This window comes from Oscillibacter hominis (assembly GCF_014334055.1).
Taxonomy (GTDB): Bacteria; Bacillota; Clostridia; order Oscillospirales; family Oscillospiraceae; genus Oscillibacter; species Oscillibacter hominis.
This window is the reverse complement of the sequence record NZ_CP060490.1, coordinates 2390486-2502840: the sequence shown is the minus strand read 5'-3', so window position 1 is coordinate 2502840 and position 112355 is coordinate 2390486. Positions and strand designations below refer to the sequence as shown.

Below are 112355 nucleotides of genomic sequence, written 5' to 3'. Positions count from 1 at the left end.
GGAGGGTTTTCCCCGCTGTGAGCTGCTTGCCTACCACGAATTTGCCGCCTCAGAGGAGGTACTTCCTCTCTCGCCCACGGCGGAGGGCGCCTTCACCATCACCTTTTCCGCCCCCGCCCAGCCGGAGCTGGTGTGGTACGCCTTCCGCTTTTCCCGCGCCGACGGCTCCAGCAGCTGCCTCACCCGCAGCGGCTGGGGGAAAAACGCCGACGACCACCGCTGGCAGTTGACGGTCTACTCTGAGCGCCAACCCACCCCGGACTGGTTTGGCCGGGGCATTACCTACCAAATTTTTCCAGACCGTTTCTGCCGCCTCTCCCTGCCAGCCACCGACGGCGTGGTGGGCAACCGGGTGGTACACAAGGATTGGAGCGAACCCATGGACTACCTGCCGGATCCGGACGGCGAGGTGCGCAGCCGGGACTTCTATGGCGGGTCCCTCTTGGGCATCTCCTCCAAGCTGCCCTATCTTCAGAGCCTTGGGGTCTCCACGCTGTATCTCTGCCCCATCTTTGAATCCGCCTCCAACCACCGCTACAACACGGCGGACTACCGGAAGATCGATCCCTTTTTGGGCACGGAGGAGGACTTTGCGCACCTTTGCAGTGAAGGGCGCAAATATGGCATCCGGGTGGTGCTGGACGGCGTGTTCAACCACACCGGCTCCAACAGCGTCTACTTCAACCAGGAGGGCTTTTATCCCTCCGTGGGTGCGGCCCAGAGCCTGGATTCGCCCTATGCCGGTTGGTACCGCTTTTCCCACTGGCCGGATCAGTACGACGCCTGGTGGGGCATCCGCACCCTGCCCGCGGTCCAGGAGGACAATCCGGACTACCGGGCCTATATGGTGACGGGAAAGGATTCGGTGATCCGCCGCTGGCTCCGCCTGGGCGCCTCCGGCTGGCGGCTGGATGTGGCTGACGAGCTGCCCGACGCCTTCATCCGGGACATCCGCCTCGCCATGGAGGAGACGGATCCCGACGCCATCTTGTTGGGCGAGGTGTGGGAGGACGGCTCCAACAAGATCGCCTATTCCCAGCGCCGCCGCTACCTCCTGGGGGATGAGACCCACGCCCTGATGAACTACCCCTTCCGCAACGCCGCACTGGCCTATCTTCTGGGCGGGCCGGCCGAGGCCTTTTATGAGGCCATGGAGAGCATCCGGGAGAATTACCCTGCCCCTGCCTTTTACTCTGCCATGAATTTTTTGGGCACCCATGATACGCCCCGAATTCTCACCCTCTTGGGCCAGCCCGCCCCCATCTCCGACCGGGCCGAACGCCGGGCCTACCGCCTCTCTGAGGAGGAGCTCCGTCGGGGGGTGCGGCGGCTGCGGCTGGCGGCACTGCTGCTCTACGCCTTCCCCGGCTCCCCCACCATTTTTTACGGCGACGAGGCGGGGATGCAGGGGTTTGAGGACCCCTTCAACCGGGGCACCTTCCCCTGGGGCCATGAGAACCGGGAGCTTCTGGAGCTCTACCGCCTGCTGGGCCGCATCCGCACCCAGCGCCCCTCCTTGCAAAAGGGGGCCATCCGCTACCACATTGCCCAGGACGGCCTGCTGGCCTTTTCCCGGCAGGCGGGCGATGAGACCACCTGGGCAGTGTTCAACAGCGGTCCGCAAGAGCGCAGCCTGGCCCTTCCCTACCCGGGCGACCTGGCCACGGACCTTCTCACTGGACAGCAGTTTGCCGTTTTGGACGGGGAATTGGAACTGACGCTGCCCTCCCTGGATGGATTGCTGATTGTCTGACACTTTGGCTTTCAGGGTACTGTTTCACGTGAAACAGTACCCTGTTCCCTTTGCCAGCATGTTTCACGTGAAACTTTATTCATTGTTTTTTCTCCCTTTTTCTTGAAATGAAGGGACAAGCTTGCTATACTGTATTTTGTACTGGTTTTCACTCAACCATTGAGAAAGCAGGTGCCCTTTTGGCTAAAATCATCGCAATTGTCAATCAAAAAGGCGGCGTGGGCAAGACGACCACCTGCGTCAATCTGACCGCCGCCCTTCACGAGCTGGGCAAGCGGGTGCTGCTGTGTGACTTTGACCCCCAGGCCAATTCCACATCCGGCATGGGCGTGGACAAATCCCTGTCCCAGGGCGTCTACCAGGTGATGGTGGGCGACGCCCCGGTGCGGGAGGCGGTGGTCTCCACCCGCTACGGCGACGTGCTGCCCTCCAACAAGGCGCTGGCCGGCGCCGGCATTGAGCTGATTTCCATGGACTCCCGGGAGTTCCTGCTGCGAAATGCCCTGAATCAGCTCCAGGAGGACTATGACTTCATTTTCATCGACTGCCCCCCTTCCCTGGAACTTCTGACCCTCAACGCCCTCTGCGCGGCGAACACGCTGCTGGTTCCGGTGCAGGGGGAATATTTCGCGCTGGAGGGCCTTTCAGACCTGATGAGCACCGTGCGCATCGTGCGCCGGTCGCTGAACCCCCGGCTGGAGCTGGAGGGCGTGCTGCTGACCATGTTCGACGGCCGTACCAATTTGGCCCTCCAGGTGGCAGAGGAGGTCAAACGCTTTTTCCCGGGCAAGGTCTACTCCACGGTGATTCCAAGGAACGTGCGGCTCAGCGAGGCCCCAAGCCACGGAAAGCCCATTACCACCTACGACCGCAGTTCCCGGGGCGCGGAGAGCTACACCGCCCTGGCCAAGGAGTTTCTCAGGAAGAACAACCAATAACTTTACTTACTTTTCCTTTTGAAGGGAGATCGCTATGGCAACAAATAAAGCAAAGGGCCTGGGCCGGGGACTGGGGGCCCTTTTGGGCGAGGAGGCGCTGAAGGGCGACACGGGAAGCGCCCTCTCCCTCCCCATTTCCCAGGTGGAGAGCTGCTCCAACCAGCCCCGCAAGATTTTTGACGACGCCTCGCTGGCAGACCTGGCGGATTCCATCCGTCAGCACGGCATTATCCAGCCTTTGACGGTGCGCCGTCTCTCCTCCGGCTACTATCAGATCATCGCCGGAGAGCGCCGCTGGCGGGCCGCGCGGCTGGCCGGGCTGCAGGAGGTGCCGGTCATCGTCATTGAGGCCGACGACCGAAAGGCCGCGGAACTGGCCATGATCGAAAACCTCCAGCGGGAGGACCTGAACCCCATGGAGGAGGCCTCCGGCTTCCAGTCCCTCATCGACACCTACCACATGACCCAGGAAGAGGCCGCCGCCGCAGTGGGCAAGTCCCGCAGCGCCGTGGCCAACTCCCTGCGGCTCCTTGGGCTCTGTCCGCCGGTCCGCAAGCTGGTGGAGGAGGGTTCTCTCTCCTCCGGCCACGCCCGGGCCCTGCTGCCCTTGGGGGCAGAGGCCCAGCAAAAAGCCGCCGCCGCAGTGGTGGACGGCGACCTCTCCGTCCGGCAGACGGAGACGCTGGTCAAAAAGCTGACCGAGTCCAAGCCGAACGGCCCCGCGCCAAAAAGCGGCGTCAGCGTCAACTATACGGAGGAGGCCCAAAAGGAGCTCAGCTCCCGGCTTGGCCGGGGCTGCCGCATTGTCAGCGGCCGGAAAAAGGGCCGCATTGAGCTGGAGTACTACGGCCTCGACGACCTGAACGACCTGCTGGAGGCCCTGTCCGCCCTGAAGCACAGGGACGCATGAATAATGGAAAGGATGTCAAACTAACCATGAAGTTCAAAAAGCGGGGCGACGGCGCCCAGGATTCAGCCCCAGCCCCGGAGGAAGCTGTTTCCGGCCGTCAAAAGCCCGTATTCATCTATATCATCATACTTTTTACCGTGGCCTTCATCCTGATCCTGGTCTCCTTCGTGATGCACCAGCGCAGCAACCAGCAGGTTTTGGGGGAACTTCACAACAACGTCAACGCCATTGAGGAGCTGCAGGACGCCCTGGATGAAAACCTGCGGCTTCAAAAGGAGCTGGCAAAAACCCAGAAGGAGCTGAGCAGTGCATCGGAGCAGTTGGAGCGTGAACAGGCCCTGCGAAAGAGCGAAGAGGATGAGTCCGCCGCCCTCCTCTCCCTCTACTCCCTCCAGCAGCTCTATGCCGCCGGCGATTACGCCAAATGTGAGGAGGTCATCGACCAGTATGAGGAGAGCGGCGTGGTGGATGCCCTGCCCACAGAGTCCACGGATGCCGCGGTGGTCTCCCCGCTTCAGCGCTATCAGCAGCTGAAAGAGGGCGTGGCCCAGAAGATGGCTGAGGCAGCCGAATAAGCTTGTTTCACGTGAAACAGTCTATGCCGCCACGCGGCGCAATTTGTAATGAGGTGAACAATCGTGCTTGATATCAAACTGATCCGGGAAAATCCCGACCTGGTGCGCCAGAACATCAGAAATAAATTTCAGGACAGCAAACTCCCCCTGGTGGACGAGGTGCTGAAGTTGGATGAGGAGTTCCGGGCCGCCGTCACGGAGGGCAGCGAGCTCCGGGCCTCCCGCAACGCCCTCAGCAAGCAGATCGGCATGCTGATGGGGCAGGCCAAAAAGGACCCGTCCAAGCTATCGGAGGCGGAAGCCGTCAAGGCCCAGGTCACGGCCAACGCCGAGCGGCTCAGGGAGTTGGAAGAGCGGGAAGCGGAGTTGGAGGGGGAAATCCGCAAACGGATGCTGGTGATCCCCCAGCTTTTGGACGAAAAAGTGCCCATCGGCAAAGACGATTCGGAAAATGTGGAGGTGGCGCGCTTCGGCGAGCCCGTGACTCCCCCCTTTGAGATCCCCTACCATGCGGAGATTATGGAGTCCTTTGACGGGCTGGACCTGGACGCCGCCCGCCGGGTGGCTGGAAACGGCTTCTACTATCTCATGGGCGATATGGCGCGGCTCCACTCCGCCGTCCTCTCCTATGCCCGGGATTTCATGATCGACCGGGGCTTCACCTACTGCGTGCCGCCCTTCATGATTCGCCAGGGCGTGGTGGATGGCGTGATGAGCTTTGCGGAAATGGACGCCATGATGTACAAGATCGAGGGCGAGGACCTCTATCTCATTGGCACCAGTGAGCACTCCATGATTGGAAAGTTCATCGACCAAATTCTTCCGGAGGAGTCCCTCCCCCAGACGCTGACTTCCTACTCCCCCTGCTTCCGCAAGGAAAAGGGTGCTCACGGCATAGAAGAGCGCGGCGTCTACCGCATCCACCAGTTTGAAAAGCAGGAGATGATCGTGGTCTGCAGGCCCGAGGAGTCCCCTGTCTGGTTTGACAAGCTGTGGCAGAACACGGTGGAATTGTTCCGCAGCCTGGATATCCCCGTCCGGACGCTGGAGTGCTGCTCCGGGGATCTGGCGGATTTGAAGTGCCGCTCCCTTGATGTGGAGGCTTGGTCCCCCCGGCAGCAGAAGTACTTCGAGGTGGGCTCCTGCTCCAACCTGGGCGACGCCCAGGCGCGGCGGCTGAAAATCCGCGTCACCGGGCAGGATGGGAAAAAATATCTGCCTCACACGCTGAACAACACGGTGGTGGCACCGCCCCGGATGCTCATCGCCTTCCTGGAAAATAACCTTAATGCAGACGGCTCCGTCCGGGTGCCCGAAGCGCTGCGCCCCTATATGGGCGGCAAGGAGCTGCTGATTCCCAAAAAGAAGTAAAATACCATTTGTATATTACCTGCGTTTTTTGATTACTTTATGTATATTTTTTGAGCGGTTTGCAGACGACAGGAGGGTTTGAAACGATGCGGCGTTCACTTTTGGCATTTTTATTGGCTCTATTCCTTTCCACATCCTGTATCCCTTGGGCCGCAGCGGATACAGCCTTTCCAAAAACAAGGGAGTACCAGGGCTTTTCCGACGTGGCAAAAGATGCGTGGTGCTATGACGCGGTCAAGCTCTGCTATGAGACCGGACTGCTCAACGGCACCTCGGCCAAGACCTTCTCCCCCGACTCACCCCTGGCCATGGAGCAGCTGATGGTGCTTTCCGCCCGGCTGTACGATCTGCGCAAGGGCGGCGACGGGGTGCTGCCCCCGGCGCCACAGGAGCCCCGGGAATACGTGCGGTTTTACGACCTCACTGGCACCCAGGTGGCCAATCTGGGCCAGGTCCTGTCCTACAGCTGGCAGGGCAGCGGCTCCATACTGACAGGGGAGTTTCAGGAGGCCCGTTCCCCCTGCTTCCCCCTGCGCATTGAAATCGGCTTTGACGGAGACGGCTTCCGGTTCAGCGGCAGCGGCAATACCGGGACGGACGGCAAAAGCGTCTCATTCGTCCTGAATCCGGATGCGGAGTTTGTGGCCTTTAAGCTGAATGCCTACAGCCGTTCCTGGCGGAACGCCCAAGCGGCCGGGGCATGGGAGCAGTGGTGGTTCCCCGCCTCCTTCTACATCGACTATCGCGAAACCCTGGACATCCTCTACAGCCCCCACTGGCTGGCCAGCTCCTTCGGCGAGACCGCCTGGCGGGAGGATTTCGCCATGTGGCTCTGCTCCGTGGGCGGTGAAATGGAGCAGCGGTGCACGGTGGACTCCCTGCCCGACGTGCCCGGTGTGCGCTATGACGAGGAGCAGGCCGACGCCATCTTTTCCCTTTACCGGGCCGGTATCCTCAACGGAACGGACGCCACCGGCGCCTTCCACGGAACCGCTCCCTTGACCCGCGCTCAGGCCGCCGTTATGCTGGCCCGGGTGTTGGACCCGGGTCTGCGGATTTCCACAATCGCATCTGATTCCATATCGTAATTTTATTCCTTAATATTACAGGAGGGATTTACTTATGGCAAAAAACAGCGGATTTGTCGCTGAATTCAAACAGTTCATTGCCCGGGGCAACGTCCTGGACATGGCCGTCGGCGTTATCATCGGCGGCGCATTCGGCAAAATCTCCACATCGCTGGTGAATGACATCATCATGCCCGCCGTATCCATGCTCACCGGCGGAGTGGACTTCAGCCAGTGGAAGATCGTGCTGAAGCAGGCGGTGGTGGAAAACGGCGAGGAGATCGCCGCCGCGGTCTCCATCAACTACGGCTCGTTCCTCTCCACCATCCTGGACTTTTTGATCATCGCCTTTGCCGTGTTTTGCCTGATCCGGGCCATCAACAAGTTCCACCGGAAAAAGGAAGAGGCCGCCCCTCCCGCTCCGCCGGAGCCCTCCGCTGAGGAGAAGCTGCTGACGGAAATCCGGGACCTGCTGAAAGCATCCAGATGAGGGAACCACTGCTGCAGGGCCTCCGGACGCTGGGCCTTTCCGAAGACTGCGTTCCCCAGCTGGAGCGCTATGGGGAACTGCTGCTGAAGAAGAACGAGGTGATGAACCTCACCGCCATCACTGCCCCTGATGATGTGGCCCGGCTCCACTTTTTGGACAGCCTGGCCCTTTTGAACCTGACGGATTTTTGCGGCAAGTCCCTGGTGGACGTGGGGACCGGCGCCGGATTCCCCGGCCTTCCCCTGCGGATTTGCCGGCCGGACATCCGCTTGACGCTGCTGGACTCCCTGGGCAAGCGGGTCACCTTTTTGCAGGAGGTCTGCGACGCCCTGGGCCTGGAGGATGTGGCCTGCGTCCACGGCCGGGCCGAGGAGTTTGCCGCCGGCCATCGGGAATCCTTTGACCTGGCCGCCTCCCGGGCTGTGGCGTCATTGCCCATGCTCTGTGAGCTGTGCCTGCCGTTGGTGCGCCCGGGCGGCGCCTTTTTGGCCATGAAATCCGTGGACTGCGGCCAGGAGCTCTCCGCCGCTGCCAAAGCCATTGAGGTCCTGGGGGGCGAGGTGGAGGAGGTCCGGGACTATGAGGTGCCCGGCGCCGCTGTCACCCACCGGCTGATCTCCATCCGGAAGGTCCGCCCCACTCCGGCCAAATACCCCAGGGCCTTCGCCAAGATCAAAAAAGCCCCTCTATGACCGCCTCTTGACGGCTTCACTCCCTCCGGCAGGGACATAAATAAGAAAAATTTTCATTCGCAATCGATTTCCTGTTGCAAAGAAGGGAGTTTTCGCATAAAATGGGAGAAAGTATTGTTGTGGTGTCCGGCAAGGGCGGCACCGGGAAAACCTCATTTACCGCCAGCGTGGGCTCCGCGCTGTCTTTGCTGGGAAAGCGGGTATTGTGCCTGGACTGCGACATCGGGCTGCGGAACCTGGACCTGGCGCTGGGCCTCACCGACCGGGCGCTGATGGACTTTACCGACGTGGCCCTGGGCCGCTGCACCCTGGAGGAAGCGGTGGTCCAGCATCCCCGGATGCCGAACCTCTACCTGCTGACCGCGCCCATGGGGATGGGGCGGCAGGCGCTGACCGGCGCGGACATGTACCGCCTGATCTCCAGGATCAACAAAACCTTTGACTACTGCCTCATCGACGCCCCCGCCGGGCTGGGGTCCGGATTCCGCCTGGCCTCCTGCGCCGCGGACCGGGCCGTGGTGGTCACCACCACCGACGCCACCAGCCTCCGGGACGCCCAGCACACGGTCATGCTGCTGGACGGGCAGTTTCCCCAGAACCGTCTGCACCTGGTGGTAAACCGGGTGCGGAAAAAGCTGCTCAAGGGGCTTCATGCCACCATTGACGACGCCATCGACACCGCAGGCCTTCCCCTTCTTGGCGTGGTGCCGGAGGACGACGCCCTGCCCATCTGCCTGGGCCGGGGCATCCCCCTGATGCTCTCCGACTCCTCTTTGGCGGCAGTGGCCTATCGAAACATTGCAAAACGCATCACCGGAGCGCGGGTGCCGCTGATGCGGATCAAATAGAAAGGAGCGTACCATCCTATGAATATCGCCATCATGTCCCATGACAACAAAAAAGAGCTCATGGTTCAATTCTGCACCGCCTACGCCGGAATCCTGTCCCAGCACAGCCTGTACGCCACCAGCACCACAGGCAACATGGTCTCCGAATCCACAGGGTTGAATATCCATTGTTTCCTCTCCTACGCCCACGGCGGAAGCCAGCAGATCGGGGCCCGCATTGCCTACAACGAATTTGATATGGTGCTGTTTTTCAACGACCCCAACAGCGACGTCATGGCGGAGGATGTATCCTATATTTCCCGCCTGTGCGATCAGAACAACATCCCCTTTGCCAGCAACATCGCCACCGCGGAAATGCTGGTGCTGGGCCTGGCCCGGGGCGATCTGGACTGGCGCACCATCGTCAATCCCGTGACAAAGCCGCTGAACATCTGAGCCTTGACTTTTGGCGTCAAACTGCCTAAAATGAAAGAGTATACTGCGTGGAAGCCGCAGGAGTACAGTCCCACCGCCGCAGCCAGAGAGGGGCGCGCTTTGCTGGAAGCGCCCCGCGGCAGGAGATTGGAAAGACAGCGGCGGAGCAGGGGCGGAGACGCCCACGGCCCGCTCCCCGTACCAGGAGCCAAAAGGAAGCAGGGAAAGCCTGCTTCGAATTTGGGTGGCACCACGAAGCGACCGCTCGCTCTCGTCCCAAACTGCCGGGACGAGAGCGTTTTTTTATTGTTCCGCGCGCATTTGGGACAACCCTCCGCGCCGACAGACCGCCGGCCTCATTACAACTAAAGGAGCATCACTATGTCGAAACAGACACCACGAACCCTCTCCGGCTTTATGGAGCTGCTTCCCCCCGCCCAGCAGCAGATGGAGCGCATGATGGAGGTGCTGCGGCGCACCTATTCCCTATACGGCTTCACGCCCCTGGACACCCCTGTCATCGAATCCTCGGAGGTGCTGCTGGCCAAGGGCGGCGGCGAGACGGAGAAGCAGATCTACCGCTTCACCAAGGGCGACGCAGATCTGAGCCTGCGCTTTGACCTCACTGTCCCCCTGGCCAAGTACGTGGCGCTGCACTACAACGACCTGACCTTCCCCTTCCGCCGCTACCAGATCGGCAAGGTCTACCGGGGGGAGCGGGCCCAGCGGGGCCGGTTCCGGGAGTTCTATCAGGCAGACATCGACGTCATCGGCGACGGGCAGCTCTCCATCCTCAACGAGGCGGAGATTCCCGCCATCATCTATAAGACCTTCTCCACCCTGGGGCTCAGGCGCTTCCAGATCCGGGTCAACAACCGCAAGATCCTGAATGGGTTCTACGAGATGCAAGGCCTATCGGAGCGCTCCGGCGACATCATGCGCACGGTGGACAAGTTGGACAAAATCGGCGCGGACAAGGTGGGCGCCATCTTGGTGGACGACCTGGGCCTTTCCAGGGAGCAGTCCGACGAAATCCTGCGCTTCATCTCCATCAGCGGCAGCAACGACCAGGTGCTCTCCGCCCTCTCCGGCTATGCGGGCCGCAGCCCCCTCTTCGACGAGGGCCTCAGCGAGCTGAACTCCGTGTCCTCCTCCCTGACGGCCTTCGGCGTGCCGGCTGAGCACTTCGCCGTGGACCTCACCATTGCCCGGGGCCTGGACTACTACACGGGCACGGTCTACGAGACCACCCTTCTGGACCACCCGGAGATCGGCTCCGTCTGCTCCGGCGGCCGCTACGACAATTTAGCCGAGTTCTACACCGATAAAAAGCTGCCCGGCGTGGGCATCTCCATCGGCCTGACCCGTCTTTTTTACGTGCTGGGCGAGCAGAAGATGCTCAACCCGGACTTGCCCACCGCGCCTGCCGACGTGCTCATCCTGCCCATGACCGAGGACCTGTCGGCGGCCATCGCCCTGGCCACCTCCTTCCGGGAGGCGGGTATCCGCACTCAGCTCCACTGTGAGCAGAAAAAGTTCAAGCAGAAGATCAGCTACGCCGACAAGTTGGGCATCCCCTACGTCATCTTCTTAGGCGAGGATGAAATCGCAGGCGGCATCGTGGCCTGCAAGGACATGGCCACCGGGGAGCAGTCCAAGCTCTCCCCCGCCGACGCCATCACCCTCATCCGTGCCGGCCTGGCGGAAAAAAACAGCGGCGCGGTGATCTTAGGCTGAGCGCAGCATCGTCGCTGTACGCCGTGAATACGACAAGTTATATATTCTGCAAATTATACAATAAGGAGTGGTTTTCTGTGAAATTCACCCGGTTAGCCACCCTGTTCCTGGCCCTGCTCCTGGGGATCACGCCGGCTCTGGCCTATTCGCAGGATGCCCTGGTCCCCTATCAGGAACCCTATGGACAGGGCTTCCCCGACGTGAAGGGCGCCTGGTGCGAGACCTACGTCCAAACGGTCTACGAGTCCAGCCTCATGGAGGGCAAGACCAAGACCTCTTTCGATTCCCGGTCGCCTTTGACCAACGCCCAGATCATCACCATCGGTGCCCGGCTCTATGACCTGCTCACTGGCGGCGACGGGGAAATCCCCCTGATCGCCGACGCCAGCTGGTACCTGACCTACTACAACAACATGGCCCCCCTGCTGGGCTATGAGAGCGGCAGCCAGATGTTAGACATGGGCGTCTGGCCCCCAACGGAAGCCTGCTCCCGGATCAGCTTTGTCAACCTCCTGTCTGTCGTGCTGAAGGCCGCGGGGGTGGAGCTGCCCGTGGCCAATGAGGTGACGGCCATCCCGGACCTGAACCCCATAGAGGCCCTGGATGGGCATGCCAACACCCTGGCCTTTTACAACGCCGGCATCCTGAACGGCAGCGACGCCTACGGCACCTTCCGGCCCCTGAGCAGCCTGACCCGGGGTGAGGCCGCCGCCATGCTGGCCCGGCTCATCGACCCGGCCCAGCGCCTCCGCTTCTCCCCGGTGCCTTTCGACTTCTTAAAGGACCTGATGGGCGTGGAGCGTGAGACGGTGGTGTACTCGGTCAACGGCAGGGAGCTGACCATGGGGGAGTTTGCTCCCCTGCTGGCCCGGAACTTTTTCGTCGGCGCCCACCTGCAGGACATCACCTTTGCCGGGGCCGCGGTGCCCGACGCCGTCACCTACGCCCTGATGGACCTCCGAAGGGAGGCCGCCCTCTCGGCCCTGGCCGAGGCCCACGGCATCACCCTCTCCGCCGCGGCAAAGGCCACGGCCGAAGCCAATGCCAGGGCCAAAGCAGGCTTCGCGGGGCTGGACGAGGAGGCCTGGCTTTCCTGTGAGCTCCAGGATGCGCTTGACGACGCGGTGGAATCCTACTACGACCAAACCTATGGCTGCAACAGCCCCCTCCTCCACTCCGACGAGCCCGACGGCCGGAGCCGCCTCATGGAGGATCTGGAGGCGGTGGACGTCACCATCCAGTCCGCCGGTGTGATGGAGGGACTGGACTGGGCCGCCATCGGCCAAAGAGCCAAGACTACTCCCTATGTGGAGAACCTGTTCCAGCGCGGGATTTGATCCTTCCAAGGGTTGATTTTCCCAAAAACGATTGCGTATAGTAATATCAAATCAATATATTACGATTTGGAGAGTGACTGTATGAAAAAAGCACGTCTCGCCGCGCTGGTTTTGGCGCTGGCCCTGGCCATGAGCACGATCAGCACTTTTGCCTATCCCTCCAACGCGCTGCTGCCCAAGCAGCAGACCTATGACAAGCCCTTCGCCGATGTGAAGGGCACCTGGTGCGAGTCCTACGTCCAGACGGTCTACGAGGCCGGGCTGATGCAGGGCAAAACCGCCGCCGCCTTCGACTCCCGCAGCCAGCTGACCAACGGCCAGATCGTGGTCATCAGCGCCCGGCTCCACAAGCTGCTCACCGGCGGAGGCGACACCTGGGCCGCGGGGGAGAAGTGGTACTCCGCCTATTACGACTACTTTGCCAGCGTGTCTTTCGGCGGAGCCTTCACCGCCGCGGATCTGATGGTCGAACTCTATCCGCCGGAGGAGCCCTGCCCCCGGTACGCCTTTGTCTGGGCCCTGAGCGACGTGCTTTACAGCGCGGACGTGACGCTGCCCACGCTGAACCAGGTCGCGGTACTGCCCGACTCGACGGACCCGAGCATCCTGAACTTTTATGAAGCGGGAATCGTAAACGGCAAGGATAAGTACGGCACCTTTGACGAGTACGGCACCCTGACCCGGGGCGAGGCCGCCGCCATGCTTGCCCGGGTCATCGACCCGGCCCAGCGCCTCACCTTCACCGTGACGCCCTTCGACCTTTCCAGGGACGTGCTGGGCGTGAAGGGCGACACGGTGCTGGTCACGGTGAAGGACTTGCGCTACACCGCCGATCAGCTTGCCTACGGCGTTGTCAACAATCTGATTGCTGCAAAATTGAACGACGGCTTCCTCCCGTCCCTTTCTTCACTTGCCGAGGGATACGCCTGCTATGAGGCCTCCCTTGAGCTGCTGGCCCGGCAGAAATCCGTCTCCCTCAGCGCCGCGGAGTTGAACTCGGCCAAGGAAGACGGCCGGCTGATGGCCGGCTACATGGGCGTCAGCCAGGCCGGATGGACCCAGGAAAACCAGAATTACATGCTCCTGACCGCCCTGAGCGACTACTACTATGCCCACTACGCCTCCTCTGAGGATAAGAGCTCTTTTGACCGTTTGAACGACGACCTTTTCACCCTGGAGTCCTCCCTCACCGCCCAGTCCACCGACGCGCTGAAGGCCCTGGACGCGGAAACGGTCTATCAGCGGGCGGCCGATTCCCCCCTGCGCTACCTGTATAGTTATTTATTTGTGGATGAACAATAAGAAAGGAACTTTTGTTATGATGCAATCCAGAACCCATACCTGCGGCGAGCTGCGCCTTGGCGATGCGGGCAAGCAGGTGAAGATCGTCGGCTGGCTGGAAAACGTCCGTGAGGTGGGCGCGGAGCTGGCCTTTGCCGTGATCCGTGACTTCTACGGCACCACCCAGGTGGTGGCCCAGAGCGCCGAGATGGTCAAAGAGCTCCACGCCATCAACAAGGAATCCACCATCAGCGTGAAGGGCACGGTCCGGGAGCGCTCCAGCAAAAACCCAAAGCTGCCCACCGGTGAGATCGAGGTGGTGCCCGAGAAGATCGAAATCCTGGGCCGCTGCCGCTACAACGAGCTGCCCTTCCAGATCAACCACAGCCGCCAGGCCGACGAGGCGGTGCGCCTGAAATACCGCTATCTGGACCTGAGAAACCCGGAGGTGAAGAAGAACATCATCCTCCGCTGCCAGGTGGTGGCCGCGCTGCGCAAGGCCATGACCGACCACGGCTTTTTGGAGATCACCACCCCCATCCTGACCGCCTCCTCCCCGGAGGGCGCCCGGGACTACCTGGTGCCCGCCCGGAACCACCCCGGCAAGTTCTACGCCCTGCCCCAGGCGCCCCAGCAGTTCAAGCAGCTGCTGATGACCTCCGGCTTTGACCGCTACTTCCAGATCGCCCCCTGCTTCCGGGACGAGGACGCCCGGGCGGACCGCTCCCCGGGCGAGTTCTACCAGTTGGACATGGAGATGGCCTTCGCCACCCAGGACGACGTGTTCGCCGTACTGGAGGACGTGCTGCCCCCCATCTTTGCCGAGTACGGGCTTTACAACCGGGCCTCCTCCGCGCCCTTTGTCCGCATCCCCTACACCGAGGCCATGGAGAAATACGGCTCCGACAAGCCGGACCTGCGCATTGACCTCCAGGTGCAGGACGTGACCGCCGTCTTGGGCGGCTGCGGCTTCGAGCCGTTCGCCGACGGCCTTGTGAAAGCAGTGGTGGTCAGCGGCTTCCAGGAGACCCGCAAGTTCATCGACAAGACCCTTGCCGCCGTGGAGACCCAGTCCGGCAACAAGGCCTACTGGTTCCGCCTGGATGAAAGCGGCGAGTTGGTGGGCGGCATCTCCAAGTTCGTCGCCCCCATCCGCGAGCAGGTGGTGTCCGCCCTGGGGCTGAAGGCCGGGGATTTCGTGGCCCTCTCCGCCGGCAAGCGGGACGCGGCCCTGAAGACCGCCGGCGTGCTGGTCAAGACCCTTGGCGCCGCCGTGCCCGGCCACATGGACAAGGAGCAGTACGCCTTCTGCTGGATTGTGGACTTCCCCATGTACGAGATCGGCGACGAATCCGGCGAGCTGGAGTTCTGCCACAACCCGTTCTCCATGCCCTCCGGCGGCCTGGATGTGCTCTTAAAGGCAGAGGCGGGCGAGATCGACCCCCTCGCCATCACCGCCGACCAGTACGACCTGGTGTGCAACGGCGTGGAGCTCTCCTCCGGCGCGGTGCGCAACCACGACCCGGAGATCATGATTAAAGCCTTTGAGCTGGTGCGCCTGGGTGAGGACGACGTGAAGGCCAAGTTCCCCGCCATGTATAACGCCTTCTGCTACGGCGCGCCGCCCCACGCGGGCATCGCCCCCGGCGTGGACCGCATGGTCATGCTGCTGGCGGGCGAGGACTCCATCCGGGAGATCATCCCCTTCCCCATGAACAAGAACGCCCAGGACGTGATGATGGGCGCGCCCTCCGAGGTCAGCGAAAAGCAGCTCCAAGAACTGCACATTGCGCTGGTGAAGGCGGAAGAATAAAACGGTTCCCCCGGCTGTACCTTGCAGCCGGGGGACTTTTATGATCGGTCTATTTTCCAAAGAACCTCGCGCAGCACCCGATTCATATAGCTTGAAAGCTGCCGGTCATCCTCGTCCGCCAGCTTTCGCAGCCGCTCTACTACGTCTTCATCCAGCGTAACACTGAGTTTCACCTTCAGCGGCTTCCTCGGATACATCTCAATCCTTCACTCCTATTTAACAAAGACTTTGATTAAAGAATCACAGCAATAATATACTACTGTTTTTTGAATATTCTGTAATTTACGCAAATTATGCGTATAACAAGAGATTTCCGCGAGGTTCTCTCGGGGAATGCGCCCCACATTCATCCCCATGATGGTTCCCTTTTTCCCTCCGTTGTGGTAGACTACCCTCAGAACCATCCGGTACGTCCGGAGCAAGGAGGCCCCATGAAGCGTCTTTTCTGCGCCGCGCTGTCGGCACTGTTACTGATCACCTGCGCCGGCTGTGGGGGAAGCGTCTCCTCCGCGCCGCCCCAGTCCTCCGCCTCCCATTCAGAGGAGCCGCCCCCTCCCCCGCCGCCCACGGCGGAGGAATTGGAGGCGCAGCAGCTGGAGGAGCTGCTCTCCTCCATGACTTTGGAGGAGCAGGTGGGCCAGCTCTTTTTCGTCCGCTGCCCGGCGGAGGACGCCGTGGCGGACGTGTCCGCCTACCACCTGGGCGGCTACCTTCTCTTTGGCCGGGATTTCCAGGACAAGACCGCAAACGACGTAATCCAGGCCATCGCCGCCTATCAGGACGCGGCCGCGATCCCCCTGCTCATCGGTGTGGATGAGGAGGGCGGCACCGTGGTGCGCGTCAGCTCCAACCCCCACCTGCGGCCCTCCAAATTCCCCTCCCCCCAGAAGCTCTACGCTTCCGGCGGCATGGAGGCCGTGACGGCCGGCACCCGCGAAAAGGATTTGCTCCTTTCCGCCCTTGGGATCAACGTGAACTTCTCCCCGGTGGCCGACGTGTCCTTAACCCCCGGCGACTTCATCCATGACCGCTCCTTCGGACAGGACGCTTCGGCCACGGCGGACTATGTGGCCGCGGTGGTCTCCCAGATGCGGTCCGACGGCATGGGCTGCGTCTTAAAACACTTCCCCGGCTACGGGAACAACGCCGACACCCACACCGGCATCGCCGTGGACCAGCGGCCCCTGGAGGCCTTCCGGAGCGCCGACTTTTTGCCCTTCTCCTCCGGCTTTGACGCCGGGGCGGGGGCCGTTCTGGTGTGCCACAACATCGTCACCTGCCTGGACGATACCCTGCCCGCCTCCCTCTCCCCCGCCGCGCACCAGGCCCTGCGGGACTTGGGCTTCACAGGCGTGGCCATGACCGACGATTTGGCCATGGATGCGGTGGCCGCCTACTCCCCCGGCGGCGCCGTGGCGGTGATGGCCCTTCAGGCGGGCAACGACATGGTGGTGACCACCGACTACCGCACCCAGATCCCCAAGGTCATCGAGGCGGTGGAGCAGGGCGAACTGGGCCGCTCGGCGGTGGAGGACGCCTGCCGCCGGGTGCTGCGTTGGAAATGCTCCCTTGGGCTTTTGAACTTTACCTGAGGCAAATCCGTCTAACTGGTATGGCCGCGCTTTTTGGAAGAGGCGCGGCGACAGGAACAAGGAGGTTTTGTATGAAAGAGAAGTTTCTTCGCACCTGTCTTTTGCTGATGGCCGCACTGGCCCTGCTCACCACCACCGCCCTTGCGGACATGGGGCCCAAGCCCGAACTGCGCGTCCGCGTGGAAAACGCCCCGGAGGAGCCCTACTACCTGGACCTGGTTGCCGAGGGCGACTTTGAGGAGGGCCGCTCCAACCTTACCGATGAGGACCGGGCGGAGCTGGACGAGGGGCTCCTTCAGTCCCTTTTGGACGCGGTGCCCGAGGGGTATCACGCCTGCCTGGCCCAGGGCACCGGGGCGCCCATGTGGGGAAAGCTCTCCGGCCAGGACGGCCTCCACGTCTTCCGCTATGTGGGCGTGCCCGACACTTACCGCATCCTGATCGTCACCAAGGGCGGCGAGAGCTGGCTCTCCGACCCCATGACCCGGCCGGTCCTCCAGTCCTCCGTCTCCGTGGACTGGGCGGACAAGACCGTCTCCACGCCGCCGGTGTGGCTGGCCTACGCGCTCCAGTTCCTTGCCACCTTCCTCCCCACGCTGGTCATTGAAGGCGCGGTGCTGCTCCTCTTCGGCCTCTCCTCCAAGAAGAACTGGAGGGTCTTTCTGCTGGTCAACCTGGTGACCCAGGTCGGCGTGTTCTGCTCCCTGGGGCTCACCGCGCTGCGGGAGGGCGTGGGCCTTGGCTACTATCTGCTGTTTCTCCTGGTGGAGGTGGTGGTGGTCGCGGTGGAGACGCTTCTCTACCGCCGCCTTCTCACCGGGGCCTCCCGGGGGCGGGCTACCGCCTACGGCTTCACGGCCAACCTCTGCTCCGCCGCCGCGACCTGGCTTCTGGCCTATCCGGTCTGGAACGCCCTCTCCGCGCTGTGCTGAGCGGTAACAATTCTGCTGCTGAAAGGATCATTCGCCATGGAAACCGAAAAGCTGTATTACTCCGACCCCTTCCTCTGCCGCTTCACCGCCTCCGTCCTCTCCTGTGAGGAGGTAAAGGGCGGCTTTGCGGTCACGCTGGACCGCACCGCCTTCTACCCCGAGGGAGGCGGCCAGCCGGCGGATCACGGCACCCTGGGCACAGCCTCCGTCACCGACGTCCACGAAAAGGACGGCGTGATCGTCCACACCTGCTCAAGCCCCCTGAAGGCGGGCGGCAGCGTGGAGGGCACGGTGGACTGGGAGCGCCGCTTTGACCACATGCAGCAGCACTCTGGCGAGCACATCATCAGCGGCCTTCTGTGCAGCCTCTACCACTGCGACAACGTGGGCTTCCACTTGGGCGCCGACACGGTCACCATCGACTACAACACAGAGCTGACCTGGGAGCAGGTGGTGGAGGCGGAGCGCAGGGCCAATGAGGTGATCTGGGCCGACGCCGCGGTGGAGGTCGCCTACCCCTCCCCCAAGGAGCTTGCCTCCATCGACTACCGCTCCAAAAAGGAGCTGACGGGCCAGGTGCGGATCGTCTCCTTCCCGGAGGCGGACTGCTGCGCCTGCTGCGGCACCCATGTGCTCCGCGCCGGGCAGGTGGGCCTCATCAAGGTCCTTTCCTGTCAGAAGTTCCGCCAGGGCGTCCGGCTGGAGATTCTCTGCGGCCGCCGGGCCCTGCATCACCTGAGCGCGGTTTTTGAGCAGAACCGGGCGGTGGCCCAGGCCACCTCCGCCAAGCCCACGGAGACCGCCGCCGCGGTGGAGCGCCTCTTAGGTGAGCTCTCTTCCGCCAAGGCCCGGACGGCCCATCTGGAGGAGAGCGTGTTCGCCTCCCTGGCCGAGCAGTACCGGGGAGCGGGCGACGTGGTGCTCTGGGAGGAGCCCATGCGGCCCGATGCGGTGCGCTGCCTCTGTGATGCCGTGGCCCAGGCCTGCGGCGGCCGCTGCATGGTCTTCTCCGGCGGGGACGGGCACTATGCCTATGCCATCCTCTCCCCGGGCAAAGACATCCGGGAGTTTGTCAAGGCCCTCAACAGCGCCCTTCAGGGCCGGGGCGGCGGACGGGACGGCTTCGCCCAGGGCAGCGTTGCCGCCGACCGGGCGGCGATCGAAGAGTTCCTGGCCCAGGATGCGCAGCCCTTGCCCTGATCCTGAGCAAAAAGGCGCCGGCAAGCTCTATGCCGGCGCCTTTCTTTCTTCTAATTTCTCATGGTGCCTCGTAGACCAGCAGTTCCTCTACCGTGCATCCCATGACATAACAGATTCTGGCCAGGATATCCAGGTCGATTTTGGATACATCGCCCCGGTACCACTTGTCCACCACTTCAAAGCGTGTGTGGATTGATTTGGCCAGCTCATTTCTGGTCATTCCCCGCTGGTCCATCAACTGGCTCAGCCGCAGGGAGACCTTTCCGTACTCACGGACGGATAAAATCGTTTGATTTGTTATCACTTTATCACCTCAAGTTTACCCTATCTGTTAAGTAACTGATTGACAATTCCTGTTTACATCGTTACTATAGATATAGTATATGGAGGTGACTTACATGGATTCCTATCGTGAGCAATATTACCATCTCCTGCACTGTATGGCCAAGGCCACAAGCGCGATGGACAAAGGTGACCTGATCCAAGCCAAAGAACTGCTGATTCAGGCGCAGCAGGAGGCGGAAACCCAGGTTCTGAAAGAACTACCGGAAGAGGGCTGAGCTCTTCCGGTAGTTCTTTTATGCGCCGCCATAGGCAAAGTGGCTGGCCCAGTAATACTCCAGGCCGCGGAAGGTGGACAGCGCCTCCTCTTCCTCAGGGGACAGGCCGCCGCGCACTGTGCCATCGGCATCTATATACTTTTCCACAGAGGTGATGACCGGCAGCACCCGGCGCACCTGCTCCGTGGCCTGGAGATAGGCGCTGCCCAGGTAGCCGCACTGGTGAAAGACCTCGTTCATCAAAAAGCAGGAGGAGAGCTCCGGCCCCCGGCCCTCAAACGGCCGGTGCAGCAGCTCTTTGGCCGCGCCGTTGGCCCAGATCAGGTAACTGGTGCCGTAGTAATTCCGAAACCCCTCGTCAGTGGCCACATCCAGATTGACGCCCAACTCGCTGTAGGCGGAGTTCCCGTCGCCCAGCCAGGGCTTATGGTCGCCATAGATCACCAGCACCACCGGCCGCTCCTCCCGGCGGAGCTGATCCACAAAGCCCGTCAGCTGATGGATGGTGTCCTCCACAGAGCCCAGGTAGTTGTCCAGGATGTTGGCGGTTTCCTCAGAATACCGGCCGTCGGTGTAGTGGTTTCCCCGCCAGACGCTCTGGGTGTCGTAGGGCCCGTGGCCCTGATAGGTGACATTGAAGGAGAAGTAGGGGCTGTCGGTCCGGTTTTCCCGGTAGAGCGACAAAATCTCCGGCAGCAGCAGCTGATCCGCCGCAATGGCCTCGGAGAGCTGGCTGAAGTGGTTTTCATAAAAGTAGTAGGTGGGGATGCCCAGGTACCGGTTCACATTCTGGCGGTTGTAAAACCACTCAAAGCTGGAGTGGCTGCCCTCCGCCGTGTAGCCCTGTTCCCTCAGGTACCAGGCGTAGGAGTTGGTGTTGGCACGGAAGTTGGGCAGCGTGCACAGCCCCGTGAGGAAACACCGCTCCGTGTCCACCGTACCGCCGGCAAAGATGTTGGTGATCAGGGGCCCTGCCACACCTTCCTGCTCCAGGGCATGGTAGTCGTCATAAAGGGAGAAATCCACACCCTCGATGCCCAATGTGGAAAAGTCGGCAAAGGCCTCTAACTGGATGGTGATAAGGTCCACCGCCTCCTTGATGGGCTGGTCCTCATACTGAGCCAGCAGCGCGGCCGCGGCGGCCTCGTCATAGCCCTCCGGCGGCTTGATCCGGCCGGTGGTCATGCTGTGGAGGAAGGGGTAGAGAAACCCCTTGGAGAGATAGACCTGGGTGGAGCTCCACTGGTTGATGTGCTCCGTATTGGCGGTGCGGACCTTATAGGTCACGCTGTCGCCGTAGACCCCCTTCAGGGAGATGCAGGCAAGGGCGGCCGCAAGGGCCAGGGGCAGACGCACCTTTGCCGGGGGGCGGCCCCGGGCAATGAAAAAGAGGACCGCCGTCCCTGCCAGGGCGCAGGCGATGCCAAACCAGATCCGGCCGTCCGGAGAGAGGTCGTAGCCCGCGGTCTTTGTAATGCCCGCCGCCTCCCGGATGTAGCGCAGGTCGTCAAACATCAGCGGGTCGTCCCGGAACAGGAGCAAAAAATAGTTGGCAAAGGAGGCGCCTAAGGTCAAAAAGGCCGAGAGCAGAAAGGACAGCCATGCCCGCCCGATCAGAAGATAGAGGATCAGGGCCAATGCCGCCGCCGGAACGATGTTCAGCGCGGCGATCCGCCAATTGGCAAAATAGCTGAAAAACAGGAGGTCCGTATACTTTCCATAGGCGAACAGCAGGGACAGCGCCCCCAGGCAAATCCCGGACAGCAGCACCCACAGCGCATTCCACACCCAGAACCCAACCCGCTTTCCCGCAGTGAGGCCAGCGCCGCTTTTTTGAAATAACCAGAATGTTTTCACTTAGGAAACCCTCTTTTTTAAACTCCATGCGGTAAACCGCGTCCAAAAATCCTATTGTGACATCATACCCGTTTTCCCGGGGAAAAACAAGGGGATGCTGTATTTTTCCGCCGCAGGCACTTTTCTATCCCACGTTCCCCGCAACAACGGTCAACGTACATCATCAAAAAGGCCGCCCCAAAAGGGGCGGCCTTTTTAATGGTTCAGCCTCAATAGGTCAGCTTCTCGTCCAGATAGGCCTTCAGCTTGTCGATGGGCAGACGCACCTGCTCCATGGTGTCCCGGTCCCGGACGGTGACGCAGTGGTCGGCGGGAGTCTTCTCGTCGCCCACGGTCTGGAAGTCCACGGTGATGCAATAGGGGGTGCCGATCTCGTCCTCCCTGCGGTAGCGCTTGCCGATGGAGCCGGTATCGTCGTAGTCCACCATATAGTACTTGCTCAGCTCGCGCTGAATCTCCTGGGCCTTTTCGCCAAGCTTCTTGGAAAGCGGCAGAACCGCCGCCTTGAAGGGGGCCAGGGCCGGATGGAAATGCATCACAACGCGGCTGTCGTTCTTCTCCGGGTCCACGACCTCCTCGTCGTATGCCTCCACCAAAAAGGCAAGGGTCATGCGGTCCGCGCCCAGGGAGGGCTCGATGACATAGGGGATATAGCGCTCATTCTTCTCCTGGTCAAAATAGGTCAGGTCCTGGCCGGAGTGCTCCTGATGCTGCTTGAGGTCATAGTTGGTCCGGTCCGCCACGCCCCAGAGCTCGCCCCAACCGAAGGGGAACTTATACTCAAAGTCGGTGGTGGCCTTGGAGTAAAAGCTCAGCTCCTCCTTCTCATGGTCACGCAGGCGCAGGTTCTCCTCCCGGACGCCCAGGTCCTTCAACCACTGGTGGCAGTAGCTGCGCCAATAGGAGAACCACTCCAGGTCCGTGTCCGGCTTGCAGAAGAACTCCAGCTCCATCTGCTCAAACTCCCGGATGCGGAAGATGAAGTTGCCCGGGGTGATCTCGTTGCGGAAGCTCTTTCCGATCTGGCACACGCCGAAGGGCAGCTTGCGGCGGGTGGTGCGGGCGATGGCGGGAAAGTTGACAAAAATGCCCTGGGCGGTCTCAGGCCGCAGGTACACCTCGTTGGCCGTGTCCTCGGTGACGCCCTGATGGGTCTTGAACATCAGGTTGAACTTGCGGATATCGGTGAAGTCGGACTTGCCGCAGCCGGGGCAGGGGATCTGCTTTTCCCGGATATAGGATACCAGCGCCTCGCCGTCCATGGCCTCCACGTTCACGTCGTCAATGCCCTGCTCCGCGTTGTAGGCCTCCACCAACTTGTCGGCCCGGTGGCGCATCTTGCAGGCCTTGCAGTCGATGAGGGGGTCGTTGAAGGTGGCCACATGGCCGGAGGCCACCCACACCTCGGGATTCATCAAAATGGCGGAGTCCAGCCCCACGTTGTAGGGGTTCTCCTGGACGAACTTCTTCCACCAGGCCCGCTTCACGTTGTTCTTCAGCTCCACGCCCAAAGGGCCGTAGTCCCAGCTGTTGGCAAGGCCGCCGTAAATCTCGCTGCCGGGGAAAACAAAGCCCCGGCTTTTGCACAGCGCCACGATCTTCTCCATAGTTTTGCTGTCGTTGTTCATGTTCTTCTCTCCTTTTCATCCCTTGTTGTGATTCCCATTCGCCGTCCGGTTCATTCCCGCAAAAGAAAACGCCCTGAGCCGAAATCGGCTCAGGGCGAACTGTATGCAGTCCGTGGTTCCACCTGAATTTACGTTTGCACGTACACTTAAGCCCGGTAACGGCGGGGACCGGCAGCGCCTGCTTTCCGCTTCAGCGCCGCAGCTCCGGGACGCCTTCTCCCTCTCCCGGCAAGGGCTCGCACCGGCCGCCCTCTCTCTGAACCCAGGGAATCAGGGATACTCCTTCCCTTCATCGCAGTCTGATATTGGGTGTACTGTACCACGTTTTTCCACATCTGTCAAGGAAAAGAGAAGAGCACCATTTCCCCATTTTGCGCGCGGTGCGTTTATTTCACTTTTCATTGAACCCCAGTCGCCCATATGATAAAATGAAGATAACAATAGGAACAGCGGGATCATTTATAAATTGGGGTGGATAGGGATGCATCTTCATCTCACAAGGAAACAAAAACCGCTTTTACTCATCCTGAGCCTCTTTGCTCTATATACATGTCTGTCTGCCCTGCTCGGCTTCCCATTGGGCTTTGGCAAACTGATGGCCCGTGGGATATCAAAGGAGTATTGCAGCATCGTCTACCCACAAGCTGCGCTCGGAAAGACTGTATTCAATCCCGTCAGCAGCTCCTATGAAACCGTGGTTTATTTGGGAGAGGAGCGGTTCTATATCCGCACCAACCCCAATCAAGATACGGTCGGCAACCCGTACCGGGAAAAATTGCTTTTGCAGGAAACCGGAGTATCAGAGGTGGTCTCCAAACTGTTTCGCACCTATGTTCAAGGACGGTACTATCGATTTCTCTCCTGTGCCGTCTATTGGAACTATCACGACCCAATGACCCCGATCACCAGTCTGCGATTTGATTATGGGGACTTTGAAAGCCCTTCTCTTCCCAGTGAGGCGAAAATAAAAGAACTCCTTTCCCCCATAGCGCTTGACTGCATCACGCAGATAGAGCCGCTGCTCCCCTTGGATCATGTTGATCTCCTATACTACCACCCTGATTTTGACCCGGACGAAACCGGTATGACGTGGAGGATTATGGAAATCCCCTTGGAGCGTGACACACCGCGGACGAAAGCGCTTTTGGATGCGGCAGAACTTACATTGACATAATTTGCTTCTTTCCCTCGCAGCCTCCAATTTTCAGGGACAGCCTCATTGCTGAGACTGTCCCTGCTGTTTTGAGGAAGCCAGTGAAAGAGAACGGCCGCCAAGGCTCGGATTATCCTGCACTCACCTCTGCCCGGGCAGGGCGGACGGCCCAGCCCTCCGGGCTCTGCACCGTCATCACCGCAAGGGTACCGTCTTCCATCTGGGCAAACCAGATGGCGCCCCCGGCGGCGCCCACCATCCCGTCGGCGGCAAAGAGGTCCGAGCGGTTTTCATCGTACTGGTTTTCATGGATGGCTTGCAGCAGCGGCTCCGTCACAATGCTGTCGTAGGCATCCAAAAAATCCGCCGCCGTCTCCACCGTCACGGTTCCGTCCGCCGTCGTCACCTCCGCGGGCCAGTGGATTTTTTCCGCCGCGTCCCGTCTGCGGCCGTCCTCCAACGCCTGGACAAACTCCCTGTAAAACGCCTGGGCCGCCTGCTCCTCTATGCCGGTCTGGGCGTAGAGGACATCCTCCCCATCGCGCTTCTCCTCTTCCGCCGGAAGGGTTGCCAGCCGGGCCAGCTCCGCCCTGTCCAGGTTCAGGAGGGTGTAATCGATCCCGTCTGCCAGCTCTTCCACCTCTTCGTTGGTCAATCTGTCGCTGCTGCCGGCAAGGACGTTGAGGGTGACAAAGCTCTCCTTCAGTTCCGCCAGGACCAGCGCCTTGCCCGGCCCCAGCCCCAGCCGCACCTCCTGCCCGCAGGAGGTGGTATAACCCCACTCCCGGTAGGATGACACATTCCCCACGGCCAGCATCACGTCGGTGAAGCTCCCCTTGACGCAGCGCATGAACTGATAGTCCAAGATGCCGTACCCGTCTATATCCGCCTCCCCGTCGTAGTGGAGGGTGCCGTCCTCATAGAGATAGGCGCTGAAGGGCGTGTGGGTCGGTGCAAGGAATGCCCCGCCCGCCCGGGAGAAGAGGTCCTCCCGGCTCAGCACATCCTGTATGGCGGTATGCAGGGCAAGGCCGTAGCGCTCCGTGATCTCGTCCAGCTTGTCCGCCATCTCCCGGTTGTAGGCCTGATAAAAGTTGTAGCGCTCCTCCAGGCCCGTGGGGCTGTTGCCGATCTCCTTCAAAATGGAGCCGTCCGGGTCGTAGCCCTCTAAAAAGATCTGCCACTCCGCCGTGGCCCGGCTCTCCGGTGTGTCCGCATAGCCGGAGAGCGTAATGCTGTCCATCTGAACCCCCTGCAGGCCGCCCTCACCGTCCGGCATCTGCACGGTGGCCTTTTCCGGCATCAGCCACTGCCGCAGGCCGAAAAAGTCCGTTGCCACGGCCGTACATGTCAGCGCCGCCAAGAGGCAGAGCACCGCGGCCGTTAAGGCCACATGCCTTCTGCGCCGTTTTTGCCGTCTCATTTCCATAACCTCCCATCGAATGTCTGCGGAAGCGTGTACCTGGGAAAAAGTTTCCCGATATAAATCTTTGAGTTCCATGTTACACCTCCGTCAGCTGCTGCTTCAAAAGCTTCCTTGCCCGGGAAAGCCGGGTGGTCACGGAGGTCACGCTCACGTGGAGCAGCTCCGCGATCTCCTGCACGGAAAATCCCTCATAGTAAAAGAGGTCCAGCACGGTCCGGTATTTCTCCGGAAGCGCCATCACCGACTGGTAGAGAGACTCCTGCTCCGGCGTTTCAAAGGCAGGCGGCAAAGCGTCCAGGGACACCCTGCGCCTGCGCCAGGGGCTGCGCAGCATGTCCCTGCACAGATTGATCGTCACCCGGATCAGCCAGCGGCGCAGATGCTCCGGCCCCTCAAAGGGCTTTTTCTCCCCATAGAGCCGCAGGAAGACCTCCTGCACCGCGTCGTCCGCGTCGTGCGGGTTGCCGCACTGATGGAGCGCAATCCGAAACACCATGTCCCGGTGGAGCTCCACTGCGTCAAGAAAGCTATTTTGTTCCATCGCGTTTCACCTGCCGGCGCCGGAGCAAGCGGCGCCGGTTTCCTTACTTCCGGTTTCCTTACTTTGAATGCATTCACCCATAAAACGATCCATGGAGGCGATTTGTCACAGCGTGCAGAAAAAAACCGTCCGGCTGAAGCCAGACGGTTTTTCCTCACTGTTTGTTTCTGTCGTAGGCCACGATGACCCGGCGGTTGGGCTCGGTGCCGGTGGAGTAAGTGGTGATGTTGGGCGTTTCCTGGAGAGCGGTGTGGATCACATGGCGCTCATAGGCGTTCATAGGCTCCAACGTCACGTTGCGGCGGTACTTGGTCACCTTCCCCGCCACCTTGACGGCCAGGCGCTGGAGGCTCTGCTCCCGCTTCTTACGGTAATTCTCCGCGTCCAGGTGAATCCGCACCCGGCTGCCGGAACCCCGGTTGACGGCGTAATTGGTGAGCTGCTGGATGGCATCCAATGTTTCTCCCCGGCGCCCGATCAGCGCGCCCAATTTGTCGCCCTCCAAAAAGACCTTGTAGCGGCCCTTCTCCGGCTGGTAGACCTTCACCTCGGCGGGGCTCTCCATCTGCTCCAGGAGGCCGTTCAAAAAGGCCTTGATCTGCTGGGCCTTTTCATCGTCGCAGGGCTCCCCCAACTCTTCGCTTTCCACTTGGAACTGCTCCGTCTTTGGGGCAATCGGCGCAGCCTTTTCCACCGCCGGCTTTTCCACCGCCTTCGGCACACTCTTGGGGACGGGAGTAACTTTTGGCGCTGCTTTTACCGGAGTCTCCTTCACCGGCTCGGCCTTCAGTTCCTCTTTCCAATCACTCTGTTCCGGTCCCTCATAGCTGACGCGGACCTTGGCCGCCACCGCGCCGATCCCTAAGAAGCCGGGCTTGGAGCGCTCTAAGATTTCCACAGATACATCATCGCGGTCAAGCTTGAGCTGGGCCAGCGCCTTGGCAATGGCCTCGTCCTCATTCTTGCCGGTTACTTCAATATAACTCATGGCAGTTGCTCCTTAGTCTTTATAATGATCCTCGCTGAAGGTGCGGCCCCGGGCATAGGGACGGTCGCCCACGCGGCCGTTCTCGTTGGTCCTGGGTTTTTCCTTGGACTTCTTTTCCAGCTTCTCCGCCCGCTTTGCGGCAATCTTCTTTTTCGCCTGGTTGGAGGCGTTGATCTCCCGCTGGAGCTGGGCCTGCCTCTTGGCCTCCTCCTGATGCTGGCGGCGTACTTCCGCCCGCTGGGCTTCCCTGACCGCTTCTTCTTCCTCTAACTTCTGGTTGTAGAACCTGCTGAGGAAGTACTCCTGCACAATGGAGAACAGGCTCTGGGCGATCCAGTACACGCCCAGGGCGGCCGGCATAATGAAGCCGATGTATACGCTCATCAAGGGCATCATCCAAGTCATCATCTTGGTGGAGCGGGCGGCGGCGGGGTCTGCCGCGGGCTGGGAAGACATGGTGATCCGGCTCTGCAGGAAGCTCAGCGCGCCGGAGAGGATGGGGATCAGCATCAGGCCGATCAGCCCCCAGCTGATGCCGTTGGAGAAGTCTCCCATGTGCTGGCCGGGGGTGGCGCTCATATCCAGCCCCAGGAAGTTGTAGTCCATATAGATCCAGCTGGTGTGCTGGGAGAGGAAATTGGCAATGGGTGCCTTGTCGGCGTTGGAGCCGATGACCTTTACGATCTCGATCTGCTCATAGGCTACGCTGCTGGTCAGCTGCAGCCCTGCCGCGGAGATGGCTTCCTTGGCAGCGGTGAGCATGCCGCTGCCGGCGGCCAGGCCGCCCAGGTTCATGAAGTGGGTAATGGGGCTGCGGATGATGGAGTACAGGGCGATCAGGATGGGCAGGGGCAAAAAGCTCCAGAGGCAGCCGCCCATGGGGCTGACACCCTCCTCGGCATAGAGCTTCTGCACTTCCTCGGCATACTTCTGCTGATTGTTCTTATACCGGGTCTGCAGGTCCTTCAGCTTGCCGCTCATCCGGGACATGCGCATCATTCCCTTTTTGGACTTCATCTGGAAGGGCAGCATCACCAGCTTGATCACCAGGGTAAACAGGATCAGCGACACGCCGTAAGAGCCCGTCACATTGTAAAACAGGCGCAGCAGCGCGGCGAATGGGATACAAATATAGTATCCAAGCGTTGCAAACATGTGGTTTCCTCCGATTTTTGTTCAAAAAATGGGGTTCGCTACGGGACAGGGTCATACCCGCCCTTGTGGAAGGGGTTGCAGCGCAGAACGCGGCGGAACGCAAGATAGGAGCCTTTGAGCGCGCCGTATTTTTCAATGGCCTCCAGGGCGTACTGGGAGCAGGTGGGGATATAGCGGCAGCGCGGCGGGAAAGCCGGCGAGATCTCCCTGCGGTAAAATCGCACCAGCGCAATAAGCAGCCGCTTCATCCCTCTTCCTTCCACACGCCAAGCTTATCCATGCATTGGCGCAGCTGGGCGCACACCTGGTGCCAGGGCGCGCTGAGCAGCCGCCCCCGGGCCACCATCACAAAGTCGCAGCCCGGCCGGATGTGGGCAGAGTGCAGGCGATAGGCCTCCCGCAGGCGGCGCCGGGCACGGTTTCGCACCACGGCCTTTCCAAGCTTGGTGGATACAGTGATGCCGATGCGGTTGTGGTCCAGGCGATTGTTCCGGCAGTAGACCACCACGCAGGGACTCACCGCCGACTTTGCCTTGCGGTACATCCTCTGGAACTCATAGTTTTTTTTCAGCGTGACGGCTTTTTTCATGCGTCCTCCTCATCCGGTCAGGCCTGGACAACCAGGCATACAGCTTTTTAGGGACGGCAGAATGTTCCTCTACCGCCCCTTAAAATAATTTGATTCTGACCGGGTGTCCAAGTCCTCTTAGTAGGACAGCTGTGCGCGGCCCTTTGCGCGGCGGCGGGACAAAACCTTGCGGCCGTTGGCGCTCGCCATTCTCTTGCGGAAGCCGTGGACCTTCTGGCCGTGCAGTTTCTTGGGCTGATAGGTACGTTTCGTTGCCATCTTAAGACACCTCCTGTTATAATTCCGGCGGGCCGGGGAATCCCTTCCCGCACTTACTCGACGACAGACGGCAAGCCTTCCGCCGCAGTAATCCATTCGTGCGTCAACCAATTGTGACGCACCGAATAGTATACAGACTTTTTCAAAAGGTGTCAATACATAAACCGGTAAAAAAACTCTTGTTTTCCCATACTTTGCGCACTTTTTCCAGTCCTTTCAAAATATAGTGGGACAACTATCACACCGCGCTACATCTTGTGTATAGAAATGGAAGAGTATGGGAACCATTTTCTTGTGCAGTTTCACTTCTTATTTATTAGAATATGTATGGACACCAGAGCCCTTTTTTGGTATACTGGTACAGTATTATTTTGCTGCATTTTGCCTGTTCAGAAAGGGGCGTAACGCGTTGAATTCCGTGGCAGACATCTGGACCACCGTTTTGCAGAAGCTGCAAAGCGAGCTGTCCGAAACCACCATCTCCACCTGGTTCGACGAGCTGGAACCGGTGGACATCCGGGAGTTTACCTTTTACTTCCGCTGTCCCAACGACTTTAAAAAAGGCTACATCGAATCTTTGTTCCTGGACAATATCCGCGCCGCACTCCAGGACATCTTTTCCCACGAGTTTGAAGTGAAAATCCTGGATGAGGAGGAATACGCTGCGTTTGAGTCGCCGGAGAGTGCGAAAAAAACACGCAGCCTCTTTGAATCGGACGACTTTACCTTTGAGACCTTTGTGGTGGGCCCGTCCAACAAGCTGGCCTACGCCGCCGCCCGGTCCGTGGCGGAGCGGCCCGCCGCCAACTACAACCCGCTGCTGATCTACGGCGACTCGGGCCTTGGCAAGACCCATCTCCTCTACGCCATTGCCCACCTGATCCGCAAAAATAACGCCAAGGCCAAAATCGCCTATGTGAAGGGCGACGACTTCATCAACCAATTCATCGAACTGATCCGGGCGGGCCGGGGCAGCGAGTTCCGCGCCCGGTACCGGGAGGCGGACCTGCTGTTGGTGGACGACGTGCAGTTTGTGGCCGGTAAGGAGCAGGTGCAGAACGAATTCTTCCACACCTTCAACACCCTCTATGAATCGGGCAAGCAGATTGTCCTCACCTCCGACCGTCCCCCCTCTGAGATGACGCTGCTGGACGACCGTCTGCGCACCCGTTTTGAGTGGGGACTTCTGGCGGACGTTGCGCCGCCGGACTTTGAGACACGGATGGCCATCATCAAAAACAAAGCCGCCATGCTGGGTATGGAACTCCCAGATTCCATCGCCGGCTTTATTGCCGAGAAGGTTACGGCCAACGTGCGCCAGCTTGAGGGCACCATCAACAAGATTCTGGCCTACAAAGACCTTTTGGGCAACAACGTGGACGAGGAGGCTGTGAAGCGTGCCATCCGGGACATCCTCTCCAAGAGCGGGGAAATTATCCCCACGCCGGAGATGATCATCGGATACGTCTGCCGCTTCTACAATATGGAGGAAAACATCATCCGGGGCCAGCAGCGGGTGAAGGACGCCGTCCAGGGCCGCCAGATCGCCATGTACCTGATCCGCCGCATGACCAACCTCTCTTTGGTGGACATCGGCCGGGAGTTTGGCAACCGGGACCACGCCACGGTGAAGCACTCCATTGAAAAGGTGGAGAAGCAGATCCGCAGTGACCCCGCCTTTGCCGAAATCATCAAGGAACTGACCACCAACATCAACTCCAAAAAGTAGGCATCCTTTCCACAATTTGCTGTGGAAAAGGAAAACTCCAATGTGGAAAAGATGCCCCAATTTTCTGATGTGGAAAAACAGCGCAATTTGTCCACATCCCCTGTGGATGGACAACCCTTACGGAAATCGACGTTTCCCGCCTTTTCCACACAAAAGGCCCCCTGCTGCTACTGTTACTAACTTCATATCCTATGCTTTTCTTGCTGATGATATGCATCCTTTGCAAACTTTTTTTCGAAAGGAAGGATCTACATGAAATTCTCCTGTGAGAAGGCCCTCCTCCAGAGCGTAATCGCCACTACCTCCCGGGCCGTTTCCACTAAGAGCTCCATCCCCGCGCTGGAAGGGCTCCTCCTCCAGGCGGGCGATATCCTGACCATCTCCGGCTACAACATGCAGACCGGCATCCGCGCCAAAGTCAGTGCCGACATCACCGAGGGCGGCGAAATCGTCCTCAACGCCCGCCTCTTCGGCGACATCATCCGCAAAATGCCCGACGATGTGGTCACCTTTGCGTCCGACGACCGCTTTATGGTCCATTTGAGCTGCGGCGACGCGGCCTTCGACATCTTAGGCCTCAGTGCCGCCGATTATCCGGAGCTGCCGGCGGTGGAGGATGAGTTTTCCATCTCCATTCAGCAAAAGGTGCTGCGGGAGATGATCGGCCAGACGTTGTTCGCTGTCTCCACCAACGAGAGCCGTCCGGTCCACACCGGCTCCCTTTTTGAGATCAACGACAAGGGGCTGACCATCGTGTCCGTGGACGGGTTCCGCCTGGCGGTGCGCCGTGAGCCTCTGGAGAAGATTGACGGCGGCGCCTTTTCCTTCGTTGCGCCGGGGGCGGCCCTCTCCGAGGTGGAGAAAATCTGTGAGGACGTGGAGGATTTGGCCTGCGTCACCCTGGGCAACCGCCACATCCTCTTTGAAGTGGGCGACACGGAGCTGATCTGCCGCCGGCTGGAGGGAGAGTTCCTGGATTATAAGAACGCCATCCCCCGCAACAACCCCATCCGGCTGATCGCCGACACAAAGGCGCTGATCGAGAGCATCGACCGGGTCAGCGTGGTGATTTCCGACAAGCTGAAAAGCCCGGTGCGCTGTGTCTTTGACCACGAAAAGGTGATGCTCTCCGCCAAGACGGGCAACGGCGAATCCAAGGACGTGTGCCCCCTCTCCGGCGACGGCGGCGGCCTGGAGATCGGCTTCAACAACCGCTATCTCATGGACGCGCTGCGCTATGCGCCGGCCGAGGCCGTCCAGATCGAGCTGAATACCGGCGTTTCCCCGGCCGTGATCGTGCCCACGGACGGCGGGGAGAGCTTCCTCTATATGGTGCTGCCGGTGCGGCTGAAGGCCGCGGAATAAAGGAGCGGTGATTGCCGCGGATCGGAGCAATATGAAAATCATTTCCATTACAACGGAATATATCAAGCTTCAGGACCTTTTAAAGTTTGCCGCCGTCACGGAAACCGGCGGCGAGGCCAAGCAGCGCATCCAGGAGGGGGAAATCCTGGTCAATGGAGAGGTCTGCACCATGCGCGGCAAAAAGCTGCGTCCCGGGGACGTGGTCTCGGCGGACGGACAGGAGTTCGGCCTCAGCTATGCGGATTGACGAGCTGACTCTGGAGCGGTTTCGCAACTACGCCTGTGAGCGCGCGGAGTTCGACCCCCGGTGCAACGTGATCTATGGGGAAAATGCCCAGGGCAAGACCAATCTGCTGGAGGCCATCGCCTATCTCTCCAGCGGACGCTCCCCCCGGGCGCGGTCCGACCGGGAGATGATTGGCTTTGAGGAGCAGGACGCCAGGATCGGCGCCAGGGTCTTTGCCCGGGACCGGGAGTTCGCCATGGAGGTGGAGCTCTACCGGGGACGGCGGCGGAGGATGCGGGTAAACCAGGTTGCGGCCAAAACGGCGGCGGAGCTCTCCGCTGTGTTCAACACAGTGTTTTTCTGCCCGGAGGACCTATACCTCATCCGGGACGGCGCCGCCGCCAGGAGGAAATTTTTGGACGGCTGCCTCTGCCAGCTGCGGCCCCGCTATGCGGCGGCCCTAACAAGCTATCACAAGGTCTATGAGCACAAGACCCGGATACTCCGGGACTGCGGGGAGAAGCCCTCCCTGCTGGAGGCGCTGCCGGAGTTCAACGAGCAGATGGCCGTGACCGGCGCGGTGGTGATCCACTACAGGGCGCAGCTGTGCCAGCGCCTGGGGGAGTATGCGGCAGCCGCCCATGGGGAGTGCTCCGGCGGACGGGAGGAACTGCGCCTCACCTATCAGACCGTCAGCACTGTGGAGGACCCCCTTGGCAGCGTGGGCGATATCGCGGAACAGCTGCGGTCCCATCAGCGGTCCCATGAGAGCGCCGAGCGGGCCGCGGGCCTTTGCCTTTCCGGGCCGCATAAGGACGACATTGAGGTCTTTATCGGCGGGCGCAGCGCCAGGACCTACTCCTCCCAGGGCCAGACCAGGACGGCCGCCCTGGCCCTGAAGCTTGCCGAGCGGGAGATTTATCAAAATGTCACTGGAGAGTATCCGGTGCTGCTGTTGGACGACGTGCTCTCCGAGCTGGATGAGCGGCGGCAGGAATATGTGCTCAACCGCATCTCCGGCGGCCAGGTGTTCATCACCTGCTGCGAGGACGACCGGCTGGAGGAGCTCTTGGGCGGGCGGGTGTTTCACGTGGAACGGGGGATCATCCGCTGACGGAGGGACTATGTATCTGCATCTTGGAAAAGACGAGATCGTGCCGGAGCACAGCGTCATCGGCATCTTTGACCTGGATCAGGTCTCCTATGGCAAACGGGGCCGGGAGTATTTGAGCCGGGCGGAGGAAGAGGGCGTGGTGCTGGACGTGGGCGAGGACATCCCCAAATCCTTTGTGGTCTGCGACCACCCCTATCACCGGCAGATCGTTTATTTGAGCCAGCTGAGCACCGCCACGCTGCAAAAGAGGGCGGAGAGCGGAGCGCTGGAGGAGTGAACGAGCATTTCTTTGCACAGCAGTCCCACGGGGCCGCCGGTGAATACCGCTCTGGCGTAAGCGTGGGAACATGAATAGGGAAGACGAACCGGCCGCAGGAAACCCGGGCCGGGAGTTCAGATATGGATATCGTCCGGGCGGAACGCCATTGGCGCTTTGGCCCTGTCAACGGAAGGAAGGAAGATCATGGCAGAAATCGAAAACCTGACGAGCCCGCAGGAGTATGACGCTTCGGAAATCCAGGTGTTGGAGGGGCTGGAGGCGGTGCGCAAGCGCCCGGGCATGTACATCGGGTCCACCTCCTCTTCAGGCCTCCACCATCTGGTCTACGAGATCGTGGACAACTCCATCGACGAGGCGCTGGCGGGCTTTTGCACGGAGATCACCGTGCAGATCAACGAGGACAACACCATCACGGTGGTGGACAATGGCCGCGGCATCCCCGTGGACATCCAGGCCCAGACGGGCCGGCCCGCCCTGGAGGTGGTATTCAGCGTGCTTCACGCCGGCGGAAAGTTCGGCGGCGGAGGGTATAAGGTCTCCGGCGGCCTCCACGGCGTGGGCGCCAGCGTGGTGAACGCCCTGTCCGAGTGGCTGGTGGTCCAGGTCCACAAGGAGGGTAAAATCCATGAGATGCGCTTTTCCCGGGGCCACATCACCCAGGAGATCACTGTGGTGGGCGAAACCGACCGCACCGGCACCACCGTCACCTTTAAGCCGGACCCGGAGATGTTTGAGGATACGGTGTACAATTATGATACCCTCCACACCCGCATGCGGGAGGAGGCTTTTCTCAACGCGGGGCTGCGCATCCGCACCATCGACAAGCGCCCCGGCCTGGAGAAGAGCGATGAGATGTGCTACGCCGGCGGCATCCGGGAGTTTGTTGCCTGGCTGAACAAGAACAAGGACCCCCTCCACGAGGGCATGATCTACATGTCCGGCATGAAGGGCGACTCCATGGCGGAAGTGGCCATGCAGTATAACTCCAGCTACAACGAGACCATCCTCTCCTTTGCCAACAACGTCCACACCCCGGAGGGCGGCATGCATGAGGAGGGCTTTAAGCGGGCGCTGACCACGGCCCTCAATGCCTACGGCCGAAAGATCAGGATGCTCAAGGACGATGAGAAAATCTCCGGTGAGGACTGCCGCGAGGGCTTGACCTGCGTCATCTCCGTGAAGCTCACCGACGCCCAGTTTGAGGGCCAGACCAAGGCCAAGCTGGGTAACAGCGAAATCCGCACCCTGGTGAACAACGTGGTGGCGGAGAAGTTAGAGATTTTCCTGGAGGAGAATCCCCAGGCCGGCCGCATGATCCTGGATAAGGCCCTGACGGCCAACCGGGCCAGGGAGGCGGCCAAGCGGGCGCGGGAGTCCATCCGCCGCAAGACCGCCTTAGGCGGCGCGGCCATGCCCGACAAGCTTCGCGACTGCAACGAAAATAACCCAGAACTCACGGAACTTTATATCGTTGAGGGTGACAGCGCCGGCGGCTCCGCCACCCAGGGGCGGGATTCCCGGTTCCAGGCGATCTTGCCGCTGTGGGGCAAGATGCTCAACGTGGAGAAGGCCCGGGCGGATAAGGTCTACGGCAATGACAAGCTGACCCCGGTGATCACCGCCCTGGGCGCCGGCATCGGCGAGGACTTTGACCCTGCCAAGCTGCGCTACCACAAGGTCATCATCATGGCCGATGCCGATGTGGACGGCTCCCATATCCGCACGCTGCTGCTGACCTTCTTCTTCCGCTTTATGCGGCCCTTGATCGAGCAGGGCTACGTTTACGCCGCCGTGCCGCCCCTCTATAAGCTGAGCCGGGGCAAGACCACCCGCGTGGCCTTCTCCGATGAGGAGCGGGACGCGGTCAGCGCCGAGCTTCGGGGCGACAACCCCAACGCCAAGGTGGACATCAGCCGCTTTAAGGGCCTGGGCGAGATGAACCCCCACGAGCTGTGGGAAACCACCATGAACCCGGAGACCCGCACCTTAAAGCGCATTGAGCTGGACGACGCCGTCCAGGCAGACGAGACCTTCACCGTCCTCATGGGCGAAAAGGTGGAGCCCCGGAAGGAGTTCATCGAGCGCAACGCCAAGTACGCGGTGAATCTGGATTATTGATTGTACCGCCCGGCGCGGAGGCGGCAAAACCCGCATTTTTATCTGGAAGATAGAAACCTCTATACAAGGAGGACATTGATACATGTCAAAAAAACCCCAATACGATCCCGAGGAGATCCGCTACCCCGACCAGAAGATCGTGGTGTCTCCCCTGGTGCCGGAGATGGAGCAGTCCTACATCGAGTACGCCATGAGCGTCATCGTGGGCCGTGCCCTGCCCGATGTGCGGGACGGATTGAAGCCCGTCCACCGGCGCATCCTCTACGCCATGTACGAGGACAATCTGACCTCTGACCGGCCCTACAAGAAGTCCGCCACCTGTGTGGGCGACGTGCTGGGCCGCTACCACCCCCACGGCGACGCCAGCGTCTACGACGCCCTGGTCCGGCTGGCCCAGGACTTCTCCATGCGCTACCCGCTGGTAGACGGCCACGGGAACTTCGGCTCCGTGGATGGAGACCCCCCCGCCGCCTACCGTTACACCGAGGCCCGCATGGCCAGGCTCTCCGACGAGCTGCTGCGGGACATCGACAAGGACACGGTGGACTGGGACCCCAACTTTGACGAGACCCGCAAAGAGCCCCGGGTCCTCCCCTGCCGCTTCCCCAATCTGCTGGTCAACGGCTCCTCCGGCATCGCCGTGGGCATGGCCACCAATATCCCGCCCCACAACCTGCGGGAGGTCATCGGCGCGTGCATCTGCGTGCTGGAGAATCCGGAGGCGGAGCTCAGCGACCTGATGGAGCATGTGAAAGGCCCGGACTTCCCCACCAAGGGCATCATCATGGGCCGCGCCGGCATCCGCGCCGCCTACGCCACCGGCCGGGGCCGCCTGGTGATCCGGGCCCGCCACGAGCTGGAGGAGTTTGGAAACGGCCGCACCCGTATCGTCATCACCGAAATCCCCTATCAGGTCAACAAGCGCATGCTCATCAAGAACATGGCCGACCAGGTGGAGGATAAGCGGCTCGAGGGCATCAGCGACATCCGGGACGAGACGGACCGCAACGGCATGCGCATCGTCATTGAGCTGAAAAAGGATGCCAACTGCCAGGTGGTCTTAAACCGCCTCTTTGCCCAGACCCAGCTGCAGACCACCTTTGCCATCAACATGCTGGCCCTGGTCCAGAACCAGTCCCAGCCCAAGATTTTGTCACTGCGCCACATCATCGACGAGTACCTCCGCTTCCAGGAGGAGATCATCCTCCGCCGCACCCGCTATGACCTGCGAAAGGCCCAGGAGCGTGCCCATCTGCTGGAGGGCTTGCTCATCGCCCAGGATAACATCGACGAGGTCATCCGCATCATCCGCACCAGCTACGACGACGCAAAGCAGCGCCTGTGCGAGCGCTTTGGACTGGACGATATCCAGGCCCAGGCCATTTTGGATATGCAGCTCAAGCGGCTTCAGGGATTGGATCGGGAGAAATTGGAGGGCGAGTACAAGGAGTTGGAGGAACGCATCGCCTATTACAACAAGCTCCTTGCCTCCGACGAGCTGCTGCGCCAGGTGCTGAAGGAGGAGCTTCAGGCCATTGCCGACAAGTTTGGCGACGAGCGCTGCACTGAGATTCAGGACGTGGAGGACGAGATCGACATCGAGGACCTCATCGAGGAGGAGCAGTGCGTCTACACCATGACCCAGGCCGGATACATCAAGCGCCTGCCCGCCTCCACCTACCGCTCCCAGCACCGGGGCGGAAAGGGCATTGCGGCCCAGAGCCTGCGGGAGGAGGACTGCGTGGAAACGGTGTTCACCGCCTCCACCCACGACTATATCCTCTTTTTCACCAACACCGGCCGGGTCCACCGGAAGAAGGGCTATCTGATCCCCGAGGCAGGCCGCACCGCCAAGGGCACCAACATCGTCAACGTGCTGCCCGTGGAGCCTGGGGAGAAGGTCACCGCCATGCTCCACGTCAAGAGCATGGAAGAGGACGCCTTCCTGGTCATGACCACCCGCAACGGCACCGTGAAGCGCATCACCCTGGAGTCCATCCACACCGCCAGAAAGGCGGGCATCCGGGCCATCACGCTGGATGAGGGCGACGAGCTCATCAGCGTGCGCATCACCGACGGCGAGCAGAACATCCTCCTGATGACTCACGACGGCATGGCCATCTGCTTCAGTGAAACCGACGTGCGCTGCATGGGCCGGGACGCCGTGGGCGTCCGGGGCATCCGCCTGCGCGAGGGCGACTATGTGGTCTCCGCCTGCCGCCTCCACGGCGAGGGCACGCTGCTGGCCATCACGGAGAACGGGTTCGGCAAGCGGACCAGCGTGGGCGAGTACATGCGCGGCGGCGAGGACGCCGGCCCCCAGAAGCGGGGCGGCTACGGCATGAAGGGCTATCAGATCACGGAGAAGACCGGCAAAATTGCCGGAGCCAAGGTGGTGGATGGGGATGAGGACATCCTGCTCATCTCCGACGACGGCACCATCATCCGCATGGCCTGCGAGGACGTGAACATCTATGGCCGCACGGCCCAGGGCGTCCGCGTCATGCGTGTTGCGGAGGGGGCCAAGGTCATCTCCCTGGCCCGGGCGGAAAAAGAGGAGTCTGAGGAAACGCCCACCGACGAAAACGAATGAGATCAAAAGGGAGGCAGAACATGAGACGCTATCACATCCGGCCCACAAAGGAAATGCGCCCCTTTGGCATCGCCTTCAGCATTTTATATATCGTGGTTGCCTGCGTGTTTGTCGTCATCGGCGTCACGCAGGTGATCCCCAGCGGCGCGGGCTTGTTCGGAGTGCTGTGGACGGGCATGGCGCTGTGTTTTGCCGTGTTCGGCATTTATAACCTGGTGCGTACCCTCCGCAGCAAGGATGGATCCGGGCTCTATGGCGTGGAGATTGTGGACGAGTCCGCCTCCCCTTCCGCCGGCGGCAGTACGGAGCAGCGGCTTCAGGAGCTGCGCAGCCTTTACGACCGCAGCCTCATCACTGAGGAGGAGTACGAGGAAAAACGCCGGGAGATTCTGAAGGAACTATGAAGACAGTGACCATTTATACCGACGGCGCGTGCAGCGGCAACCCCGGTCCGGGAGGCTGGGGCGCGGTGCTGCTCTATGGCGAACACCGGCGGGAGCTCTCCGGCGGAGAGGCCAACACCACCAACAACCGCATGGAGCTGACGGCCGTGATCTCCGCACTGGCCCTTTTGAAGGAGCCCTGTGAGGTGGAGCTGTGGTCGGATTCCAAATATGTGATCGACGGCCTCTCCAAAGGCTGGGCCAGGGGCTGGCAAAAGCGGGGCTGGGTGAAGTCCGACAAGAAGCCAGCCCTGAACCCGGACCTGTGGGAAAGGCTGCTGGAGCTGACCGACCGCCACAGCCTCCACTACCATTGGGTCAAGGGACACGCGGATACGCCCGAAAACAACCGCTGCGACGAACTGGCGGTGGCAGAGAGCAGAAAGTTCCGCTGAGCACAAGGGGCAGATTACAAAAACTTCCAGAGTTCAGGTTTGACCAACGAGTTTACAAACTGTTCACACCAAAATCATAATTCTGCCATGATTTGGGGGTATCTTAAGAATCAGCAAAGGGAACCACAACCCGATGCGATTTTTCTCCCTCCTAAACACACACAAACACACACAGAAGGAGCCGCCAATTTGGCGGCTCCTTCTGTGTCTTCTATATGTGCTGACTGCTTCCGGGCCCACAGTCCATATGCTGTGCGCCGGGAGCCCACCGCTTTACAGCCCCAGCCCTTTGCGGAGGTTGACGATGAAGTCCTGGGCGTTGGTGACGATGCCCTTGGCGGAAAGGCTTCCCCGGTCGCTGAGCTTGTTGACCGTGAACTCGGAGATATCCACGCAGTAGAAATACACCTGCCGGACCGTGCCGTCGGAGAGCACCCGGTAGGAGGGGGTCATGTTGCCCGTGGCAATGGTGTGGAGGGTGGTGGCCATGCAGATCACCGTGGTGGCGTCACGCACCTGGTCCCGCATGGCGTCCTGGGCCTGGTACACGTCGCCGTATACCGGGGGCAGCGGGCCGTCGTCCCGGATGGAGCCCGCCAGCACATAGGGCACATGATGGGTTTCGCAGGCGTGGATGATGCCGTTGTCGATTCGCTCTTCCCGCAAAAAGGCGGCCACGGAGCCGTGGTAACGGACGGCGTTGATGGTATCCAGGTGGTTGTAGTGGCCGTTGGGCTGGCTCTGCTGGGTGTAGATGTTCTGGCCCAGGGCCGTGTTCAGGTAGGCGGCCTCCAGGTCGTGGGTGGCTAAGGCATTTCCGGCCAAAACGGCGTGGACGTAGCCGCCGGCGATCAGCCTGGCAAAGGCGCTGCGGGCGTCGCTGTCAAAGGAGAAGGCGGGCCCCATGACCCAGACGATCTTCCCGTGGTCCTTTTCATAGCGCAGCAGCTCGTAGAGCTCGTCATAGTCCCGGGAAAATGCGGTCTCCCGGGAGCGGCCCTGGCGGAAGGCAAAGAGGTCCTGGTGCTGCCCCGGCTCGTGGAAGCCGGTGCCGTGGACAAAGATGCCCTCCTCCCCCCGCTCCGTGCGGCCCAGGACCACCAGGTCCCCGGCCTTCAGACGGCGGAACTCCCGGACCGCGATCTCGCCGTTTTCCCAAACGGCCACGCAGTCCATGCGGCTCTCTTTTGCGAGGCGCCACTGGCCCTCGATATGGAAGTACTCGGGGAAAATGCTCATGGCGTGAAAGCCCGCGGGCGCAACGCCGTCCTTGGGCGCGCCCTGCAGGACGGCCTCCGGGGCCGTGTTCAGGGCTGTGAAATCCGGCGGCGTATAGCCGCGCAGCGAAAAGGACATGGACTCAATCCTCCTATATGTAGTCGGCAAAATGAATCGTCTTTTTTCAGCTTACCAAATTGTGAAAAAACTTGCAAGGACGTTCCTTGTAAAACAGGGGTCTCTGGTGTAAAATAAACCCGAATGTAAAATTAATCCTGTAAAATAAACCCAAATATCATGTAAATGAGGAGGAATCGTCCATGAAAGACGGATTCATTTCCGTGGCCTGCGGCACGCCCAAGCTGCGCCTGACAGACTGCGATTACAATGCGGAGCAGAGCTTCACCCTCATGCGAACGGCGGCCAAGGCTGGCGTGAAGGTGCTGGTGCTGCCGGAGTTAGGGCTCACCGGGTACACCTGCGGCGATCTCTTCAACCAGAGCGCCCTGCTGGAGGGGGCGCGGGAGGCACTTGCCACCATCCTGACCGCCACCCGGAACCTGGAGGTGGTGACGGCGGTGGGACTGCCTCTGCAAAAGAATAACAAATTGTATAATTGCGCTGCTATTATACAAAAAGGATCGATTTTAGGTGTTGTTCCCAAGACCCACATCCCCAATTACGGGGAGTTTTATGAAAAGCGGCACTTTGCCCCGGCCCCGGAGGAGGACAGCCTGCTGCCGGAGCTGTGCGGCCAGAGGGACGTGCCCTTCGGGACCCACCTCCTGTTCCGGTGCGAAACTGTGCCGGATTTGACGCTGGGCTTTGAGGTCTGCGAGGATCTGTGGGCGCCCTGCTCGCCGTCCGTGGGGCTGTGCCAGGCCGGCGCCACCATCATTGGCAACCTCTCCGCCAGCGACGAGCAGGCGTCCAAGGACAGCTACCGCCGCCAGCTGGTGGCCGCCCAGAGCGCCAAGCTGATCTGCGGCTATATCTACGCCAGCGCCGGCGAGGGGGAATCCTCCTCGGACCTGGTGTTCAGCGGACATGACATCGTCGCGGAGAACGGGACCATCCTCAACGAGGGCCGGTTCGAGACAGGCCTTAAGATTTCCGAGGTGGACGTGCAGCGCCTTGCCGCCGAGCGGCGCCGCACCCAGATGCTGGACAGCGCGCCCCATGGACGCTATTCCACCATCCCCTTCACCCTGACGCTGGAAAAGACCAAACTGAGCCGGTATGTGGCGCCCCAGCCCTTTGTGCCGGAGAGCCGGGAGGACCGGGACGAGCGGTGCCAGGAGATACTGCTCATCGCCGCCCTTGGCTTAAAGCAGCGGCTGGAGCACACGGCCGCCAAGACGGCGGTGGTGGGCCTCTCCGGTGGGCTGGACTCCACTCTGGCCATGCTCATCACCATGATCGCCATGAAGATGCTGGACCGCCCCACCTCCGACGTGGTGGCGGTGACCATGCCCTGCTTCGGCACCACCAAGCGCACCCGGACCAATGCCCAGGTGCTGGCGGAGCAGCTTGGGGCCACGCTCCAGACGGTGGACATCTCCGACACGGTGCGCAGCCATTTCCGGGACATCGGCCACGACATGGCGGATCACAGCGTCACCTTTGAGAACGCCCAGGCCCGGGAGCGGACCCAGGTGCTGATGGACATTGCCAACAAGACCGGCGGCATCGTCATCGGCACCGGCGACCTCAGCGAGCTGGCCCTGGGCTGGGCCACCTACAATGGGGACCACATGAGCATGTACGGCGTCAACGCCTCCATCCCCAAGACCCTGGTGCGGCACCTGGTGGCCTATGTGGCCAAGGACAACTCCGATAAGGACGAGGCCCTGGCGGATGTGCTGGAGGACATTTTGGCCACGCCCGTGTCTCCGGAGCTGCTGCCCGCCATTGAGGGGAAGATCGCCCAAAAGACCGAGGATCTGGTGGGGCCCTATGAGCTCCACGATTTCTTCCTCTACTATATCGTCCGCTGGGGGTTCCCGCCCCGGAAGGTCTACCGCCTCGCCCAGTACGCCTTGGGCAAGACCTACGACCGGGAGACAATCCTCAAATGGCTGAACAACTTCTACCGCCGCTTCTTTGCCCAGCAGTTCAAGCGCAACTGCCTGCCCGACGGGCCCAAGGTGGGTTCCGTGGCCTTCTCCCCCCGGGGCGACTGGCGCATGCCGTCCGACGCCAAGTGGACGCTCTGGGAGGCGGAACTCAAAACGCTGGAATAGAAAATGGACCGCGCTCTGGTGCGGCGGCAAATTGGACAGACGCCAAACATGGCGTCTGTCCAATCATTTTTTTACATGTCATGCGGTGCATAAACTGTGGAACAACCCAGATTTCATCCAGTGACCAATTTGAAGTGATTGGCCTCCTCCCCCCAGGATTGCTGTATAAAATGGATTCTACTGTTAAGCTCTCAGTATCGAGGAAAAATTAAAATCTTCCTATAAATTAATTATTGGAATCATTTGTTTACAAATGGAGTAGAGTCTGTTATGCTGAGCGTGAAGGGAGGCGGTGGCGTGAAATCGTCGCGGTACCGGTGGGTGGTCTGCGCCGCAAGCTTTCTGCTGCTGTTTTGCTGCATTGGGCTGACGGCCAATTCCTTTACGGTGTACCAGCCGTATCTGATCACACAGAAGGGGATCAGCAATACCCAGTGCTCCATGCTGGTGACGCTGCGCTGTGTGGCATCGCTGAGCGGCCTGTTCTTTATCCAGTTCTACTATCAGAAGGTAGGCATCCGGCTGGGCACCACCCTTGCGCTGCTGCTCATGGCCTCCTGCCGGGCCATGTTCGCCTTTGGCGGCGGATATCCCTCCTATGTGGCGGCCACCTGTATCGGCGGCTTTGCCCACAGCCTGGGCGGGATGGTGCCGGCGTCATTGGTGCTCACCCGCTGGTTCCGGGAGCGCTCCGCCACGGCCATCAGCATCTGCGCCGCGGGCACGGGCCTCGCCTCCGTGGTGGCGCCGCCGGTGCTCACCTATGTAATCGAGCGCGTGTCGCTCAAGGCCGCTTTTTTGGCGGAGGCCGCCTTTGGGGGCTGCGCGGCCATATTGATTCTGATCTTCATGCGGGACCGTCCGGCAGAGGAGCTGGAACACGCCGCAGTCCCAACAGCCGTCCGGCCAAAGCGGGACTGGGGCATGCTGACAGCCTCCCTCCTGTTAGGGACCATGGGCGTGCCGGGCTATGCCACCTTTACGCTGCTCTACCGCAGCGAAGGGTTTGACAGCGCCACAGTGGCGCTGCTCATCTCTCTTCTTGGCGCGTCGCTGTTGATCTGCAAATGTTTATACGGCATGGCCACGGATCATATGGGTTCCTACCCGGCAGCCCGGCTCTTTTTCTGCGTGCTGGTGGCGGCCCAGGCTCTGACCTGCCTGGCGGTGACGAAAAGTTTGCCCGTTGCGGTTGCATCCATGCTGCTCCAGGGGTTCAGCCTGCCGCTGACCAACGTGGGCGTGTCCGTCTTTGCCAAGGACATGTCCCGGCCCGACACCTACGCCGCCACGCTGCGGGAGTACCAGATCGCGGGAATGGTGGGCGCCATCGCCTTCAGCCCCATGCCCGGCGTCTTGGCAGACTGGCTGGGCAGCTACGTGCCCACCTACATACTGCTCACCGTCAGCGCGGCAGCCTCCATGATCCTGGTGTGCCGGGGCTACCGGGCACGCGCCGCGGAGGGTGCGGGGCGGTAGCGGAGCTGCTGCCCGCCAGGGCCTGGACGGCCCGTTGGTCAGAAAAGCCAGGCGTCTGCCGTCAGGCGTAAAAGAAAAAAGGACATCCAAAGTTGGATGTCCTTTTCGTTTGGCTCGATCAACCGATCTGGTTGAGCTTGAGGGCCATAGCGCTCTTTTTGTGAGCAGCGTTGTTCTTGTGCAGAACGCCCTTCGCAACAGCCTGATCGACCTTTTTCACTGCAACTTTGAAAGCGCCATCGGCCTCGGTGCGATTGCCTTCTTCGGCAGCAGCCTCGAATTTCTTGATGGCGGTCTTCAGCGCGGACTTCTCGGCCCGGTTGCGGGCGTTTCTCATCTCTGCCACCAGAACGCGCTTCTTGGCAGACTTAATGTTCGGCAAACCATACACCTCCCTTAGGCGATAATCTAATTTTGGTGAAACAACTTTCCACCATGCAGATTAGTATTTTAGCATCAAAACCTGAAAATTGCAAGCCTTTTTTCGCAATTCCCCTCAGATTTTTGCATATTTCCCCCACTGCGGACAAAAATAAGAACAATCTACAAGATTTAGTGGAAGGAAGGAGCCTTAAACACAAATCATGGGGACGAAACGGACAGACCTGGCCATGGAGGCCAGGGAGATTTGGCAGGAGAGCGCGGAAAAAACCACCCGGCTCCAGGGCGTAAAGGCCCGCGACAGCCGCCGGGAGGGATATGGCGTGACCCGGGTGGAGATATTGGATGAGCGGGGGGAGAAGGCCCTGGGCAAGCCTGCGGGCACCTATGTGACCGTGGACCTGGAGAAATTTTGGAGCAGGAAGGCCGGCTTTTTCGAGCGGGCCGTCCGGGCCGTGGGCGAGGAGCTGAAGGCGCTGCTGCCGCCGGAGGGGTCGGTGCTGGTGGTGGGCCTTGGCAACGCGGCCATGACGCCGGACGCGGTGGGGCCCCAGACCCTGGACAGCATCCTGGTGACGCGGCACCTGCTGCGCTCCATGCCCAAGCAGTTTTCCGGCTTCCGGTCCGTGTCGGTGCTGCGGACTGGGGTGTTGGGCACCACGGGGCTGGAGTCGGCGGAGATGGTCTGCGGCGCGGCGGAGCGGATCAAGCCGGACTTTGTGGTGGCGGTGGACGCGCTGGCTTCCCGCCGCTTAAAGCGGGTCTGCGCCACCATCCAGCTCAGCGACACGGGCATCGTCCCCGGCTCCGGCGTGGGCAACAGCCGCTCTGAGCTGAGCAAAAAGACCCTGGGCGTGCCGGTGTTCGCCATCGGCATCCCCACGGTGGTGGACGCGGCCACCCTGGCTGAAGACCTGGTGGAGGAGGCAGGAGGCGACACGGCGGCCCTGCCCGCCCTGGGGAAACAGGGAGCGCCGCTGATGGTCACGCCCCAGGAGATCGACAGCCGGGTCCGGGAGCTGAGCAAGGTAGCCGGCTATGCCCTGAACTGGGCGCTGCAGGACCTGGAGATCGAGGACGTCAACTCCCTTCTGAGCTGAAGGCGAACCAACCGGGCGGGAGCAAAAGCTCCCGCCCGGCTTTTTTTACAGCGGCGCGTCGATCTCCAGCGCCACGGGGCAGTGGTCGCTGCCGCCGATTTCGGCATAGATCTCCGCGGACTTCACCCGCTCCATCAGGCGCTGGGACACAAGAAAGTAGTCGATGCGCCAGCCTGCGTTCCGCTCCCTTGCCCGGAAGCGGTAGCTCCACCAGGAGTAGGCCACCCGGTCGGGCCACAGGGTGCGGAAGGTGTCCACAAACCCGGAGGAGAGCAGTTCCGTCATCTTGGCGCGCTCTTCGTCGGAAAAGCCGGCATTGCGGCGGTTGGCCGCCGGGTTTTTGATATCGATTTCCTGATGGGCCACATTCAAATCCCCGCAGTAGATGACCGGCTTTTCCCGGTCCAGCTCCATGAGGTACGAGCGCAGGTCGTCCTCCCACTGCATCCGGTAGTCCAGCCGCTTGAGCCCATCCTGGGAGTTGGGCGTGTAGCAGCACACCAGGTGGAACGAGGGGTACTCGGCCGTGAGGACGCGCCCTTCGTGGCGGTGGAGGTCCTCTCCAAAGTCCCGGGTGACGCGCAGGGGCTCGGTTTTGGTGAAGATGGCGGTACCGGAGTAGCCCTTTTTGTCGGCGCTGTTCCAGTAGCGGTGGTAGCCGGGCAGGTCGAACTCCGCCTGCCCCTCCTGCATCTTCGTCTCCTGGAGGCAGATCACATCCGGGTCCGACAGGGTGCAGAAGTCCAAAAAGCCCTTGCCCAGGCAGGCGCGCAGGCCGTTCACATTCCAGGAGATCAGTTTCATGCAGGTCCTCCCATAGCGTTTTCTTCATTTTACCCGAAAGCGGCTCAAAAAACAATAGTTCCTCCCTTGCCCAACGGGAAAAAGAAGAGTACACTATAGGGGAATTTGTACATTGGAAAGAGAAAGGGCGTTTTCATGGAACAATCCGGAATGCGGAACATGACGGAGGGCAGCCCGGCGCGGCATATCTTCTTCTTTGCCCTCCCCATGTTCCTGGGAAGCCTCCTCCAGCAGCTCTACAACATGGTGGACAGCTGGGTGGTGGGCAACTATGTGGGCGACGCCGCCCTGGCCGCGGTGGGCATCGGCTTCCCCGTGATCTTCATGTTCACCTCACTGTTCACCGGCATGGCCAACGGCGGCACGGTGGTCATCTCCCAGTTTTACGGCGCCGGGAAGATGGACCGGGTCCGGGACGCGGTGGACACGGTTTACACCACCTTTGTGGTGTCCGCCATACCGCTGACGCTGCTGGCCCTTGCGCTGGTCAAGCCGCTGCTGAGCCTTTTGCAGGTGGACCCGGCGGCCTACGATGAGGCGTGGCTCTACCTGATGATCGTCTGCGGCGGGCTGGTTGGCACCATCGGCTACAACACCAACGCCGGCATTTTGCAGGGCCTGGGCAACAGCCGCACGCCGCTGCTGTTTTTGGCCATCGCGGCGGTGATGAACATTGTGCTGGACCTGGCCCTTGTGCTGATCTTCCACTGGGGGGTCATGGGCGTGGCGGTGGCCACCATCTTCTCCCAGGCCTTCTCCTGGATCTTCGGCGTGCTCTACATCAACCGGGTCTATCCCCAGATCGGCATTCACCCCTTCTGCTTCCGGTTCGACCGGCAGCTCTTTGGGGATGTGATGCGCATCGGCCTGCCCGCCGGGGTCCAGATGGCCATGGTGTCCGTGGGCATGATGCTGGTGATGGGCAAGGTCAACACCTACGGCAAGGCATTCACCGCCGGGTACAACGTGGGCAATAAGCTGGACGCGGTGGCCTTTTTGCCGGTGCAGAGCCTGTCCAACGCCGTCACGGCCTACGTGGGCCAGAACATCGGCGCCGGCGCGTCCGAGGGCCGGGTCCATCAGGGCATCCGGGTCACGGTGGCCATGGGCGTGGGCTGGTGCCTGGCCATGCTGGCGCTGCTCATGCCCTTCCGCAATGAACTGGTGGGCTTCTTCTCCCCCAGCGCGGAGGTGGTCTCCGCCGGAGCCGTGTACCTCAAGTCCATCCTCCCCTTCTACCCCCTGTTCGCAGTGATGTTCTGCCTCAACAACGCCATGCGGGGCGCCGGTGAGAGCATGTTCCCCCTGATCTGCGTGGTGTTTTCCCTGATCCTGGTCCGGGTGCCGGCGGTGTACCTGCTGGCGGAACACGCGGGCCGGGAGATGATGTTCTACGGATTCGGCGTGGGCTGGGCCGTGGGCTTTGCGGTGTCTGTGATCTATTATTTTGCCGGCCGGTGGAAACGCCACGGCAGCCTTGCGTCTTAGGAGGGAAAAAGGATGGTCGTTTCGTTTCAGTATACCAAGGAGGAGTGGGTGCGCTGCCACCGCAGGTACCTCTTCCTCTCCAGGACCCTGACCCAGGTCGAGCTGTGGCTGGCGGCAGTGCTGAGCGTGATGTGCGCGGCGTATCTCGTGTATTTCGGCGCTGCCTGGAAGAGCGTGTCGCTGTGCATCCTGTGCGTGGCCGTGGTGGGCATGTTCGGGTTTTTATACTTCCGCCAGCCCTACCGGATTTACGAAAAGACCCCGGGCTTTGACCTGCCCCACGTCCTGGACTTCAACGAGGACGGGGTGGACTACCGGACCGAGGGCTATGTCACCTCCACGCCCTGGGAGAAATTCGTCACCTGGCTGGAGACGGACGAGGCCTTCTTCCTTGCGGAGAGCCGCTCCGTCTACACCATGATCCCCAAGCGGGTGCTGGAGGGCCGGGAGGCCGCGGCGCTTCGCAAGATGTTCAAGGAGCGCCTGCCCAAGAACCGGTTTCCCAAGGGCAGAAGATAACAGGAGGAGGGAGCGCACATGAGCAAAGCAGAGGAACTGGTCCGCCTGCTCACCGGGCGGTTCGACAATTCGGAGCAGTGCAGGCAAACGCCGGGCGTTCCCTTTGCCCGGCACGTAAACACCCCGTGCAACCACAAGATCGTCCACCTGCCGGAGGGCTTTTCGGGCGTCTTTGTGGTGGAGGAGAGCTACTACACGACGGAGGGGAAGACCCACGCCTCGCCTCACCTCTTCCTCTTTACGGAGGAGGCGGAGGGCGTGAAGCTCACCTCCTATGAGATTCCCGCCGGATACGGCAAGGATACGTTCACCTATGAGCAGATGGGCACCGTGGACTACGCGGAGCTGAAGCCGTCGGAGAAGTTCACCCCTGCCCTCTACACCTGCAACGGCGGCGTCTGGGAGGGCGGCAGCGTCAGCATGTTCTCCCCGGTGCTGAAGTTCACCCTCTGGGAGCGGTTTTCAGACCGGGAGCTGGAGGTGTCCGAGACCATGGAGGTCAACGGGAAGCGGACCTTCGGCTACGATCAGCCCATCCGCTACAAGCCTTCGAACTAAGGAAAAAGCAGGCCGCTGCATGCAGCGGCCTGCTTTTTTACTTGTCTTCCATCCGGCTCAGATAGTCCAGGGGGAAGGGCGGATTGGCCAGCGGCTGGACGGCAATGGACAGAAGGCGGAACGAGTTGTCGTCCGCCGCCACCCGGTTGGAGTGGAGCACGCCGCACCGGCGGCACCGGTGGATGATGGCCCACTCCCCGCCTCTGCGCACCCAGACGCAGATGGGGTCCATCACGCCGCCGCAGCGGGAGGCCCGGTCGCCCGGCGTCTCGTCCAGGTGGATGCTGCATAGGCAGTGGGGGCAGTGGTTGCGGTGCGCGGTTCCGGCGCCCGTGGGCGCCGCTGTGCCGCCGCAGACGCGGCAGACAAAGTGGTTTTCTGTGGTATTCAAGGGAATCCTCCTAAAAGATCGTTTGCTCCAAACGCATCTTCGGGAGGCTTGGCGGGAGCTTATCGCCTGCAAACCTCCCGGTTTGCGGCAAGCTCCGAACGAAAGCGGATGTTCATAAGGCGTCTCCTTCTTCTTTGGCCCGGCTGTGCGGGCCTAACGGTATAGTATCACAGGATTCCTTGCGGCGCAAGGTTATGAGCCAAAGAGCAATGAACTGCTGAAACGATTGTATGTCCTTGATATCACCAGGAGAAAGCAGGCATTGGAGCTCCTTGAAAGCATACTTTCCTCGCTTGAAAAAATATAGACGCCTCTGAGCTTGCGGCTCAGAGGCGTTTTGTATACAATGTGGAAAAAGGAGGTGCGGTATGATCCGGTACGACCGACTGTGGGCCACCATGAACAAGAAGGGAATCAGCCAGTATAAACTGGTGAAGGACTATGGCATTGATAAAGCACAGTTGCACCGATTGAGGAAGGACATGGTTGTGAAGACCGTTATTTTAGACCGTCTTTGTCAGATTTTAAGCTGTCAGGTCGAAGATATCATGGAATACGTCCCGGAAGAGAAAGAGTGAGGGCGGCTCCCGCCATTCCGCCATCCGGCGGAAAGCAAGTTGCAAAATTGGAAGCATTTGTGATATAATACATAGTTACCTGAGTCATTACCGGCGCTCTTCCATTCGGAGCGCCGTGAAAAAGGAGAAGCGCATGGAAGAGAAAAAAACATTCTATATCACCACCCCCATTTACTACCCGTCGGACAAGCTTCACATCGGCCACACCTACTGCACCGTGGCCACCGATGCCATGGCCCGCTACAAGCGGCTCCAGGGCTATGACGTGATGTTCCTCACCGGCACCGACGAGCACGGCCAGAAGATCGAGGACCGGGCCAAGGCCGCCGGCGTCACGCCCAAGGAGTTTGTGGACGCAATCGTGGAGGGCAGCGGCGGCGTGCTGGACCTGTGGAAGCTGATGAACATCTCCAACGACCGCTTCATCCGCACCACCGACAGCTACCACGTGTCCGCCATCCAGAAGATTTTCAAGAAGATGTACGACAACGGCGACATCTACAAGGGCAAGTACGTGGGCAAATACTGCAAGCCCTGCGAGTCCTTCTGGACCGAGTCCCAGCTGGTGGACGGCAAGTGCCCCGACTGCGGCCGGGAGGTGGTGGACGCCGAGGAGGAGGCCTACTTCTTCCGCCTGTCCAAGTACGCCGGCCGGGTCCGTGACCTGCTGGAGAACACCGACTTCCTTCAGCCCCACAGCCGCGTCAACGAGATGGTGAAGAACTTCATCGACCCCGGACTGGAGGACCTGTGCGTCTCCCGCACCAGCTTCACCTGGGGCATTCCCGTGGACTTTGACCCGGGCCACGTGGTCTACGTGTGGGTGGACGCCCTGTTCAACTACACCACCGCCCTGGGCTTTTTGAACGATGCGTACCACGATTACGACAAGTACTGGCCCGCGGACGTCCACTTTGTGGGCAAGGAGATCGTCCGCTTCCACTCCATCATCTGGCCCGCCATGCTCATGAGCATGGGCATGCCGCTTCCAAAGCACGTCTACGGCCACGGGTGGCTCCTGCTGGAGGGCGGAAAGATGAGCAAGTCCAAGGGCAACGTGGTGGACCCCTATATGCTGGCACAGCGCTACGGCGTGGACGCGCTGCGCTATTTCCTGCTGCGCTCGTTCCCCTTTGGCTCCGACGGAACCTTCTCCAACGAACTGCTGATCTCCACCATCAACACGGACCTGGCCAATGACCTGGGCAATCTGGTCTCCCGCACCACCGCCATGGTGGAAAAGTACTTTGCTGGGAACCTGCCCACCGAACACAAGATGGAGCCCATGGACCACGAGCTGATGGAGATGGCCGGGTCCCTCCGCCAGCGCTACGAGGAGCAGATGGAGAAGTTTGCCTTCCAGTCCGCCCTCAGCGAGGTGTTCTCCGTGGTGGCCCGGGCCAATAAGTATATTGATGAGACCGCGCCCTGGGTGTTGGCCAAGGACGAGGACAACAACCCCCGCCTGGCCATGGTCATGTACAATCTGCTGGAGACCATCCGCATCTGCGCCGTGCTGCTGACTCCCTTCATGCCGGAGTCCATGGCCAAGGTCTTTGAGCAGATCGGCGCCGGTGAGAGGCTGACCACCTGGCAGTCCGCCGGAAGCTGGGGCAAGCTGCCCAAGGACGCCTCCGTCCGCAAGGGCGAGGCCCTGTTCCCCCGCATCGACATGGAAAAGGAGCTGAAGGCATTGGAAGAACTGGAAGAGCAGAAAAAAGCGGAGGCGGAGGCCGCCTCCAAGCCCGCACTGGAGATTGAGCCCCTTGCCGGGGAGAACGTGGACTTTGACACCTTCTGCAAAAGCGATTTCCGGGCGGTGAAGGTGAAGGCCTGCGAGGCGGTGCCCAAGTCCTCCAAGCTGCTGCGCTTTACCTTAGACGACGGCACCGGCACGGACCGCCAGATCCTCTCCGGCATCCACAAGTGGTATGAGCCGGAGCAGCTGGTGGGCAAGACGCTGGTGGCCATCGTAAACCTGCCGCCCCGCAAGATGATGGGCCTGGAGTCCTGCGGCATGCTGCTCTCCGCCGTCCACACCGAGCATGGGGAGGAGTGTCTGAACCTGATGATCGTGGACGACAAAATCCCCGCCGGAGCAAAGCTCTGCTGAAAAGAGAAAAAGAGAAGAGAATATAAAAAAGGAAGGGTTTTATCATGAAACAGCGTATTGTACTCACCTTGCTTGCATTGTCCCTTGCCATCTCCCTTGCCGGCTGCGGCGGCTCCGGTTCTTCCGGGAGCGCTGGCTCCGCCGGCAGCGCGGGCTCCTCGGGGAACGGCACCCAGGTGGACCTGCGGGACGGCGTGGAGTATGAAGAGGGCGGCGCCAGTGGGTATCTGGGCGATGTGATGCACACCGCGTTTATGAACTTTGCCATTACCGACGCCTACACCTGCCCCACCTATGGCAGCTACACCCCCGCCGAGGGCAACAAGGTGCTGGTGGTCTCCGTCTCCATTTTGAACACCGGCGTCTCCAGCCTGCCCATGTTTGACACCGACTTCCAGATCCAGTGGGGCAGCGAGAACGAAGAGGATTACGGCTGGCCCATCACCACGGACGAGGAGCCCTGGGAGCATCAGCCCCAGGCCGCTGAGGCCCTGGACGATAACCAGCTGCCCGGTGAGTACGAGATCGGCATCAACAAAGAACGCAGCGGCCTTCTGTTCTTTGAGGTGCCCGCAGACAGCAAGGACTACTCCATCAGCTTTGAGGAGTATTTCGAGGACGAGACGGTGGGAGACCTGTATTTCGTGTATTTCACCGCTGGGGAAAAAGCCTGATCGGATCAGCGGTCAAAAAAAGAGCGGTTGGTTGGGGCCAGCCGCTCTTTTTGCGCCTTGCGCCGCCAAGGGATTTGGATTATACTGATCCAAACAAGTGCGCGATGAGTATGCCGCGCCGTGAAAGAGGAGGAATGCCGCCTGTTTGATTCACATGCACACTATGACGACGAAGCCTTTGACGAGGACCGGGACCAGGTGCTGTCCGGCCTGGCGGGCCGGGGCGTCACCCATGTGGTGAACCCGGGCTGCACCGTATCGTCCTCCCGGGCGGCGGCCGCATTGGCGGAGCGCTACGGCCACGTCTATGCCGCTGCGGGCATCCACCCGGAAAACTGCGCCGGGGCCGGAGAGGAGGACTTTGAACAGATCCGTGCCCTGCTCCGCCATCCCAAGGTGGTGGCGGTGGGCGAGATCGGGCTGGACTACTACTGGAAGGAAAACCCGCCCCGGGAGTTCCAGCGCCAGGTGTTCCGCCGCCAGCTGGCCCTGGCCGAGGAGGCGGGGCTGCCGGTGATCGTCCACGACCGGGACGCCCACGGCGACGCGCTGGCCATTGTCCGGGAGTTTCCCAGAGTGCGGGGCGTGTTTCACTGCTACTCCGGAAGCCTGGAGGACGCCAGGGAGCTGGTGAAGGCAGGGTGGTACCTGGGCTTCAACGGGGCCATCACCTTCCAAAACGCCCGCAAGGCGCCGGAGGTGGTGACCTGGGCGCCGCTGGAGCGCATCCTCATCGAGACGGACTGTCCCTACCTGACGCCGGTGCCCTTCCGGGGCAGGCGGAACGACTCCGGGTACCTCCCCTATGTGGCGGAGAAAATTGCCGGGTGGAAGGGCCTTACCGTGGAAGCGGTGGAGGAGGCCACCACGCGCAATGCAAAAAAATTCTATGGAATCGAGTGAGTTGAGATGAAAAAAGCAATGACCATCACCTATGAGTACGAGGGCGCGCTGTATGTCAACCTGACCAACCGGTGCGACTGCGCCTGCGTCTTCTGCCTGCGCCACAACGGCCACGACGGCAGCATCTACGCCGATGACCTGTGGCTGGAGCACGAGCCCAGCCGGGAGGAGGCCCTTGAGAGCTTCTTCACCTGGGGCGACCTGACCAAATACCGGGAAATCGTCTTCTGCGGATTCGGCGAGCCCAGCTACCGCATGGATGACATCTGCTGGCTCATCGACCAGCTGCACGCAAAGGTGCCGGGCCTGCCCCCCACCCGCATCAACACCAACGGTCACGCCAATTTGATCAACGGCCGCGACGTGACGCCGGACCTCCACGGCCGCATGGACACGGTCTCCATCTCCCTCAACGGGGCCGACGAGGAGGAGTATCTGGCCGTCACCCGGCCCCAGAGCGGGAAGGCGGGCTGGGACGCCATGCTGGACTTCACCCGGAAGGCCGCGGCCCAGGTGCCCCACGTGGTCATGACCATCGTGGACAAGGACAAGACGCCGGAGGACATCGAGAAGTGCCGGGCACTGGCTGAGTCCCTGGGCGCCACGCTGCGGGTCCGGGCCTACATCCCCGATTGATCGTGCACGTGGGTGCAGAAGCCCTTTGCTGCATGGAAAAAAGGACTGCGGAATGACCGCAGTCCTTTTTTTCTACTGGTTCAAAAACTCCTCTGGATCGATGGGGACGCCTTCCCGGGTGACGCCGAAATGGAGGTGCGCTCCCGCCTCGGCGATGGCGCTCTCGCCCACACAGCCGATGACCTGGCCGGTGGTCACGCTGTCTCCGGCGCTGACGGTGGGCTGGCCCTGGAGGCAGGCGTAGATGGTCTGATAACCGCCACTGTGGGAGAGGACCACAGTGGTGCCCAACAGGGGATCATCGTAGACGGAATCCACCGTGCCTGCGGTGGCGGCCATCACCTGGGTGCCCTTGTCCGCCTCGATGTCCATGCCGTTGTGGGTGCGCCAGTCCTCCATGGTTTTATCATACTGAAGGTCCTCCATGGAGAAGGCTGCCACAGTCTCGCCGGAGACAGGCTTCACCGTCAGCCTGGGCTGCTCCGCGGGGATATCCACCTCCGGCATCTGCGCCACAGTGACCACGTCCGGTTCCTCCACCGGGTCGGGGGGCGGCGCCTCCTGGCCAGACGGTTCCAGGTCCACCGGCTCCGGATCGTTGACCTCTACCGGCTCCGGATGGCCCACCGGTTCCACCGGCTCTTCGCTGTTTCCGGAAAACAGGACAAAATAGCCCGCCACACCAACTGCGGCCACGCACAGGAGCAGGGCTATGTAAAAGCCCGCTCCGCCAAACACGGATTTTACGCTGCGTTTTCCCATAGTGTTCTCCTTTCGTTGTTCTTCCGTCAGTATGGCCCGGGGGAGGGAAATTTATACAATCCCCAAAAATTTTTCTGTTCTGTAGATGGGACAGGCCGCATAGGCTTCCCTCAGAGGTGATCCCATGAACAGCAGAAGACCGAAGAACACGCAGCGTATCCGAAGAATCCTGGCCATCGGGGCGTGCGCCGTCACGCTCTGGACCGCGGCGGTCACGGCCAACAGCGAATCCCTTTTGGGCGCGGTCACCGCCCTGCGCACCCAGGGGCCGGTGCAGGCGCTGCGGTGGGAGTTAGGGGACTTTTTCACCCTGAGCGACCTCTCCCCCGCAACGGTTCTGGCCATTGCCGAGTCGCCGCTGCTCCTCTCCGCCCGGGAGCAGATCCTCCGCCGCCAGGAGAGCGACTTAAGTGAGCAGTCCCAGCCCTCCGACACGGACACCGAGCCGGTGGCAGAGGAACCCGTAGAGCCGGAGACGCCGCCGGGCGTGGACAACGGCATCCCCGCCCGCACCCTGATCCCCTCCTCGCCGGCAGGCTACACGGTGGTGGGCGGCGTGTACATCAGCAACTCCACCGACCACGTCCTGGACACGGCGGCCCTGGGCAGCGGGACCTTTGACGCATCCCTCACCGACGAAGAGCCCCAGATCCTGATCCTGCATACCCACGGCAGCGAAGCTTACACCCTGCCCCCCGGGCAGAGCTACGAGCCCTCCGGAAACCACCGCACCACCGACACCAAGTACAATGTGGTGCGGGTGGGGGATGAGATGGCCGACGTATTCGCCGAGGCGGGCATTTCCGTGCTTCACGACCGGACGCTGTACGACTACCCGGAGTACTCCGGCGCCTATGGACGGGCGCTGACGGCCATTGACGCCTACATGGCCCAGTATCCCTCCATCCGCTTCATATTGGATGTGCACCGGGACGCCATCGAAGACAGCGACGGCAACCAGTACAAGGTGGTGTCGGTGGTGGACAACGTGGGTACGGCGGCCCAGGTGTCCATCGTGATGGGCAGCGACGGCTCAGGCCTTCCCCACGACCGCTGGATGGAAAACCTGAAGCTCGCGGTGGCGGTGCAGCAGAACATCGTCAACGCGTATCCCACGCTGATGCGCCCTGTGGTGCTGCGCAACTCCCGCTACAACCAGCACGTCACCACCGGCTCCATGCTGGTGGAGATGGGCGCCGCCGGCAACTCCCTGGATGAGGCGCTTTTGGCCGCGCGGCTCTTTACGGAGCAGTTTATCCAGGTGCTGGAGGCCAAAAACAAGTGACGCGGCATCGCGCAGGCCGCAAAATTTATCATTTTTGCAAGCTGTCCGGCTCCGGCAGAGTTTTCTTGCGGAATTGTCCGCCGTTTATTTACTATTGGGCAAAGAGTGTGTATAATGAATGCAAGAACACTTGCGAAAGCTGCGCGCAGATTCCTCCGGATCCGCCGCAAACTTGAAAGGAGTATGGAAATGACGACACTGACCACCCGGGAGGCGCTGGAGCGCGCCAAGGACCTTCTGCGCCAGAGCAGGATGTATGACCACATCATTGACCTGATGAAGTGGGACAGGATTACATACATGCCCAGCACTGGCCGGGCCTACCGAGCGAATACCAGCGTGTATTTTTCCGACAAGCGGGTTGAGCTGTTTTCCACAAAGGAGTGCCATGAACTGGCGGATAAATTCCGCTCCCTGGATGCCTCCGACTATGAGACAGACTTGGAGCGGGCCGTCGCCCGCCGGTTCCTCTTCAACTTCAACAACGCCAACGGCACCCCGGCGGAGCTGCAGTCGGAGATCACACGGGTGCAGTTTGAAAACGACGCAGCCTGGCTGGAGGCCCGCCGCCAGAACGATTACTCCATCTGGAAGCCGGTGCTGAAGAAATATTTTGATCTCAAGTACAAGGCCGCGCAGATCGCCGACCCCAACAAGCACCCCCTCCAGGTCCTGATGAACTTCTATGACGAGGACCTGACCGTGGACGAGTGCAGCCGCCTTTTAGGAGAGCTGAAGACGGAAATGAGCAAGCTTATGTTCAAGGTGCTCCCCGCCTCCCGCGACGTGGACGACTCCATCCTCAACATCTTCTATCACCGGGAAAAGGACATCGACGAACTCAGCGCCTACGCCTGCCACCGCTTCGGCTACACCGCCGACAAGGCCTCCTTCGCCAAGGTGGTGCACGGCTGGTCCGCCATGCTCAGCCCCCGGGACTCCCGGGTGACCGTCAGCAAGTCCGACACGGGCATCGACAATTTCTTCACCTACATCCATGAGATGGGCCACTCCCTCTACAGCCTGGGTTCCAACGACGAGGTGGTGGAGGCCGGCGTCTGGGGCGGCATGAAGGGCAGCGCCCACGAGTCCCAGTCCCGCTTCTATGAAAACATCATCGGCCGCTCCCCCGAGTACTGGGAGTTCTTCTTCCCCTTCTTCCAGGAGCGCTTCCCGGAGCTGCGCAGCTGGAATGCCAAGGATTTCTTCAAGACCCTCATTAAGGTCAATCCCCAGTTCAAGCGCACCAGCGCCGACGAGCTGACCTACAACCTCCACCCCGTTATCCGCTTTGAGCTGGAGCGTGACCTCTTCGAGGGCAAGCTGAGCTTCGACCGCCTGAGCGAGGCCTGGAACGACAAGTATGAGGAGTCCCTGGGCATCCGTCCCACCAACGACCTGGAGGGCTGCCTCCAGGATATCCACTGGACCGAGGACTTCGGCAAGTTCCAGTCCTACGCCATGGGCAATATCTTTGACGGCCAGCTGCTCCAGGGCGTGCTGCGGGACATCCCCGACTTCCATGCCCAGGTGGCCAGCGGCCGGTTCGAGGACATCCACAACTGGATGCACGACAAGGTCCACCAGTTCGGCTTCACCTATCCCACCATGGCGGTGATGGAGCGGGCCTCCGGCGAGAAGATCACCAGCAAGTACTACATCGACTACATGAAGAACAAGTACTATTCCATCTACGGCCTCACGGATTAAGCAATGAAAGCGCCCGCCCACTCCAAAGGAGTGGGCGGGCGCTTTGCAAAGCAAAAGGGGCGGTCGGTTTCCAGGGAAGAGTGAAAAAAGAGTCACTCTTCCGGCCGGGGTAAAAAAAGAAGAGGGAGCCGATGCCCTCTTCTTTTTCTGCTACTTTTTCAGTTCGCCGGTGGCCTGGGCGGTCAGGTAGGCGTTGATGAAGCCGTCGATGTCGCCGTCCATCACCGCGTTGATGTTGCCCATCTCATAGCCCGTGCGGGTGTCCTTGGCCAAGGTGTAGGGCATGAACACATAGGAACGGATCTGGCTGCCCCACTCGATCTTCATCTGCACGCCCTTGATGTCGGAGATCTTCTCCGCGTGCTGCTGGGCCTTGAGCTCCATCAGCTTGGCGCGGAGCATTTTCATGCAGTTGTCCCGGTTCTGGAACTGGCTGCGCTCCGTCTGGCAGGCCACCACCACGCCGGTGGGGATGTGGATCAGCCGCACGGCGGAGGAGGTCTTGTTCACGTGCTGGCCGCCTGCGCCGGAGGAGCGGAAGACCTGCATCTCAATTTCCTCGGGCCGGATTTCAATGGTGTTGTCATCGGGGATTTCCGGCATGACCTCCACCGCGGAAAAGGAGGTCTGGCGGCGGGAGTTGGCGTCGAACGGGGACACGCGGACCAGCCGGTGGACGCCGTTTTCGCTCTTCAAAAAGCCGTAGGCATTCTCCCCCTCGATGGAGATGGTGGCGGACTTGATGCCCGCCTCGTCCCCGGCCTCGTAGTCCAGCGTCTGGTAGGAGAAGCCGTGGCGCTCGGCCCAGCGGGTGTACATGCGGTAGAGCATCTCCGTCCAGTCCTGGGCCTCGGTGCCGCCCGCGCCCGCGTGAAGGGTCAAGATGGCGTTGTTGGAGTCGTATTCGCCGGAGAGCAGCGTCTCCAGCCGGGCTTCCTCTACCTTGGTCTCCAGCTTGGCGTAGCCGTCGGTCAGCTCGGGAAGAAGGGACTCGTCGTCCTCCTCCAAAGCCATTTCCACCAGGGTTTTCAAGTCCTCCCACTCGCCGATGAGCTTTTCCTGGCGCCCCACTTTGTTCTTGAGCTGCTTGAGCCGCTGCTGCACCTTTTGGGAGCGCTCCAGGTCGTTCCAGAAGCCGTCCTGGGCCGTCTCCTCCTCCAGTCTGGCGATCTCGGCGCGGGCGCCGTCCAGATCCAGCGCCGCGGACAGGTCAGTGATGACCGGGCCCAAAGCGGTGAGTTTTTGTTTATATTCGTCGTATTCGATCATAGTTGATTTCTCCGTTTATCAGAATCGTTCGCAAATTTAAATTATATCGGACTAATGCGGCCTTGTAAAGCAAATTTACGAACTTTTTAGAAAAAATCCATTTACTGGGCCGCGTCCATTCCGTCCAGCTCCCGCAGAAATCCGCGCATCATGACGGCGGCAATGACCGCCGACAGCACGTCGGACACCGGCTGGGCCAGCTGCACGCCCAACATTCCCCAAAATGCGGGGAAAATCAAAACCGCGGGGATGAAGAAAATCCCCTGCCGGGACATGGCCAGGAACGTGGCCGGGACAGTGCGGTTGACCACCTGGAGCACCATGTTCCCCATCACCACCCAGCTGTTGACGCACAGTGTCAAACACTGGAGCCGCAGGGCCGTGGTACCGTAGGCCACCACGGTGGGATCGTCCCGGAACACCCCGATGACCGTGGGGGCAAAGAAGAGGCCAACGGCCGCAATGGCCAGCAGAAACCCAAGGGAGGTTTTCACGCAGAACCAGTAGGACTCCTTCACCCGGCGGTAGAGCCTGGCGCCGAAGTTGAAGCCGCACACCGGCTGGAGGCCCTGGCCGAAGCCGATGAGGGCGGAGTTGGCGAACTGCATCACCCGGGCCACCACGCCCATTGCGGCGATGGCCGCGTCGCCGTAGGGGCCGGCCCCCCAGTTGAGACACACGGTGGAGAGCCCTCCCAGCCCCTGCCGGGCCAGGGAGGGAAGCCCGCCCCGGATGATCTCCTTGAGGTAAAAGGGCGTCAGCTTGACATTGCGGAGGGAAATGCGCAGGTTGCCGCCCCGGGAGCACTGGAACAGCAGCACAAGGAAGCTGACCAGCTGGCTGATGATGGTGGCCAGCGCCGCGCCGGACACGCCCATATCCAGAGTAAAAATGAGCAGTGGGTCCAGCAGGATGTTCAGCACCGCTCCTGCGGTGATGCCCACCATGCCGTAAATCGCGCTGCCCTGGAAGCGCAGGAGGTTGTTGAGCACCAGGGAGGCGCACATGTGGGGCGCGCCGATGAGGATGATGCGCATGTAGCTCATGGCATAGGGCAATATGGTGTCTGTGGAGCCCAACAAAACCGCAAGGGGCCGCAGGAACAAAAGGCCGGCCGTCAGGATGACGGCACCCAGGGCCAAAGCGCACACAAAGCCGTTGGCCGCCATGCGGGAGGCCTCCTCAATGTTCTGCTTCCCCATTTCCCGGGAGACATAGTTGCCGGAGCCGTGGCCGCAGAAAAACCCCACCGCCTGGATGATGCTCATGATGGAGAACACCACGCCGACGGCGCCTGTGGCGCTGTTGCTGTTGAGCATGCCCACAAAAAAAGTGTCCGCCATGTTGTAAAAGGAGGTGACCAGCATGCTGATGATGCAGGGCGCCGCCATGGAGCAGACCAGGGTGGGGATTGGCGTCTGGGTCATGCGTATGAATTTTGCCTCCTGCTTCTCGTCCATAAAAGCCTCCTTCGCCAGCGCAGGGAATCAGATCAGCCCCAGGTGGGTCAGCGTAACCGCCCCCACGAAAATGGACAGGCAGGAAACGCAGGTGGTGGTCACGATCAGGGAGCTGGCCAGTTTGTCGTCGGCACCCATCATCCGGCTCATGGCAAAGGCGGACACGGCCATGGGCGTGCAGAACATGCACATGATGACGCCCAACTGATAGCCCCGGAACCCCAGTGCCGCAGCAAGGGCCGTCATCACGGCGGGGATCACCGCCTGACGCAGCAGGTTGCCCAGGGCCACCTGCCCCAGGTACTTGCGGGCATAGGTGAAGTCGAACTTACCGCCCAGGGCGATGAGGGCGAAGGGCGTGGCGATCTTCCCCAAGTCGTTGAACGCCGTGTCGATGGCCGTGGGGAAATGCAGGCCAAGGAAGTTGCACAAAAGGCCCAGCAGCGGCCCGATGAGCAGGGGGTTTTTGAACACCCGGGGCAGGGTCTTGAGCAGCGGCGTCCGGCTGCCGCCCTCCTGGCTCACAAAGTACTCCAGCGCCACCGCCGCCAGGAAGTTGTAGAGCGGCACCAAAAACCCGGCCAGAATGGCCGTCAGCGAAGAGCACTCCTCCCCCAGCAGGCGGACGCAGACAGACATGCCGTAGATGACGAAATTGCCCCGGTACATGGCCTGAATCCAGACCGGCCGGCGGCGGTTGTCCGGCTCAAAGCGGGGGACCAGGAAAAAAGCGGCAAGGAACACTGCCGCCGTGGCGCTCAGGCCGAATACGATGGCCTCCGTGTCGCCGGAGGAAAACTGGCTGGACCGGCTGGAGTTGAAAAGGCTGACCGGCAGCAGGATCTGAAAGCACAGCTGGTTGGCCTTGTTGAAAAACTCCGCCGATAGATACCCGGTCCGCTTGAGCACATATCCAAGCGCGATCAGCAGGACCATTGGCAAAACGGCGTTCAGCGCCAGGGTAAAAGCGTTCATGATGCCCTCCGTCCCCCGGGCCGCGGAGGTCCGGAACTAAGTATTCCCAGTATAGCACGATTTTTCTTGCTTGACAAAGGGAAGCGGAAGAAAATGACGGAGTTTTGCAAGACCGGACAGCAAAAACTATGGAAACAGGCAAAAAAACCCGGCCCACAGGGGGCCGGGTCCGGGGATTATTTCCAATATTCCAGGTTGGAGTCGTCCAAGCCGATGTCCTTGGCGCGGAAGACGGGGTTCTTTTCCTCCGCTTTCTGCTTTTCATAGTCTTTGCAGGCCCGGATGGCCACGCCGCCCAGCGCCACACAGGCGGGCAGGTTGATGAGGCACATCACGGCCATGAGGATGTCGGCAATGGCCCATGCGGCGTCCATGCTCAGCCCGGCGCCCAGGAGGATCACCGCGGCGCACAGCACCCGGAAGAAGGTCATGAAAGCCCTGGAGGGCATCTTGCGGTTTATGAAGGCAAGGCAGTTGTCCACATAGTAGAGGTTGCCGAGCAGCGTGGTGAAGGCGAAGAGCACCATGGCGATGGTGACGAACACGGGGCCAAAGCCGCCGAACACGGTGGAAATGGACTGCTGCACATAGGGGGCGCCGGCGATGTCCGCGGTGGGGGTCACGCCGGAGCACATGCACATCAGGGCCGTGGCGGTGCAGATGAGCAGGGTGTCGATGAATACGGAGAGCATCTGGACCAGGCCCTGCTTCACCGGGTGGGACACGTCGGCGGCCGCGGCGGCGTTGGGGGCGGAGCCCACGCCCGCCTCGTTGGAATAGAGGCCCCGCTTGATGCCGTACATCATGCAGGAGCCTGCGATGCCGCCGAAGATGGCCTGGAAGTCAAAGGCCTGCTGGAAAATCTGGACAAAGACGGCGGGAACCAGCTTGATGTGGAATACAATGATGATCAGGGATACGGCCACGTACAAAAGGCCCATGATGGGCACCAGGGTGCTGGTGACCTTCACGATGTTCCGGCCGCCGCCCATGACACACCAGCCCACCAGGATCGCAAGGATGACGCCGATGATCCAGGGGGTGACAGAGGGATTGTAGAAGCCGTAGGCCTTAAAGGTGTCCTGAAGGTTGTAGGAGGCCAGCATGTTGAAGCCGCCTGCATAAGTCAGGATCAGCGAGACGGCAAACACCACCGCCAGGGCGCGGTTGTGCAGGGCGGTCTCTATGTAGTAGGCGGGGCCGCCGTAGCTGTCGCCGGTCTCGGGGTTGCGGCGCTTGTAAATCTGGGCCAGGGTGCTCTCAATAAAGGCGGATGCGCCGCCGATGAGGGCGATGATCCACATCCAGAAGGCCGCGCCGAACCCGCCCAGGCAGATGGCGGTGGACACGCCCACGATGTTGCCGGTGCCCACCCGGGAAGCGGTGGAGACCATCAGCGCCTGGAAGGAGGAGATGGCTCCCTCCTTGGAGGGCTTCTCCGACACCACGCGGATGGACTCGCCGAACATGCGCAGCTGGACAAAGCGGGTCTTAAAGGAGAAATAAAGGCCTGCCGCCAGCAGGACAATGATCAGGACGGGATAGTACAAAAAGTCGTCAATGGATACCAGGGCTTTGGTTACGGAGTTCAAAAATGCTTCCATACGTTCTCACTCTCTCTTCTCAAAAATATACAGGCACTGCGGCCCGCTCCGGCGCCGTCCCTCTCCCGGCGCCTCCCCGCCGCTCGTCCGGCAGGGAAAGAGGCTCTCCCTTTTTATCAAAGCGCAATTGCGCGCGCTTTTCCGATCTACAGGTCCTTGCCCGCAAAATAGTGCAGCCGCAGGGCCTGGGACAGATATTCCAGCACCCGGTAGGCACCCACGCTGTTGCCCTTGGCATCCAGGGCGGGGCCGAAAGCGGCAATGCCCATCCGGTCCTCCACCGATGCCATGATGCCGCCGCCCACGCCGCTTTTTGCGGGGATGCCCACCTTCATGGCAAACTCACCGGAGCCGTCGTACATGCCGCAGGTCACCATCAGCGTCTTGACGATGCGGACGATCCAGTTCTCCACCAGCCTCTCCCCCGTGGCGGGGTCGACGCCGTCGTTGGCCAGCACCACCGCGTATCGGGCCAGATCCTCCGTGGTGACGCTGACCGAGCACATGCGGAAATAGAGGTCCAGCGCCAGCTCCGCGTCGCACTCCAGGATGTTGTCGCTCTGCATGAGATAAGCCATGGAGCGGTTGCGCATACCGGATTTTTTCTCCGAAAGGTATACGGATTCATTGAGCTGGATACTCTCCCGCCCGCAGAGCCGCCGCGTCAGGTCCATGAAGGCGCCGAAGGGGTCCTCCAAATCCATGCAGCAGCTGGCCGTGGCAATGGCCCCGGCATTGATCATGGGGTTGAGCGGGTGCAGCGTCTTGGTCTCCAGCTTCACAATGGAGTTGAAGGCGTCGCCGGTGGGTTCCACGCCCACCTTGCTGAACACCTTTTCATACCCTGCGGTCTGGAGGGCAAAAATCAGGCATATGGTCTTGGAAATGCTCTGGATGGTGAACTCCTGCTGCCAGTCCCCATCGTGGTAGACGGTGCCGTCTTTGGTGATCAGGCAGACGCCGAGCTGGCCGGGGTCGCCGTGGGCCAGCTCCGGTATGTACGTGGCCACCTTCCCCTCGGGAAGGAAGGTGCGGGCATAGCGCATGGCCTCGTCAATGGCCTGTTCAATGGAAATCATGGAAGGACACTCCCTCTCGTCAAGCAGCCTTTCGGCAAACTGACCTGTTTTCTGTTTCCATTGTACCACAAAACTGTGCAATGCGCTCATCTGGGATTAAAATAACCTTATTGGTTTCTGATATAGGGAAAATGCGCAGTTGAATTCCGGGGTTTTTGTGTAAAGTAAACAAAAATCCAAAAAGGGAGAAACCAAATCCCCGGTATTTTCCAAAATAGTATATAATAGAAAAAAACAAAAAGAAACCGCATATTGGAAAATAGTACAATGCCGCGGCGGCAGCAAGGAGGCCTTTTACTTGAATGTCAAACACCTGGAGTTTTTCTGTGCCGTGGCGCAGTACGGGTCCATCAACAAAGCCGCCCAGGCGCTGTATATCTCCCAGCCTCATCTGAGCCACATCATCCGGGATCTGGAGGAGGATGTGGGCTTTGCCCTGTTGGAGCGGTCCAAGCAGGGCGTGTCGCTGACGCCGGAGGGCCAGCGGTTTTTGGAGCACGCCAGGGTGATTTTGCAGGAGATGGAGAACCTTAAGCAGTTTTCCCGGCGGCCGCAGCCCGACAAGGACCGGCTCAGCGTGTCCATGACTAAGTTCTCCCACACCATGGAGAGCTTCAACGACGTATGCGTACGCAACCAGCAGACCCAGCGCTTCTCCTACAGCCTGAACGAGGGAACCGCCATCGACGTGGTGGACGACGTGTGCGGCGGCGTGGCGGATGTGGGCGTCATCCATGTGGCCCAGCATGCGCAGGAGAGGCTGCTCTCCATGCTGAAGGAGAAAAACCTTGAGTTTCAGCCCCTGGCGGACTTGACGCCCCACATCGTCATCTCCCGCAACCACCAGCTGGTACGCCAGGGCGCGCCGGTGACGCTGGAGTCGCTGCGGGACTATGGCTTTGTGCGCTACTTCGGCCAGTACGAGGATTTTATCTACAATATCTCCACCGACAGCCGGCAGTTGGACCTCAACGGTTCACCGAAGATCATCTATGTCTACGGCCGGGCGGCGCTGCTACATCTGATCGCCCACAGCAACTTCTACACCATCGGCATCCAGAGCTTTCTGACGCAGGACTCCATGTATCAAATCATCTCCGTACCCATTGAAAACTGCACCGAGCGGTTGACGTTTGGCCTGATCACCCGCAAGGGCGGGGAGCTGACGCAGTCGGAGCGGGAGTTCATCGATGATGTCACTGCCCGGTATCGGAAGATACAGGCCATGGAGACATAAAAAAGGCCGGCACGCTGCTGCGTGCCGGCCTTTTGGCCTTCAGGCCGGAGAGGACTCCACTTCCTCGTCGGTGATCCCGGCGGAGCCGCTCAGTTGACTGCTTTGCAGCAGCGTCCAGAAGCGCATGAGCGCGGCGGCCAACACCAGGCTGCTGGCGACCCGGTTTACCTCTGAGAGCTTTCGCTCCAGACCCGTTTGCTGGGCATTGGACTGCTCCGACAGGCGAAAGAAGAACACCAGGGCGCAGATCGTCAGGATGCTGGACAGGGCCTGCCAAGGGAAGAGGGACTGGGGGTCGCTTTCCCGGCAGATGAGCTGGCGCTTTTGCTCGGAGAGGACGCCATAGGAGAGGAAGACGGCTGCGATGATGAAGGTCAGATAGTGCTGGGACTGATTCAGCGTGGAGAGCGCCTGGCATAGAAACCCGCTGTCGCCTTCTTTCAAAAAACCGCCTCCTCCCGCTTTCAGAAACAGTATATGAGCGAGTTTTGAGATCAGCACAAAACGAGACGGAGCGCGGCTGTCAATCCGCAGACAAAAGAGCGGTCCACTCCGCCTCCGTCAAGCCGTCAGAAAGGCGCAGGGAGTAGGCGTATCCCTGGTCGGCCCAGAGGGCCAGGCAGTAGGAGCCGCCGCTGCCCTTCAGGGAAGCGGTGAGGCTGCCGGCCTTCAGGCTGGTCTGGGTGTCATATATGGTGTAGTCCCCGGAATTATCCTTGCTTCCGGCAGATTTTCGAAAAACCGCCGTCTGCCCCTCCCCGCTGTACGTGATTTGGGCCAGCTCGCTGCCATAGGCAAGATACTCGCTGGACTCCACGTCAAAGGGAAGGCCCTGGACATCGGATACAGGGAAGCCAACCTGCTCCTCCAATGCCGCAAGGGAGGTGCACTCCACCAGGTTGGGGGTGACCAGGAGGGGAGGGTCAGGCTGGGCGCTCATCAGGTCCGGGAGAGCAACCGCCCCCAAAATCAGGAGTGCAAGGCAGGCCGCAATGGACAGGGACCGCCAGCGGCGGGGGAACCGAACGCTCTTCCCCGTGGGCGTCAGGTCCGCGCTCTGGATGCTGCGGAGGATGCGTGAGCGCATTTCGCCGGTCACTTCGATCCGCTCCATGATCTGCTCATACTGTCCCATCGAAGTCATACGCCTCCTTCAAAACTTGCTTCAGCTTCGCCCGCCCCCGGCGAAGGTCCGAGCGGACGGTGGATTCCTTTCGCTTCAGGATTTCCGCAATCTGCACCGTGGGGTATCCCTCCTGATAAAAAAGGTGGATGACCTCCCGGTATGGGACCGGCAGCTGCTTGACCGCGTCCCAGACAAAGGACAGGTCCTCCCTGTTCTGCGCCGCCAGTTCCTCGTTCAGCTCATCCGCGCCGCGCACCTTGTTGTAGTCAATCCGGTTTTTGCTCAGATTGGAGCAGACCCGCATGAGCCAGGCCTTCTCGTGGCGCTGGTTCTCAAAAACCGGGGCTGTTTTCAAAAATTGGATCAGCGTATCCTGGAGCACCTCTTCCGCGTCGCTTTTGTTGTGGAGATAGGAGTAGGCAAGGCGCAGGATGCTGTTTCCGTGGTCGGTCAGAATCCGCTCCGCCCGCTGGTTGACCCCCTCCTCCGCAGACGCCCCTTCCCGGGAAGAATCCAGGTCTTCCGACAGGAACAGCGCCCGTGAACAGCGGCTTATGAGGGAGAGCGCACGATCCAAACGGGCGGCGCCGGGCCAGCGCCGGGTCAGACAGACTTCCACCATACCATCTCCTCTGTATCGTCAGGCGGCAGGCCATACAAAAAAGCGTATGGCCTGCCGCCTGCAGGTTACTTCACAGCCTGGATGAAATTGGTCATCTCACTTGCAGAGACGCCCTGGCTGGAGCTTACAGCAAAAGTATACCCTCCGCTGCTCCAGGTTGCAAGGCGAATTTCACCGTCAGCGCCCTTCATGGTCACCTGAAGGCCATCCACCGTGACGGACTTGGTCTGCGCGTAGAAATTGTAGTCGCCGCTGACGTCACCGCTGCCGCTGCCTTTGCGGATGCACAGCTCCTCTTCCCCATTGGCGTAGACCACCTCAATGAGGGAGCCCTTGATGACGCGGATCCGGGTTTCCTTGCAGGCGGAAGAGGCCTCAGGGACAGTGATGGAGAAACCGGCCAGGTCCTGGGCCTCTTTCAGCGTGGTGCAGTCGGTAAAGGGGTTGGCAAGCTCCGTGCTGCCGGAGTCGGTATGAATGAGGATTTTGCTGCCCTCAACGGCGATGGTTCCCTCTTTGCTGCCCAGGAGGGCGTCAAACAGGCCAAGGGGCACATAGGTGACGCCGTCCGTCACATAGGGGGCGGCGCCCAGGGAGAAGGGGGCGCTCATGCCCACCAAGTCGGGGTTGCTGGTGGTGACAATGTAACTGTCCTTGCCGATGGTCACCGTGGTGTGCATCACTCCGTTGTCCACCAGGACGGTGCCGTTGCTCCAGGTGACCTGGAACCCCAGTTTCTCTGCAATGGCCCTCAGGGGAACCATCACGCAGGCCTGGATGCCGGTGTCCTCCCCGTTGACCTGGATGGTGTAGGTGCGTTCAGGCGCCGTGTCGGCTGAATTGCCGGCGGCGGGCGAGATCAGGCCGGCGTCCGCCGCAAGGGCGGAGAGGCCCATCACTGCTGCCAGGGCCAGGGACAAAGATGCGCTAACCACTGTTTTTTTCATAAGAATCGTCCTTTCGTGATCGCAGGGATCCGTTATTTGCTGTGACGTCTTATATACAGGCGGGGCAGCGCAAATGTTGCACCTTTGGAAAACTTTTTTGCGCGGATCAGCGTTTCGGGCATGTAGGCTCATGGCTCTAAATTTCCGTATGCGGCGCTTCCTACTTCCGCGCGTTACGCCGCGGTCAGAAGAGTGGTCAGGTCGCGATACTCCTCCGCGGTCAGGCGGTCAGCGGCAAGGTATACGTCCATCTTTTCCTGAAGGCCGTCCGTGCGGCCCTTCTGGATGAGGAGCTTGCAGAGATTGAATACAGTTGTCATTGTTTTCTCCTTTCTTTATCCGGCGGTGAGTTCCAGCATGCAAAGGCGCTCCTCGTGTTCGGCCATAAGGTCAAGGGTGATGTCCCCAGCTGCCTGATTGGCCTCCGCTTCCGCCAGCTTGCGTGCTGTTTCAGGTGTGGGCTTGTAGATATGGAGGCCGTCGGCGCTGACGATCTCAACGTACCCGGCTTTCGGGGGGAGAATCGGTTTTGTGATTGGCATTGGTTAACCCTCCTTTTTACAGGCTAATGCTCTGTGTTGTGGCTCCTCCTTCGTTAAAGGTCGTGGAGCCTGTACTGTTGCCCTCTTTGCCGTTGCCGGCCTCTGCGGTGTAGGTTCCGTACTGGTTGACTGTGAAGGTAAAGGTAACGGTCTGATCCACCTTGTCGCTGTCGGCATGCAGGGTTGTCCCATCCGGGCAAGTAACAGTTAGCCCATTAAACGATGGCATAACATAGAGAGTTACAGTCAGGGTTAACGCTATCGCCGGAGTTACTGCCGGTGTCGAAAAGCCCTCCTTTGCTTTGATGTAGGTAAATCCATATTCACCACTCACTGCGGGTAGCTTTCCTGCTGACGAGGTATAATAAATTCCATTTTTGCTGCCAGTTATCCATGTGGTATCTATATAGTCGACCGATGCAATTTCTTCATAATCGGGGACATCAATCCAACCTGAACTCAAGTTTTGCGTTATATAAAGATGATAAGCGCTTGGGGATCCGTCTTGTGTGGCCACGGCAGCCCAATATCCTCCGCCATAAGCTATATCAGAAATATAACCAAGGTTGGAGGAAATAAAATGAGCATCCCATATTGAATCACTTGATGGCATTGCGTCTCGACAAACCCATATACATGGCTTTCTACTTCTGGAAGAAGAGTTTATCGTTCCTTTGAATCCATACAAAATCCACATTCCGTTGGTATACGTAACCCCAAAGAAATGACTCGGATCACTTGCATCAGAATATTTCACCGACGTATATGCCATGGTTGTAGGTGAGCTTCCAACCCAAATTGCATCGGCATACGACCCGTCCTCTATTACGAATACTCCATTTTCTTACACAATGCTTTTAATTGGCCCAGTATTGCTGGTTCGGAGGCTTTTTTCTTTCCACGTCCCGGTTAAATCGCTTGCATACCATAATGAGGAAGTGTTGGAATACGAACCGCCGCCTTCTCCGGCACCAATGACCCAATATCCTCCTCCGTAGGTAATACAATGGCCCTGGTCATATCCAGTACCGATCCTTTTTGTTGTCCACGTACCAGTAATGTCAGTTGTGTAAACTATATAAAGCTGGTTATTGGCGTTGTAGCCACAGGCCGCAATAGTCCCATTGTAAAAAGCAATATCTTCCCATGTGTAATCAGATGGATTGGTGCCAGTAGCCAGCGACCAGGGGCCATTGATGCCTTGGGAATATAAAATACACCCGTCCTTCTCTGAATAAGATGGGGCATTTCCAAAACACGCTATATAGTAGTCTCCAACGCGAATTACCTTGCGCAATCGCCGCGACATCAGGTACTGTCTGCTCCCAACAGTGCTTTGAAGCTCAGGATTCATAAAGTCATGAGCATCTAAGCTTAAAGGTGTCTCAGGGAGCATGTTATAAAGCTCTGGATATTCCATCTGATTTACCGTTTCCCCATTGCAAAGAAGCCACTTGTCTCCCAGATCAGTCCTCACCGTAGTCTTTATGGTTCCGATCGGCTCAATCCTGTTCGGCAATGCGGCAAACGCCTCCGCCGGCGTGTGATCTCCTGCGGCTTCTCCAAATACCGCCTGCTCCGCGTTGGAGTTAAACAGCGCCGCCTTTCCCAGCGGCGTGCCCTCCTGGGTGGGCTGATCCGCCCGCACCATGTCATAGGTGTTGGCCTGCCCGGATACCGGAGTCAGCTTTACCCGTCCAGGGTGAAGAGGCACACGGTCTTTCATATTCAACACTCCCCTGCATCAATCTCGCCGCTGTACGTCCACGCGGCGGCCATATTGCCCAGCAGAAAATCCAGGTCCTTTAAAATCTGCTCAATGTCGTTGGCTTCCCACCACCAGAGGTTCGCCATGTCCCCCGGCGTCTCCGGCGTAGTGGGCATCACGGATATCAGACTCCGTAGCTGCTCCACCTCAGCCAGGTACTTCACCATGTCGGCCTCCCGTGGGATGTCCCCCATAGCCCAGTCCTGTTTCGGGCTTACGCTGACCGCGTATCCATAGGCGGCAAAGCGACCCGCCACATACTCCACGGCGGCGCCCACCCGGTTTAGATCCTCCGCGTTGTAAGCGCCCTTGGAGCCATTTGCCCACTCCGCCAGCTCGGCGGATGTGCCGGACCAGTTCAGGGCTCCGGCGGCCTCGTCATAAACCCACAGGCCGTTTAAGTATACCGCCCGGTCTACATCCTCCTGCGCCCGGTCGGTAACCAGGCTGTCTATCGTGCTCATGCATCCTCCTTGTCCCAGTAGATCACCACGCAGCCGTCGGCGCCGCCAACGCCCTTAGTGCCCTTGCCTGGATAGTTGTCCACCACCTCATAGGTGGTGGTCCAGTGGTTCCCGTCCTTGTCCGTGCCGCTGACAGTCTCATAGTGGCGGTTGCCCTTGACACCGCCAACACCCTTTGCCCCGCCGTCCCCGGTGCCGGGAAGGGGCACCTTGACTCCGGAACGGGCAAAGGAGTCGCCGGAGGCCACGTCCGTGTAGCCCAGGGGGAAGAGCTGCCCATTTGCGCTGGAGTACTGGCCAAAGACGGCGTCGCGCCCGATGGAAACGGAGAAGGTCTGTTCCGGGTTGATGTCCACCGTCCCGGCCCAAACCTTGCCGCCGGCGCCTTCCACGCCGTCCTCGCCGGCCATGCCCCAGGTTCCGTCCGTACCGTCCGTGCCGTCGCCGCCCCTGCCCACCAGGATCAGGCGCAGCTTGGAAACGCCGGCAGGCGCGGTCCAGGACCCGCCCTCGGTGAGGACCGCCCGGCTCTGAAAGAGGAAAGAGCCGTCCGCCTGCAAAAGGACGCTGCGGCAGCCCTGCAGCACGCCTCCGGTAAAATCAAAGGACTGGTGCATCCTGCGCGCCGTGGTGGCGGAGGACTCGTTGAGCCATACCGTGTCCACATCGCCGATTTCAGAGGACATGTCCCCTCTTCCCGTGGTCTCCAGCTGGTTTCCGCCATAGGAGGAGAGGATTAGCCTGGCGGCAGACAATGCGTCCTCCTTCGTGTGGAGGAAGGGGTTGTCCACGCTGACCGTGGCGCTGGAGGCGGTGGAGTTGCCGGAGACCACATACTCCGTTTTGGCCTCGTCGTATAGCTTGAACGTGATGGCCGCCAGATCGTCGTTGGCCCGCATGACCGGATAACTTGAAAGGTTGTCCAGGTCCAGGCGGTTTCCCTGGTTCCAGAAAGGTTCCACGGTCAGCTTCCCGGTCTCTGCGTCCGCCCGGGGCCATGTGAGTGCGGCCATGCAGGCAAAGCGCAGGATGTCTCCGCAGGTTTTCCCCGTGACATCGTCCGCGCTGTTGGCGGTGACGGGCAAGTCGGCATAGTCGGGGTCCACCGAATACAATTTCTCAAAGTTTTTGCCAAGCTGGGCCGTCAGGGACGCGATCCACCCCTCCAGCGTCGTCGGCAGTGCGGCGGGGACCAGATAGTCCCGGTCCGCCAGGAGCCCGATGATGTCCACCAGATACCACTGCATGGTCAGTCCGTTGTCGCCGGTCTTCCAGCCGCCTGAGTATTGATAGAAAACCCCCACCCGCCGGTACTCGTCCGTCCCGTCCGCAAGGCGGACCCCAAGCTTCACATCCACGCCCTGCCGCTCCTCAATGGACTGGAAGAGGCCATTTTTGCTGCGGGGCTCAAAGCGGCGGTCCAGGTTGTCCATCTTCAGCGTGCAGGTGCCGTAGGGCAGCGCCAGACAGGCGAAATTCCCCTGGTGCTGGATGTTCAGCTCCGCGATGATGTCCTCGTCCCAGCGCTCGTAGACGCCGGGGAGGATCTCCGCGAGGCGCATCCTGCGGTATGGGAGGGACCACCTGGTCACGGTGACGCGGATGGCGTCCGGGTTGTGGACAGTAAAGCCGTCTAAGGAGACGTGGTCTTCCCGGTTCCCCGTGAAGGCTTTGCTGTAATAGGCCGTACCGCCCTGCCTGACTTCCACGGTGAAGTCCACCGGCACGCCGTCGTGGCCCGCTGAGGGGAAGTATACGGAGCAGGCCTGGAGGATGGAGACGTTGGAAAAGCGCATCTCCACCCATGTCGGTGTATCAAAGGTGCCGTCCGCGCCGGAAAGGGTTCCGCCAACAAAGCCTGCCTGGCCAGTAATCGCGTCGTTGCTGTCCGGCAGTACGGCAAAGGAGCCGTCCAGGAGCCAACGGTTTTTTTCCGGCGTCGCGTAGGGCGCCAGAGTGAAGACCTTGTCGTGCAGCTGGTCGCCCGAGGCGAACGCCGCCCGGCTGTCGCTCAATGCGTCCCCATAGGAGATATCCGGGTCTATAATGTCTACGACTGCCTCGATGAGGATGCGCCGCGCGTCCGCCACGATTGCGCTTTGGTATCCCGCCGACGACTCAATCATGGGGCCTCACCTCCCGCAGGGTAAAGGACAGATTGTGCCAGAGCCCCGTTCCGCCTTTGGAGAAAGCAAAGGTGGGCGGCGTCAGGCTTTCCAGCAGGAACGTGCCGGTCTGCATGGTGTCGGAGTCATCCGGCAGATAGGTCACGGGGAAGGGCTTGCCGGACCGCAGCACCAAGAGAACCTGGCGGCACAGGTCGTTTCCCAGATAGTCGTAGGAATAGGTGATCACCTGAACGCAGCCTCTGATCTCCTTGATCCGCCGCCCGGAGATCATGTCCAGGGAGACGGACAGTTCGCTGGGGTGGCATTGATATTTGTCCTTGCTGGTTTCCGGCAGATAGAGCCCGTTCAAAATAAGCTGTGTCATGCGCGCACCTCCGGATTGGCTCGGCTGACCCTGCGGAAATCCCTGATGGTGGCCCGGTAGAACTTTTCTCCATCCACCGGGATCTCAACAATCAAGTCTCCGCTGGCCACAGTTCCTTGGTTCATAGAAATGGCGTTCACCGCCTGGGTAAGCAGGGAACTCACGTCCTGCTGATGGTTCGACGCGGGAATGCTGAAATTTTTAGGCATGGAGCGGGTGATGTAGGCTTGGGCCGCTTCTTTTGTCAGCACCCGCTCACCCTGATGCAGCTGAGCAAGATAGCCGTCAAAGGGCACATAGGGCAGCCCTGCCGCGTGGGAGCCGTCCACGATATCCGCGCTGAAGGCGGCGGAGGAAAGGATGCGTTCCATCTCTCTTGCATTGCCGGAGACCTTTTCATAAATCTCCGCCTCCTTGTCGCTCAGCCCGTCGATAATTGCCTGGTCGATTTCCTGGCCGTTTGCAAAGGCTGATAAGAGTGCGGGGTCGAGCGCGCCGTCCAGTTTATCCTTGAACTCTGTTTCCAGGGTCTTCAGTTCGTCGCTGTAGAACTCCTCCGCAATCCGTTTTGCCTCAGTTTGCTTCTCGTCCCAGGCTTCAATATAGGCCGCCAGGTCGTCCTCCGACATGCCCAGCAGCAAGTTGCCGTACTGCGTGGCGTCGTCCACATCCATGCGGGTAATCTCGCCAAGAAGATCGCCTGTAACGCCGCTGTCCTTCAGCTGCCGTAGGGTATCGCCGTAGTCCCGGATGGCGTCGGTCTGGCGCTGGATGCTCTCGAGGGACATTTTATCGCCCTCGACGGTAAACAGGTCGCCGTACCCGGCCAGCTTTTTCGCCATATCACTCTGCTTGTCCATGATGGCGTCAAAGCGGCTTTCCAACTCGCTGACCAGGGCGCCCGTCTGTTCCGCCCAGAGCTTCTTTTCATCCTCCGCCAGCTTCTGATCATACTTGTAGAGTTCCTCGTTGATTTTCCGATACTCAGAGAGGTTGCCTCTATCGGTCAGGTACTGGTCCCGGTAGCCCTCGAGAGCCTTATAGTACTCCTCCTCCGTGATCTCGCCCATGGCAAGAGCGTGATCCAGGGTGGAGCGCAGCTCTTTGAATTTGGCCAAGTCCTTCTCCGCCTGGGTCTGGATTTTTTTGGAGGTGGATGCGGAGGTTTTGGCGGCTCCAGAAGAAGCGGTGGCATAGCTGTCAAGATTCTTCTTGGACTGCTGCAGGGCTGCTATCTCTTTGTCATAGGCGGAAACGGAAGCTTCAAGGCCGTCCCTGGATTCTCGCTTGCTGTTTCGGACGGCCTTCGCCTTATTGTAGTGGGCGATGGCAGCGTCGTTTGCCGCCCGCGCTTCCTCTATCAGCGCGATCCTTGCCTCCACGCTGGCCTTTTTTGTCTGCAGGGTTTCAATCCGTTCATCGATCTTAGCCCTTGCGGCCTGGATGAACGCTTCCTTGTTCAAATGAACTGCGCCTGTCTCCTGGTCTATGACAAGCGCAGACTCATACCCGGCGTCAATCAGCTTCTGCGTGGTTGCCGCGCTGAGCTGGCCCTGGTCCTCCTGCTCCTGAAGGGCCGCGGTCAGCGTGTCCTGGGCCGCGGTTAGCGACTGTATCTGATCTCCGCCGCTTTCCGCAGTTCCGGATAGGTTGGCCAGCGCCTGTTCAGCCAGCTCCAGTTCTGCCTCCGCATCGGCGACGGCTTCTTCATTTTCCTCGATGGCGGACTGAAAGCTGACCACAGATGCATTACTGTCCTCCAGCTGTCCCTTAAAGGAGAGGTACTGGCCGCGCAGGTTCGCCACATCCTCTGAAACGGACCGATAAGGGATGTCCTCCACCGTGTTGTACGTGCTTCTGAACTGCTCGTCGGTCATCCCCAGGGTGGCCAGAAGCTTTTCATAGGAGGAATCCATCCCAGCGGCAGCCACATCGGCCGCAGCCTGGGCTTCGCTAAGCTTGATGCTGTTTTTTTCCGCTTCGATCAGAACGGCGGAGTAATTTGCATAGAGGGAGTTGTAGTAGTCCTGATAGGCCTGCTGCTCGGCGTTGGCTTTCCAGGCATCTACGTTGTCCCGCAGGGCCTCCGTCCCGCCCTTGATGGAATCGGTCTCCAGGTCGATGGAGGAGGCCAGCTCCGGCACCACCTGGCACAGCGTGGCCAGGGTGTCGTGGTATTCCTTGGCCTGCTCGTCCGTCTGGAGCCCGGCGGCCTTCATGGATTCCAATTTATCTATATACGTGTCCGCCACGTTGGCGGCCGCCTCCGTGGCGGCCAGGGTGTCGCTGTAGCGGTCCTTTGCTCCGGCCATGGCATCGGCTGAGGCCTGAGCGGCGGTTGTCAGCTCTTGGACGGACGGTACCGCGCTTGAGGCTGATGCCGCCGCGGTTCCGATGGCGGCGGCCAGCCCAACAAACGCGGATACGATGCCTACGATGGGCATGGCCGTCCCCGCCAGGACCGATAGGGACGAACCGATGGCGGAGAGCACGGTGTTTACTGCCCCAAGTGCGGTGACGCCGGTCACAAGGGTGCCCACCGCGGCGGCCACGCCGGTCAGCGCTTCTATCAGCCAGGGATTCTGCTCGATGAAGTCCGCCGCCCAGGAGAAGGCTTCGGTTCCAAAGCTTGCGGCGTCCTGGAGCGCCGGAGCCAGGACGTCTCCTATGGCTGCCTTGACATTGGTGAGGGCGTTTTCGCACATTGCAAGCTTGCCCTCGGTGGTCTCATAGTGTATGCCGGCCTCATCGCTTAAAGCTGTGTTCTCTTTCCAGGCCTGGCCGGAGAGGGCCAGCGCGCTGCTGAGGTTGTCCGACGACGTGGCCAGGGAGGTAAGCAGGCCTGCCTGATCGGCGGAGGAAAGCCCCAGCTCCTCCAGCACCGTTGCGGCACTTTGACCCTGTTTCTCCAGTTCTCCCAGCCCGGAGAAAAAGGCCTGGATGGCCGTGACGGCGTTGTCCTGAAAGGCCGCTGAAAACTCGGCTGCAGAGAGCCCCGAGACCCGGGCGAAGGTTTCCAAAGCGGCGCCGCCGGAGGAAACCGCGGATTCCATGGCGGTTAGGGCTTCGTTCAGAGCGGCCCCTCCTGTTCCCGACTCGGCAGCCACGCTGGCCATGGCGGCGGCCAGGGCCATGATCTCCGGCTCTGTAAGTCCCGCCTGTACGCCGGCGGCGGCAAACTCTGCGGCAAGCTGGATGATTTCCTGTCCTGTGGCGGCAAAGTGGTTGTCCAGCTCCACAATGACGGAGCCCAGGCGCTCATAGTCCGCCGCCGAAGTGCCGGTCATGGCAGAGAGCTTTGCGAAGGCGGAGGTGGCTTCCTCCGCACTCATGTCGGTGCATTCCCCCAAACCCAGCATCACCCGGGAAAAGTCCAGCACATCCTCCGCGGCAATGCCCAACTGTCCGGCAGTTTGGGCAAGCGCTGCAATTTCCTCAGCCGAGGCCGGCATTTCGGTGGACATTTGCTTGATGCCGTCCGAGAGGTCCTTCAGTTGTGCGTCTGTGCCTCCCACCGAGCCGGATACGTCGGCCATGGCGCTTTCAAAGGAGACAGAGGCATCCACGCAGGCTTGAAGCGCCGCTTTGATCTGTTCCAGGCCCTCGGGGATGCCGGCGTCCTTGAGGGCGGACGCCAGTGTGCCGATGGCGTCTGCGGAGGCATCCGCTTCACGGGCGGCTTCCTTGGATTGTTTTGCGTATTGACTCGTGGCTGTTGCATGCTTGTCGGCGGATTTTTTCGCCTCCTCCAAGCGCGTTGCGTTGTCCGCCAACTGGACATTCAGCCGCTCTAAGTCCTTCTGGGCGCCGCTGACCGTGTCCTGCCAGCGCTCCACGCCTTTTTGGGCGGCATCCTGATACGCCTGGGCATCGGCTTGCGCCTCGCGGTAGCGTCTCAGCGCTTCATTCAGCAACGACTGCTCCGCTGAAAGGCCGGTGGTGCTGGTTTTGAGCCCGTCAAGGCGCTTTTCGGCGGAGGCGACCTCTGCGCCCAGCGCCGAGGCGCTGTCCATGTATTTCTGCTGGGCCGCCTGGGCACGCTCCAGGGCCTTCCGGCTTGCCTCCAACTTCTTTTGCAGCTCCGTCTGGATGCTCAGTAAAAGGTCGTTTTTTGCAGACAGGGCCTCTATGCTGTCGGCGCTGCTGAGGACTTGATCCTCCACCTGAGCAAGCTGGGCTTTCAGCGCGTCCAGAGCGCTGTTGATTTGGGAAATGGACTGCAGATATTCCCGCTCGCCCTCAATGGCAAGTGAAATCACTTTGGCTGCCATTCGCTTCACCCCTTTATATAGATATAAATGATAAAAACAGGAACCATCAGGGCCTGATCGGCGCAGCTCCGCTTCAACAGGGCTTAGGGCCGGTCAGTCACTTGACCGTTCCCGCACCAGCAGCTCCCACAGGTCAAAAAGCAAACCTGGAGGCATCCCCATAGTCTCCCGGGCACTATACCCCAAAGCTGACCCCATGCGCAGGTACTGCGCCGGGGTCAGCTTTTCGTTTTTTTTTGCTCCAACTCCACAAGGCCAAGATCCACGTCCTCCTGGCTCTCCACCTGGCGTCCGTATCCGGTCACAATGGCGTTGAGCACGGCCTGCCGCAGACGGATCATGTCCGACGGCATTGTGCAGGCCATCAACAGCTCCCGGTCGGGGATGGGGCCCTGGTCATAGCCCATGGCGCGTCGGGCCAGCTCGCCCTGCTCCGCCAGAATCGCAACAGCCTCGCAAATTGCCTCAAAGGCCTCCCGTCCCATGGCGGCGGCCTTTTCCAGATAGGCGGCGCTGCCGCCGAACGCGTCTTCAAAGGCGAACATGGCCGCCCCATTGAACGCGAGATAGTAGTCTTGCCCGCCCAGCGTGAGTTTGATTGCTTTCATACCTTCACCTCAGATGGATTGGGAGAGGGCGCCTGCCCTCTCCCAGAATGGATTACACGTCGGGGGCGGTGGAGGTCAGCACGGAGTCCACCCACGCCTTGGCTGCTGCCTCGGTATCGTGGAGCTCAGTCTGCATCCAGTCCCCGTTTTCCGCCTTCATCACCGTAAAGGTGGTGTTTGCGGTCTGGAAGCTGACGGAACTTCCCTTGGTGGCGGCGTTGTCGGTGCCCATGGCCGCCTGGACCTTGGGGAAGTAGTAGCCCTTGAAATAGGCTTTTCCGGCCTTATCGCGCATCTGCACATAGTAGGCCAGGCCTCCATTGGGAGCGACGTCGCCCACATTGTAGGTCACCAGGGCTCCGTCGGACTCCACCGTGGCGCCGTACAGGGCCTTTGCCACGTCATCCTCCAGGCCGTCGATTTCCATGGCGACTGTGGCGCTGGAAAACTCGGATACCTTGATGTTCAGGGCATCGTCGGAATACAGCTCGCCGCTGGCCAGGTTCACCGTCATGTTGGCGGCGATGAGCTCACCGATGGTCACCTTGACCGTGTCATAGGTGGGCAGCGCATTGGCCGCCTCGCTCTTGATCGGTGCGAATCTGGGATACTTTGCGCCCATTTTTACCTTGCTCATTGAATTACCTCCGTTAGAAATTTTTGGTTTTAGGAATTGCCAAAGACACCATCCGGGTTGGAAAGGGGTTTCTATTGGGCCGGTTCCTCCTCTGTGGACTCCTCCATTTGACAGGCAAACACGATATGCTGCCCCTGGGAGGCCGCAGAGAAGTCCTCGTTGCCGACATCCGTTTCCGCAGGCCACGTGAATCCCTCTGCAAACAGGCGCTGCTTGATTTGCTTGCGCAGAAGGCCGCCGTCCCAGCCAAAGGGTGCGAACAGATGCACCTGGATCAAATAGAGATCAAAAAGGGGCCGGTCGTCCGCAAACAGTCCGCCGTTTGCGCTGTAGTTGAAGGTCAGATATGTGGATTCGCTGCCGGTGTATCGGTCTGGCACCACAGGATAGCCCAGCGGCTCCAATGCCGCGAGAATTTTTCCGCCGATTGTCATGAAACGTTCCTCTTATTCCGTGGTCAATATATCACCGCTGCGGTGGATTTGAGGCCTCTGATACTGGACGCGTGCCGGGGAGAAGTGCATGTGTTTGTGCAACTATTTTAAAAATATTGCTATGCCCCTCCCGCCGCCTGTGGACTGGACCCCTGCGGCTGCCAGATCCAAAGAAATGGTTCGACTTTGTGAATGAAAACGGTATATTAAATATTGGTATAACAGTTCTTGCAAAGAGGGATTTTACAAAAAGAAACCGGACACCAATCAAGATACGTTTTGTATCAGCATTGGTGTCCGGCTATGCTTAAATGTGAAAAACGGACTATTTTTAGTGGCGGCCTCTGATGATCAAGGCCCAGCGCGGCAGGCTTCATTTGCAGAGAATGGGTGGGTTGCTATAAAAAAGAAAAATTTGCCGCAAGCGCTTTGTCGCTTGCGGCAAACTGTCTCACACGGGTAATATAGATATTTTCAGTTTCGGATTTTGGAGGAGAAGAATGTATGCAAGAAAACCGCCGGGGTTGTCCTGCATGTCCAATCAACCGCCGCAGTTGCCTTTTCCTTTTGGTACGCCCAAACACTTTAGATATTTTCCACAGTGCTTCGGACGATTAGCTTCCACCCTTCCCATTGGCAGGCTTTGTCAAGGGCATTCGTTAGTTTTTCCAACGGATATGCGAAATCCATCTGAACGCTCAAAACCGGATGTTCTTCATCAATCCAGAACAGAATGGAGGGACGCATTCCCTCTTTCTTTCTGTCGCTGGCATCACAAGCGTTTAATTCCATCCCTAAATAGGTAACGTAAATACTCTCATAGCGACAGTCTACATCTACAACCTTGCTAATTTTTTCAAAGAATTCACAGCAAAACTCTTTGAAAATAAAACGATAGATATTGCAATTTAGCGTATGGTCTTTCGTTATCTTTCCGCCTTGCACAGATGCAAGCATCTGTAATTGCAAAAGTTGATTGTTCCATGCATGGACTGCGCCTCGTGTGAAATCGTGAACCGTCACTGTAAAGGCACAGCGGTCAAACACAGATTGAATTGTACGGCGGACAACTCTGTAAAAACGATTCTGCTCCGTTCCCCCATCTGGTATTTTTGCCTCTGTAAAAAAAGAAGAGAATCCATAATAGCTTAACATATGTGGAATAGACTCCTCTTGGCGGAAACTGCCGGGAATCAACAAAAACTCCCCCGGAGCAGGACTATATGCCGCGATTTTCTTTTCCTTCACGGTCGTTTTCACTCCTCAATTTCCGTAATGTCAACAATCCATTCGCCCAAAGACGAGCCGGCATAGGAACCAGCTACACCCAGCACCAGTCCGCCCGCGATACCGCCAATCGCCGTACCAATTGTTGCCGGAGAGATTCAGCATCGAAATACAGTCGCTGCTGTGAGAGCAGAAGGAGCCAGCCATCCTGCACACATCATACAGCCCCCGCACCTGCTATGCAAGCTGATTTCTCCGACCCGAGTCGATCGAAGGGAGCTGTTTTTTGTGGTTTTGCAGATCATCGTAGATTTCCTCCACTGCATCCCCCGCTCGACCACCGATTTCCCGCAAAGCGTCGTGGTAGTTTGTCTCCGACGACCGCCGCAGCTGTCCACCGAAAAAGGTGGATCGGCTCACGATTCCAATATTCGCTGTTGCCTAAAACTGCGCCGTTTTCGCCTGTTGCTTCTCTACTCATCCGTACGCCTCCTAAAAATTTACTTCATAGAAGGCGTAGCAATCAGAAAATAGTGCACGAAACAATGTAATAGGTTCATAACGTTTTCAATTTATTAAAATCAGAACGCAGGTTGTCTTTTGACAACCTGCGTTCTGATCGTTGTGAGGTGAGCCCGGTTTGAACTCCAGCGTGTTTTTGCGGTAAAGATGGGGGACGAGGACTCACACACGCCTTCTGGCGCGCGCCGCGAGTGCAGCGTGAATCCCGGCGCAGCCGAGTTCCCGCAGGGAGGCTTTGCCGACCGAGGATGTCAAATCCCCTTGGGTGGAGCCGCCAAAGGAGCCCAAAGGAAATGACCAGTCCAAAGACTGGTCATTTTGGAGCGGACGATGGGAGTCGAACCCACCTATGCAGCTTGGGAAGCTGCCGTTCTACCGATGAACTACGCCCGCAGGACAAAGGTATTATAACAGATCCTATTTCAGATTGCAACTTGAAAAATGTCGTCCCGCCAGATTGCAGGCCGAAGTCTAATCAGAGGACTTCCCTCATATCCTGTACCAAAGAAACAGGAGGGATGTCCAATGAAACGAATCATGGCTTTTGTCTGCGCGGCGCTGCTGATGACCACGGCAGCCCACGCTACAGAGCTGAACCTGTCCGCCCCGTCCGCTGTGCTGATGGAAAAGGAGACGGGTACGGTTCTCTATGCAAAGGATGAGCACGCCAAGCTGGAGCCCGCCAGCGTGACCAAGGTGATGACGCTGCTGCTGGTGATGGAGGCCATCGACTCCGGCCGTCTCAGCTATGACGACATGGTCACCGGCAGCGCCCACGCCTGTTCCATGGGCGGTTCCCAGATTTGGCTGAAGGAGAACGAGCAGCTGAGCGTCCGGGATATGCTCAAGGCGGTGTGCGTGGTGTCGGCCAACGACTGCGCCGTGGCCCTGGGCGAGCACTTATGCGGCAGCGAGGAGGCCTTTGTGGAGAAAATGAACCAGCGGGCCCAGGAGCTGGGAATGAACGACACCACATTTAAAAATGCCACCGGACTGCCCGCGGCGGGCCATGTCACCTCCGCCTGGGACATCGCCCTGATGTCCCGCGAGCTGATTTTGAACCACCCGGATATCCGCCAGTTCACCACCATCTGGATGGATACCCTGCGGGACGGCACTTCCTCCCTGGTGAATACCAATAAGCTGGTGCGGTTTTATGACGGTGCCACGGGCCTCAAGACCGGCTCCACCGATTCCGCCCTCTACTGCCTCAGTGCCACGGCGGAGCGGGAGGGCATGGAGCTGATCGCCACCATCATGAAGGCCCCAACCTCCGCCCAACGCTTTGAAGACGCCAAGGCCATGCTGAATTATGGCTTCGGCGCCTATACGCTGGTCCACGTGACGCTGGATGAAGTGCTGCCCACAGTGCCGGTCACGCTGGGCCGCCAGAGCGCGGTGCAGCCGGTGCTCTCCGGGTCCAGCGCGCTGCTGCTGCCCAAGGAGCAGGCGGCCGGGCTGGAAAAGACCGTGCAGCTTCTGGATCAGGTGGAGGCCCCGGTGGAGCAGGGCCAGAGCCTGGGTGAACTGACCGTCACCTCCGAGGGGGAGACAGTGGCAACGGTGCCTTTGGTGGCCGGCGAAGCGGTGGAGCGGATGAGCTGGGGCGGCATGCTGCTGGAGCTGCTGCGCCTGCCTTTTGTGAGCCGGTGACAAGATTCGCGGGAAAAGCAGGGGATTCCCCTGCTTTTTCTCTTGTTGATGCTTTGGAAAGATGCTATACTTTCCTCAACAAAACTGAAAGGGGTAGCTGCCATGCTGAACGTGCGTCTATTTCAAATGAAGTCCTTCATCCCCATGCCATACGAGGAGGCTTTGGCGCCCCGGCTGAAAATTGCCGACCAGTGGCTCCAGAGCGGAAGCGGCAAAGGCGGCGAATTCACCGGCTGGGTGAACCTGCCCCGGGACTATGACCGGGAGGAATTTGACCGCATCCGCGCTGCGGCAAAGAAAATACAGTCCGATTCAAAGGCGCTGGTGGTCATCGGCATCGGCGGGTCCTACCTGGGAGCCCGGGGCGTGATCGAGTGTTTGTGCTCCCCCAACTACAATCTGAAAAAGAAGGACACGCCCAACGTGTATTTCGTGGGCAACGGCCTTTCCGGCGATGCACTTTACGAGGTGATGGAGCTCATCGGCGGCCAGGACTTCTCCGTCAACGTGATCTCCAAGTCCGGCACCACCACGGAGCCCGCGGTGGCCTTCCGCTTTTTCCGGGAGCGTCTGGTGGAAAAGTACGGCGCCGCCGGTGCGGACCGGAGGATTTACGCCACCACGGACAAAGCCCGGGGTGCCCTGAAGTCCCTGGCCGACCGGCAGGGGTGGGAGACCTTTGTGGTGCCGGACGAGGTGGGCGGCCGCTACAGCGTGCTGACCGCGGTGGGCCTGCTGCCCATCGCTGTGTGCGGCGTGGACATTTCCGGGCTGATGGCCGGCGCTGCGGAGATGATGGAGGTGTGCCGCCGGGGCGGCAGCGACTGCCCAGCCTGGCGCTATGCCGCCGCCCGGTTCCAGCTCTACCACACCGGAAAAAAGGTGGAGATCCTGGGCTCCTTTGATCCTTCCTTCCGCTTTATGGCCGAGTGGTGGAAGCAGCTCTACGGCGAGAGCGAGGGCAAGGAGGGCAAGGGCATCTTCCCCGCCAGCGTGGAGTTTACCGCGGACCTGCACTCCATGGGCCAGTACATCCAGCAGGGGGAGCGCATCCTCTTTGAGACGGTGGTCCGCATGGGGCCCTCCGGGCATCCGATGGCCGTCCCCCGTGACGAATCCGACGGCGACGGGCTCAACTTCCTGGCCGGCCGGGACATGGACTTTATCCGGGACCGGGCCATGGAAGGGACGCTGCTGGCCCACAGCGAGGGCGGCGTGCCCAACCTCATTGTGGAGACGGAGGACAAATCTCCCCGCAGCCTGGGACAGCTGATCTACTTCTTTGAATATGCCTGCGGCCTGTCCGGGTATCTTTTGGGGGTCAATCCCTTTGACCAGCCGGGGGTGGAATCCTATAAGAAGAATATGTTTGCACTTTTGGGCAAACCTGGGTATGAGGAGCTGGCCGGCCAGCTGAAGGCCAGGCTGGAAAACCAGTAACAACACCAGTGAAGGCTTGGCACAACAGAATATGGAAGGATTTGCCGTCAATGCACAATATGAACAAATAATTAAATCCGATTTCTGCGTTGTTTTTTACGCGGGTTTATGCTATGCTTAGTCCACAATAAATACCCAGCAATTGATGAACAGGAGTGATTTACTATGGTCAGACTTATTATGGGCGTGAAGGGCTCAGGCAAAACGAAGCAGCTGATCGAGCTGGTCAATGCGGCGGCAAAGGACGAGCCGGGCAACGTGGTCTGCATCGAAGCGGGCACCATCATGACCTATGACATCCATTATCACATCCGGCTGATCGACGCGGTGGAGTATAAGATCGACTCCTATGAGGTGTTCCGTGGGTTTATCAGCGGCTTGTATGCCGGAAATTACGATATCTCCCATGTCTTTATCGACAATTTGTGCAAGATCGTGGGCGACGACTGCGGCCATGAGACGGAGCAGTTCCTGGCCTGGCTGGACCAGTTCGGCGAGAAGAACAACATGAAGTTCACCTGTACCATCAGCGCCGACGCCAGCACCGCCACCGACGGGATGCTGAAGTATCTGTAAAGACGGATTTATGCGGGGAGGAGTGTTCCTCCCCGCTCTTTTTACCCAGCGACCGGGGACAGGCATAAAAAGGAGCCGCACAGCACGCGGCTGCGCGGCCCAAGCGGGTGGGATATTGGAAAGCTTCCTTGATTATCTTAAACCCGTCCCACCCGGTTTGTCCATAGGAACCTTTGTGGAAAAAGCACTGCTTTTGCCGAAACCTGTCGAGTGCATAGGGCGGCTTTCCACGGGGGCGGCCGATATGGCCTTATTTGGAAGGAAAAGGAAAACAAACTGTTACAAAACGCCTTAGTCCCTTTTCAAAAGCGGACAAACGTGTTATACTGCTTAGACCAGGAGAGTTCTCCTAAGGAACGAAAGGAGCGGTACTATGAAGTTCACATTTGCATGCAAGAAAGTCACGCTGAACGACTCGATCAAGGAGTACGCTACCAAGAAATTCTCCAAGCTGGACCGCTATTTTAAGGAGGAGGCGGATGCCCACATCACCTTCTCTGTTGAGAAGGACCACCGCTGCGTGGTAGAGATCACCATCCGCGGAGGCAATACACTGTTCCGTGCCCAGACGGAGGCCCCCGACGGCGACATGCGTGCCGCCATTGACGAGGCCCAGAGCTATATCAACCGCCAGATCCGCAAGAACAAGACCCGCCTGGAAAAACGCCTGCGGGAGGGCGCGTTCCCGGAGGCGGCCGTTGCGGACGCCTTTGATGTGGCGGAGGAGAAGGAGTTCGATATCGTCCGGACCAAGCGCTTCTCCGTCAAGCCCATGAGCGCCGAGGAAGCCATTTTGCAGATGAACCTGCTGGATCACGACTTCTTTGTATTCCGCAATGCGGAGGACGGCGCGATCTCCATTGTATATCAGCGCAAGAGCGGCGGCTATGGCCTGATCGAGACCAACGACGCGGACTGAACCCGTCCTGAAGAGATAGCGCTCCGCCCTATTTAGATGGATCAAAAAGAGACGGCGCCACGGGCGCCGTCTCTTTTTCCGTATACTCCCGCAGCCGCTGGGATCAAAACCTGCACAAAAAGAAGGAGGAGTCAAAGTGGGTACATATCAGCTTACATTCAGCCCCACGGGGGGCGTGGGCCGGGTTTCCGACCTGGTTACGGGGCCACTTGCCCAAGAAGCCACCCTGGTGGATTTGACGGACAGGCAATTGGACTTCGGCTCGTTTCGCTTTACACAGGAGGACGTGTGCATCGTGGCGGTTCCCTCCTACGGCGGAAGGGCACCGGAGAGCGCGCTCAGCCGGCTGAAGCAGATGACGGGCGGCGGCGCGGCGGCGGTGCTGATTGCCGTCTATGGCAACCGCGCCTTTGAGGACACCTTGATAGAGCTGCAGGACACCCTGACAGAAGCCGGGTTTTGGTGTGCGGCGGGGATTGCCGCCATTGCGGAGCATTCCATCCTACGCGAGTTTGCCGCTGGCCGCCCGGATGAAGAAGACCGGAAAGTGCTGACTGGGTTTGCAGAGGAGGTCCATTGCAAACTGGAGGCCGGAGACCGGTCCAGGGAGCTGAGCCTTCCAGGGAACAGGCCTTACCGGGAGTTTGGCGGGGTTCCCATCAAGCCGAAGGCGGGCAAGGGCTGTACAGGCTGCGGGCTGTGCGCCGAAAAGTGCCCCGTGGGCGCAATCCCCGAGGAGAGCCCGGCGTCAACCGATGAAAAGCGGTGCATCTCCTGTATGCGCTGTGTGTCCATCTGCCCCAACGACAGCCGCAGCGTGAACAAGTTGCTTGCCTCGGCGGCAGCCCTGAAGCTCAGGAAGGAGTGCTCCGTCAGAAAGGGCTGTGCACTTTATCTGTAGATGTCCATGCTCAAATGGGGTTTAGAGAATCAAAGGCGGCTGGGGCGGCTCTTCCCAGCTGACGGAGAACAGCTCCAGCTCCAGCGGGCCATCGATGGGCAGGGTAATGTCGCCTGCCTCTACAGAGATGGACTTCCGTTTCACGGGGTAAATGAAGCCCGCGCCGGAGGATTCAGGGGCCTGGGGCCCATCCAGATCCTGCTTCAAATAGACTTGGGGCCGCAGCTCACAGTCGGCATGGATGCGGCAGCTCAGCAGCAGCCTCCGCCGGGAAGAGGCTTCCCCTTCCCACGGAAGCTCCGCCAACTCCGCCTGGACCACCTCCAGGGCGCAGGAACGGCCCCTTAGGGGGAAGAGCACGATGGCGGAGGGAGGATTCAGTTCCAGGGAGAAAGGCCGCTCAATTAGGGCGGTGCGCCGTATGGGCCGGAAAAAGAAGGTGATCGGTCCCTCCGGCAGCGGACCGTTCCCCCGCAGCCCCAGGCGGAGCAGCAGCAGTTCGTCACAGCGCCATTGCTGCGGCAAAAGGCCGGCGGCCAGCTGTTCCCCAAAGGCGGCGGCCGCGGGATCACCCGCCCGGGGATCGGTGTAGCTGCTGCACATCGTGCGCAGGGAGAACCGGGTGTCCCCCGCCACCAAAAGGCGGGGCAGGGCCTCCAGGTTCAGCTGCCTGGCGATCTCCTGCTCCAAAACCACCTGCTGCCGGTAGGTGGCGCAGGGCCTCGTCCACTGGGGCGGGATGGGATAATGGGCGGCAAACCACAACACGGGGCCGCCGGGCTCCTCATCGATGCAGAGGAAACGAAAGCATGCTCCGTCAAAGAAACAGTCCCTGCCCACCGGCCGGGACAGGGGAAGGGTTGGAAACATGCCCCTGCCTCCTCTCACTTGGATGTGAAAAAGAGCCTATCACATGAACCGGCAAAATGCAAGAAAAACGGCGGACCAATTGGTCCGCCGTTTTATTTTACCGCTTGCGCCGTCCGCCGCCCCGCTTGCCGTCCATGTTGCGGTTGAGGTCGGAGAGTTTGCCCTCCGAGGCGGACATAAACTGTTTCAGCTTGTCCTCAAAGGAGGAGTCTGCGGTAGGGGCCAGAGGCTGCTGAAACGGCCGGCCCTCCGGCCTGGGGCCGCTGTGTACCGGCCGGGGCGCCGCGCTCCGTGTCGCAGCCGGACGGATCCCGGCGGCGGGACGGGGTGCGGGAGGCTGCAGCCGCTTGATGGAGAGATTGATTTTCCCATTCTCCGTGGACAGCACCTTGACCTTGACGCTCTGCCCCTCCTGCAGGAAGTCGTGAACGTCGTTGACAAAGGAGTTTGCAATTTCCGAAATATGTATCAGGCCGGACTTGCCGCCCTCCAGTGCCACGAATGCGCCAAACTTTGTGATGGTGGTGACTTTGCCTTCCAGAATGCTCCCAACCTCAGGCTCCATATACTACGTATTTTCTCCCTTCCAAATCTCTTCGGTACGCGCCGGCCCACACACAAAAGGCCGGTCAGTTGCTCACGTCGTAAAAGACCTTCTCCCCTGGGTTGACCATTCCCAGCTCATTGCGGGCGATCTCTTCCAGCGTCTCGGGGTCGTTTCCGTTCTCGATGTCTTTTGCCAGAGCGGCGTTCTCCTGCTGCTTTGCCGCCACCTGAGCGGCCAGCTGTGCCCGGTTTGTCTCCGCTTCCGTAATCTGCCCCTGGAGGCGGTAGAGCTGGAAGCCCACGGCCAGCAGCAGCACCAGGATCACCAGCTTGGTGAGAATTCCCGCGCCTGCCTTTTTCTGTTTCTTTCCCCTTGCGGCCAACGCGCCCGCCTCCCTTTCGTCGCACCCAGAGCAACGTCCATTTGTAATTCCATATTGTATCCCATTTTAACACAAAATGAAAGAGATTTTTTCCATGACGGAGCATTTTTTTGAAGAAAGTTTTGGCAATATGCAAAGGAATGGCGGTCAATTTGACCAAATCCACCATATTGTCCACCCAAAACGACCAGATGGGCCGCAGAAGTTCGGACAGAAGGCAGAAGTAAAGCACCGCCCCGCCGGAAATGCCCAAGAGCAGGTATAGCCGCAGCTCCCCGCCGGAGGAGAGGCAGAAGAGGAATACGGCCACCGCCGCCAGGAGGCACATCAGGGCGTCCAGGGGGCGGGTGGTCCGGGGAAAACGGAGCCGGACCGCCCGGAACAGGTCATACAGCAGCCCGATGGACAGCCCCAGCCCGATGGACACAAGGAACAGCTGCAGCTGGCCGGTGATGGTGATTTCCATTTATCCGAACAGCCGGCGGAAAAAGCCGCCCCCGCCGCGGCCCTCCTCCTCATAGGAAAGGGAATCGATCCGGCCGTCCACGTGAAGCTCCCCGCCGTCCAGCGACAGCTGCCCGATGTGGAGGCCGTCGCCGGTAATAACCAGCGTCCCGGCCGAGGTCTCCATAACGATGCCGGTCTCGTCAAACCGCTCCACATCCTCCACACCGGAGACCACCAGGCTTTCCCGGCCCCGCAGCTCCAGGTGATGGGGCATGGCAGAGTCGTATGGCATAAAAAACCGCCTCCTTTTTTTCCTGTTCCATCATATGGGAGGAGGCGGACAAATATGCGCAATCAGAGTTCTCGGTACATGGCGGCTGCGTCGGCGCTTTTGACGCTGTCGGCCACGCTGACCACCTCCACGCTGACGGTGCGCACGCCGAAGCGCAGGGAGATCTGATCCCCCACCTTTACATCGTAAGAGGCCCGCTGGGGCTTGCCGTTGACGCTCACAAGCCCATTGTCGCAGGCCTCGTTGGCCACGGTGCGCCGCTTGATCAGGCGGGAAACCTTCAGGTATTTATCCAGTCGCATGATAATCCCTCACAAATCGAAAAATTCACCCGGCCATCCTGACGGGTACCGGCCCGCCGCTCCGGCGATGCACAGCCCGCTGCGCCGCATAGGGCGCGCCCGGGGCCACGGGCAGAATGCCGGACAGAAGAGGCTCCGCCCTTCTATCCCTCCCGGCGAAGCCGGGACAGAAAAACTGCCGGTGCAATTCCACACCGGCAGTTCAGAGCGCTTCCTTACTTGGCCACCGTGTCCTTCAGGGCCTTGCCGGCCTTGAAAACAGGAACCTGGGAGGCGGGAATCTTGATGGATTCCTTGGTCTTGGGGTTGCGGCCGATGCGCTCGGCTCTCTTCTTCACCTCAAAAGAACCAAAGCCAACCAGCTGTACCTTGTCACCGTCCTTTAAAGAAGCGGCAATGGTGTCCAGCATAGCGGAGATGACGGCCTCGGTGTCCTTTTTGGACAGTTCAGCCTTTTCAGCGACAGCACTGATGAGTTCTGCTTTGTTCATTGGGATTCCTCCTGTAAAAGTTTATTTGCACATAACGTGATCTCTCTCTAAATTTCCTAAAACGGGTATCCCGTGTTAAGACTGTTCTTTGGCCCGCTGCCACAGCGCGGACAGGTCTTCGTTGCTCATCTGGTCCAGAGGGCGGCCCGCCTGGGACTCCATCGCCCGGAACCGCCGGGAAAACTTTTCGCAGGCGCCGTGCAGCGCCTCCTCCGGGTCCACTCCGGCCCTGCGCACCAGGTTGACCGCGGCAAACAGCAGATCGCCGGCTTCTTCCCTTGCGCCGTGAGGCCCGTCGGGGGCCAGAGACTCCTCCTGGGCGCGGCGCAGCTCCTGCGCCTCCTCCCACAGCTTGTCCGCCGCACCGGCGTCAGTGGGCCATTCAAAACCGGCTTTTGCGGCCTTGGACTGAATCTTTTCCGCCCGCCACAGGGCGGGTAGCGCGTGGGCCACGGAGTCCATGGCATCGGCGGTGGAGGCTTGTCCCTTCTCAGCCCGCTTCAGGGCCTCCCAGTTGACCAGCACGGCTTCGCTGTCCTCCGCCTGTACACCCTCACCGAATACGTGGGGGTGCCGGTAGACCAGCTTTTTGCACACGCCGTCCACCACGTCGTCCATGGTGAAGCCGCCCTGCTCCTGCTCAATCTGGGCGTGGAGCACCACCTGCATCAGCACATCCCCCAACTCCTCGCAGAGCGCGTGGGGGTCGCCGCTGTCGATGGCGTCCACAGCCTCGTATGTTTCCTCCAGAAAGTTCCGTTTCAGGGACTCGTGGGTCTGCTCCCGGTCCCAGGGGCAGCCCCCCGGGGCGCGGAGAATCCGCAGAATATCGAGCAAATCCTTGTAACCGTAAGTTTTCCGATATTCAAAATCTATCATAAAGGCCTCCCTATTGCAAGCAATTTCCGCAAATTCCTATCCAAACGTGTCAAAAATCATTTTAAATGCAAAATCCTGGAAATCTTGTCACCGCCCCGGAGATTCTTCAGGTCGTCGGCGGTGAGAATTCCCAGCAGCGGGATCAGGATCACGTAGACCGCCACGCCCACGCCCACACCAGCCAGGGTGGCCAGGGCGTTGCCGGCATATTCGCCCATCCGGCTGCTCAGGGCGCCGTTGCAGAATAGGTAGCTGATCCGTGCGCCCAGGCCCATGATGACCGAGGCCAGGGCGGGCTTGAAGAAAAGGCCCCAGTAGCTTGGCTTTTCCTCCAGCGTCCGGTAGACGAAAAAGAGGTTCAGCCCGGCGATGACCACATAGCAGCACAGCGTGGAGATGGGAGCACCTTTGATGTTGATGTCTGGGTTGCCGATGAGAACATAGTTCATGGAGATTTTCACCAGCCCGCCGGCGATGATGGTGAAGATGGGAATCCTCTCCCGGCCGTGGGACTGCAAAATGGCGTTGGTCAGCACCATCAGGCACACAAAGATGCAGGCCACGCCTAAAAGCTGAAGATGATAGGTGGCGGCCACGGCGTCCGCGTGCTGGGAGGGGTAGAGCATCAGCAATATGGGCCCGGCCAGCACGGAGAGGCCCACGCCTGCGGGGATCACCAGGGTGGCGATCAGGCGGAAGGAGGAACTTACCAGCTTGCTGACCCGGCTGTGGTCCTGTTGGGCCAGCGCGGCGGCCACAGCGGGGATCAGGCTCATGGTGACGGGATAGACAAAGGAAGAGGGCAGGTTAAAGAGGTTTTCGCTGAAGGTATACTGCCCATAGAGGGCCGCGGCGGCCTTTTCGCTCATGCCCAGGGCATCCTGAAGCCGCCCCATGGCCACGCTCTGGTCAATGAGGGAGATGAGGCTCATGCCGGAGGAGCCCAGGGTGATGGGGATGCCGATGACCAGCAGCCGCTTCAAAAGACGGCCGGAGGAAGGGGCAATGTCCGCGCCCGGCGTATGGCTGCGGCGGCGCAGCAGGTAGAGGGAAAGAAAGATCAGCGACGCGGCGGTGCCGACGGTGACGCCGAAGATGCCTCCGGCGGCGCCCACCTCCACGCCGCAGCCCTGGCGCAGCAGCACCACGGCCAGCGTCAATCCCACCACCAGCTTGCACAGGGCCTCCAGGATCTGGGAGACGGCGGTAGGCTTCATGTTGCCCTGCCCCTGGGTATAGCCCCGCATGGCGGACATGAGGCACACGCAGAACACCGCCGGGCTCAGCGCCCGGATGGCGTAAAAGGCCAGCGAATTGTTCATCAGTTCCGCCAGGGGCTCCGTGCCGAAAAACATGATCAGCGAGCCGGACAGGCCCAGCAGGAAGAAAAGCCCCAGCGCCACATGGAAGATCCGCCGCTTCTCATTTTCCCGGCCCAGGGCGTTGGCCTCGGACACCAGGCGGCTGAGGGCCAGCGGCAGCCCCGCGGTGGAGATGGTCAGCAGCAGGTTGTAGATTTTGTAGGAGGTGTTGAAGTGGGTCATGCCCTCCGCGCCGATGATGTTGGTCAGCGGGATTTTGAAGATGGCGCCGATGAGCTTCACCACCGCCACCGCCGCCGCCAGTATGGCCGCGCCGCCTAAGAAATTCTGCTTTGTTTCTTTTTTTGCCATGTGAGGAACCTCTTATTCATATTTGCCGCAAAGAGGCCAAACCGCACGGCCTCCCGCTTCCTGCTCCTATCCTATTTTTCCTGCGGCGGATTATGCGCCCTACAGCCGGGCGCCGCAGCCGCGGCAGTAGATATCGCCCGCCTGTGCGGCGGCGCCGCAGTTGGGGCAGCAGATCTCGGCCTGTACGCCTTCCCCCTCTTCCCCCTGGGCGGCGGTGCCGGAGATCTGGGCGATCTCCGATTTCAGCTCGTCGATCTCCCGCAGCTTGGCGAAGAGGACCTCCGAATCGGCGGGCTCGCCGGTGTGGGTGCCGTAGACCAACTCCCCGATCTCCCGGAGCCGGAGGTTCACCTCCGCCTTCAGGTCGATGAGGCGGGCCTTCTGCCGGCCGGTCTCCACCAGCTCCTCCGCGCCGCGGACGGCGGAGGTGGCCAGCGCGGCGGCGGTGTTGCCGATGTCCACGGCGGCCATCTGTACCTTATACAGCAGTTCCTGTAACTTTTCGTCCATAAGATAGCTCCTTTCCAAAAGCGCCGGAAACCCGGGCTTAATATGCGTAGTCGCTGCCGCCGATGAACTCCCGGACCAGGGAGCGGGGGGCAACATAGGATTCGTCCAGAGGCTCGATGCGGTCAAAGGCGCGGAGCATGTCGTCCGCCACGTCGTACTTGCCCCGGGGCAGCTCCTCCAGCATGGGCACCACGAACGGCTTGAGCACCGAGAGCTCATAGGGAAGCGAGGAATCGAACATCAGGTTGGCATTTTCCTTGTAGGGGGAGATATAGAGCTTCTCACCCCGGCGGACGTTGGGCCAGAGCTTGATGGTGAAGGCTGCGTCGCTGCCGCGGAACTTGGCGTCCCGGACGATGCGGCGCACCAACCTGAGCCAGGCGTGCTGGAAGACCACGCCGCCCTCCTCGTCCACCACGTTGGACCGGGCGGCGATATAGAGCTTGAAGGCTTTGGGGTTCTTACCCGTTATCACGTCGTTGAGGGCGTGGATGCCCTCAAAGATGGCCAGCTCATCCTGGCCTAACTGAAGCGGGTGGGTCATGGTGGCGCTGCGGATCTGGCGGGCAAACTCATACTTGGGCACATGGATGGTTTCGCCCCGGTCCAGCATGGCAAAATGGCGGTTCAAAAGGTCGATGTCCAGGCAGAAGGGCGACTCGTAGTCGATGCCGCCCTCCCGGTTCCGGGGCGCGGTCTCCGGGTCCACGGACAAAAAGTAGTCGTCCATGGAGATGGTGTGGGTCTCCACGCCGGAGTTGTCCAGCACCTCCTCGATCTTCATGGCTGTGGTGGTCTTGCCGGAGCCGGAGGGGCCGGAGAGCAGGATGATGTGGGACTCGGTCCGGTGATCAGCGATTTTTTTAGCGGCGCTTTCAATTTTCTTCTGATAGGCGGCGTCGCATTCAGCCACAAAGGCCGCCGGGTCGCTGCGGATTGCCTCGTTGATTTCTTTCAGGGAATAGGCCATAAAAACAGCTCCTTTCAGCGGGCGGAGCACTCCCCCGCCCCACCGTAAAACGCGGCAAACGCCGCCTGATTGGCCTGGATTTTCTCCGGGCGCTCGATATACTCCTTGGGGTACTTCAGATTAAAGACCCGCTCAATGCGGCCCCGGCGGGCGTCCACCATCTTGGTGGAACCGCCGGCCCCAAGGGAAAGGATGGAGCAGAGCTCCTCCATAATATAGATGTTGTACAGCCCCTCTGCTCCGGGAACGCACCAGCCGGTGTTCTCAAAACTGCCGGACATGTATTTCTGGCGGTAGAGGTAGTAGGGGGCCAGCCCCGCGTTGCGCAGCCGGTCGATGGAGTAGTCCAGCATCCTCCCCACCTCCTCCGGCGAGGGGATGGCCCGGTTCTCCAGGGTGATGCGGCTGCCCTTTTTGAGGCTCAGGGTGTGGACGGTGATGTTGTCGGCGCCCAGGGTGAGCACAGTGTTCAGCGTGCGGCAAAAGCCCTCCGCGCTGTCCTCGGGAAGCCCTGCGATCAGATCCATGTTCACGTGGTCAAACCGGGCCGCCCGGACGTCCTCCATGGCCCGGAGGATGTCCTCCGCGCTGTGCCGGCGGCCGATGGCCTGCAGCACCCGGTCCTCCATGGTCTGGGGATTGACGGAGACCCGGGTGGTGCCGTGGGCCTTAAGCACGCCAAGCTTTTCCGGGGAAATGGTGTCGGGCCGTCCAGCCTCAATGGTGATCTCCAGACAGCCGGAGAGATCGAAGGAGCGCTCCACCTCCGTGAGCAGGCGGTCCATCTGCTCCGCCGTCAGGGTGGTCGGCGTACCGCCGCCCATATAAAAGGCCCGGACCCGCAGCCCTAACCGCGCCGCCATCTCCCCGGCCGAACGGACCTCCGACAGCAGGGACTGGAGGTACGGCTCCACCAGGGCAAAGGATTTTTCCACGCTGTTGCTGACAAAGCTGCAGTAGGCGCAGCGGGTGGGGCAAAATGGGATGCCGATATAGAGGGCGATGTCCCGGGGAGAGAGGGCGGCCGCGGCGCTGAGCCCCTGCCGGGCGGTCTCAATGCACATCCGCCGCCTCTGGGGGGAGACGAAATAGGTGTCCCTCAGAATCCGGTCGGTTTCCTGTTCCGACCTTCCCTCCTCCAAAAAGCGGGCGGCCAGCTTTCCGGGGCGGATGCCGGTCAGGGCGCCCCAGGGCGGCGTGACGCCGGTGACGGCCCGGGCGGCCTGGAAGAAGCTGAGCTTGACGATCTTCTGCTTCTCCCGCTCCGCCTCATAGACGCCGCAGTCCTCCGGAATGGTCTCGCCGGAGACGCCCTCCGCCTCCTTTTCGCCGTGGCGCAGAAGGGTGCGGGCCGTCCACACAGGGCCCTCCTGAATGAGGCTGACCTGGGCCCAGCTGCGGTCCTCCGGCGCAATGGGGTCATAGAGGGGGCGCTCTTGTGGGAACAGGGCCAGCAGGCTCTGCTCCACTGCGTATTGGTAATCGTGTCCTTGAAATTGTAGCTTCATAGCCGGTTCTTTCTTCCGCTGGGGCGGAGGGAGATGAGGTCAGTCCCGAAGGGCCTGGCGGAGATAGGGGTTGGTCTCGCGCTCGCGGTCTAAGTCCGAAGGGTCCATGTGGCCGGGGAGCACAGCATAGTTGCCCTCCAGCCGGCCCAGCCGGCGCAGCGAGGATAAAAGCTCACAGGTGTCGCCGCCGGCCAGGTCGGAGCGGCCGCAGGAGCCGGCGAACAGCGTGTCGCCGCACAGCAGGATGTCGCCGCACTGGAGCGTCACCGATCCCTTGGAGTGGCCCGGCGTCTCCAGCACCGTGACGGTGAGGGAGCCCAGCATCACCTGGTCGCCCTCCTTCCAGTCCACCAGATTGCCGGAGAGGGCGGGATAGAGCATTTTGATCCGGGGATCGGCTGTATCCTCGTAGCGGTCCTTGCTGCTGAGGTATACCGGGATGCCTGGGTAGGCCTCTTGAATGCCGGCCACGCCGCCGGTGTGGTCGTAGTGGCCGTGGGTCAAAAAGATGCACTGGAGGGCGCAGCCGCTCTCGGCCACCTTGCGGAGGATGCGCTCCGGCTCGGCGCCGGGATCCACCACGGCGCACTTGCCCGATTCCTCGTCGCAAAGGAGATAGCAGTTGGTGCCCAGGGGCATCACCTGAAGCGTCTCAAGTTTCATATCCGTCCCTCCCTTTCTTATGCCAGCTGATCGGTGTCGATGACAAGGGTAAAGGGCCCGTCGTTGAGGGAGGTGACCTCCATGTGGGCGCCGAACTCGCCGGTCTCCACGTGATAGCCCTTGTCCCGGCACAGCCGGATGAAGGTTTCGTACAGGGGGATGGCCGTCTCCGGCCGGGCAGCGGCCAGGAAGTCGGGCCGGCGGCCGTGCCGGCAGTTGCCGTAAAGGGTAAACTGGGAGATGATCAGCAGTTCCCCGTCCACATCTTCCAGCCCCTTGTTGATCTTTCCGTTTTCATCGTCAAAAATCCGCAAAGAGCAGACTTTGTCGCAGAGCTTTTTGGCCTGGACCTCCGTGTCCTCATGAGTGACGCCCAAGAGGATCAGGAATCCCTGGCCGATTTTGCCCCGCACCTCTCCGTCGATGACCACAGAGGCGTGCTGTACTTTGGTAACCACTGCGCGCATAGAAAAAACCTCTCTTGTATGATGTGAAAAAGTTTGTTGAACTTGTGGAAAACGTCCGCAGAACCCGCCGGCAGGCGGAGGTGAGGGATGTGAAGCTTGCGCACTCACCCCCGTTTCTCGGGGCAAAGGCAGGGCCTTTGTCCCGAATAGGCGGAGCAGCGGAACGAGTGAGCTTCCGCCGGCAGGCGGAGGTGAGGGATGTGAAGCTTGCGACGCCGTTATCCGGCGGGCCGCGTCACCTGCATGACGCCGGAAATCTGGTTCAGCTTGCGCATCACGGTCTGAAGCTGCTCGCCGTCCCGGACGTCGATCTCCAGGCTGATGACGGCAAAATTGTCCTCTGTGGTGCGGCAGTTCATGGAGGAGACCCGGGTCTGGGTCGTGGACAGGGCCGCGGAGATGTCTAACACCAGGTTGTTGCGGTCCTTGGAGAAAATTTCCAAAGAGGTGGGATAACTCTCCCGGGTGTCCGAGCCCCAGGAAACCTTGATCCAGCGGCCCTGCTGATCCGGAGCGCTGCGCCGCTCCAGCGAGGCGTTGGGGCAGTCGCAGCGGTGCACGGACACGCCGTAGCCCCTGGTGATGAAGCCGATGATCTCATCGCCGGGGACAGGGGTGCAGCACTTGGAGAACTTCACGAGGCAGTTGGAGAGGCCTTCCACCACAATGCCCTGCTCGCTCTTGGCGCGGCGGGGCACCACCGGGCGCACCACCTCGGGCTTGCCGTCCACCGGGACGGTGGAGGCCTTGTCCAGCTGGTGCTGCTTGGAGATGCGCTGCAGCTCGCCCTGCATCCGGTTCACCGCCTTTTGGGCGGTGAAGCCGCCGTAGCCGATGGCGGCGTACAGCTCGTCCAGGGAGCCGAAGGAGACCCGTTTCAAAAGCCCGGGCAGATTCTCCGGATCCAGCACGTCCTTCAGCGGGATGTTGCAGTGCTTCAGCTCCGCCTCAAAAGCGGCGCGGCCGTTGACAATGTTCTCGTCCCGCTTCTCCTTTTTGAACCACTGGCGGATTTTGCTGCGGGCCTCGGAGCTTTTGGCAATCTTCATCCAGTCCCGGCTGGGGCCCTTGGCGCTCTTGGAGGTGATGACCTCCACAATGTCGCCGTTTTTCAGCGGATAGTCAAAGGTGACGATGCGGCCGTTGACCTTGGCCCCCACCATGTGGTTGCCCACGGCGGAGTGGATGGCGTAGGCGAAGTCGATGGGCGTCGCCCCGGCGGGCAGGTTCTGCACGTCCCCGTTGGGCGTGAACACAAAGACCTCGTCGGAAAACATGTCGATTTTCAAAGAGTGGATATAGTCCTCGGCGTCGGCGCCCTCCTGGTTCTCCAGCAGCCGCCGCACCCACTCATAACGGCCTTCGGTGCCGCCGCCCTGGCCGTTCTGCTTGTACTTCCAGTGGGCGGCCACACCGTACTCGGCGATCTCGTGCATCTCCTGGGTGCGGATCTGCACCTCAAAGGGGATGCCGGACTCCCCCACCACGGTGGTGTGGAGGGACTGGTAGCCGTTGGGCTTCGGGGTGCCGATATAGTCCTTGAACCGGCCCAAAATGGGCTTATAGATGTCGTGGACCACGCCCAGGACGTTGTAGCAGTCCCCCACCGAATCCACAATCACCCGGAAGGCAAAGAGGTCGAAAATCTCGTCAAGCTGCTTGTTCTGGTTGAACATCTTGCGGTAGATGCTGTAGGGATGTTTGATGCGGCCGTAGACCTTGTGGGGGATGTTCAGCTCCTCCAGGCGCTGGTGGATCTGGTCCTGGGTGCGCTGCATGAAGGCGTTGTACTCGGTCTCCTTGGCGCCAATGGTGGTGACGATCTCTGTGTAGGCCACCGGGTCCAGGTATTTTAAGGACAGATCCTCCAGCTCCCACTTCACCCGCTGCATGCCCAGCCGGTGGGCGATGGGGGCATAGATCTCCATGGTCTCAAGGGACTTTTGCTTCTGCTTGGGCGCGGTCTGGTACTCCATGGTCCGCATGTTGTGCAGCCGGTCGGCGATCTTGATGAGGATGACCCGGATGTCCTTGGACATGGCGATGAGCATCTTGCGCAGGTTCTCCATCTGCTCATCCTCTTTGGTGGCGTACTGGATGCGGGTCAGCTTGCTGACGCCCTCCACCAGGTCGGCCACAGTGGGGGAAAAGAGCTTGGAGACCTGTTCATGGTTGGCGGCCGTGTCCTCAATGACGTCGTGGAGCAGCGCGGCAATGATGGACTCCGAGTCCAGGTGCAGCTCCTCCGCCACGATCTGGGCCACGGCCAGCGGATGGATGATATAGGGCTCGCCGCTTTTGCGCTTCTGCCCGGTGTGGGCCTTTTCCGCGAACTCAAAGGCGGCGCGTATCTGCTGGAAGTCAGCGCCGGGGTTATAGGCGGCCACGGTTTTTTCCAGCCGTTCATATTGTTCATACACGGTCATCGGGTTGATTCACCTCAGTTTCGGGGAGTGAGTATGGAAGAAAGCCGGTCCAGATAGGGACAGGCATACAAGTCGACTTTGACGCCGCGGTCGGTTAGCCGCAGCAGCAGGTATTCCTCTTTCTGCCGGACGGACAAAAGGCCCCGCTCGGAGAAGACCGCCAGGCCCAGGGAGGCCCGCAGGAAGGATTCGCAGCCGGAGAGGTCGGAGGCCAGCGCCCGCAGCAGCGGCAGGGCCGGGGCCTCCAGGTCCCCATCGCCCACACGCTGGGCAAGGGAGCGCCACAGCCGAACAAACTGCTCCCGGCTGCCTAACATCCGTGAGGCTTCCTGGGCGGAAATGGGCCCATCCTCCACCAGGCGGCGCACCAGGGCGGCGGATTCCGATTCGCTGCGGCTGGGGTAGCGGGAAGGCCGGATGTCGATCATCTGAAGCTGGAGGTTGGTGACGCCCCGGAAGGTGTTGAGCTGAAGGTGGAAAGCGGCGTCCACCCTCTGCCCGGCGCATATGCCGCACTGCTCCGCCGTGGCGGAGAAAAAGATGGCTTCAAACTTCTGGCAGCCCTTGCTCAGGCGCAGCTTGAGATGTTTGCCCTGGCCCACGCTCTGCATGGAGTCCACCACCGCGCCGAAGAGGGCGAACACCGGCCGGGCGTTGCCGGAGCCGTAGGGCTCCAGCTGGGAGAGGGCTTCCACCTCCGCGGTGCTGAGCCGGCCCGGATGGGCGATCACCGCGTCCACCTCCAAAGAGGAGACCGGCAGCTTCCCGCCCCAGGAGTGACGCACATAGTCGTTCATCCGCTGGCGGAAGGCGGGGATGTTCTCCTCCCGGATGGTGAAGCCGGCGGCCAGCTCGTGGCCTCCGAAGCCCTCCAGCAGGTCGGAGCAGAACTCCAGGGCGGCGAAGAGGTTGAACCCGCCGTAGCTGCGGCAGGAGCCTTTCCCGCACCCGTCCTGCAGATGGATCATAAAGCTGGGGCAGGAGTACTTCTCACTGAGGCGGGAGGCCACGATGCCCACCACACCCTGATGCCAGTCCTCGCTGGCCAGGACCAGGGCGCTGCGCTCGCTCTCGGGCAGGGCCTGGATTTTCTCGATGGCTTCGGTACAGATGCTCTGCTCGACCGCCTGGCGTTCCCGGTTCAGCTCACACAGCTGGCGGGCCAGCTCCTCGGCCCGGGCGGGGTCGTCGGTCATCAGCAGCTCGGCAGCCAGGTCGGCGGCCCCCATGCGCCCTGCGGCGTTGATCCGCGGGGACAGGACAAACCCGATCTGGATGGAGGTGACGGCCTTTCCCGCCAGGCCCGCCTCCTTCAAAAGGGCGTGAATGCCCACAAAATCCGTGTGGGGCAGCGCCTCCAGCCCCCGGTAGACGATGGTGCGGTTCTCCCCCTCCATGCGCATCACATCGGCCACAGTGCCGATGGCGGCCAGGGTGGAGTAGCGGGCAAAGAGGGCGTCCTCCCGGTTTTCCCCGCCCAGGGCCAGCACCAGCTTCAGCGCCACGCCCACGCCGGCCAGGGATTTGAACGGGTAGGGGCAGTCGCTGCGGTGGGGATCCACCACGGCCACGGCGTCTGGCAGCACATCCTTACACTCGTGGTGGTCGGTGATGACCACATCCATGCCTAACTTCCTGGCAAAGGCCGCCTCCTCCACGCCGGTGATGCCGCAGTCCACGGTGATGAGCAGCGTGGCCCCCTGGCTGTGCAGGGAGGCGATGGCGTCGCAGCTGAGGCCGTAGCCGTCCTCTATGCGCCGGGGGATATAGCGCAGACACCGCCCGCCCGCGTTTTTCAAATAGTCGATGACCAGGCAGGTGGAGGTGATGCCGTCCACGTCGTAGTCTCCGTAGACCGCGATGAGTTCGCCCGCGGAAATGGCCCGCTGAATCCGCTCCACGGCTTTGCCCATGTCCCGCATCAGCATGGGGGAGTGGCTCAGGTGGCGCTCCCGCTCCAAATGGGCGGCGGCCTGCTCCACCGTGTCCACGCCCCGGGAGGCCAGCACCAGCGACAGCAGATACGGGTATCCGTTTTCCACCAGGCGCTCCGCGGCCAGGCCGTCGCAGGCCCCGGCCACATTCCAGCGCTCGTACTTCATTGTCCGCCGCCTCCCCTCTCAAAGCAGTCTATTACTCCACAATAACTAAATAAGTATAGCAAATTTTGTATCACACGTAAAGGGAAAACTGCTCATCTTTGCACCAAAATTTGACGAACAGGCCATAATTTGCTAAAATGTGGGACAGACTATCTCCAAAAGCCACTTTGCGAAAGGAGAATAAACCATGAAGAAACGGATTTTATCCCTTGCCCTGACGCTTGCCCTGACCGTATCGGCCCTGAGCGTGAGCGCTGCGGGCGCGGTGCGCTTCGGCGACGTGCCCGACGGCAGCTGGGCGGAGGAGAGTATTGCCCGGGCGGTGGAGGCCGGAATCCTCTCCGGCTATGACAGCGCCCGCTTCGGCTACGGCCACCGGATGTCCCGGGCCGCCTTTGCAACCGCGCTGGTCCGGCTGTTCGGCTGGACGGAGGTGCGCCCCGCCGCGCCCACCTTTTCCGATGTGAAGGACACGGCGGCCTGGTATTACGGCTCTGTGGAGGCCGCCTATGCCCATGGGGCCATTACGCTGCAAAGCGAGCGCTTCCGCCCCGGCGATCCCATTACCCGGGAGGAGATGGCGGTGATGATCGTCCGGGCGCTGGACTATGAAGCGCTGGCCGGGCTGGTGCAGCAGCTCCCCTCCCCCTTCACCGACCTGACCACCAACAGCGGGTATATTGCCGTGGCCTACAACTTGGGGCTGGTCAACGGAACCTCGCCCACTACCTTTTCCCCCAGCCAGAAGGCCACCCGGGAACAGGCGGCGGTGCTGCTGATGCGCGTATATGACAAGTATCATCTGAACACCACCTTTGTGGGCGGCCTGGCCAGCCAGGAAACCAAGGCCCTGCCCGTCAGGATGAATGCCGTGGCGGTGGAGATGGCCAGGCTGGAGGGCATCGACGCCACGTTTGAAGGGGACCCCGCCGTCCGGGACCTGGTCCGCGGCACCGGGGCCAAGGCGCTGATGTACGCCGCGTGCGGCAAAGAGGTGGTGGAGGAAGACACCATGAGCGGCATGCAGGCGGTGGCCTGGACGCTGGCGGACAATATGGAGCTCTTTGGGTATGACGGGATCTTGCTGGATGTGCCGGGATTGACCTCCGCTGGAAAGGAAAAGCTGGTCAAACTGGCGGAGGAGATCAAGGGCCGCATGACAAAGGGAAAGCTCCTCTATGTAATGGTGGACGCGCCCGCCTGGAACGACGAAGCGCCGGGAGGCTATGACTATGAGGCGTTGGGAAAGACGGCGGACCGGATGATCCTCCGGGTGGCCTCCTATGAGCAGACGGAGAGCGGCTTCCCCATCGCGCCTCTGGAGCCGCTGGAGGAACTGTACTACGCCCTTGCCGGGCTTCAGGGCAAGGTGCCCGCATGGAAGACCACCGTGCTGCTGACCACCACCGGCTCCGCCTGGAAGGGCGAGGGCGACCAAATCCGCCCGGACGGCAGCCGGACTGCGGCCCAGATCGAGGAACTGCTTAAATATGGCAACGGATACCATGCCGGCCGCTACGCCAGTGCCTATGCCGTCTCCGGCACTGGCGCCGGCCAGACCACCGTCTGGTACAACGATGAAGACGCCGTATCGGCCCGGCTTCAGCTGGCCCGCTTCTTCGGCGTCACCTCCGTGATGCTCAGCGATGTGAACTCCGTGGCAGATTACTCCGGCTATGATGTGGCCGGGCAGCTCTGGAGCTGAAAAAAAGAAAAGAGGGCCGGGGAAGCACTTGCTTTCCCGGCCCTCTTTTTATACTTATTCGGCGTTGTCCACCTCATACATGTGGGCCAGCAGGTCCAGTACCTTGCTGGAATAACCCCACTCGTTGTCGTACCAGGCGATGAGCTTGACAAAGTTGTCCTCCAGCATGATGCCGGCCGTCTCGTCAAAGATACAGGTGTTGGGGTTGCCGATCAGGTCGCAGGAGACCACCTGCTCGGATACATAGTCCACGATGCCCTTCATGGGCCCCTCGGAGGCCCGCTTGATGGCGTGGCACACGTCGGCATAGGTGGCGCTGGTTTTCAGCCGGGCGGTGAGGTCCACCACGGACACATCGTTGGTGGGGACCCGGAAGCTCATGCCGGTCATCTTGCCGTTGAGGGAGGGGATGACGCGGCCCACGGCCTTGGCAGCGCCGGTGGTGGAGGGGATGATGTTGCCTAAAATGGAGCGTCCGGTCCGCCAGTCGCGGCCGGCCCGGGAGTCCACAGCCTTCTGCTTGGCGGTGGCGGAGTGGATGGTGGACATGAGGGCCTGCTCAATGCCGAAGGCGTCGTTGACCACCTTGGTCAGCGGGGCCAGGCAGTTGGTGGTGCAGGAGGCGTTGGAGACCACGTTCATCTCCTTGCGGTATTCCGAGTGGTTGACGCCCATGACAAAGGTGGGGGTGACGCCGTCCTTGTCCGGGGCGGTGATGAGCACCTTTTTCGCGCCGCCCATAAAATGGCGGGAGGCTTTTTCCGTGGAGTTGTATGCGCCGGTGGACTCGATGATGTACTCGGCGCCGCACTCGTGCCAGGGGATCATGGCCGCGTCACTTTCGGAAAACACCTTGATTTTGTTCCCGTTGACGTAGAGGTAGCCGCCCTTGTGCTCCACGGTGCCCGCAAAGGCCCGGAACACAGAGTCGTATTTGATCATATAGACCATGTAATCCAGGTCCGCGTTGCGCAGGTTGATGCCTCTTAAGTCAAACTGGTCCCCGCGCTCCATCAAAATACGCAGAACGTTTCTGCCAATGCGCCCGAACCCATTGATGCCCACTTGGATTCCCATTGTAATCAAATCCCTTCCATCCTGTTTTTTGTCAGCCGCCCATGTGTTTTAGGCAAAAGCAAATTATGCTTACGTCCATTATAACAGAACTCTTTGATTTGTCTTTAGCTTTTACGCAAAATTACGTAGAAAATTGCGTAAGGTTTATTGTGATGATTGCACAGTGAAAAACCGTATGAAAAGGAATGCGGAACTGTCATGTGCGAAAATCTGTTCGACAGAAATCGAAAAGTCTCTTGAGTTTTCTTCCTGATTTTGCTATCCTTAGGGAAAGAAAAGGCTGATGGAATCAGTGGACTGCACGGGCAGGGGATGTTTTCCATGATTGAGTGAGGCATTGTTGCAAAACCTATTGGAATGATGAGCCGAAAAGAGGATTCAGTATATGGAAGAGAAGCTGCTGACCGAATTGCTGCCGGAGGTGGTGGTGCAGCTCCGCAACGCTATGGTGAGCATGGGGAGCGCGCTGGCAAGCATTGCCCCACCTGAGCTGCGTGCGCAAAATCCCGCACTTGACGCGGATGCCGCCAAATTGTATCAGGCGTACTATCGTCTTGCGCGGTTGGTGAACAACTTGTCCCTCGCGGACTCCGTGGAGGTAGCGGATCAGCCGCCGCTAAAAAATTACGAAATTGTAGGGATGCTGCAGGAGCTCTATTGGCGTGCAAAGCCTCAGGCGGAACTCCTTGGGCTGGATGTCCAGTTCACCTGCCAGGAAGCACCTCATGTGGTCGCCACGAACCAGCGGGAATTGAACCGGATGGTCTTGAATCTGCTGTCCAACGCCTTTAAATTTACCCCCAGGGGCGGGACAGTGGTGATGGATCTGAAATTTGTCCGGAAGATGGGGATTCTCTCTATCGCGGACAATGGCGTAGGCATCAGTGAAGAGCGCATGGAGACTCTCTTTTGGCGCTATACGGATATCGAACGCATGGAGCCCCACCCCCATGGGATGGGCCTGGGGCTTCCCATCTGCCGCCGGATTGCCAGGAGCCTGGGCGGCAGCCTGTTGGTGGAGTCCAAAGAGGGCTTGGGCACAAAGGTCACCTGCTCCTTCCCGGACAGGCGGGTGAGCACTGAGGTATCTGATACAAGGGCGGATTATACCGGCGGGCTGAACCCGACGCTTTTGGAACTGGCGGACGCGCTGCCTGCGTCGGCGTTTTGCTTCCGCAATATGGATTGAAGCGAAGGACAAACAGAAAGGAAACAGGATGAAGAGGGTATATGTAGCCATGAGCGGCGGCGTGGACAGCGCTGCCGCCGCCATGCTGCTCCAGCGGGCGGGCTATGACGTCACCGGCGTGACGCTGCGCCTCCATGGATATAAGGACCGGCCCGGCATCTGCGGCTCGGCCGACGACATAGAAGACGCCGCCGCGGTGGCGGCGGCGCTGGGTTTCCCCCACCGGGTGATGGACCTGACGGAGCAGTTTCGCGGGCAGGTGATGGAGCGCTTTGTGGAGGAGTACCGCGCCGGGCATACGCCCAATCCCTGCATTGACTGCAACCGGGAGATCAAGTTCGGCGCGCTCTTTGACGCGGCCATGGCGGAGGGGGCTGATTATCTGGCCACAGGCCACTACGCCCGGGTGGGCTACGATGAGTCCGCCGGCCGGTGGCTGCTGCTACGGGGCCTGGACCGGAAAAAGGATCAGAGTTATGTGCTCTATCAGCTGACACAGCGCCAGCTGGCCCACCTGCTGCTGCCGGTGGGGGAATATGAAAAGCCGGCCATCCGGGCCATGGCGGAGGGCTGCGGGCTGGCCAATGCCCATAAGCCCGACAGCCAGGACATCTGCTTTGTGCCCAATGGCGACTACATGAAGTTTTTGGAGCGCTTCGGCGGCTTGGTGCCGGAGCCGGGCGACTTTGTAGACCGGCAGGGCCGGGTGCTGGGCCGTCACAAGGGCCTGGAGCGCTATACCACCGGCCAGCGAAAGGGCCTGGGAGTCAGCGCCGCGGAGCCGCTTTACGTGTTGGGCAAGGACCTGAAGGCCGGGACGGTGCTGCTGGGCCGGGACGAGGAGCTTTTTACCGACACATTGGTTGCGGAGCGGGTGAACTGGATCTCGGTGCCCGGTCTGGACGCGCCCATGGAGGTGACGGCCAAAACCCGCTACAGCCAGAGCGAGGCGGCCGCCACCGTGGAAGAGCTTGCCGACGGCAGAATCCGTGTGCGGTTTGAAAGGCCCCAACGGGCGATTACCGCTGGCCAGGCCGTGGTGCTCTACGACGGCGAAAAAGTTGTGGGCGGAGGAACGATCGTCTAACGGTCGCTGGGAATCCATTCGTCCTGAAAGATCATATCGTCCAAATCGCCGCAATACTGCTTGTTCATAGTGTACCTCCTTTCTGTATCTAAGCAGTATATGTGCGATGGACGGGAAAGTTGCATGGAATTGTGCAAGCGAATCATGTCGAAAAGTTTTTTGGAAAAAACCTTGACAGATAGGAGCACATCGTGGTAATCTAATTGTTGCCGATATCTGCCGGTGTGGTGGAATTGGTAGACACGAGGGACTTAAAATCCCTTGGTAGCAATACCGTACCGGTTCGAGCCCGGTCACCGGCACCATTCGGACCTGGCGGAGGTTGCAATTGAATATCGCGGAGTAGAGCAGTTGGTAGCTCGTCGGGCTCATAACCCGAGTAGCGACCGGCGTTCCCGGGGCAGTACCGGGAGCCGCGAAAACTGAATAACGCGGGGTAGAGCAGTTGGTAGCTCGTCGGGCTCATAACCCGGAGGTCGCAGGTTCAAATCCTGTCCCCGCAACCACAAAGTCCTGAAATCTCAATGGTTTCAGGACTTTTCCTTTGCCCTGTTGCAATTTGCAATTGATTTGCCCAAGGAGCCTGCTCAGCTTTTTTTCATATTTTATTCCCTCATAATAACTTCCTCCGAATAATTTTGAGAAAACGGTTCTTTTGCCGTTTTCTTTTTTTATTTGCAATAAAGTAGGCAATATCAACGGAAACCCCTTAAACTTAGGCGGATTCTGGCGGGATGTTCTTTTGCTCTTTTGAGAAATCTGGGAGAACGATGCCAGAAAATTTTCCTCTTTTTTTCGTGCCGCTGAGTTTTGGTGCCGCTGCCAATTTGTTCATGTCGAGATAATCGGACATTGTTTCAATGGCTTCGCGCTCCACATCTTCATTTTTATGAAGATACTTTTTGGTTGTTTCCAGCGAGGCGTGACCCAGGATTCCCTGCACAATGTTAAGAGGTACCCGTTCTTCCGCCAGCCTTGTTGCCATGGTGTGGCGCAATGCGTGAGGATTGACTTTGCGGATCTCGCAGCGTTTGGAAACAGCAGTCAGACGAATCTCAAAGCTTTTGGGATCAATGTAGGTACCCTTTGTGGACGGGAACAACAGGTTTTCCGGATTGGGCCAGACCGAATTTGCCAGCGTAAAAATATGCCGGATCAACAGCTCGCACAAACCGTCAGATATGGAAATTTCCCGGTTTGAGCTTTTCGTTTTCGGTGTACTTTGGACAATCAGATGGGTTTTCTTGTCGGGGTTGTAGTTTAAAATCCTGATGTTCGGGTTGTCCAGCGACAGTGCAATCGTATCAACCCGGATAAGATTTTTATTGACCGTTAATGTCTGCCGCTCCAGATTGAAGTCTGAGATATTCAGCGCCAATAATTCCCCGACGCGAAAGCCTACAAACAAATCGGTTAGGATTGCGATCCGCTGTGTTTCCCGCAGAACTTCTTCCATGAAAATCTCCATTTCAGAAGGGCTCAGTACGCGCATCTCCGGCGTAACGACCTCGGGCCGTGTTGTTTCAAGTGTCGGGTTTTCATCCAGCTTGTACTTTTTCTGGGCATAGCTGAAAAAGTCTTTTAAGATCATATGATGATTGCGGATTGTCTTTGGTGACAGTCCGCCTTTTTTTCCGTCCTTGCGGGCGCCGTTGAGCTGCTTCTTTTGATAGTAGTCCTGTACGACATCCTGTGTAATGGCGTACAGTGGCATCGGACCAAAGAATTCCGCAAAGTGGGTATTGTAGGTGTCGATATAACTGGCGTATGTGGAGGGCTTTCGCGTAGGCGGGGATTTATACAGCTTGAGCCAGGCCATAAAGGTCTCAGCAAACAGCGCCTCAGATTCTATGGAGTGTCCCAGCATTCGACGCTGTTCTTCCACATCATCTTGCTGCTGTATCTTTGCTTCTTCACTTTGCTTTAACGCCTGCTGCTCCGCTTCCCATTCCTCTTTGCGTTGCTTACAGATTGCCTTTGTGCGCCCCTTAAAGGATTTCCTTTTGAGAGAGCCATCCTCTTTGCGGCCCACAGTAACCTGATAAACCCATGTTTTGTCCTCCAACTGCCAGAAGGAACCTTCTCCGTTGGATCTTCTTTTTGCGGCCATAATAACATACCTCCAATAATCAGAATAGATGATTGGAGATCCTGCCTAATAACGCACAACATGCGATGTTGCCAACCATGCGTAGAACGGTTCCCTGGGAATCCGAAGAAGATTTCCGACCCTGATCACCGGGAACGAATGACTGTGGATCAGGTTGTAAACTGCATTCCTGCCGAGCTTCAGGATTTTTTGCACTTCCTGAACGGTCAGCGTTTCGGGCAATTGCCCATTTTCCATCTGGGTGCATTTTAACTGTTCACTCATAGCTGGCCTCCTTCGCAAGCTGCGTGCCGAGAGTGTATTTGTCAAGGTACATCCGCTAACTCGTAAAGCTATTTTATTATAACTCTTCGGGCGTTTCAATAGATGTACCATTCTCCCGGCCACTTTATTTTTAAATACTTTTGCCACTATTTCAAAGTGGCAGAAAAATGCTCCTCGGCGCAAAGCGCCGGGGAGCATTCCTCTGATTTGACAGCCTAATCATAGCACAATCTCAAGGGCAGGCACAAGCACCCAACCCGGGCGGATTTCGGACATATGTTGTGCAGATGCAGGGCATAAAGCGTGCAATCCTATTTCTGAAGCTCAGAGATATAGTTATACATCTCTGTCAGAGCGTCAATCGCGCGTTTTTTGATGTCCTTTATCGTTCTGGCCGCGAGATGCATTTTTGTTCCGGCTTCCTCATTTGTCAGCTGCTCAAAATAAGAATACCGGATCACTTCTTCCTGGCGCTGATCCAGGAGCGAAACATAGAACTCGATGCGTGCGGCTTCCCGTTTCAGCAGCTCCAGGTGGCACGCAATGTCGTCCCTGGTTTCCTGATTCATGCGTTCTATGACCTGCTGGTAATTCAGGGCGATGTACATGGTTTTATTGGAAATATGGCCGGATGCGCTTCCGCTCCCATCTCCTTTGGCATAATTCATGGCGTCCAGTATTTCGCGCTCGGACACATGGACAGGGTACGCCTGTTCGTACTCTAACAAAGAGATTTTCTTTTTTATCCCCGGATAATCCTTTAGCTTCTGTTCAATTTCTTCTCTTGTATATGTCATGTAAAATACCTCTGTCAGTTCATCCCGGCATCTTTTGGACGCTATGTACGGCCAAAAGGCAGGCTGAGCGTACACAATAGCCCTGTAGGGCCGTAAGAGCCCGCAGACGGACTTTTCTATCTTGACCAAGGGGAGAAACTGCAGCGGCGTGGAAATGGGTACACGCCGCCGGATATGGGCAAGGGGGCTATGCTTTTCTGATGAGCTTAAAGTCAAGAATCTTTGCAATCAGCTTGATCTCAAGCATTTTGCGCATCTCATCATCTGCCGCCATGTAGGACACGCCGTTTTCATCGTATAATTTCCGCATGGAGAGTGCGGCAATATACCCCTCGTAGTGCTTCAGCACGGCATTGATGGCGATGATGTCTCCGCTTGATGCCGCCTCAATCACAGAGAACGGCAGCAGCGCGTGTCTGTTATTTCTTATTCCGCTCATTTTCAAACACCTCCAGTCTACTCCTTAATTCCTCAAGGCTGCTGGTTCTCCTGCGATGGATGGTGGAGCCGACCACCTTGAGTTTTGCTGCGATCTCCGTATCTTTCATATCCAGGAAAAAGGCCAGAAGGATCACATCGCGCTTTTTGTCCGGGAGAGCGGCGAGGGCGCTTGCAAGCTTTTCATCTCTAACCGGTATGCGATATTCCGCTGCATCAAAAAAAAAGAGGTCTGACGGGTATTCGTCAATCACATAAAAACGATTCAGCTCTTTTTCAGATAGCCACGAAAGGCTGACTTCCTTTTCTGCTCTCCGGGCAAGCCGCTTTCGAATGCTGTAGCTTTCCTCTCGCAGAATCTTCCGGCATCTGCTGTCAAATTGGCGCCGTATCGTCTCCATTTCAGATCGTGTGAGCGTCAAGAGATTTCACCTCCTCTCATGCGCCGAGAGGTCGGCTTACTTCCCCCTTCGCTCTCTATCCCCATTTGGAGAGCCGATTTTTTGCGTTTTCGATAAAAAGGAACAAAAAAATTTCCCGACAGGCATAAGCCCATCGGGAAAGGAACAACATAAATACCAGAACGTACCTTTGTGGTGTAGTCAGCTCCACTTACAGAGCGATAATAGCGGGCTGGAGGTAAACACTCATTTTGACAGAATCGGTGTATCGCCGCTCTGTCAAATGCTCTGAAGGCAGACTTTAGTGTAACATCCTTTCTTTTCTCTTGATTTTCATATGCTCCTCCCGGATGTCAGTTGTACTACACCATGTCGGTGCCTTATATGCTGATTTAAGTGTAGCAGAATACACGATAGAATGATATTTAAAGTGATGTGATGACAAAAACGCCGCTCGATATTTTGGCGCAAACAATCCGCAAGACAAGGGAAGCCAGAGGCTTATCCCAGATGGATTTGGCGCACAAATTGAATATGAACCCACATACAATCATGGATTTTGAAGTGGGGCGCAGCAATCCAAAAGCGGAAACGGTATTCCTGATTGCGGATGAATTGGATATCAGTCTGGATGCGATTCTATTTGCCAGCACAGACAAGCCGAATGCCGTCAGCGCGGAAGTACTCAATTTCTTTGCCAGCAGAACGCCAGAAGAGTCTGCCAAATATATCAGCTTATGCAGGCAGATAGAACAGATGAGTAAAAAGGACACAGAGGGTTAAAGCGGAACCTGATGATATGATTCGGTTTCGCTTTTTCTTTTGCCTTTTTCAGTTCCCTGCCGTCTGGATCATTCATTCCCTTTACAAAATACCTACTATCTTGTTGTGGTATCCGCAAAGACCCAGAGAACGTGTTGGGTGGAGCTCCGCCGTACAGAAAAAAGAAGTGTTGAAAAACAAACGGAGGGGAGCTGGGCATTAACCCGGCGCCCCTCCGTTTTGATTGGATGGTGCTTTTACCGCAGCGCATTTTCACTGCATATCCCCTTGTACGGAATTGACGATCAGCGAAGTCAGTCAGCGTTCACGCTGTCTTTAAGAGCTTTCCCGGGCCGAAATACCGGCACATTCGCAGGAGGAATCTCCACGTTCTTTTTTGTTTGGGGATTGCGCCCAATCCGTGCATTCCGGTGCCGGACTTCAAAAGTGCCGAAGCCGATCAGGCGGATCTGCTCGTCCTGCTGGAGTTCTCGAGCGATCATGTCCACCATGGCGCTGATAACAGCCGCGCACTCCTCTCTCCAGCACCTCGATTACATTCCGGTCCTCCGGCAGCAGCTGGAGCACCCATGCGTCCATACGCTCCCGCAGGGAAAGCACCGTCATCTGCCGCAGATCGCCGCGGGCAATCAGCGCATCCAGGACATAGTCGCGGAATGCGGGGATCAGCGGCGCGGCTGTCTTTCGGTCAAGCTCCTCATAAAGCCTGTCCTTGTCTCCCGCAGGGCAGAACAGATAGCAGGTGCGCGGCTGCAGCTCCTCTTGAAGATTTTCTTCGTCCTCCTCGTCTGTGGCGGCCGTCTGTGTATCGTCGTTTGCCATCAGCGTCGCTGTGGCGTACACGCCATCGTGTGCAAGCTGCCTGCGGTAGCCGCGCGGCATACATTTGAGTAGCTGCGTTTTGCCGTCCAGCCTTGTCTCAATGGTTCCTCCGGAAAAAATGACGTCGGCTATTGCCTGTACCGACTCCGGGTAACCGCCGAACCGGACT

Annotated in this window: 112 protein-coding genes, 3 tRNA genes, 1 pseudogene and 1 other annotated feature (2 of these 117 running past the window's edge); of the genes and pseudogenes, 54 read left to right on the top strand and 62 right to left on the bottom strand. The window is 59.8% G+C overall.

From position 1 onward, the window contains the following. The 14 genes from H8790_RS12310 to aspS all read left to right on the top strand — a co-directional run. Positions 1-1753 carry the 3' portion of a glycoside hydrolase family 13 protein gene (locus H8790_RS12310; protein ID WP_187332806.1) on the top strand. Its footprint begins 101 nt before the window's first position, so 1753 of the gene's 1854 nt are visible here — the last part of the coding sequence; the start codon falls outside the window, past its left edge; the stop codon is at positions 1751-1753. 179 nt (positions 1754-1932) lie between these two features. Then, positions 1933-2691, top strand: a complete 759-nt coding sequence (locus H8790_RS12305) for a ParA family protein (protein ID WP_187332805.1) — start codon at positions 1933-1935, stop codon at positions 2689-2691. A gap of 34 nt (positions 2692-2725) precedes the next feature. Further along, positions 2726-3601, top strand: a complete 876-nt coding sequence (locus H8790_RS12300) for a ParB/RepB/Spo0J family partition protein (protein WP_187332804.1) — start codon at positions 2726-2728, stop codon at positions 3599-3601. A 26-nt stretch (positions 3602-3627) separates the two neighbouring features. After that, a complete protein-coding gene (locus H8790_RS12295) occupies positions 3628-4176 on the top strand; it encodes a hypothetical protein (RefSeq protein WP_187332803.1) in 549 nt (182 codons plus the stop codon). A gap of 63 nt (positions 4177-4239) precedes the next feature. Further along, entirely contained in the window at positions 4240-5547 is a 1308-nt protein-coding gene (gene serS, locus H8790_RS12290) for a serine--tRNA ligase (protein ID WP_187332802.1), read from the top strand. Positions 5548-5750: 203 nt separating this feature from the next. Continuing rightward, entirely contained in the window at positions 5751-6635 is an 885-nt protein-coding gene (locus H8790_RS12285) for an S-layer homology domain-containing protein (RefSeq protein WP_187332801.1), read from the top strand. 34 nt (positions 6636-6669) lie between these two features. Next, positions 6670-7104: a large-conductance mechanosensitive channel protein MscL gene (mscL, locus tag H8790_RS12280; protein ID WP_187332800.1), complete on the top strand. Its 435-nt coding sequence runs from the start codon at positions 6670-6672 to the stop codon at positions 7102-7104. Further along, complete coding sequence (gene rsmG / locus H8790_RS12275) at positions 7101-7796, top strand: 16S rRNA (guanine(527)-N(7))-methyltransferase RsmG (RefSeq protein ID WP_187332799.1); 696 nt, start codon at positions 7101-7103, stop codon at positions 7794-7796. Before mscL ends, rsmG begins: the two co-directional genes overlap by 4 nt. A gap of 101 nt (positions 7797-7897) precedes the next feature. Then, on the top strand, positions 7898-8644 hold the full coding sequence (gene minD / locus H8790_RS12270) for a septum site-determining protein MinD (RefSeq protein ID WP_187332798.1): 747 nt from the start codon (positions 7898-7900) through the stop codon (positions 8642-8644). A gap of 18 nt (positions 8645-8662) precedes the next feature. After that, positions 8663-9079 carry a methylglyoxal synthase gene (locus H8790_RS12265; protein ID WP_187332797.1) on the top strand — a complete coding sequence of 139 codons (417 nt, stop codon included), beginning with the start codon at positions 8663-8665 and terminating at the stop codon, positions 9077-9079. Positions 9080-9439: 360 nt separating this feature from the next. Next, complete coding sequence (gene hisS / locus H8790_RS12260; protein ID WP_187332796.1) at positions 9440-10795, top strand: histidine--tRNA ligase; 1356 nt, start codon at positions 9440-9442, stop codon at positions 10793-10795. 77 nt (positions 10796-10872) lie between these two features. Continuing rightward, positions 10873-12132, top strand: coding sequence for an S-layer homology domain-containing protein (locus tag H8790_RS12255; RefSeq protein ID WP_187332795.1), 1260 nt, complete (start codon positions 10873-10875; stop codon positions 12130-12132). 81 nt (positions 12133-12213) lie between these two features. Further along, on the top strand, positions 12214-13434 hold the full coding sequence (locus H8790_RS12250) for an S-layer homology domain-containing protein (RefSeq protein ID WP_187332794.1): 1221 nt from the start codon (positions 12214-12216) through the stop codon (positions 13432-13434). A 16-nt stretch (positions 13435-13450) separates the two neighbouring features. Then, entirely contained in the window at positions 13451-15226 is a 1776-nt protein-coding gene (gene aspS, locus H8790_RS12245; RefSeq protein ID WP_187332793.1) for an aspartate--tRNA ligase, read from the top strand. A gap of 38 nt (positions 15227-15264) precedes the next feature. On the opposite strand, the gene H8790_RS12240 is transcribed toward aspS, so the two are convergent. After that, complete coding sequence (locus H8790_RS12240) at positions 15265-15399, bottom strand: toxin-antitoxin system protein (RefSeq protein ID WP_243208507.1); 135 nt, start codon at positions 15397-15399, stop codon at positions 15265-15267. A gap of 258 nt (positions 15400-15657) precedes the next feature. Here H8790_RS12240 and H8790_RS12235 point away from each other — a divergent pair, with 258 nt between their 5' ends. The 3 genes from H8790_RS12235 to H8790_RS12225 all read left to right on the top strand — a co-directional run bounded on the left by H8790_RS12235 (position 15658) and on the right by H8790_RS12225 (position 18950). Further along, positions 15658-16818 carry a glycoside hydrolase family 3 N-terminal domain-containing protein gene (locus tag H8790_RS12235; RefSeq protein WP_187332791.1) on the top strand — a complete coding sequence of 387 codons (1161 nt, stop codon included), beginning with the start codon at positions 15658-15660 and terminating at the stop codon, positions 16816-16818. Between the two features lie 71 nt (positions 16819-16889). Then, positions 16890-17750 carry a hypothetical protein gene (locus H8790_RS12230; RefSeq protein WP_187332790.1) on the top strand — a complete coding sequence of 287 codons (861 nt, stop codon included), beginning with the start codon at positions 16890-16892 and terminating at the stop codon, positions 17748-17750. A 36-nt stretch (positions 17751-17786) separates the two neighbouring features. Continuing rightward, positions 17787-18950: an alanyl-tRNA editing protein gene (locus H8790_RS12225; protein WP_187332789.1), complete on the top strand. Its 1164-nt coding sequence runs from the start codon at positions 17787-17789 to the stop codon at positions 18948-18950. A 58-nt stretch (positions 18951-19008) separates the two neighbouring features. Here the strand turns inward: H8790_RS12225 and H8790_RS12220 are convergent, their stop codons facing one another. Then, positions 19009-19254 (bottom strand): helix-turn-helix domain-containing protein, encoded by a 246-nt coding sequence (locus H8790_RS12220; protein ID WP_243208506.1) that lies wholly within the window; start codon positions 19252-19254, stop codon positions 19009-19011. Between the two features lie 94 nt (positions 19255-19348). Here H8790_RS12220 and H8790_RS12215 point away from each other — a divergent pair, with 94 nt between their 5' ends. Further along, a complete protein-coding gene (locus H8790_RS12215) occupies positions 19349-19510 on the top strand; it encodes a hypothetical protein (RefSeq protein ID WP_187332788.1) in 162 nt (53 codons plus the stop codon). An 18-nt stretch (positions 19511-19528) separates the two neighbouring features. On the opposite strand, the gene H8790_RS12210 is transcribed toward H8790_RS12215, so the two are convergent. Both H8790_RS12210 and H8790_RS12205 read right to left on the bottom strand, forming a co-directional pair. Then, the gene (locus H8790_RS12210; protein ID WP_187332787.1) at positions 19529-21367 is read right to left on the bottom strand and encodes an LTA synthase family protein; all 1839 of its coding nucleotides are present in this window, start codon (positions 21365-21367) and stop codon (positions 19529-19531) included. A 209-nt stretch (positions 21368-21576) separates the two neighbouring features. Beyond that, a complete protein-coding gene (locus H8790_RS12205) occupies positions 21577-22995 on the bottom strand; it encodes a glycine--tRNA ligase (protein WP_187332786.1) in 1419 nt (472 codons plus the stop codon). A gap of 87 nt (positions 22996-23082) precedes the next feature. After that, positions 23083-23297 (bottom strand) — a binding site (T-box leader). Positions 23298-23476: 179 nt separating this feature from the next. On the opposite strand from H8790_RS12205, the gene H8790_RS12200 reads away from it, so the two are divergent. Next, the gene (locus tag H8790_RS12200) at positions 23477-24169 is read left to right on the top strand and encodes a hypothetical protein (RefSeq protein WP_187332785.1); all 693 of its coding nucleotides are present in this window, start codon (positions 23477-23479) and stop codon (positions 24167-24169) included. Between the two features lie 109 nt (positions 24170-24278). On the opposite strand, the gene H8790_RS12195 is transcribed toward H8790_RS12200, so the two are convergent. From H8790_RS12195 to rpmH, 7 genes are all read right to left on the bottom strand, one after another. Next, complete coding sequence (locus tag H8790_RS12195) at positions 24279-25571, bottom strand: hypothetical protein (RefSeq protein ID WP_187332784.1); 1293 nt, start codon at positions 25569-25571, stop codon at positions 24279-24281. A 79-nt stretch (positions 25572-25650) separates the two neighbouring features. Then, entirely contained in the window at positions 25651-26115 is a 465-nt protein-coding gene (locus H8790_RS12190; protein ID WP_187332783.1) for an RNA polymerase sigma factor, read from the bottom strand. Positions 26116-26269: 154 nt separating this feature from the next. After that, positions 26270-27103 (bottom strand): RNA-binding cell elongation regulator Jag/EloR, encoded by an 834-nt coding sequence (jag, locus tag H8790_RS12185; protein WP_187332782.1) that lies wholly within the window; start codon positions 27101-27103, stop codon positions 26270-26272. Positions 27104-27115: 12 nt separating this feature from the next. After that, positions 27116-28258, bottom strand: coding sequence for a YidC/Oxa1 family membrane protein insertase (locus H8790_RS12180; RefSeq protein WP_187332781.1), 1143 nt, complete (start codon positions 28256-28258; stop codon positions 27116-27118). Positions 28259-28296: 38 nt separating this feature from the next. Further along, the gene (yidD, locus tag H8790_RS12175) at positions 28297-28506 is read right to left on the bottom strand and encodes a membrane protein insertion efficiency factor YidD (RefSeq protein WP_187332780.1); all 210 of its coding nucleotides are present in this window, start codon (positions 28504-28506) and stop codon (positions 28297-28299) included. After that, positions 28503-28847: a ribonuclease P protein component gene (gene rnpA, locus H8790_RS12170; RefSeq protein ID WP_187332779.1), complete on the bottom strand. Its 345-nt coding sequence runs from the start codon at positions 28845-28847 to the stop codon at positions 28503-28505. Before rnpA ends, yidD begins: the two co-directional genes overlap by 4 nt. Before the next feature lie 117 nt (positions 28848-28964). Next, positions 28965-29105, bottom strand: a complete 141-nt coding sequence (gene rpmH / locus H8790_RS12165; RefSeq protein ID WP_187332778.1) for a 50S ribosomal protein L34 — start codon at positions 29103-29105, stop codon at positions 28965-28967. Between the two features lie 418 nt (positions 29106-29523). Here rpmH and dnaA point away from each other — a divergent pair, with 418 nt between their 5' ends. The 9 genes from dnaA to rnhA all read left to right on the top strand — a co-directional run bounded on the left by dnaA (position 29524) and on the right by rnhA (position 39368). Beyond that, positions 29524-30834 (top strand): chromosomal replication initiator protein DnaA, encoded by a 1311-nt coding sequence (gene dnaA / locus H8790_RS12160; protein WP_243208608.1) that lies wholly within the window; start codon positions 29524-29526, stop codon positions 30832-30834. Between the two features lie 252 nt (positions 30835-31086). After that, positions 31087-32199, top strand: coding sequence for a DNA polymerase III subunit beta (gene dnaN, locus H8790_RS12155; RefSeq protein ID WP_187332776.1), 1113 nt, complete (start codon positions 31087-31089; stop codon positions 32197-32199). 31 nt (positions 32200-32230) lie between these two features. Continuing rightward, positions 32231-32446 (top strand): RNA-binding S4 domain-containing protein, encoded by a 216-nt coding sequence (locus tag H8790_RS12150; protein ID WP_187332775.1) that lies wholly within the window; start codon positions 32231-32233, stop codon positions 32444-32446. Continuing rightward, positions 32436-33539, top strand: coding sequence for a DNA replication/repair protein RecF (gene recF, locus H8790_RS12145; RefSeq protein WP_187332774.1), 1104 nt, complete (start codon positions 32436-32438; stop codon positions 33537-33539). Before H8790_RS12150 ends, recF begins: the two co-directional genes overlap by 11 nt. A gap of 10 nt (positions 33540-33549) precedes the next feature. Continuing rightward, the gene (gene remB / locus H8790_RS12140; protein WP_187332773.1) at positions 33550-33816 is read left to right on the top strand and encodes an extracellular matrix regulator RemB; all 267 of its coding nucleotides are present in this window, start codon (positions 33550-33552) and stop codon (positions 33814-33816) included. Between the two features lie 186 nt (positions 33817-34002). After that, on the top strand, positions 34003-35937 hold the full coding sequence (gyrB, locus tag H8790_RS12135; protein WP_187332772.1) for a DNA topoisomerase (ATP-hydrolyzing) subunit B: 1935 nt from the start codon (positions 34003-34005) through the stop codon (positions 35935-35937). Positions 35938-36019: 82 nt separating this feature from the next. Beyond that, entirely contained in the window at positions 36020-38530 is a 2511-nt protein-coding gene (gyrA, locus tag H8790_RS12130) for a DNA gyrase subunit A (protein WP_187332771.1), read from the top strand. 20 nt (positions 38531-38550) lie between these two features. After that, positions 38551-38934 carry an SHOCT domain-containing protein gene (locus H8790_RS12125; protein ID WP_207724190.1) on the top strand — a complete coding sequence of 128 codons (384 nt, stop codon included), beginning with the start codon at positions 38551-38553 and terminating at the stop codon, positions 38932-38934. After that, entirely contained in the window at positions 38931-39368 is a 438-nt protein-coding gene (gene rnhA, locus H8790_RS12120; RefSeq protein ID WP_187332769.1) for a ribonuclease HI, read from the top strand. Before H8790_RS12125 ends, rnhA begins: the two co-directional genes overlap by 4 nt. 273 nt (positions 39369-39641) lie before the next feature. Here rnhA and H8790_RS12115 read toward each other — a convergent pair whose 3' ends face one another. Then, positions 39642-40724, bottom strand: coding sequence for an ornithine cyclodeaminase family domain (locus H8790_RS12115; protein ID WP_187332768.1), 1083 nt, complete (start codon positions 40722-40724; stop codon positions 39642-39644). A 182-nt stretch (positions 40725-40906) separates the two neighbouring features. Here H8790_RS12115 and H8790_RS12110 point away from each other — a divergent pair, with 182 nt between their 5' ends. Together H8790_RS12110 and H8790_RS12105 are read left to right on the top strand one after the other, a co-directional pair. Then, a complete protein-coding gene (locus H8790_RS12110; protein ID WP_187332767.1) occupies positions 40907-42829 on the top strand; it encodes an NAD(+) synthase in 1923 nt (640 codons plus the stop codon). 297 nt (positions 42830-43126) lie between these two features. Then, positions 43127-44308, top strand: a complete 1182-nt coding sequence (locus H8790_RS12105; RefSeq protein WP_187332766.1) for an MFS transporter — start codon at positions 43127-43129, stop codon at positions 44306-44308. 118 nt (positions 44309-44426) lie between these two features. Here the strand turns inward: H8790_RS12105 and rpsT are convergent, their stop codons facing one another. Continuing rightward, a complete protein-coding gene (gene rpsT, locus H8790_RS12100; protein ID WP_187332765.1) occupies positions 44427-44690 on the bottom strand; it encodes a 30S ribosomal protein S20 in 264 nt (87 codons plus the stop codon). Positions 44691-44892: 202 nt separating this feature from the next. Between rpsT and gpr the strand changes: the two genes are divergently transcribed. Then, a complete protein-coding gene (gpr, locus tag H8790_RS12095) occupies positions 44893-45789 on the top strand; it encodes a GPR endopeptidase (protein WP_187332764.1) in 897 nt (298 codons plus the stop codon). Positions 45790-45834: 45 nt separating this feature from the next. Here gpr and H8790_RS12090 read toward each other — a convergent pair whose 3' ends face one another. After that, positions 45835-46593 (bottom strand): exodeoxyribonuclease III, encoded by a 759-nt coding sequence (locus H8790_RS12090; RefSeq protein WP_187332763.1) that lies wholly within the window; start codon positions 46591-46593, stop codon positions 45835-45837. Between the two features lie 135 nt (positions 46594-46728). Here H8790_RS12090 and H8790_RS12085 point away from each other — a divergent pair, with 135 nt between their 5' ends. The 3 genes from H8790_RS12085 to H8790_RS12075 are packed head-to-tail and all read left to right on the top strand — an operon-like array spanning position 46729 to position 49158. Next, positions 46729-48081, top strand: coding sequence for an MATE family efflux transporter (locus tag H8790_RS12085; protein WP_187332762.1), 1353 nt, complete (start codon positions 46729-46731; stop codon positions 48079-48081). Between the two features lie 12 nt (positions 48082-48093). After that, positions 48094-48600 carry a YcxB family protein gene (locus tag H8790_RS12080; protein ID WP_187332761.1) on the top strand — a complete coding sequence of 169 codons (507 nt, stop codon included), beginning with the start codon at positions 48094-48096 and terminating at the stop codon, positions 48598-48600. Positions 48601-48618: 18 nt separating this feature from the next. Then, complete coding sequence (locus H8790_RS12075; protein ID WP_187332760.1) at positions 48619-49158, top strand: hypothetical protein; 540 nt, start codon at positions 48619-48621, stop codon at positions 49156-49158. Between the two features lie 37 nt (positions 49159-49195). On the opposite strand, the gene H8790_RS12070 is transcribed toward H8790_RS12075, so the two are convergent. Further along, positions 49196-49549, bottom strand: coding sequence for an RNHCP domain-containing protein (locus H8790_RS12070; protein ID WP_243208505.1), 354 nt, complete (start codon positions 49547-49549; stop codon positions 49196-49198). A gap of 368 nt (positions 49550-49917) precedes the next feature. Here H8790_RS12070 and H8790_RS12065 point away from each other — a divergent pair, with 368 nt between their 5' ends. The 5 genes from H8790_RS12065 (at position 49918) to H8790_RS12045 (ending at position 54453) form a co-directional block, all read left to right on the top strand. After that, on the top strand, positions 49918-50127 hold the full coding sequence (locus H8790_RS12065) for a helix-turn-helix domain-containing protein (protein WP_187332759.1): 210 nt from the start codon (positions 49918-49920) through the stop codon (positions 50125-50127). A gap of 133 nt (positions 50128-50260) precedes the next feature. Continuing rightward, the gene (gene metG, locus H8790_RS12060; RefSeq protein WP_187332758.1) at positions 50261-52240 is read left to right on the top strand and encodes a methionine--tRNA ligase; all 1980 of its coding nucleotides are present in this window, start codon (positions 50261-50263) and stop codon (positions 52238-52240) included. A gap of 44 nt (positions 52241-52284) precedes the next feature. After that, complete coding sequence (locus H8790_RS12055) at positions 52285-52914, top strand: DUF4352 domain-containing protein (RefSeq protein WP_187332757.1); 630 nt, start codon at positions 52285-52287, stop codon at positions 52912-52914. A gap of 120 nt (positions 52915-53034) precedes the next feature. Beyond that, positions 53035-53817: a TatD family hydrolase gene (locus H8790_RS12050; RefSeq protein ID WP_243208504.1), complete on the top strand. Its 783-nt coding sequence runs from the start codon at positions 53035-53037 to the stop codon at positions 53815-53817. Between the two features lie 6 nt (positions 53818-53823). Continuing rightward, positions 53824-54453, top strand: a complete 630-nt coding sequence (locus H8790_RS12045) for a TatD family nuclease-associated radical SAM protein (protein WP_187332756.1) — start codon at positions 53824-53826, stop codon at positions 54451-54453. A gap of 72 nt (positions 54454-54525) precedes the next feature. Here H8790_RS12045 and H8790_RS12040 read toward each other — a convergent pair whose 3' ends face one another. Further along, positions 54526-55215 (bottom strand): M23 family metallopeptidase, encoded by a 690-nt coding sequence (locus H8790_RS12040; RefSeq protein ID WP_187332755.1) that lies wholly within the window; start codon positions 55213-55215, stop codon positions 54526-54528. 124 nt (positions 55216-55339) lie between these two features. Between H8790_RS12040 and spoIIP the strand changes: the two genes are divergently transcribed. After that, positions 55340-56500 (top strand): stage II sporulation protein P, encoded by a 1161-nt coding sequence (gene spoIIP / locus H8790_RS12035; RefSeq protein WP_187332754.1) that lies wholly within the window; start codon positions 55340-55342, stop codon positions 56498-56500. A 189-nt stretch (positions 56501-56689) separates the two neighbouring features. Further along, positions 56690-58210, top strand: coding sequence for a gluzincin family metallopeptidase (locus H8790_RS12030; protein ID WP_187332753.1), 1521 nt, complete (start codon positions 56690-56692; stop codon positions 58208-58210). A 150-nt stretch (positions 58211-58360) separates the two neighbouring features. Here H8790_RS12030 and prfB read toward each other — a convergent pair whose 3' ends face one another. The 5 genes from prfB to glsA form a co-directional block, all read right to left on the bottom strand. Beyond that, a complete protein-coding gene (gene prfB / locus H8790_RS12025; RefSeq protein ID WP_187332752.1) occupies positions 58361-59479 on the bottom strand; it encodes a peptide chain release factor 2 in 1119 nt (372 codons plus the stop codon). A 101-nt stretch (positions 59480-59580) separates the two neighbouring features. Further along, positions 59581-60939 (bottom strand): MATE family efflux transporter, encoded by a 1359-nt coding sequence (locus H8790_RS12020; protein WP_187332751.1) that lies wholly within the window; start codon positions 60937-60939, stop codon positions 59581-59583. Between the two features lie 27 nt (positions 60940-60966). After that, positions 60967-61914, bottom strand: a complete 948-nt coding sequence (locus H8790_RS12015; RefSeq protein ID WP_187332750.1) for an AEC family transporter — start codon at positions 61912-61914, stop codon at positions 60967-60969. A 176-nt stretch (positions 61915-62090) separates the two neighbouring features. Next, the gene (locus tag H8790_RS12010; RefSeq protein WP_187332749.1) at positions 62091-63518 is read right to left on the bottom strand and encodes an alanine/glycine:cation symporter family protein; all 1428 of its coding nucleotides are present in this window, start codon (positions 63516-63518) and stop codon (positions 62091-62093) included. A 146-nt stretch (positions 63519-63664) separates the two neighbouring features. After that, positions 63665-64588: a glutaminase A gene (glsA, locus tag H8790_RS12005; RefSeq protein WP_404821722.1), complete on the bottom strand. Its 924-nt coding sequence runs from the start codon at positions 64586-64588 to the stop codon at positions 63665-63667. A gap of 307 nt (positions 64589-64895) precedes the next feature. Between glsA and H8790_RS12000 the strand changes: the two genes are divergently transcribed. Beyond that, positions 64896-65834 carry a LysR family transcriptional regulator gene (locus H8790_RS12000; protein WP_187332747.1) on the top strand — a complete coding sequence of 313 codons (939 nt, stop codon included), beginning with the start codon at positions 64896-64898 and terminating at the stop codon, positions 65832-65834. 39 nt (positions 65835-65873) lie between these two features. On the opposite strand, the gene H8790_RS11995 is transcribed toward H8790_RS12000, so the two are convergent. The 17 genes from H8790_RS11995 to H8790_RS11915 form a co-directional block, all read right to left on the bottom strand. Then, on the bottom strand, positions 65874-66278 hold the full coding sequence (locus H8790_RS11995; RefSeq protein WP_187332746.1) for a hypothetical protein: 405 nt from the start codon (positions 66276-66278) through the stop codon (positions 65874-65876). A 79-nt stretch (positions 66279-66357) separates the two neighbouring features. Then, positions 66358-66978 carry a hypothetical protein gene (locus tag H8790_RS11990; protein ID WP_187332745.1) on the bottom strand — a complete coding sequence of 207 codons (621 nt, stop codon included), beginning with the start codon at positions 66976-66978 and terminating at the stop codon, positions 66358-66360. Beyond that, complete coding sequence (locus H8790_RS11985) at positions 66956-67582, bottom strand: RNA polymerase sigma factor (RefSeq protein WP_187332744.1); 627 nt, start codon at positions 67580-67582, stop codon at positions 66956-66958. Before H8790_RS11985 ends, H8790_RS11990 begins: the two co-directional genes overlap by 23 nt. 65 nt (positions 67583-67647) lie before the next feature. Beyond that, entirely contained in the window at positions 67648-68529 is an 882-nt protein-coding gene (locus H8790_RS11980) for a copper amine oxidase N-terminal domain-containing protein (protein WP_187332743.1), read from the bottom strand. Positions 68530-68702: 173 nt separating this feature from the next. Then, positions 68703-68849, bottom strand: coding sequence for a hypothetical protein (locus H8790_RS11975; RefSeq protein WP_187332742.1), 147 nt, complete (start codon positions 68847-68849; stop codon positions 68703-68705). A 15-nt stretch (positions 68850-68864) separates the two neighbouring features. Next, positions 68865-69071: a hypothetical protein gene (locus H8790_RS11970; protein WP_187332741.1), complete on the bottom strand. Its 207-nt coding sequence runs from the start codon at positions 69069-69071 to the stop codon at positions 68865-68867. Between the two features lie 16 nt (positions 69072-69087). After that, a complete protein-coding gene (locus tag H8790_RS11965; protein ID WP_187332740.1) occupies positions 69088-69843 on the bottom strand; it encodes a hypothetical protein in 756 nt (251 codons plus the stop codon). A gap of 72 nt (positions 69844-69915) precedes the next feature. Then, entirely contained in the window at positions 69916-70797 is an 882-nt protein-coding gene (locus H8790_RS11960) for a hypothetical protein (protein ID WP_187332739.1), read from the bottom strand. Between the two features lie 2 nt (positions 70798-70799). Next, on the bottom strand, positions 70800-71303 hold the full coding sequence (locus H8790_RS11955; protein WP_187332738.1) for a hypothetical protein: 504 nt from the start codon (positions 71301-71303) through the stop codon (positions 70800-70802). Continuing rightward, positions 71300-73429: a hypothetical protein gene (locus tag H8790_RS11950; RefSeq protein WP_187332737.1), complete on the bottom strand. Its 2130-nt coding sequence runs from the start codon at positions 73427-73429 to the stop codon at positions 71300-71302. Before H8790_RS11950 ends, H8790_RS11955 begins: the two co-directional genes overlap by 4 nt. Continuing rightward, complete coding sequence (locus tag H8790_RS11945; RefSeq protein ID WP_187332736.1) at positions 73422-73796, bottom strand: hypothetical protein; 375 nt, start codon at positions 73794-73796, stop codon at positions 73422-73424. The genes H8790_RS11950 and H8790_RS11945 overlap by 8 nt, the downstream gene beginning before the upstream one ends. After that, a complete protein-coding gene (locus tag H8790_RS11940) occupies positions 73793-78067 on the bottom strand; it encodes a phage tail tape measure protein (protein WP_187332735.1) in 4275 nt (1424 codons plus the stop codon). The genes H8790_RS11945 and H8790_RS11940 overlap by 4 nt, the downstream gene beginning before the upstream one ends. A 218-nt stretch (positions 78068-78285) precedes the next feature. Next, complete coding sequence (locus H8790_RS11935) at positions 78286-78675, bottom strand: hypothetical protein (protein WP_187332734.1); 390 nt, start codon at positions 78673-78675, stop codon at positions 78286-78288. A 52-nt stretch (positions 78676-78727) separates the two neighbouring features. After that, positions 78728-79312: a major tail protein gene (locus H8790_RS11930; RefSeq protein ID WP_187332733.1), complete on the bottom strand. Its 585-nt coding sequence runs from the start codon at positions 79310-79312 to the stop codon at positions 78728-78730. A gap of 71 nt (positions 79313-79383) precedes the next feature. After that, complete coding sequence (locus H8790_RS11925; protein WP_187332732.1) at positions 79384-79746, bottom strand: hypothetical protein; 363 nt, start codon at positions 79744-79746, stop codon at positions 79384-79386. Positions 79747-80331: 585 nt separating this feature from the next. Then, a complete protein-coding gene (locus tag H8790_RS11920) occupies positions 80332-80994 on the bottom strand; it encodes a hypothetical protein (RefSeq protein WP_187332731.1) in 663 nt (220 codons plus the stop codon). Between the two features lie 820 nt (positions 80995-81814). Then, positions 81815-81888, bottom strand: a tRNA-Gly gene (locus tag H8790_RS11915). Between the two features lie 132 nt (positions 81889-82020). Between H8790_RS11915 and H8790_RS11910 the strand changes: the two genes are divergently transcribed. From H8790_RS11910 to H8790_RS11890, 5 genes are all read left to right on the top strand, one after another. Beyond that, entirely contained in the window at positions 82021-83148 is a 1128-nt protein-coding gene (locus tag H8790_RS11910; protein ID WP_187332730.1) for a D-alanyl-D-alanine carboxypeptidase family protein, read from the top strand. Positions 83149-83250: 102 nt separating this feature from the next. Then, entirely contained in the window at positions 83251-84588 is a 1338-nt protein-coding gene (locus H8790_RS11905; RefSeq protein WP_187332729.1) for a glucose-6-phosphate isomerase, read from the top strand. 165 nt (positions 84589-84753) lie between these two features. Then, on the top strand, positions 84754-85164 hold the full coding sequence (locus tag H8790_RS11900) for a hypothetical protein (protein WP_187332728.1): 411 nt from the start codon (positions 84754-84756) through the stop codon (positions 85162-85164). A gap of 373 nt (positions 85165-85537) precedes the next feature. After that, entirely contained in the window at positions 85538-86083 is a 546-nt protein-coding gene (gene hpf, locus H8790_RS11895; RefSeq protein WP_187332727.1) for a ribosome hibernation-promoting factor, HPF/YfiA family, read from the top strand. Between the two features lie 136 nt (positions 86084-86219). Then, positions 86220-86984: a 4Fe-4S binding protein gene (locus H8790_RS11890; protein ID WP_187332726.1), complete on the top strand. Its 765-nt coding sequence runs from the start codon at positions 86220-86222 to the stop codon at positions 86982-86984. Between the two features lie 21 nt (positions 86985-87005). Here H8790_RS11890 and H8790_RS11885 read toward each other — a convergent pair whose 3' ends face one another. The 3 genes from H8790_RS11885 to H8790_RS11875 form a co-directional block, all read right to left on the bottom strand. Further along, entirely contained in the window at positions 87006-87854 is an 849-nt protein-coding gene (locus H8790_RS11885; protein ID WP_187332725.1) for a hypothetical protein, read from the bottom strand. Positions 87855-87951: 97 nt separating this feature from the next. Further along, the gene (locus H8790_RS11880) at positions 87952-88419 is read right to left on the bottom strand and encodes a S1 RNA-binding domain-containing protein (RefSeq protein WP_187332724.1); all 468 of its coding nucleotides are present in this window, start codon (positions 88417-88419) and stop codon (positions 87952-87954) included. 64 nt (positions 88420-88483) lie between these two features. Then, positions 88484-88783: an FtsB family cell division protein gene (locus H8790_RS11875; protein WP_243208503.1), complete on the bottom strand. Its 300-nt coding sequence runs from the start codon at positions 88781-88783 to the stop codon at positions 88484-88486. A gap of 94 nt (positions 88784-88877) precedes the next feature. Here H8790_RS11875 and H8790_RS11870 point away from each other — a divergent pair, with 94 nt between their 5' ends. Beyond that, the gene (locus H8790_RS11870; RefSeq protein ID WP_187334326.1) at positions 88878-89048 is read left to right on the top strand and encodes a hypothetical protein; all 171 of its coding nucleotides are present in this window, start codon (positions 88878-88880) and stop codon (positions 89046-89048) included. On the opposite strand, the pseudogene yabQ reads toward H8790_RS11870, so the two are convergent. The 13 genes and pseudogenes from yabQ to recJ all read right to left on the bottom strand — a co-directional run. Beyond that, positions 89049-89249, bottom strand: a pseudogene (gene yabQ, locus H8790_RS14095) (spore cortex biosynthesis protein YabQ); the annotation flags it as partial. It lies immediately after the preceding gene. Continuing rightward, entirely contained in the window at positions 89250-89522 is a 273-nt protein-coding gene (locus H8790_RS11865; RefSeq protein ID WP_187332722.1) for a YabP/YqfC family sporulation protein, read from the bottom strand. It lies immediately after the preceding pseudogene. Between the two features lie 62 nt (positions 89523-89584). After that, entirely contained in the window at positions 89585-89824 is a 240-nt protein-coding gene (locus H8790_RS11860) for an RNA-binding S4 domain-containing protein (protein ID WP_187332721.1), read from the bottom strand. A gap of 215 nt (positions 89825-90039) precedes the next feature. After that, positions 90040-90315 carry an HU family DNA-binding protein gene (locus H8790_RS11855; protein WP_187332720.1) on the bottom strand — a complete coding sequence of 92 codons (276 nt, stop codon included), beginning with the start codon at positions 90313-90315 and terminating at the stop codon, positions 90040-90042. Between the two features lie 75 nt (positions 90316-90390). Beyond that, positions 90391-91194 carry a nucleoside triphosphate pyrophosphohydrolase gene (gene mazG / locus H8790_RS11850; RefSeq protein WP_187332719.1) on the bottom strand — a complete coding sequence of 268 codons (804 nt, stop codon included), beginning with the start codon at positions 91192-91194 and terminating at the stop codon, positions 90391-90393. A 56-nt stretch (positions 91195-91250) separates the two neighbouring features. After that, on the bottom strand, positions 91251-92867 hold the full coding sequence (locus H8790_RS11845; protein WP_187332718.1) for a putative polysaccharide biosynthesis protein: 1617 nt from the start codon (positions 92865-92867) through the stop codon (positions 91251-91253). 99 nt (positions 92868-92966) lie between these two features. After that, positions 92967-93377 (bottom strand): zinc ribbon domain-containing protein, encoded by a 411-nt coding sequence (locus H8790_RS11840; protein ID WP_187332717.1) that lies wholly within the window; start codon positions 93375-93377, stop codon positions 92967-92969. A 37-nt stretch (positions 93378-93414) separates the two neighbouring features. After that, entirely contained in the window at positions 93415-94347 is a 933-nt protein-coding gene (locus H8790_RS11835) for a uridine kinase family protein (protein WP_187332716.1), read from the bottom strand. A 14-nt stretch (positions 94348-94361) separates the two neighbouring features. Beyond that, a complete protein-coding gene (gene hemZ / locus H8790_RS11830) occupies positions 94362-95855 on the bottom strand; it encodes a coproporphyrinogen dehydrogenase HemZ (protein ID WP_187332715.1) in 1494 nt (497 codons plus the stop codon). Positions 95856-95894: 39 nt separating this feature from the next. Then, positions 95895-96518: an MBL fold metallo-hydrolase gene (locus H8790_RS11825; RefSeq protein WP_187332714.1), complete on the bottom strand. Its 624-nt coding sequence runs from the start codon at positions 96516-96518 to the stop codon at positions 95895-95897. A 17-nt stretch (positions 96519-96535) separates the two neighbouring features. Next, positions 96536-96985, bottom strand: coding sequence for a D-aminoacyl-tRNA deacylase (dtd, locus tag H8790_RS11820; protein ID WP_187332713.1), 450 nt, complete (start codon positions 96983-96985; stop codon positions 96536-96538). A gap of 218 nt (positions 96986-97203) precedes the next feature. Continuing rightward, positions 97204-99411, bottom strand: coding sequence for a RelA/SpoT family protein (locus H8790_RS11815; protein ID WP_187332712.1), 2208 nt, complete (start codon positions 99409-99411; stop codon positions 97204-97206). A gap of 14 nt (positions 99412-99425) precedes the next feature. Next, positions 99426-101513: a single-stranded-DNA-specific exonuclease RecJ gene (gene recJ, locus H8790_RS11810; protein WP_187332711.1), complete on the bottom strand. Its 2088-nt coding sequence runs from the start codon at positions 101511-101513 to the stop codon at positions 99426-99428. Positions 101514-101700: 187 nt separating this feature from the next. On the opposite strand from recJ, the gene H8790_RS11805 reads away from it, so the two are divergent. Next, positions 101701-103218, top strand: a complete 1518-nt coding sequence (locus H8790_RS11805) for an S-layer homology domain-containing protein (protein ID WP_187332710.1) — start codon at positions 101701-101703, stop codon at positions 103216-103218. Between the two features lie 54 nt (positions 103219-103272). On the opposite strand, the gene gap is transcribed toward H8790_RS11805, so the two are convergent. Then, positions 103273-104295, bottom strand: coding sequence for a type I glyceraldehyde-3-phosphate dehydrogenase (gap, locus tag H8790_RS11800; RefSeq protein WP_187334305.1), 1023 nt, complete (start codon positions 104293-104295; stop codon positions 103273-103275). Between the two features lie 385 nt (positions 104296-104680). Here gap and H8790_RS11795 point away from each other — a divergent pair, with 385 nt between their 5' ends. The 4 genes from H8790_RS11795 (at position 104681) to H8790_RS11780 (ending at position 107077) form a co-directional block, all read left to right on the top strand. After that, positions 104681-105484 (top strand): sensor histidine kinase, encoded by an 804-nt coding sequence (locus tag H8790_RS11795; RefSeq protein WP_187332709.1) that lies wholly within the window; start codon positions 104681-104683, stop codon positions 105482-105484. After that, entirely contained in the window at positions 105480-106571 is a 1092-nt protein-coding gene (gene mnmA, locus H8790_RS11790) for a tRNA 2-thiouridine(34) synthase MnmA (RefSeq protein ID WP_256404991.1), read from the top strand. The genes H8790_RS11795 and mnmA overlap by 5 nt, the downstream gene beginning before the upstream one ends. Positions 106572-106789: 218 nt before the next feature. Beyond that, positions 106790-106876: transfer RNA gene (locus H8790_RS11785), tRNA-Leu, on the top strand. Between the two features lie 125 nt (positions 106877-107001). Further along, positions 107002-107077, top strand: a tRNA-Met gene (locus H8790_RS11780). Positions 107078-107286: 209 nt separating this feature from the next. Here the strand turns inward: H8790_RS11780 and H8790_RS11775 are convergent. The 5 genes from H8790_RS11775 to H8790_RS11755 all read right to left on the bottom strand — a co-directional run bounded on the left by H8790_RS11775 (position 107287) and on the right by H8790_RS11755 (position 110602). Continuing rightward, entirely contained in the window at positions 107287-108681 is a 1395-nt protein-coding gene (locus tag H8790_RS11775; protein WP_187332707.1) for a tyrosine-type recombinase/integrase, read from the bottom strand. A gap of 45 nt (positions 108682-108726) precedes the next feature. Next, a complete protein-coding gene (locus H8790_RS11770) occupies positions 108727-108945 on the bottom strand; it encodes a helix-turn-helix domain-containing protein (RefSeq protein WP_187332706.1) in 219 nt (72 codons plus the stop codon). Positions 108946-109256: 311 nt separating this feature from the next. Next, complete coding sequence (locus H8790_RS11765; protein ID WP_187332705.1) at positions 109257-109673, bottom strand: sigma factor-like helix-turn-helix DNA-binding protein; 417 nt, start codon at positions 109671-109673, stop codon at positions 109257-109259. 256 nt (positions 109674-109929) lie between these two features. Further along, complete coding sequence (locus H8790_RS11760; RefSeq protein WP_187332704.1) at positions 109930-110181, bottom strand: helix-turn-helix domain-containing protein; 252 nt, start codon at positions 110179-110181, stop codon at positions 109930-109932. Then, the gene (locus tag H8790_RS11755; RefSeq protein WP_187332703.1) at positions 110162-110602 is read right to left on the bottom strand and encodes an RNA polymerase sigma factor; all 441 of its coding nucleotides are present in this window, start codon (positions 110600-110602) and stop codon (positions 110162-110164) included. Before H8790_RS11755 ends, H8790_RS11760 begins: the two co-directional genes overlap by 20 nt. A 417-nt stretch (positions 110603-111019) precedes the next feature. Here H8790_RS11755 and H8790_RS11750 point away from each other — a divergent pair, with 417 nt between their 5' ends. Continuing rightward, positions 111020-111364, top strand: a complete 345-nt coding sequence (locus H8790_RS11750) for a helix-turn-helix domain-containing protein (RefSeq protein WP_187332702.1) — start codon at positions 111020-111022, stop codon at positions 111362-111364. 293 nt (positions 111365-111657) lie between these two features. Here H8790_RS11750 and H8790_RS11745 read toward each other — a convergent pair whose 3' ends face one another. Both H8790_RS11745 and H8790_RS11740 read right to left on the bottom strand, forming a co-directional pair. Then, positions 111658-111846, bottom strand: a complete 189-nt coding sequence (locus tag H8790_RS11745; RefSeq protein WP_404821685.1) for an HU family DNA-binding protein — start codon at positions 111844-111846, stop codon at positions 111658-111660. Beyond that, positions 111785-112355, bottom strand: partial view of a hypothetical protein gene (locus tag H8790_RS11740; RefSeq protein WP_187332700.1) — the 3' portion only. 119 nt of this gene lie beyond the right edge of the window; 571 of the gene's 690 nt are visible here — the last part of the coding sequence; its start codon lies beyond the right edge, outside the window; the stop codon is at positions 111785-111787. The genes H8790_RS11745 and H8790_RS11740 overlap by 62 nt, the downstream gene beginning before the upstream one ends.

What these genes read in the sequence shown, in the direction of transcription:
- H8790_RS11900 (WP_187332728.1), top strand. Translation starts at nt 84,754, where the DNA reads ATGGTCAGACTTATTATGGGCGTGAAGGGCTCAGGCAAAACGAAGCAG.
- H8790_RS11805 (WP_187332710.1), top strand. Translation starts at nt 101,701, where the DNA reads ATGAAGAAACGGATTTTATCCCTTGCCCTGACGCTTGCCCTGACCGTA.
- H8790_RS12110 (WP_187332767.1), top strand. Translation starts at nt 40,907, where the DNA reads ATGAAAGACGGATTCATTTCCGTGGCCTGCGGCACGCCCAAGCTGCGC.
- H8790_RS12235 (WP_187332791.1), top strand. Translation starts at nt 15,658, where the DNA reads ATGAAGCGTCTTTTCTGCGCCGCGCTGTCGGCACTGTTACTGATCACC.
- H8790_RS11760 (WP_187332704.1), bottom strand. Translation starts at nt 110,181, where the DNA reads ATGAGCGGAATAAGAAATAACAGACACGCGCTGCTGCCGTTCTCTGTG.
- H8790_RS11980 (WP_187332743.1), bottom strand. Translation starts at nt 68,529, where the DNA reads ATGAAAAAAACAGTGGTTAGCGCATCTTTGTCCCTGGCCCTGGCAGCA.
- H8790_RS12040 (WP_187332755.1), bottom strand. Translation starts at nt 55,215, where the DNA reads ATGGGAAAACGCAGCGTAAAATCCGTGTTTGGCGGAGCGGGCTTTTAC.
- H8790_RS12195 (WP_187332784.1), bottom strand. Translation starts at nt 25,571, where the DNA reads ATGAGACGGCAAAAACGGCGCAGAAGGCATGTGGCCTTAACGGCCGCG.
- H8790_RS12085 (WP_187332762.1), top strand. Translation starts at nt 46,729, where the DNA reads ATGGAACAATCCGGAATGCGGAACATGACGGAGGGCAGCCCGGCGCGG.
- H8790_RS12055 (WP_187332757.1), top strand. Translation starts at nt 52,285, where the DNA reads ATGAAACAGCGTATTGTACTCACCTTGCTTGCATTGTCCCTTGCCATC.
- H8790_RS11910 (WP_187332730.1), top strand. Translation starts at nt 82,021, where the DNA reads ATGAAACGAATCATGGCTTTTGTCTGCGCGGCGCTGCTGATGACCACG.
- H8790_RS12115 (WP_187332768.1), bottom strand. Translation starts at nt 40,724, where the DNA reads ATGTCCTTTTCGCTGCGCGGCTATACGCCGCCGGATTTCACAGCCCTG.
- H8790_RS12250 (WP_187332794.1), top strand. Translation starts at nt 12,214, where the DNA reads ATGAAAAAAGCACGTCTCGCCGCGCTGGTTTTGGCGCTGGCCCTGGCC.
- H8790_RS11990 (WP_187332745.1), bottom strand. Translation starts at nt 66,978, where the DNA reads ATGACTTCGATGGGACAGTATGAGCAGATCATGGAGCGGATCGAAGTG.
- H8790_RS11855 (WP_187332720.1), bottom strand. Translation starts at nt 90,315, where the DNA reads ATGAACAAAGCAGAACTCATCAGTGCTGTCGCTGAAAAGGCTGAACTG.
- H8790_RS11985 (WP_187332744.1), bottom strand. Translation starts at nt 67,582, where the DNA reads ATGGTGGAAGTCTGTCTGACCCGGCGCTGGCCCGGCGCCGCCCGTTTG.
- H8790_RS12080 (WP_187332761.1), top strand. Translation starts at nt 48,094, where the DNA reads ATGGTCGTTTCGTTTCAGTATACCAAGGAGGAGTGGGTGCGCTGCCAC.
- remB (WP_187332773.1), top strand. Translation starts at nt 33,550, where the DNA reads ATGTATCTGCATCTTGGAAAAGACGAGATCGTGCCGGAGCACAGCGTC.
- H8790_RS11970 (WP_187332741.1), bottom strand. Translation starts at nt 69,071, where the DNA reads ATGCCAATCACAAAACCGATTCTCCCCCCGAAAGCCGGGTACGTTGAG.
- hpf (WP_187332727.1), top strand. Translation starts at nt 85,538, where the DNA reads ATGAAGTTCACATTTGCATGCAAGAAAGTCACGCTGAACGACTCGATC.
- H8790_RS11840 (WP_187332717.1), bottom strand. Translation starts at nt 93,377, where the DNA reads ATGGACGAAAAGTTACAGGAACTGCTGTATAAGGTACAGATGGCCGCC.
- H8790_RS12015 (WP_187332750.1), bottom strand. Translation starts at nt 61,914, where the DNA reads ATGAACGCTTTTACCCTGGCGCTGAACGCCGTTTTGCCAATGGTCCTG.
- spoIIP (WP_187332754.1), top strand. Translation starts at nt 55,340, where the DNA reads ATGAACAGCAGAAGACCGAAGAACACGCAGCGTATCCGAAGAATCCTG.
- H8790_RS11955 (WP_187332738.1), bottom strand. Translation starts at nt 71,303, where the DNA reads ATGAGCACGATAGACAGCCTGGTTACCGACCGGGCGCAGGAGGATGTA.
- recF (WP_187332774.1), top strand. Translation starts at nt 32,436, where the DNA reads ATGCGGATTGACGAGCTGACTCTGGAGCGGTTTCGCAACTACGCCTGT.
- H8790_RS11835 (WP_187332716.1), bottom strand. Translation starts at nt 94,347, where the DNA reads ATGGCCTATTCCCTGAAAGAAATCAACGAGGCAATCCGCAGCGACCCG.
- H8790_RS11935 (WP_187332734.1), bottom strand. Translation starts at nt 78,675, where the DNA reads ATGAAAGCAATCAAACTCACGCTGGGCGGGCAAGACTACTATCTCGCG.
- H8790_RS11945 (WP_187332736.1), bottom strand. Translation starts at nt 73,796, where the DNA reads ATGACACAGCTTATTTTGAACGGGCTCTATCTGCCGGAAACCAGCAAG.
- minD (WP_187332798.1), top strand. Translation starts at nt 7,898, where the DNA reads ATGGGAGAAAGTATTGTTGTGGTGTCCGGCAAGGGCGGCACCGGGAAA.
- H8790_RS12045 (WP_187332756.1), top strand. Translation starts at nt 53,824, where the DNA reads ATGAAAAAAGCAATGACCATCACCTATGAGTACGAGGGCGCGCTGTAT.
- H8790_RS11950 (WP_187332737.1), bottom strand. Translation starts at nt 73,429, where the DNA reads ATGATTGAGTCGTCGGCGGGATACCAAAGCGCAATCGTGGCGGACGCG.
- rnpA (WP_187332779.1), bottom strand. Translation starts at nt 28,847, where the DNA reads ATGAAAAAAGCCGTCACGCTGAAAAAAAACTATGAGTTCCAGAGGATG.
- H8790_RS11865 (WP_187332722.1), bottom strand. Translation starts at nt 89,522, where the DNA reads ATGCCATACGACTCTGCCATGCCCCATCACCTGGAGCTGCGGGGCCGG.
- hemZ (WP_187332715.1), bottom strand. Translation starts at nt 95,855, where the DNA reads ATGAAGCTACAATTTCAAGGACACGATTACCAATACGCAGTGGAGCAG.
- dnaN (WP_187332776.1), top strand. Translation starts at nt 31,087, where the DNA reads ATGAAATTCTCCTGTGAGAAGGCCCTCCTCCAGAGCGTAATCGCCACT.
- H8790_RS11825 (WP_187332714.1), bottom strand. Translation starts at nt 96,518, where the DNA reads ATGAAACTTGAGACGCTTCAGGTGATGCCCCTGGGCACCAACTGCTAT.
- gap (WP_187334305.1), bottom strand. Translation starts at nt 104,295, where the DNA reads ATGGGAATCCAAGTGGGCATCAATGGGTTCGGGCGCATTGGCAGAAAC.
- metG (WP_187332758.1), top strand. Translation starts at nt 50,261, where the DNA reads ATGGAAGAGAAAAAAACATTCTATATCACCACCCCCATTTACTACCCG.
- H8790_RS12200 (WP_187332785.1), top strand. Translation starts at nt 23,477, where the DNA reads ATGCATCTTCATCTCACAAGGAAACAAAAACCGCTTTTACTCATCCTG.
- rpmH (WP_187332778.1), bottom strand. Translation starts at nt 29,105, where the DNA reads ATGGCAACGAAACGTACCTATCAGCCCAAGAAACTGCACGGCCAGAAG.
- jag (WP_187332782.1), bottom strand. Translation starts at nt 27,103, where the DNA reads ATGAGTTATATTGAAGTAACCGGCAAGAATGAGGACGAGGCCATTGCC.
- H8790_RS12065 (WP_187332759.1), top strand. Translation starts at nt 49,918, where the DNA reads ATGATCCGGTACGACCGACTGTGGGCCACCATGAACAAGAAGGGAATC.
- H8790_RS12075 (WP_187332760.1), top strand. Translation starts at nt 48,619, where the DNA reads ATGAGCAAAGCAGAGGAACTGGTCCGCCTGCTCACCGGGCGGTTCGAC.
- mazG (WP_187332719.1), bottom strand. Translation starts at nt 91,194, where the DNA reads ATGATAGATTTTGAATATCGGAAAACTTACGGTTACAAGGATTTGCTC.
- H8790_RS11905 (WP_187332729.1), top strand. Translation starts at nt 83,251, where the DNA reads ATGCTGAACGTGCGTCTATTTCAAATGAAGTCCTTCATCCCCATGCCA.
- gpr (WP_187332764.1), top strand. Translation starts at nt 44,893, where the DNA reads ATGGGGACGAAACGGACAGACCTGGCCATGGAGGCCAGGGAGATTTGG.
- mscL (WP_187332800.1), top strand. Translation starts at nt 6,670, where the DNA reads ATGGCAAAAAACAGCGGATTTGTCGCTGAATTCAAACAGTTCATTGCC.
- H8790_RS11975 (WP_187332742.1), bottom strand. Translation starts at nt 68,849, where the DNA reads ATGACAACTGTATTCAATCTCTGCAAGCTCCTCATCCAGAAGGGCCGC.
- H8790_RS11860 (WP_187332721.1), bottom strand. Translation starts at nt 89,824, where the DNA reads ATGCGACTGGATAAATACCTGAAGGTTTCCCGCCTGATCAAGCGGCGC.
- H8790_RS11880 (WP_187332724.1), bottom strand. Translation starts at nt 88,419, where the DNA reads ATGGAGCCTGAGGTTGGGAGCATTCTGGAAGGCAAAGTCACCACCATC.
- aspS (WP_187332793.1), top strand. Translation starts at nt 13,451, where the DNA reads ATGATGCAATCCAGAACCCATACCTGCGGCGAGCTGCGCCTTGGCGAT.
- H8790_RS12020 (WP_187332751.1), bottom strand. Translation starts at nt 60,939, where the DNA reads ATGGACGAGAAGCAGGAGGCAAAATTCATACGCATGACCCAGACGCCA.
- H8790_RS12150 (WP_187332775.1), top strand. Translation starts at nt 32,231, where the DNA reads ATGAAAATCATTTCCATTACAACGGAATATATCAAGCTTCAGGACCTT.
- prfB (WP_187332752.1), bottom strand. Translation starts at nt 59,479, where the DNA reads ATGATCGAATACGACGAATATAAACAAAAACTCACCGCTTTGGGCCCG.
- H8790_RS11925 (WP_187332732.1), bottom strand. Translation starts at nt 79,746, where the DNA reads ATGACAATCGGCGGAAAAATTCTCGCGGCATTGGAGCCGCTGGGCTAT.
- H8790_RS12215 (WP_187332788.1), top strand. Translation starts at nt 19,349, where the DNA reads ATGGATTCCTATCGTGAGCAATATTACCATCTCCTGCACTGTATGGCC.
- yidD (WP_187332780.1), bottom strand. Translation starts at nt 28,506, where the DNA reads ATGAAGCGGCTGCTTATTGCGCTGGTGCGATTTTACCGCAGGGAGATC.
- H8790_RS11960 (WP_187332739.1), bottom strand. Translation starts at nt 70,797, where the DNA reads ATGAAAGACCGTGTGCCTCTTCACCCTGGACGGGTAAAGCTGACTCCG.
- gyrB (WP_187332772.1), top strand. Translation starts at nt 34,003, where the DNA reads ATGGCAGAAATCGAAAACCTGACGAGCCCGCAGGAGTATGACGCTTCG.
- H8790_RS12190 (WP_187332783.1), bottom strand. Translation starts at nt 26,115, where the DNA reads ATGGAACAAAATAGCTTTCTTGACGCAGTGGAGCTCCACCGGGACATG.
- H8790_RS11795 (WP_187332709.1), top strand. Translation starts at nt 104,681, where the DNA reads ATGGAAGAGAAGCTGCTGACCGAATTGCTGCCGGAGGTGGTGGTGCAG.
- H8790_RS12300 (WP_187332804.1), top strand. Translation starts at nt 2,726, where the DNA reads ATGGCAACAAATAAAGCAAAGGGCCTGGGCCGGGGACTGGGGGCCCTT.
- H8790_RS12125 (WP_207724190.1), top strand. Translation starts at nt 38,551, where the DNA reads ATGAGACGCTATCACATCCGGCCCACAAAGGAAATGCGCCCCTTTGGC.
- H8790_RS12090 (WP_187332763.1), bottom strand. Translation starts at nt 46,593, where the DNA reads ATGAAACTGATCTCCTGGAATGTGAACGGCCTGCGCGCCTGCCTGGGC.
- H8790_RS12265 (WP_187332797.1), top strand. Translation starts at nt 8,663, where the DNA reads ATGAATATCGCCATCATGTCCCATGACAACAAAAAAGAGCTCATGGTT.
- H8790_RS11750 (WP_187332702.1), top strand. Translation starts at nt 111,020, where the DNA reads ATGACAAAAACGCCGCTCGATATTTTGGCGCAAACAATCCGCAAGACA.
- H8790_RS11745 (WP_404821685.1), bottom strand. Translation starts at nt 111,846, where the DNA reads ATGATCGCTCGAGAACTCCAGCAGGACGAGCAGATCCGCCTGATCGGC.
- H8790_RS11845 (WP_187332718.1), bottom strand. Translation starts at nt 92,867, where the DNA reads ATGGCAAAAAAAGAAACAAAGCAGAATTTCTTAGGCGGCGCGGCCATA.
- gyrA (WP_187332771.1), top strand. Translation starts at nt 36,020, where the DNA reads ATGTCAAAAAAACCCCAATACGATCCCGAGGAGATCCGCTACCCCGAC.
- H8790_RS11940 (WP_187332735.1), bottom strand. Translation starts at nt 78,067, where the DNA reads ATGGCAGCCAAAGTGATTTCACTTGCCATTGAGGGCGAGCGGGAATAT.
- hisS (WP_187332796.1), top strand. Translation starts at nt 9,440, where the DNA reads ATGTCGAAACAGACACCACGAACCCTCTCCGGCTTTATGGAGCTGCTT.
- dtd (WP_187332713.1), bottom strand. Translation starts at nt 96,985, where the DNA reads ATGCGCGCAGTGGTTACCAAAGTACAGCACGCCTCTGTGGTCATCGAC.
- H8790_RS12180 (WP_187332781.1), bottom strand. Translation starts at nt 28,258, where the DNA reads ATGTTTGCAACGCTTGGATACTATATTTGTATCCCATTCGCCGCGCTG.
- H8790_RS11930 (WP_187332733.1), bottom strand. Translation starts at nt 79,312, where the DNA reads ATGAGCAAGGTAAAAATGGGCGCAAAGTATCCCAGATTCGCACCGATC.
- H8790_RS11815 (WP_187332712.1), bottom strand. Translation starts at nt 99,411, where the DNA reads ATGACCGTGTATGAACAATATGAACGGCTGGAAAAAACCGTGGCCGCC.
- H8790_RS12010 (WP_187332749.1), bottom strand. Translation starts at nt 63,518, where the DNA reads ATGGAAGCATTTTTGAACTCCGTAACCAAAGCCCTGGTATCCATTGAC.
- H8790_RS11870 (WP_187334326.1), top strand. Translation starts at nt 88,878, where the DNA reads ATGACGGAGCATTTTTTTGAAGAAAGTTTTGGCAATATGCAAAGGAAT.
- H8790_RS11770 (WP_187332706.1), bottom strand. Translation starts at nt 108,945, where the DNA reads ATGAGTGAACAGTTAAAATGCACCCAGATGGAAAATGGGCAATTGCCC.
- rsmG (WP_187332799.1), top strand. Translation starts at nt 7,101, where the DNA reads ATGAGGGAACCACTGCTGCAGGGCCTCCGGACGCTGGGCCTTTCCGAA.
- H8790_RS11965 (WP_187332740.1), bottom strand. Translation starts at nt 69,843, where the DNA reads ATGGCATATACGTCGGTGAAATATTCTGATGCAAGTGATCCGAGTCAT.
- H8790_RS12230 (WP_187332790.1), top strand. Translation starts at nt 16,890, where the DNA reads ATGAAAGAGAAGTTTCTTCGCACCTGTCTTTTGCTGATGGCCGCACTG.
- H8790_RS12225 (WP_187332789.1), top strand. Translation starts at nt 17,787, where the DNA reads ATGGAAACCGAAAAGCTGTATTACTCCGACCCCTTCCTCTGCCGCTTC.
- H8790_RS12295 (WP_187332803.1), top strand. Translation starts at nt 3,628, where the DNA reads ATGAAGTTCAAAAAGCGGGGCGACGGCGCCCAGGATTCAGCCCCAGCC.
- H8790_RS12205 (WP_187332786.1), bottom strand. Translation starts at nt 22,995, where the DNA reads ATGAACAACGACAGCAAAACTATGGAGAAGATCGTGGCGCTGTGCAAA.
- recJ (WP_187332711.1), bottom strand. Translation starts at nt 101,513, where the DNA reads ATGAAGTACGAGCGCTGGAATGTGGCCGGGGCCTGCGACGGCCTGGCC.
- H8790_RS11885 (WP_187332725.1), bottom strand. Translation starts at nt 87,854, where the DNA reads ATGTTTCCAACCCTTCCCCTGTCCCGGCCGGTGGGCAGGGACTGTTTC.
- rnhA (WP_187332769.1), top strand. Translation starts at nt 38,931, where the DNA reads ATGAAGACAGTGACCATTTATACCGACGGCGCGTGCAGCGGCAACCCC.
- H8790_RS12030 (WP_187332753.1), top strand. Translation starts at nt 56,690, where the DNA reads ATGACGACACTGACCACCCGGGAGGCGCTGGAGCGCGCCAAGGACCTT.
- H8790_RS11775 (WP_187332707.1), bottom strand. Translation starts at nt 108,681, where the DNA reads ATGGCCGCAAAAAGAAGATCCAACGGAGAAGGTTCCTTCTGGCAGTTG.